This window comes from Allokutzneria multivorans, assembly GCF_039537405.1.
GTDB classification, from domain to species: domain Bacteria; phylum Actinomycetota; class Actinomycetes; order Mycobacteriales; family Pseudonocardiaceae; genus Allokutzneria; species Allokutzneria multivorans.
In genome coordinates this window covers 1-115,343 of the sequence record NZ_BAABAL010000016.1, presented here as the reverse complement: position 1 = coordinate 115,343, position 115,343 = coordinate 1, and the positions used below count along the sequence as shown (strand labels likewise).

Here is a 115,343-nt window from a genome sequence, read left to right as displayed (position 1 = left end):
GCGAACAGCTGGAGGCGGGGGTCACGGTCGGCGGAGAGCTCTCCGACGAGCCCGGCTGGCTCCGCCTCGACGAGCGGCACAGCGTCGACGGGCGGCACAAACCGGTCGGCGACTACCTGCCGAGACTGGCGGAGCTCGATGGCGCCCCCGTTGAGGACGTCACGCCCACGGAGGTCATCGCCGCTGGGCACATCGGCGACGAACTCGGTCTGACCGCGTACGCGGCCTTGCGGCGGGGCATGCCGACAATGGTTCCGTCGGCCACGCCATGGCGCGGCCCGCAGGGTCCCGGCGTGGTGCGGCAGCGGCTGGACGACGGGGACCCCAGGCCCCTCGACGTCCACGACTACGACCAGCTGTACCGGGAACTGGCGGCGATCTTCGACTACGCCATCGGGCACCTCGGCCGGGACGAGGACACCTACGGCACCACCTACAAGACCGACCTCTTCGCGGCCGCGGGCACCGCACCGCTGCTCAAGATCAACTCCCCGGCGTTCCCCAGCCCGGACGAGGCGGTCATCCGCTCGGACTTCGTCGCCACCCAGGTCGGCGTCAGGTTCAGCGCTTGGACGCTGCGCACCGTGCTGGAGAACGTCTCCGTCGAGCACCTGGCGGAACAGCTGCGCAGGGACGGGCTCGGCGAGGACGAGATCGCCGGGGTGCGCGCCCGGCTGACGGAGATGCGCGACACCGGCATGATCACCGGTGCGGCCGTCACCGGGATCGAGTTCGCCAACGGCACCCCCGTCGCTCTGCCGGGTTCGGCCGTGCCCGCCGAGTTCGCCGGGATCGACCCGGAGAGCCTGCCCATGATGGGCGCCATCAGCTCGGTCTCCGGGAAGCTGGACGCCGGGGCAGCCGCGCTCCTCGTCGAGTTGGCTTCCCCCGATGTCACGGTGTGGCGGGACGAGGCTGGGCTCGGAGAGCCCGAGCTGCACGAGTACGGCGAGTGGCGGGTCGGCCCGAAGGAGGGCCTGATCGGCGCGTTCATCCCCACCGGGGAGAAGGCGCCCGACGGCGCCGACAGCGCCGCCAAGCGCCTGCTCGCGCAGTGGCAGACGCTGGTCGCCTTCGGCTGGCAGCACCTCAGCCCACCCGCCGTCGCGTGGGAAGGTCCCCGCGGGCGTGGTGTCGTGCTCCAGCGCGTCCTGGGCTTCGTGCGGGGTCTGAACCGCAAGGCCCTGCGGTCCCTCGACGGCCAGCGCGCTGCTGCGCTGCACTACGTGCTCGGAGTGACCGGGGAGCACCGGGCGCACGGCACGTGGGGCACCGACGGGGCGGGCAACCTCGTGCTGCACGGCGACCCGGACATCCTGCCCACTCAGGAACAGGTGGAGTCCGGGACCGTTCGCATCGACTCCGACTTCGTCGCGGAGCACCTCAACCGGCCGTTCGACGGGCAGGTCCTGCGGGAGCTGCGCGAGATCGCCCCGAACAAGCTCGCCGAGGCGCTGCGCTCGGCGGGCATCGGCGAGCACGAGATCCAGCGCGCGCTCGACCGCCTGCGGGAGGTGCAACGCGAAGGCCGGATCACCGGCCAGGCTTGGGGCCGGGTCATCAGGAGCAAGGTGAACGCCTCCGAGGACTACGACCACGTGTGGGTCAAGTGGATCTCCGAGGGCTCCGCGACGGCAGAACCCGGGCTCCCGGTGAACGACGAGACCCTTCGCCAGGCCGCGCACGAGGCCGGGCTCCTCGATGAGCTGAGCAGGGTCAACGTGGTGACCGAACACGACCGGGACACCCTGGCGTGGTTCAGGCGGGAGAACGCGCTCGGCGCCACCCCCGTCAAGGAGGGCGGGCGCACGATCTGGCTGACGCCCGCCGCCTTCGCCGACATGGACACCCTTGTCCGGGTCCTCGCGCACGAGCTGGCCCACGCCGAGCAGCTCCAGGCAAAACTCGGGCCCGGCATAACCTCCATTGACGTGCTGGAAGAGCACGCGCACGGCTGGGCCGACACCGCGCTCACCAAGGTGCGGGGCGGTGAGGCGACGTTCGCTCCCGTGCGGGACATCCCCAAGGTGCCTCCGATCCCCGGCACCGAGAACGTGTCGTTCCTGTTCCACCGGGAAGACGGGCACGGGGCTCCGTCGGAGTTCAACGCGGGACAGGGCATTCCGGAACCGCTGATCGACCACATCGTGGATGAGGTCAGGGCCTTCCGGAAGTCCGGTGGCCGGGCCTATGCCATCTACCCGGACAGGCACCCATCGGACTGGCGGCAGTTGGTCCGCGCCATCAAGGAGGGCACGGCGCGCGCCGACGGCGTCGACGGCGTCGACGCCCGCACCATGGACGGTTCGCTGAACAACGCCCACTTCGCGGTCGTAGCAGAGACCTCGCAAGGGATCCAGGCCGCGGCGCTCGTGCGGGTGACGCAGATCGGCTTCGTCGTGCTCGCGGCCGGGACTCTCGGTGACGGCCTGTCGCAGGCCTACACCGCCGCTCACCACGAACTCGCGAACGCCGCGGCCCGGTTCCCTGGCGCCGACGAATCCGACGAGTCAGGCGTTCCGGTGTTCGACCTGCACACCCGCACTCCCGAGGACACCGAGCGGCACCGGCTCCTCGGCCGCAGGATCGACCTCCACGCCGCGACGGCGGGCATCAAGGGTGCTCCCCCAGAGAGCAACTCGGTGTGGACCGCCTCGGACGTCCGGCAGCTCTCCGCCGACGTCAACGCGGAGCTGGAGGCGGCGATCTCCAAGCAGGCGGTCGAGCTGATCGCCAAGCAGGCCAACGACTTCGACCACGCCGGCGGAGTCGCCGAGGTCGTCGTGAGGGATGACGGCCGCCAGCAGGAACTGCTCGACGAGGTGGAGCGCCTGCGCGACGGTGACGAGGCCGACCGCAAGATCGCCGCCGTCCTCGAAGCCGACAACGACGGCGTCGTGGTCGTCCGCGTGCGGGGCAAGGTGCACGCCGTCGCCGCGATCGAGGACCGCTACGACCACCTGATCGTCGGCGAACTGATCACCTCGACGTCCGCGCCGTCGAGCGCCACCGGCGCTGTCGAACTCGCCCTGGCGCACCACGTCGTCGACAGGGCGAAGAACAGGCAGCCGTACGGGCCCGAGTTCCTGGGCGCCGCGAGCTCCGTTGACGCCGAGGGCTTCTGGGCGCACGTGCGCATGGGCCGCCGCACGGACGACATCATCCAAACCGTGTTCGGCAGCACGATGAACACCGCGCTGGTGACGGGCGCCGCGCGCGAGATCGTCGCGAAGGTTCCTGCGCGGATGCAGGCGATCGAGGACGCCGTCACCGAGCAGGTCCAGCGCCTGCTCACCGCCGTCCCGGCCAAGGACGTCCGCGCGGAGACGGAGGAGCTGAAGCGGAAGCTGGCCGGGGAGGTCGCGAACGTCAGTCACATCGGAGACGGCACGTACGAGATCACCTTCACCGATGGCAGCCAGGCGCTCTACCGACCGGCGCCCTTGCGCGACAGCACGTGGGAGAACGACGCGGCGGCCAAGGACATCGCCTTCGCCCGTCTCGCGGAGGTTCTCGGCTGGAGCTACCTCGTCGGCACCACCATCCACTGGACGGACGGACCGCACGGGCCGGGTTCGGTGCTGCTGCTGGACCGCGACGCCACCGAGGCAGGCACCCCCGCGAACTCCTACTCCCCGATCGACCTCGAACGGGCCGCGGTGCTGGACTACCTCGCCGGGATGATGAGCAGGCCCGCCGAGCACCAGCAGGTCAGCGGGGCCGGACGGGCGCTGTTGCGCGGCAGCGAGGACTCTTGGCCCGGTACCGGCCACCGCGGTCAGTCCTTCGAGGACAACCGCTCCGACGTCATCCGCGCCTGGCAGGAGGCCGGTCTCCCGCTGAGCGCTGAGACCGTCGCCGCCGTCGCCGGACTCACCATGGCCCACGTGCGCCTGCTCGGCATCGGCGACACCGCCGCCGGTGACTGGCTCGTCGAGCGCATCACCGAGGTCCGGAAGACAGGCACGATCACCGGGCAGGCGTGGGCGGAGAGCGCTGTTCCCGTCGATCCGCGGCACGCCACCCCTGAACGACGCGTCGAGGCGACGTTGGAGCTGGCGTCGGCGACGGAGTTGGAGCGGCACACGGACCACGGCGAGCCGGAGCCCAACCGCGAGAAGATCAAGGCGTTCGTGGACGCGACACCGCGCGTCCTTCCCAGCATGAGCGCCGCCGACGTCAAGAAGGCGATCGAGGACGTCGACCACCTGGACCGGCCGAAGGTTGCCGCGTTCGTCGCCGCGGCCCTCGGCCACGACGACGCGCGGAGCCTGAGCTTCGGGCAACGGAACGACGACGGTGTCTATCCCGTCCTCGCACTCACGCTGTCGGGCGTGCGGGAGATCGGAGTGGTCAAGCTCTACGACGCTCGGGGCGACGCGGACGCCCAAGCGAGCGACTACCTCCGCGACATGAAGGGTTACGCCGCGATCGATCAGGCGTCCCGGCGCTCCGGCGTGGCCCTCGCGATCGACGGCCCGGTCGATGTCGGCTCCCTCGATCTCGATGACGGCACCGCGATGGGCATCGCGGTCTTCCCGTCCAGCGCGGGATCCAGGAACGTCGACGACCTCCTCAACGAGGTGCGCTCCGCCAAGGACGAGCAGTCACGCCAACGAGCCCTGTCAACCCTGGTCAAGGCGGCGGGACAGGTGGGTGAGCACGCCGCGATGCTGCACCGCGCGTCTGAGGACACCGAGGCGGTTCCCGAGCCGTTCTCCATCGACAACGACCAGATGCCCTCGGGCGTGCTGGCAGTGCTGACGGACTACCCCGAGTTCCTCGAGCGCCACGGCCTCGCCGAGGGCTTCGACGCCTTCGAGGCACGGGTCATCGCCGCGGAACTGGACCCGGAGCGGACGGACAGCGGTCGGGTCGTGCTGACCCACAACAACCTGCGCCCCCACAGCCTGCTCGTCGACGGCGACGGCAACGTGCGCTTCACCAACGTCGCGTACGTGGCGGACTCCCTGGGCGCCGGAGGTCTGCCGGTCAGGACTCCGATCGCGCCCCCCGAGGGCGAGCTCCCGGTGTACGAGCTCGTCGTCCTCACCGACCGGGGCGACCCCTTCTCCGACGTCGACACGTTCGTCTCGACCCTGCACCTGGAGATGGGCGACGACTGGAGCGCGCTGACCGAGGTGCTTGAGGCCTTCGTCGTGGGCTACGAGGCCGCGTGGCCGGGCGTGTCGATCAGACACCGGGTCACCCACACCCTCCTGCTGCTCATGTTCCGCGATCTGGAGGAAATCGCCGAGGGCGCGCGGAACGGTCACGACGGCCAGGACGCGAGAGTCGCGCGGCTGCTGGACAACATCCGTTCCCTGCTCGGCCCCGACACCACGCCCCGGGGCCGCGTCGAGGCGGTGAAGAACCTTGCCCGGGCTACCGAACTGCACCCGATGGTCGACAAGGTGGAGGACCCCCGCAACGCCGGGGCGATCGCGTTCTTCGCTGCTGTGGCGCCGCACCTGTTGCCGGGGCTCAGCGTCGAGAACGTCGTGGAGGCGATGGAGGATCCGTCCTCGCCGCACCGCGACGCGGTCATGGGCGTGGTCGCCGAGGCTCTCGGCCGTACAGACACCGAGAACCTGGGTTTCTGGGAGGTGAGCAAGGGCATCGCCGAGGTCCGCGACCTCGGCACCAGCGAGCCGATCGCAGTGCTCAAGCTCTCCGTGAGCTGGGACCCGGCGGGGCCCCCGCAGATCGGCCGGTTCATCCGGGAGATGCAGGGCCACGCGCTCAACGAGCAGATCCCCGGTGACCCGTTCCCCCTCGTGCACCCCGTCGAGGCCGGGGTGATCGGCGCGGGCGAGCTGTCCGGGCTCATCGTCGCCGTCCTCCCCTCGGGAGCGGAGCCGGTGCTCGAGCTCGCCGAAGGCTCCCCCGCCGACCTCACCGTGATCACCCCGGCAAGCCCGTCCGCGGCGGCCTCCGAACACGAAGTGGACGAGTCCGAGACCGACCTCGCGGCGGACCTGGCCTCCCCCGAGGCCACGGTGTGGCGGGACGAGGACTTGCTGTCGGAACTCTCCCCGTACGGCCAGCACCGGGTCGGCCCGGAGGACGATCTGTTCGGCGTGCTCGTCCCGCAAGGCGAGATGACGCTCGACCCCGCTGACCCGGACAGCGCGACCAAGCGCCTGCTCGCGGAGTGGCGGGCACTGGTCGCCGTCGGCTGGCCGCACATCGGCACAGCCACAGTGGCGTGGGAAGGGCCCGAGGGCCGCGGTGTCGTGCTCCAGCACGTGCCGGGCTTCACGTGGGGCGTGTCATCCGCCGTTCAGCGTTCCGTGGACGGCCAGCGCGCCGCGGCGATGCACTACCTGCTGGCCAAGACCGGTGACAACCGAGCGCACGGCGCGTGGGGCACCGACTTCGCGGGCAACCTCGTGCTGCACGGCGACGCGGACATCCTGCCGACGCGCGAACAGGTGGAGTCCGGCACGGTCGCCATCAACTCCGACTTCGTGTCGGAGCACCTCAACAAGCCGTTCGACGCACAGGTCGCGCGAGAACTGCGCGAGATGGCCCCGGACAAGCTCGCCGCCGCCCTCCGATCGGCAGGTGTCGGCGAGTACGAGATCCAGGGCGCGGTCGAGCGTCTGCTGGAGATGCAGCGCGAAGGCCGGATCACCGGCCAGGCGTGGGGCCGGATCATCAGGAGCCGGGTCAACCTGTCCCAGCTCTACAACCACGCCTGGGTCCAGTGGGAATCCGAAGGCTCCGCCACAGCAGACCCCGGCCTCCCAGTGAACCTCGACTCCGTCTGGCACGCCGCCAGTAAGGCCGGGCTCCTCGACAAACTGCTCGCGGTCAACGTCGTACTCGACCACGAACAGAAGACGCTGGAGTGGTTCAGACGAGAGAACGCCCTCGGCGCAACCCCCGTCAAGGACGAGAACCACGAGATCTGGCTCGCGCCCGCCGCCTTCGCCGACATCGAGACCCTCATGCGGGTGCTCGCGCACGAACTCGCCCACGTCGAGCAACTACGCGCAGGTCACACCCCTGCCACCATCTCGGTGGACGCACTCGAAGAGCACGCCCACGCCTGGGCGGCCGTCGCTCTGGCGAGGTTGAACGGCGACCACGAGGCGGCCTACGTCGACGCGGCGAACATCGCCTGGCTACCGCCGCGCTCCGGTACCGAGAACATGTCCTTCCTGTTCCACAAGGAGCACGGGCACGGGGCTCCGTTCGAGCGCAACGTGGGCAGAGGCGTGCCCGACGCGGCCGTCGACCACGTGGTGAACGACGTCAGGGAGTTCCTGGGGACTCTTCAGGGCCGCGTTGAGGTGATCCAGCCCGGCAGCTCGGGATGGCAGCGCCTGATCCAGGACACCGGACGCGGCCAGCAGGCGGGTGACCGCGTCGCCACAGAGCTCCAGCAGAAGCTGGGCCAAGCCAACTTCGCGATCGTGGCCACCACCTCGAACGACCTCCAGGCGGTAACGCTGGTGCAGGACACGCGGAGCGGCTTCATCGTGCTCGCCTCCGGTGTTCTCGCGAACGGTCTGCCGCAGGCGGACATCGCCGCGCAGCACCTGCTGGCGCAGATCGCGAAGGAACGCGGCGCACCGGTGCTCGACCGGCACGGCACGCCGACCTCGCCCACCTCGCGGCACCTGTTCATCGGCCGCAGGCTCGACCAGCACGCGGCGGCGGGCCTCCCGTGGGCGCACGCGCACAACTCGGTGTGGACCGCGGCGGACGCGCGTGAACTCGCCGACCGAGTGGACGCCGAGCTGAACACGGTGGTCCCGGGGAAGGCGATCGACGTGATCGCCGGCCAGGCCAACGAGGTCCACGACGCGGGCGGTGTCGCCGAGGTCATCATGAAGGGCGACAGCCGCTGGCCCGAACTGGTCCGCGACCTGGAACGCCTGAACAACGGCGACAAGGCCGATCACGACATCGCCGCTGTGCTCAACGCCAGGAACGACGGCGTCGTCGTCGTCCACGTGATGGGCCAGATCCGCGCCGTCGCCCCGGTCAACCAGGCGCACGTCCAGGCCCCGAACGGCGAGTGGAAGACCTACCTGCGCGTCGGCGGACGGCTGGTCAACTCGACGTCCGCGCTGCCAGGTGCCGCCGGCGCCATCGAGCTCGCGCTGGCGCGCTACGTCATCGCCGAGGCGCAGACCCAGACGCACGGTGAGCAGCACCTGGGCATCGGGAGCTTCGCCGACCAGGACAACGTCCAGACGCACCGGAGCATGGGCCGCCTCGTGGACGGCGCCGCCCAGTACCTGTTCGACAGCCGGCTGAACTCCGCGATGACGGTGCGCGCCGCGCACGAGATCGCCGCGAAGGTGCCGGCACGGAGGAAGACGCTCCAGGAAGAGGCGAAGAGGGCCCCGGCTCAGCGCCCGCGCACGGACGTCCCGGTCAAGGACTTGGAGACGCGGAGGCAAGAGCTGGCGCGGATGCTTGAGCAGAAGGTCAAGGGCATCAGGCCCACCGGCGCCGGCACGTACGAGATCACCTTCATCGACAGCGACGACAAGGCGACCTACCGGGTGGCCGGTGCGCAGTGGGAGAGCAGCGACGCGGCCAAGGACGTCGCCTACGCCGAACTCGCCGAGATGCTCGGCTGGGGCTACCTCGTCGGCACCACCATGCAGTGGTCCGACGGGCCGTCCGGCCCCGGCTCCGTGACGCTGCACGACCGCAACGCCAGGCAGGCCGTCAACCTCCAGCACGCCTACTCGCCGATCGACCTCGAACGGGCCGCGGTGCTGGACTACCTCGCCGGGATCATGAGCAGGCCCTCCGAGCACCAGCAGGTCAGCGGGATCGGGCGAGCACTGCTGCGTGGCAGCAGGCACTCCTGGCCGAGGGACGCCCATCAGGGAGTGTCCTTCACGGACAACCGATCCGAGGTCATCAGCGCCTGGATGGGGACCGGCCGCTCGCTCAGCCCCGAGACCGTCGCCGCCGTCGCCGGGCTCATCGAGCGGACCGACGGGCTCGACGTGCGGCTGCTCGGCATCGACGACACCGCCGCCAACGCGTTCCTCCTCGAGCGCATCGCCGAGATCCGGGAAACCGGCACGATCACCGGGCGGGCGTGGGGCGCCACCACGACCGGGACCCAGGTCAAAAAGGAGACCGGAACCAAGGCGGGGACCGAGGCCGCGCAGCTGGCAGAAGCCGCCAACGACGGATCGCGGCGGGACAGCCGACCAGAGGTTGAACTGGACACCCCCGAGAGGGCGGCCGCCCGGCGCGACCCGTACCGGATCGACTTCACCGGGCAGATCGGTTTCAGCCTGGGCAGGCCCACATCGGTCGGGCTCGCGACGGTCCTCCTCACCGCGAACACGATCGACCTGGACGCGACGCAGTTCCTGGCGCACCACCAGTGCCACCGGTTCGCAGGCGCGCTGAACTACATGACCGGGTGGGACATCGTGACCATCGACGCCCTCGTCGACGGCACCTGGAAGCCGATGCACAGCGCCGTGATGACACCCGACGGCAGGGCGTTCGACATCAACGGCCTCTCGCAGTTGTCCGCGCTCATGGAGAAGTACAGCCGCTACGAGGGTGAGAAGCGCGAAACGCGGCACCGGGTCGTGGCCACGGAGAACATGCCGGGCGACGTGATGACCAACATGGACCGCCGAGGCGACCCGCTCTGGTGGAGCGCCGACTGCGCGTTCGCGATGGTCGCGGCGTTCATGCACTTCGGCCGCTTGGTGTTGCGCAACAACGGCTTTGGCGATCCGCGCCCCAGCGGCTACGGTCCGCCGAGATCCTGGTTCTCACAGGTGAAGTCACGGCTCTTCCCAGCGAGGGCGCAGGAAGTGGCTGCCCCGGCTGAGGTGGCTGCCCCGGCTCAGGTGGCGGAGCCCGCCCCCGGCCCGGTGGAGACGGCGCAGGCCGTGCCCCTGACGGCGCAGGCGGAGCGCGTCAGGACGACGCTGGCGCTGGCGCTGGCGACGGAGTTGGAGCGGCGCCCGGTCGGCACCGAGCCGCAGGCCAACCACGACGCGATCAGGGCGTTCGTGAACGCGGCACCGAGCGTCCTCCCCGGCATGAGCGCCGGCAGCGTGCGGGAAGCGGTCACGCAGGCCAACCACCCGTTCTGGGGTGAGGTCGCCGAGTTCGTCGCCGCGGCCCTCGGCCGTGACGACGCGCGGAACCTGAGCTTCGGGGCCCGGGGCGACGGCTCCTACTCCGTCCAGGTCCTCACGCCGTCGGGGGTGCGGGAGATCGGAGTGGTCAAGCTCTACGACACTCAGGTCGACGCGGACACCAACGCGGGCGACTTCCTCCGCGACATGAAGGGCTACGCCGCGATCGCCCAGGTGGCCGAGCGCTCGGGCGTTCCCCTCGCGGTCGTCGGCCCGGTCGACGTCGGTTCACTCAGTTCTCCGGACCACCGCACGGCGACCGGCATCGCGGTCTTCCCGTCCGACGCGGGGGGCAGGGAATTCACCGAACTCCTCAAGGGGGTGCTGCAGGCCAAGGACGAGCAGTCGGGCCTGCAGGCCCTGTCGCCCCTGGTCGACGCGGCCCGACAGGTGGGTGGGCAGGTCGCGACGCTGCACCGCGCGTCCGAGGACACCGCTGCGGCTCCCAAGCGGTTCCGCTTCTCCGAGCACCAAACGCCCTCAGCCGTGCTCGAAGCTCTGCTGACCCACCCCGAGTTCCTCGAGCGTCACGGCCTCACCAGCGTCCTGCCCGCCCTTGAGGCACGGGTCAGCGCCGAGGAGCTGAACCCGATGTGGGCGGACAGCGGCCGGGTGGTGCTGACCCTCAACAACCTGCGACCGAGCAGCCTGCTCGTCGACGCTGACGGCAACGTTCGCATCAACGGCGTCGACATGGTCTCGGACTCACTGGGCACGGGCGGCGTGCCGGGCAGGGCCTCGATCGCTCGACCCGGCAGAGGGGTCCCGGAGCACGAACTCGTCGTCCTCGGCGAGCAGGGCGACCCCCTCGTCGACGTCGACAGGTTCGTCACGAACCTCTACCGCGAGATGCGCGACGACTGGGGTGCGTTGACCCGGGTGCTCGACGCCTTCGTCGTGGGCTACGAGGCCGCATGGCCCGGTGTTCTCCCCCTGCAGCGGATCACCCACACCCTCCTGCTGCTCTCGTTCCTCGACCTGGAGCGGATGGCCGAGAGCGAGGAGAACGGCCACGCCAGCCAGGACGCGGCCGTCGCCCGGGTGATGGGCAACATCCGCGCCCTGCTCGGCCCCGACACCAGCGAGACCCTCGACCCGCTCGACACCACCACGCCCCAGGGACGCGTCGAGGTGTCGAAGAACCTGGCCCGCGTGACCGAACTGCACCCGATGGTCGGCAACCTCGAAGACCCGCGCAACGCCGAGGCGATCGCGTTCTTCACGGCTGAGGCACCGCACCTGCTGCCGGGGCTCAGCGTCGACGACGTGGTGCGGGCGATGGAGGACCCGTCGTCGCCGCACCGCGACGCGATCATGGGCGTGGTCGCGGACGCGCTCGGCCGCGGCGACCACGCCCAGAACGTGGGGCTCCGCAAGCTGGCCGAGGGCGTCGCCGCAGTCCGTGACCTCGTCACGGGTGTGACGGTCGCGGTGCTCAAGCTCGCCACGAGCTGGGACGCCGCGAGGCCCCCGCAGGTCGGCCGGTTCATCCGGGAGATGCAGGGCCACGCGCTCAACGAGCAGATCCCCGGTGACCCGTTCCCCCTCGTGCACCCCGTCGAGGCCGGCGTGATCGGCGTCGCGGGCGAGCTGTCCGGTCTCATCGTCGCTCCCGTCCCCTCGGGAGCGGAGCCGATGTCCGCGCTCGCCGACGGCTCCCCCGCGGCCTTCGCCGAAACCGACAACGGTTCCCCCACGGTGGAAACAGGCCTCCCGATGGACCGCGAGACCATCGAGCTGGCCGCGGGAAAGGCCGGGCTCCTGGAGGAGCTGGGCAAGGTCCGGAACGTGGTGACCGACCACAAGCGGAAGACGCTGGACTGGTTCAGGCGGGAGAACGCGCTCGGCGCCACCCCCGTCACCATGGGCGGGCACGAGATCTGGCTGTCCCCTGCGGCCTTCGCCGACATGGACACCCTCATCCGGGTACTCGCGCACGAACTCGCCCACGCGGCGCAGTTGCGCGGGGAGCGCAACCCGGCCAACACGTCCGTGGACGTGTTGGAGGACCACGCGCACGCCTGGGGCGAGGCCGCGCTCATCAGGGCGCGGGGTGGCGAGGCGGAGCTGGCCAGCGTCGCTGACATCCCCGACCAGGCTCCGATCCCGGGCACCGAGAACGCGGCCTTCCTGTTCCACAGGGAGCACGAGCACGGTCACGAGACGCCGTTCGAGCGCAACACGGGCAGGGGCATGCCCGCCTCGGCCATCGACTACGTCGCCGAGGACGTCAGGGAGTTCCAGAAACGCGGTGGGGGCGTCCAGGTCGTCAGGCCGGGCACCCACGCCTGGACCACGCTGTTCGAGGAAACCCAACGGGCCGCCGCAACCAACGACCCCGTCGCCAAACAGCTGAACCAGTCGATGAGCCACGCCCGCTTCGCGATCGTGGCGTTCACCAGGGACGGCCTCCAGGCCGCGACCACGGTGCACGCGGCACCACACGGCCTGGTCGTGCTCGCCTCCGGCGCGCTCGCGCACGGGCTGCCTCAGGCGGAAGCCGCAGCGCAGCACGTGCTCGCCGTCACAGCCGTCCAGCAGCGGACCGGGGTGTACGACAACCACAGGCCCGCGAATCGCGCCCGGCACCTGTTCATCGGCCGACGGCTCGACCACTACGCGCCGAACCCGCAGGGCGGCTACCAGACGTACAACTCGGTGTGGACGCCCTCCGACGCCAAGGAACTCGCCGACGGAGTGGCAGCCGCGCTGCGCCCGCCCGCGATCCGCGACTCCGCGCTGGAGGTGATCGCACAGCAGGCTCACGCGTTCTGGCAGTCCGGTGGAGGTGTCGGCGAGATCGTCTTCAAGGGCACCCCGCGCTGGGCGGAACTCCTCCGCGACATTCCCCGGCTGCGCGGTCCCGAGGCCGATGCGAGCGATCACCGGATCGCCGAAGTCCTGGAGAACTGCAGCTACGGCGTCGTGGTGGCGCAGACGGTCGGCAGGGTGCACGCCGCCGCGCCCGTCGTGCAGGGCTACGGTCAGGGCCGCCTGCTCATCGGGGAGCAAGCGGTCAGCTCCTCCGCGAGCCCGGGCTTCGCCGGTGCCATCGAGTACGCCCTCGCGCAGTACGCCACCGCGCACCAGGAACCGGTCATGGGCTTCGCCGCTCCGGAGGCCTTCCGGACGCACCAGGCCATGGGACGCACCATGGGCGGCACCGTCCAGTGGACCTACGGCGCCGACGTGAACTCCGTGCTGACGCCCGAGGCCGCGCGCGAGATCGTCACCAAGCTGCCGAAGCGGTTGCAGGCGCTCGCCGAGCGCCCGGCTCCGACAACCGTCGAACCGGTCCAGCGGCTCGCCGAGCCCCAGGTCAAGGACCTCGGCACCAGGAGGCTGGAGCTCGGGCAGAAGCTGGCGCGGGAGATCCAGAGCATCGAGCGCTCCGGCGTCGACACCTACCTGATCACCTTCACCGACGGCACCCAGGCGATGTACCGCCCGGCGGCCAACGGCACGTGGGAGAACAGCGAGGCGGCGAAGGAGGTCGCGTACGCCGAACTCGCCGAGCAGCTCGGCTGGGGCTACCTGGTCCCGACCACCATGCGGTGGGACGGGCCGGAGGGCCCCGGCGTGGTGCAGCTGATCGACCCCACGGCAGGCAGGGTGCGCGACCTCCACAGCGACTACGCGCTGATCGACCTGGAGCGGACCGCGGCGCTGGACTACCTCGCGGGGGTCATGGGCAGGCGCCCGCAGGACCAGCAGGTCAGCAGGATCGGTCGTGCGCTGCTGAGCGGAAACCTGGACTCCTGGCCCGGAGCCCGCGAGCTGCTGCAGCCCTTCGCCCTCGTGCGCTCCGACGTCGTCGGCGCCTGGTTGCAGGTGCAGGAGAGGACAGGTCGCGGGCTGAGCGAGGACACCCTCGCGGCCGTGGCCGGGCTCGACGAACAGCGGGTGCGGCGACTGGGCATCACCGACCGAGCCGCCAACGACGGGCTCGTGAACCGCGTCAAGGAGATCAAGGACACCGGCCGGATCACCGGGCGGGCGTGGGAACAGGGCGGTGAGCGGGCACGGCCCACCCCGGCCGAGCGCGTCGCGGAGACGATGGCGCTGGCGTCGGCGACGCCGATGCACCCGTTGCCGCCGACCGCCGGGAACCGGCTGAACGAGGTCGTCGAGAACCCGCTGAACGAGGCTTCGATCCAGGAGTTCTCCGGAAGGGCCCCCCGGCTGCTCGACGGGCTGAGCCCGCAGGACGTGGTGAACGCGCTGGTGCTCGACACCCACCAGCACCGGCCCGCGGTCGCCGCGCTGGTGGCGGCGGCGCTCGGCAGGCCTGATCCGCAGAACCTGGCCTTCGAGCTGATCAAGGGCGACGTCCGGTTCGTCGTCGACGCGACGAGCGGGCAGCGGCTCGCGGTCCTCAAGCTGTACAACGAGCAGGGGTCGCTGGGCACCGGCCGGTTCATCCGGGAAATGCAGTCCTTCGCGACCGTCGGCCGGGCCGGTGACCCGATCACCGTCGTGACCCCGGTCGAGGCCGGACTCGTCGGCGTTGCGGGAGGAGCGCAGGCGGGCTTGATCGTCTCCCCCGTCATCCCGGGTGTGCGAACGCTGGAGCAGCTGGGCAGCGCGGTGCGCGACGCCGCTGACGAGGACGCGCGGAAGGACGCCGTGCACGCCTGGCGGAGCGCGAGCCACCAGGCCGGTGCCGAAGCAGCGCGGCTGCACCAGGCGACGCTCGACGACCAGCAGAGCCCTGAGCCCTTCCAGCCGCCAGAGGAGCACCTCGCCTCCAGCGTGCTGCGTGAGCTGCGCGGCAACACCCGCTTCGCCGAGTCGATCGGCCTCGACCGGCACATCGCCGGGCTGGAGCGGGTGCTGGTGGCGGGCGAGCGAGTGCTGGGCGGCTTCGACAGCGGCCTGGTGGCGGTGACCGACAACGACTACCACCTCACCAACATCCTCATCGCCCCCGACGGCACGCAGCACGTCGTCGACCTGGAGCTGATGGCGGAGTCCGTCGGCCCTGACGGCCGCCCCACCAGGACCCCGCAGGTCTCGGGCGACCACCGGGTGAACCCCGTCCTGGCCCAGCAGGGCGACCCGCTCGTCGACTTCGACGTCTTCGTCACCGACGTGTTCAAGAAGTTCCCGCAGAACTGGGACGCGGTGGTGGAGGCGGTCACCGGCTACGTCGAGGGCTACAACTCGATCATGCCCGGCGTGGTGACCCAGGACCGCGCCAGGTACCTGCTGTCGCTGCTGCTGGTCGGCAAGCTCGCCAAGATCAGCGAACTGTCCGAGGCCGTCGCGTCCCTGCCCCACCAGGTCGCGGCGGCGGAGTCCGCGCTGGCCAACCTGCGCCAACTGCTGGGAGTCACCGAGGACACCGCCACCGGGAACGTGGAGTCCTCCGCGCTCGGGCGCCAAGCCCCGGGCACCGTTGCGACGGTCGTCGAGGCGCAGACGGCAGGTGCGCACGACACGCCCGCCGCGCGCGTCGAGCGTTCCATCGCGCTCGCGCTGAACGCGCCGACGCTGCTGTCGGCGGTCATGCACGAGGAACCCGAGCAGAACTGGGAGTCGATCCAGCGGTTCACCGAATCGGCGCCGCACCTGCTCGCCGGGCTGAGCGTCGCCCAGGTGCAGGACGGTCTGGAGGTGGACGGCAGCCCGCACAGCGGCGCCGTCGCCGAACTCGTCGCGCGGTCGCTCGGCCGCTCCGACGTCACCAGCGTCGAGTTCAGGCACCTCGTCGACAAGCCCGGTATCCGCCTCGCCGTCGACCGGGCCACCGGCGAACCGCTCGCCGTGGTCAAGGCGTACGTCGGCCGAGGCGACGACGTGGCGTCGGTGGGCCGGTTCATGAGGGACATGCACGCGCTCGGAGCGGTGGACCAGTTGCGCGGCAACCGCATCCCGCTCGTCCGCCCGATCGAAGCGGGTCTGATCGGAGACCCGGACACGGAGATGGCCGGGTTCATCGTCTCCCCCGTCCCGAGGGGCGCCCGCGCGCTCGGTGCGCTGAGCCGGGCGATCGTCGACGCCGGCGACGCCGGCGACGCCACCGAGCGCCAAGCAGCCGTGGACGCCTTCCTCGCCGCCAGCGGCAAGGCGGGCGAGCACGCCGCGAGGCTGCACCTCGCCTCCCGCGCCGAGCAGTGGAGCGGTGAGCCGTTCAGCATCGCGGAGCAGAACCGGGCATCGAACGTCCTGCGAGAGCTGGCGGGCGAGCGCGCGTTCGCCGACAGCATCGGGCTCACCGAGCACACTGACGCGCTGGGTCGGGCGATCGTCGCTCAGGAGCAGGCGCTGGGAAGCACGGACAGCCTCGTCGTCTCGTTGACCCACAACGACTACCACCCGGACAACCTGCTCGTTGACTCCGACGGTGAACTCCACATCATCGACCTGGAGCTGATGGCGGCGTCCATGCTCTCGGGCGGCCATCCCACTCGTGCCCTGGTGAGCGTGGCCGAGGACCAGGACCGGCGGCCGATCATGGCCCACGCGGGCGACCCGCTCTTCGACGTCGACAAGTTCGTGTGGGGCGTCTTCACCCAGCTCCACCGCGACTGGCCGACGATGCTGCGGGTGATCGACAGCTTCGTGCTCGGCTACGACTCGGTCTTCCCGGGTGTGGTGACCAGGGAACGCATCGAGCACCACCTGTCGCTGCTGGTGCTCGGCCACCTGACGTGGACGGCCGGGGAGGTCGCGGCGGGACGGGCGACGCCGCAGAACCTCGTCGACGCCAACGAGATGCTGACCAACCTCCTCGGCATGCTGGGCGTGGCCAACACCGGAACGAGCCCGGCACCGGCCAGCCCTGCGCAGGACGGCCCGACGCGGGTGCGCGAGACCACGGAACTGGCGCTGGCCACACCGCTGGAGCCGATGGGCTACGAGGGAGAGCCCTCGGCCAACGACGAGGCGATCCGGGCGTTCACCGAGAGCGCGCCGAGGGTGCTGGCGGGCATGACGGTCCCCGAGGTGCAGGCCGCGCTCTCCGATGCCACGCACCCCGGGCGCCCGGCGGTCGACGAGCTGGTCCTCAAGGCGCTGGGGCGTTCCGACAGCGAGAACCTGGAGCTGCGCCGCATCGACTTCGGGCGCGCCTTCCACGTCGTCGACACGACGACCGGGCAGCCGATCGCCATCGTCAAGCTGTACTTCGCCCCGGGCGGCAAACCCGACGCGGTGAACGGCTACCTGCGGGAGATGAAGTCCTTCGCCGCGCTGACCGAGCACGCGCGTCAAGCCGGGCAGAGCGTCCCCGTTGTCGCGCCCTTGGACGGCGGGATCATCGGCACACCCGGAGATCCGGTGGTGACCGGGCTGACCATCTCCGCCGTCGGTGCCGGCGAACAGACCATGCAGCAGCTCTACGAGGCGGTGGCCAACGCCTCGACCGCACAGGAGAAGAAGACTGCGGACGCACGACTCGGCCACGTCGCGCAGCGGCTCGGTGAGCGCATCGCCGGAGTGCACGCCCTGACCGAGGACCAGCGGCAGACCCCGGCGCCCGTCCTGCTCTCCGCGGATCAGCAAGTGTCCGGTCGATTCGGGCAGCTGACGGAACAGAGCGATCCCCTTCTCGCCGGTAGCGGTCTCGCTGAGCACGGCACGGCCGTCGAAGAGGCGATCCGCGCCATGGAGAACTCCCTGCACCGCCTCGACAGCGGGCGGGTCGCGATGACCCACAGCGCCCTGCGCGCGGACAGCGTCCTCGTCGGCCAGGACGGCGATGTGGTGCTCACCTCGCTGGAGCGGATGTCGGACTCCCTCGGTGCCGACGGCAAGCCCGTCAGAACCCCGGTGCCCACCATCTCGATCCACCCGGACGTCGTCGACGACGCCTTCTTCCTTACCGAGTACGGCGACCCGCTGACCGACATAGACATGGTCATCACCGTCGCCCACCAGGAGATGGGCAACGACTGGCGCGCGATCAGGCAGGTCGTCGACCGTTTCCTCACCGGTTACGAATCGGTGCTGCCCGCGGCACTCGTGCGGGAGCGCGCCACCTACCTGATGGTGCGGCTGGCCGTCGCCGAACTCGAGATGATCGCTGACCGGGTCCGGCCCGGCACGGCACAGCTGGCCGAGGTCACTGAGCTGGTGAACGCCCTCCGGGATCTGCTCGACCTGCGCGGCGAGGGTGAGCGCAGGGTCCTGCGGTCGACGCAGCTGGCGCTGGCCGCACCGCTGGAACCGAAGATCGAGATGAAGGAGCCCGCGAGCAACCTCGACGCGATCCAGCGCTTCGGCGACACCGCACCACGTGTGCTACCGGGTCTGAGAGCCAAGGATGTGGTGTGGGCTCTGGATGATCCGGAGCACGCGCACCGCCCGGCCGTCGCGCGTTTCGTCGCGGACGCCTTGAGCCGCTCCGACGCGGACGGGCTCGACTTCCAGCGTTACGGCGGGAAGGACGTCTACATGGTGTGGGACCTGCCCGTCGACGAGCGCGGGGCACCGGGGGCGGAACCGATCGCGGTCGTGAAGATCTCCGAGTTCTGGTTCGACGACCCGCGCGCGCTGCTGGGCAGATACCTCCGAGAAGTGCGGGCGTTCGGCGTCATCGACCGGATCAACCAGAAGATCGGCCGGCCCCTGCCCATGCTGACGCCGCTGGACACCGGGCTCCTCGGCGCGCCCGGCGACCCGGGGACGCGGGGCATCAGCGTCTCGCGGTACGTCCCGGGAGCCCTGCCGCTGAGCACGGTGCTGGCCACGGCGAACCTGTCCGATCCGGCCGACCGCGACACCCTGCTCGGTGTCTACCGCCAGGCAGGTGTGGTCACCGGCTACCTGCACGGGTTCACCCAGGACGACTCGCAGACGCCGGAGCGCTTCCAGCTCCCGGCGGACAGGCTGGCCTCGGCCCAGCTGCGGAGGCTGGGCGAGCACAGCCACTTCGCGAGCGAGATCGGGCTCACCCAGGATCTGACGGCGATCGAGGACGCCCTGCTCGCGGCCGAGCTGGAGCTGGGAGACCTCGACAGCGGCCTGGTCGTCCAGACGCACAACGACCTTCACATCGACAACGCGGTGTTCAGCAGCACCGGCCAGCTCTGGCTGCTCGACCCGGAGCTGCTGACCGACTCCACCGGACCGGACGGCAGGCCGATCAGGAGCCCGATGCCGCGCCTGCTGGAGTCCCGCGACGACGTTGCCATGGTCATCATGGCCGACTACGGCGACCCGCTCGCCGACTTCGACCACCTCGTCGCCAGCACCTACCAGGAGATGAAGGGCGACTGGGCCACCCTGATGGAACTCATCGCGGCCTTCACCGACGGCTACTCCTCCGTGATGCCCGACGTGATCACTCAGCGCCGGACCGCTTACCTGTTGATGAAGCTCGTCGTCAAGGACCTCAAGGAATTCGGGACCAAGTACTCGGAGGAGGGCCTCAAGGCCGAGGAGATGGTGCAGGCGCACGAGGCGCTGACCAACCTCCGGAACCTGCTGGGCATGGCCGCCCCGATCATCCCCGTCGTCCGGATGGAGACCGCGCTCTCGACGGCGGCGGCCACGCGGCTGGAGCCGAGCACCGACGACGGTGAACCGGCCGCCAACCACGTTGCGGTGCAACGGTTCGTGGACAACGCGCCGCGCGTGCTCGGCGACCTGGACGGGCGCGCGGTGACCGAGATCCTGGAGGGACGGGATCACCCGGCGCGCGAGGTGGTCGCCGGGTTCGTCGCCGCAGCGCTGGGCCGCACCGATCTGGAGAACCTGAGGTTCACCGACATCCGGGCCGTCAACAGCTTCATGGCGATCGACACCACCACCGACGAGCCGGTCGCGTTCGTCAAGCTGTTCAACGGCTGGGAGAGCACGTTCGCGGGGACGATCGGCTACATCAGCGAGCTCCAGGGCTACGCGGCGGTCGACGAGGGGGAAAGGCGCACCGGCAAGTCCGGCACCGTGGTGGCACCGCTGGACTCCGGGATCTTCGGCGGCCGCACGGCCGAGACGGTGAACGCGATCTCGGTCTTCCCGTTCGTGCCCGGGGGGCGGAGCTTCTCGGACTTCGCCCGCTCGGTGCGCGCGGAGAACGACCCCGAGGCGCGGGAGGCGGTGCTGGGTGCGGTCGCCCGCACGAGCACGCAGGTGGGCGAGCAGATCGCCGATGTCCACCGCCTGAACATGACCGGGCGGACCACGGAGCGCTTCGAACTGCCGCCCGAGCAGAGGGCGATGGGGCTGTTGGGCACCTTGCTCGAGGCCGGGCAGCCCTTCCTCGACGCGATCGGCTTCAACGAGCGCCGCCTCGCCATCGAGGACGCGCTCGCCGCGCGGGAAGCGGCCCTGGGCAGCACGGACAGCGGCTTCGTCACGCTGACCCACAACGACATGCTCCTGAAGAACATCATGGTGGACCTCGTCGAGAACGCGCGGCTCATCGACCTCGGGATGATGGCCAAGTCCCTGCGCGACGGGACTGTCCCGTCACGCGCGCCGGTGGCTCCCGGCATTAACGCGATCGTCCTGACCGAACACGGCGACCCGCTCTACGACGCGGACTTCTTCATCGACAGCGTCTACTGGGAGATGGGCGGGGACCGGGCGAGCATGCACCGGGTCGTCCAAGCCTTCGTCGACGGCTACAACCAGACGTGGCCGGGGATGCTGACGCAGGAACGGGTGACCTACCAGCTCCTGCTGCTGTCGCTGCACGAACTGACGACGCTGGCCAGGTGGGAACGATCAGGCGCGATCTCGCCGAGCGACTACGCCAAGGCCTCTGAGATCGTCAACGACATCTACGAGATGCTGGGCCTCGTGGACCGAACCGGCGTGGAGGGTTTCGATGAGTGACCAGATGTCCGTCGTGTGGACGGTCGCGCTGCCGGAGGCTCCCGGTGGTCAGCTCGCGGCCGTGCCGGGCGGATGCGCCGTGGCCACCGCCGGGCGCCTCACCGCGTTCGACGGCTCGGGGCGGCAGCTCTGGTCGGTGGAGACCGGGGCGGGTCCGGTGCGAGCGCCCCTCGCCGTCCCTGGTGGACTGCTCGTGCGCCCGGAGAACGACGACCTCGTGGTGCGGGCCGCCGACACCGGCGCGGAGGTGCGGCGCTGGGCCGCCAAGGGCGTCATCGCGGTCAGCCTGGCGCCGCACGGCAACCTCCTCACCGTGGACTCCTCGCCCGCGGTGGCCAAGACCTCGCTGGAGGGCGCACAGCTCTGGAGCGCCGCGCTCACGGCCCGCAGCTTCTTCCCCCCGGTCGTGACGGGCGAGCTCGTCGTCGTCCCCGGCAAGGACGGCGTCCACGCGCTCGACGGCGACGGCGGGACCCGCTGGGTGGCCAAGGGGCCCGGGCGCGGAGTGCGCGAGCCGGTCACCGTCCTGCGCGACGGCAGGTTGCTGGTCGAGTTTCTGGAGGAGATCGGTTCCGGCCTGTACGCGGTCGACCCCGGTGACGGCACGACCGAGCGCGTGTCCTCCCGTTGGACACCGCACCAGCCGATCACCGCACTGCCCGAGACCGCCGACCGGTTCGTCGCACAGGGCCCCACCGAGTCGCCGCTGCCGTTCACCCGCAGTCACACGGTGATGTCGGTCGGCCTGCCCGGCGAGGTGCGGTGGAAGAGCGAGGTCCCCGCCAAGCCGGACCTGGTGCTGGCCGCCCCGGACGGCCACCTGTTCGTCATCGGCCGCCCGCGGCCGGAACTGTCCCACCGCCGCGCCGAGAAGGAGGCCGACTTCGTGCTGTGCCTCGACCCAGACGGGCAACGGCGCTGGCTGTGGACGCTGCCGGAGACAATCGCCTACTCGCCCGTCCTGGACGCCGACGGAACCCTCTACGTCGGGACGCACGGCACCCTCCTCGCCGTGCGCCCCTGACCGGCTCCTGCCCTGGAGGGCCTAGCTCGCGCCGCTGATCGCGTGCAGCAGGTCCTCAAGGGTCAGGGTGCGCAGGTCGTCGCGGGTCGGGCGGCTGCCGAGCCCGCGCAGGCGGGTGGACTGGGACTTGCGCATCCGCTCCAGCAGCTTGCGCGCCTCGCGGGCGTTGCCGAAGTTGGCGTCGCGGTCGATCTGGCCGAACCACTCCAGCAGCGCGATCTCCACGTCGGCGCCGAGCACGTAGTCGGCGCTCTTGGCGACGAACTGGCTGATCTTGACCAGCTGCTCGGGGCTGTAGTTCTCGAAGGTCAGCGTCTTGGCGAAACGCGAGGCCAGACCGGGGTTGGTGTCGAGGAAGTCCACCATCTCCTTGGTGTAGCCGGCGACGATCACCGCGACCTCGTCGCGGTGGTCCTCCATCAGCTTCACCAGGGTGTCGATGGCCTCCTGGCCGAAGTCGGCGCCGCTGCCGCTGGAGCGGGCCAGGGTGTAGGCCTCGTCGATGAACATCACGCCGCCGCGGGCCTCGTCGAAGGCCGAAGCCGCCTTCTCCGCCGTGTGACCGATGTACTGGCCGACGAGGTCCCTGCGCGAGACCTCCTTGAAGTTGCCGTTGGGCAGGATGCCCAGCGCCTTCAGCAGGCCGCCGTAGATGCGCGCGACAGTGGTCTTACCGGTACCGGGGGCGCCCGCGAAGACGAGGTGGTTGCTGACCGCGTCGACCGAGAGGCCTTCGCTGCGCCGCCACTCGTTGACCTGGATCTCGTCGATCAGCGCCCGGACCTCGTCCTTGACGCCATCCAGTCCGACCATGTTGTCCAGGTCGGCCAGCAGCTTGTCGACCTGCGCCAGGTCCTGCTGGTTGCTGCGGGCGACGGTGGCGCCGACAGCGGCCTTGCCCGCGCGCGAGGCCCCTTCGCGGATCTCCGTGCGCGCCCCCTCGGCGATCTGGACACCGGGGTCGGCGGTGTTCTCCACCCGGCAGTCCTCGATCACGCCACCGCAGCCGCGGCCGACGGTGATGCCGACGCCCTGGGTGTCGTGCACCCAGCACTCGACGATGGAGGGCGAAGTCTGGTCGGCGACAGCGATCCCGGCGTCCCCGGTCTGCGAGATGTCGCAGCGCTCCACGCTGGAAGTGCCCGCCTGGTACATGTACACGCCGCGGAAACCGCAGCCCGCGATGGTCAGGTTGCGCAGCGCCACCTGGGCACCCAGCCGCAGGATCACCGCGTCGTCGGCGATGTCGCGGATCTCGCAGGTGTCCACCACGCCGTCGGCGTCCTCGACGATGATCCCGTACTGGCCGCCGAGGATCTTGGACGTGCGCAGGTCGAGCGAGCCGCCGTCGCCGACCATGATCACCGCGGCGAAGCTGGAGGAGGCTTCGACGTCGGTCAGCTTCAGCTTGCCGCCGCTGACCCGGATCGCGGGGTGGTCGACGCACTTGACCGCGAGGCCGTGCAGCTCCAGCGAACCGCCGGTCAGCGTCAGGGTCGGCTGGTCGCCGGAGGGCGGCAGCAGCGTGACGGTGCCGGGGTCGCGCGCCTTGAGCACGATGTTCCTGCGCTCCAGCACCAGTTCCTCGGCGTACTCGCCGGGTGCGATGGAGATCACGGTGTCGCCGTCGCTGTTGTCGATGGCGTCGCGGATGGTCGGGAGCGCGCCCCGCTGCCCGGGTGCGACGAGAAGTGTGCGAGTCATGGGTCCTTGGCGGTACTGGTGGGTGGGGGGCTCGTCGAGGAGGCACTAGCCTTCCGGACAAATTACCGCAGAAGGGTGGTCACGCGTGGAAACCGGATGGGGCCCGGCCAACGAGGTCGAGCGGGAGATCGCCGAGGCCTTGACGGCGGGTGACGGCAGGCGCTTCGCCAACGCGGTGATCGCCGCCCCGCTGTACCTGCCGGTACTGCCCGAGCACGGCAGCGAGCGCTGGCGCGAGCTGAGCGCGCAGCTGCCGCTCGACCAGCCGCACGTGCTGGTCTTCACCTCTCCCGACGCCATGAGCCGCCTGCTGGGCAGCTACACCAGGGGGCACATCGAGACCGACTACGCCTCGCTGACGCGGAGCTGGCCCGGCCCGCAGTTCCAGCTCGCGATCAACCCCGGTCTGCCGATCGGCTCGGTGATGCCGGTGGAGGCGTTGGACCAGCTGCGCACCGGCAAGGAGCAGCTGATCCCCGCCGAGGCCTTGAGCAGCCTGGTGGAGGAGCGGGTCAACAAGCAGATGCGCGATCTGTGCCTGGCCGGGCTCGGCCTGGGTGTTGGCGTGCTGCCCCGCCCCGCCCCGCCCGCCAACGAGCTGGAGGCCGCGCTGGCCAAGGCCTCCTCGGAGGCCGACGGCGAGGCGTTCCTGGCCGCGCTGTGGGAGGCCGACGTCGTCGTGCCGACCTCCGAGGCGGTCGAGGAGATCGAGCTCGACCCGGAGCAGGGTTTCCCCTGGCTGGACTTCGAGGACGCGATCCCGGTGTTCACCTCCCAGGAGCAGCTGGAGCGCACCTCCAGCTCCGTGGAGTTCTCGGCGGTCGTGCCGTTCCTGGCGCTGCTGGCGCTGTGGCCGGACTCCCACCACATGCTGTGCCTCAACCCGGGCGCGCCGACGGAGCTGTTCCTGTCCGGGGAGACGCTGCTGTCCATCCTGATCGAGATGGACCAGCTGCCGCCCGAGCTGGAGGAGCCCGACGCACCGCTGCCGCCACTGGGCCGCAGCAGCCACACCGGCCACGACAACCCCGTCGACGACCACATCACCCCGCCGCACGACCTGCTCTGAGCCGCGCTCGTCCCGGAAAGCGGTGACAGCGTTCTGCCTTGTTCTAGCCGCCGCTAGAACGGATCTGGCGCCTCCTGGGTGAGAACCCACGAGGAGGCTTCACATGACGATCCTGGTTGCCGGAGCGACGGGCACGGTCGGCGCCGAGGTGGTGCGCCAGCTCGCCGCGGCGGGGCACCCGGTGCGCGCGCTGTCGAGGACCCCGGAGCGGCACACGGCGCCCGCGGGGGTGGAGCTGGCGCGCGGTGATCTCGCGGTGCCGGAGTCGCTGGTGCCCGCGCTGGAGGGGGTGAGCGCGCTGCACCTGATCACCTTTGGCGGGGACGAGCCGCTGACGACCGGGCCGGAGCTGGTGGAGCTGGCGCGGCGGGCGGGGGTCCGGCGGGTCAGCGTGCTCAGCGGCTGGGAGGAGAGCTCGGTGGAGCGCGCGCTGCGGGCGAGCGAGCTCGGCTGGACCTGGTTGCGGCCGGTGGAGTTCATGGCGAACGCGTTGTGGTGGAAGGAGAACATCCTCTCCTCGGGCCGCATCGAGGTGTTCGGGGACTGGCCGACGGCGATGGTGCACGAGGCGGACATCGCGGCGGTCGCGGTGGCGGCGCTGACCGAGGACGGGCACGCGGGGAAGGACTACCTGATCACCGGGCCGGAGGCGTTGACGCCCGAGGACCGCGCGCGTGTCCTGGGCGAGGCGATCGGCGAGCGGCTCACCGTGCGGTTGCTGACCGAGGACGAGGAACGCGCGAAACTGCGCTCCTACGGCTACTCCGAGGAGGACGTGGAGTTCGGCATCGCGCTCGGCAAGAACCCGCCGGAGGTGGGCATGGTCCCGCAGCCGACGGTGCGCGAGGTCACCGGCCGACCCGGGCGCACGTTCGCCCAGTGGGCGGCCGAGCACGCTGGAGAATTCACAGCCGCCAGGTGATGCCGGGCGCGGGGTCGTAGCGGCAGGTGCTGCCCGTCGCCACGGCCTCGCGCAGGTGGGCGGCGAGCGCGGGGTGCCGGTCGTCGAGCCGTCGCAGCGCGTCGCGAACGCGGTTGCCGACCGCTTTCCTGGCGCGCTCGGCGGTGTCCCCGAGCCTGCGCGACCGGCCGCCGAGCCCCGCCGCCGCGCGGAGTTGTTCCAGCAGCGCACGCCTTTCGGCGTCCAAGCGAGCGGCGCTGCGCGCGTCCGGCGCCCGGTCAATCCGGGTTTCCAGTTCGTCAAGTCTTTGCCGGTAGCGCGCCTTGGCCTCGGCGTCCAGCAGGTCGTCGGCGCCGAGCGCCTTGGGGGCGTCGGGGTTCAGCAACCACGACGCGGAGATGTCCACCCCGGGGTTGGACAGCAGCTTGTGCAGGTCGCGAAGTCCTTTGCTGTCAGGGACTTGCACGCTGCGCCGGGCGAAGGTCAGCGTCCACACCTCGTCGGCGAGCCGGAACACGTTGTCCGAACGCGAGCGCGCCCGAGCTTCCTCCGCCCACGGGTGCGCGCCCAGCGCCTCGGCCTGGGCGATCACGGCGGCGAAACGGGATTCGTCGTCTTCGAGCATGCCCAACCAGAGGTCGACCGGCCCCGCGACGATCACGGTGGCGGCCACGGCCCACTGGCCGGAGCACGGCAGCAGGTCGGCTCGAACGCGCGCGCACAGCTCGGCATCGCCGGAGGCGACAGCGGCTTCCACCCTCAGCCACAACCACAGCGCGGAGATCCACCTCGGGAACTCCGCCTCGGGCAGCGCGACCGGCTCGCCGCGCCGCGCAGCGGTGATTCCCTTGAGCAGCAAAGAATAGCTCGCGCCTCGATCGCGAAGCTGCTCCGCGAGGGCGTCGGCCTCCTCGCTCCGACCCGCGCGCAGCTCGACCGCCCAGCGTTGCAGCAGCCGCACGTCGTCGCGGTCGAGATGCGGCTGACCACCGATTTCCCTTGCGCGGTCAGCACAGTCGCGAGCTTCGTCGAAGTCGCCGCTCAGCGTCGCGAGCATGGCCCGGTTCAACTGCGCGTCGTTGCGGAAGAACGGCAGCCCGGTGCGCTCCGCCTCGGTCACGTAACGGTGGTGCTCGGCGCGGTACCGGGGATCGGCGTTCTCCAGCAGTGCGCCGACGCGCCAGGACATCGCCTGCAACTCCAGCTCGTGATCGCCTGCGCGCCGAGCCAGCGGGATCAGCTCCTCGGTGATCGCGATCCGCTCACGGGCGGTGCCGATCCCCCACGTGGAGGCGATGCGCGCGTTGAGGCTGAAGCGCAACGCGTCGTCGTCGCCGCGCTCGCGGGCCAGCTCCGACGCACGTCGGCTGACCGCCCTGGCGATCTCGTCGTCAGTGCCGGTGGGCTCACCGAGGCCGAGCCTGACGTGCGCGTGGCGAAGTTCGGCGGGGCTGTGGTTGAGGTACAGCTCCAGCGCCGTGCGCGCGAGCAACCCGGGCTCGTCCAGCTCACGCGCGGTCGAGCTGGCGATGTCGAAGCTCCGCGCGGCGCCGCCCTCATCGCCTGCCCACCGCTGCGCGAGCCCGAGCGCCAGCGCGACGCGTGACCGTTCCTCCTTGCACTCCAAGGGAATTCGGTCAAGCGCACGTCGGTAGTGGCGGACCGCTTCCTCGCTGGCGAGCCTGCCGACCGCGTCCTCCGCCGCCGCTACGAAGTGCTCGATCCCTTCGTCGCCGGCGATGTGCGCGTGGTGGGCGCGCTCGGCGGGCAACAGGTGCTCGGCAAGGGCAGGGTTCTCGGCCAGCGCGCGCATGACGGCCGCGCTCGTCGCTTCAGGGTCTGTGCGCAGTTCTTCGCGGATCAGTTCGTGCGAGAAGGCGAACCACCCGTCGCCCAACGCTTCGACGAGGTTCCCGGCTTGACCCAGAAGCTGGTCAACTGGGCGCTTGGCCAGTGCGGCAAGGAGATCGCGGTGGAATCGCGGCCCCAGCCCGGCGGCTGACTCAAGCACGTCGACGACGTCCTGCGAGTGCCGGGAAAGCCTGGCGCGCACGCTCGGGGTGAGCGGGCTCCCGCCCTGCCACAGGTGCGCCGCCTGCTCGACGAAGAACGGGTTTCCGCCTGTGCAGCCGTGAATTCGCTCGACCAGCTCCGCGTCCGGCTCCGCTCCGGTGATCAGTTCGACCATCGCGCCGACTCCGCGCTGGTCGAGGCCGGTCAGCTCGACCGTTGTGGCTTGGCGCGCGAGGTCGACGCGGCACGTGCCGATGACCAGCAGGCGCTCATGCCGTGCGTGCTGCACGACGAAGTCCAGCAACCGCAACGAAGTCGTGTCCGCCCAGTGCAGATCTTCGAGCAGCACCACGAGCGGGCGCTCGCGCGCGGCGGAGACCAGCAGGCGCGTCACCTCGTCGTAGAACTCGAACCCGGGCTGGGCGAAGCGGTGCTGCGGCCGCAGCTCCCGGACAACTTGGAGCCACGGCCAGCAGCCCGGCGCTTCCTCGCCCCCCCAGCACGAACCGACGACCACCCCGGCTCCAGCGACGCGCGCCGAACCGACCACGGCGGACACCAGCGCGGTCTTGCCGATGCCCGCCTCGCCGATCACGAAGCACGCGCCGCCTCGCCCGGACAACGCCTTGCGCAACTCGGCCAGCAGCACAGCCAGCGGCCGGTCACGCCCGATCAGCTCCCCCACGCCCCCAGTATCCGCTAGCCCACGGCGAGCGGGGAGAGGTCGTCCCACGACGGCACGCGCGGGGCGTAGCGCAGGCGCATCCCGGCCTCTTCCGGCAACCGGTCGGCCTTGCGGGCGTTGCAGCTGCGCGAGGTCCCGCCGCAGGCCGCCACGGTGTTCAGCCACGAGGTGCGGGCACCGCCGCGGCTGATCGGCGTCACGTGGTCGACGGTGGTGGCCGTGCGACCGCAGTAGGCGCAGATGTGGTTGTCGCGCTTGAGAACTCCGCGACGGGTCCACTTCGGCGGTTGCGTGTAGCGCCACTTCATCACGACGTAGCGCAGCAACCGCACCGAGCGCGGGCGCGGGAACAGGCCGTAGCCCGCTCCGGTGTCCGACTCGTGGATCTCGGCGACCCGGCGCAGGAGCATGCGGATCGCATGCGGGACCGAGACCGTGTGCAGGGGCTCGTAGCTGGCGTTGAGAACGAGGACACGCATGGCGGAACACACTCCTTCCGAGGACGATTGCGTTGCTGGACAACGCGTTCATCTTCGGGAGAGGTGACGTCCGCGGCAACCGCATTTCGCGCGGGCCGCGCACCGGGCACACTGGTGGCCATGTTCGTCAAGATCTGCGGCCTGAAGACCGTCGCCGACGTCGAGTGCGCGGTCTCCTCGGGCGCCGACGCCGTGGGTTTCGTGCTGGCCGCGAGCCCCCGGCAGATCAGCGTGCCCTCGGTCGCGCGGCTCGTCCCGGCCTCGCCCGTGCTGACCGTGGGCGTGTTCCTCGGGCAGAGCACCGCCGAGATCCGCTCCGTGGTCGCCGACACCGGGCTCGGCGCCGTGCAGCTGCACGGATCTGGTTACACCGCGAGCGATTTCGCGGAGCTGTCCGATCTCGGTGTTCCGCTGATCCGCGCCGTCTCCTCGTCGTCCGCCGTCACCGTCGGCTCGTTCGGCGAGGACATGCTGATCCTGGACTCCCCGCGCGCCGGGTCCGGGGAGCAGTGGGACTTCTCCGCGCTGCGCGGGCAGACCGGCCGCTGGATGCTCGCGGGCGGCCTGGCCCCGCACAACGTCGCTTCCGCCGTCGCGGCCGTGCGACCGTGGGGCGTCGACGTCTCCAGCGGCGTCGAGATCACCCGCGGCTCCAAGGACCACGGCCTCATCCGCGACTTCATGAAGGCCGTCCGCGCCTGACCGCCCGCGCTCTCGCGAGGTTTGCTGTCGTTGAAGACCGCTGCGAGGGGGGTTGGGTGGTCTTGAAGACCGGCGAACCCGGCGACGTGCACCCCCTCGGCCTCCGCCCGCTCCGCGTCCGCACTCCGCCCACCACGAACGCCCCCTTTGGTGCGCTGAGCGCACTGAACGGGTCGTTTGGTGCGTTGAGCGCACTGAACGGGTCGTTTGGTGCGTGTGGGAGACCTGAACGGGTCGTTTGGTGCGTTGAAGTACCTGAAAGGGCCGTTCGGGGAGTTCAAGTAGCTGAATGAGTCATTGAGGGCGCTCAAGTACCTCAATGAGTCATTCAGCGCGTTGAAGTACCTGAATGAGTCATTCAGGGCTTGAGCACGGCGGCTGGGCGGGGGTGCGGCGGTCAGGAGAGTTCGGCGCGGGCCACGGCGCCGACGTCGGTTCCGGCGAAGGCGATGAGGGTGCCGTCGGGGGCCCAGATGCCGGAGCGCGCGGCGGTCTCGGCGAAGCCGCCGCCGGTCGGCCCGGCGAAGCTGGAGACGGCGACGTAGACGGAGTGCGTGGTCGCGATGCGGTGGGCTCGCTCGGCCACGACGTCGGGCTGGTCCTCGACGACGCCCGCCACGTACGCGTCGATGCCGAGCGCGACGGTGGCGGCGGTGTGCTCGGCGATCCCGGTGTCGCGGCAGATCGCGAGGCCGAGGCGCCAGCCGTCCACGGTGAACACCGTCGGCGAGCCGGGCTCGAAGAGCTCGTTCTCCTTGCCGTACAGGTTGTTCTTCTTGTAGACCACGCTCGCGCCGGACGCGTCGACGGCGAGCATCGCGATGTGCTTGCCGGGCACGGGCGCGCCGACCAGGGCGATGGAGCCGGTCTCGGAGCACGCCTCGACGATCGGCTCCAGGCGCGGGTCGTCGGCGGCGACCACGGAGGCGTCCAGCTCGTAGCCGGTCAGGGACAGCTCGGGGAAGACCACGACGCGCGCGTCGGCGGCGCGCACGGTCTCGGCGTGGATCTTGGCGTTCGCCGCCACTTCGTGGGACACGCACAGGGGTTGGGTCACCGCGATGACCAGGGGTTCACGCATGGCGCCAGCGTAATTCAGCTGCGGGCGTGATGCCGCACTGTTATGGTCCGGCCCTCATCCGCCTATCCGGGAGGTCCCATGCGCCGAGTGTCGACAGGCCCCAGCCTCTGTCGCTCGCTCGCACGTAAGGACCTCATTCCGCATGCGGATGCTCAACCTCGGCATCGTCGCCCACGTCGACGCAGGTAAGACCAGCCTCACCGAACGGCTCCTCTTCGAATCCGGCAGCATCCGCCGCCTGGGCTCCGTCGACGACGGCAGCACCACGACGGACGGCATGGAGCTGGAGCGGCGCAGGGGAATCACGATCCGCTCGGCCGTCGCCGCGTTCACCACGGCCGACTGCCGCGTGCACCTCATCGACACTCCGGGGCACACCGACTTCGTCGCGGAGGTCGAACGCGCGCTGGGCGTGCTGGACGGCGCGATCCTCGTGCTCTCAGCGGTGGAGGGCGTGCAGGCGCACACGCGGGTGCTCATGCGCACGCTGCGCGCGATGGGTGTGCCGACGATCCTGTTCGTGAACAAGATCGATCGCGTCGGCGCGCGGCACACCGAGCTGCTGGCGGACATCCGCCGCCTCCTCAGCGATTCGGTCGTGCCGCTCAACCGCCCCACGGACTTCGGCACCCGGAACGCGGACGTCGTCGACGTCGCGCCGGACGCGGAAGTGCTCGCGGAGCACAGTGAAGCAGTTCTTGAGTCCTATGTGGATGGTGAGATCGACACCACGCTCCTCGTGAAGGAACTGCGGTCGCTGTCACGGGCCGGACTCGTGTACCCGGCGTTCTTCGGCTCGGCCATCACCGGCGTGGGGATCACCGCTCTGCGCAAGGGAATCGCGGAGCTGCTGCCGTCGACCGAACCCGCTCCCGGCGGAGAGCTGGACGGCGTCGTGTTCGCGGTGGAGCACGGGCGGCAGCGCTTCGCCGTGGCACGACTGTTCTCCGGTTCGTTGGCGGCGCGCGACGAGGTGACCTTCGCGCGCCGCAACGAGTCCGGCGCGGTGGTCGTCGGCTCCGGCGTCACCACGGCGGTCCTGGACGCCTCCGGTGAGCGCACCACCGTGCCCGCCGGCGGCATCGCGCGCATCGGCGGCATCGCTCTGCGCGTCGGCGACCGACTCGGGTCCACCACGCTCTCCCCCACTCCGGCGCGGTTTCGCCCGCCGACACTGGAAACCGTTGTGACAGCGGAGAATCCGACCGCGTTGTTCACCGGCCTGAGCCAGCTCGCCGACCAGGACCCGCTGATCAACGTGCGGCGCGGGCAGAGCCCCGGCAGCCTCGTCGTCTCCCTCTACGGCGACGTGCAGCGCGAGGTGATCGCCTCCCGCCTGGCCGAGGAATTCGGTGTGGAAGCGGAGTTCTCCGCGCCGCGAGTGGTCTGCGTCGAGCGCGTGGGAGCCACCGGCCGTGCGTTGCAGAGCATGGGCGACACCAGCCCTGTGCTGCACTGGGCCACGATCGGGCTCCGCATCGAGCCCGGCGCGTCGAACTCCGGCGTGCTGTTCCGCTTGGAGGCCGAGCGCGGATCGCTTCCCGCCGCGTTCATGACGGCGATCGAGGAGACCGTGCACGCGACGCTGCGCGAAGGCATCTTCGGTTGGCAGGTGGTGGACTGCGTCGTCACGCTCACGCACACCGGTTACGCGAGCCCGATCAGCACGGCGGCGGACTTCCGTGGCCTCACGCCGATCGTCCTCGCGAAAGCGTTGGAGGAAGCCGGAACCGTGGTGTGCGAGCCTTTGGACGAGGTGGAACTCGAAGTACCGGAGAAGCTGCTGAGCGCGGTGCTCACCACACTTATCCGACACGACGGACTACCCGAGACTCCGTTGGTGCGCAACGGTTCCGCGACGGTCGAGGCCGTGATCCCCTCGGCGAGACTGCGCGAGTTCCACCGCGTGCTGCCGGGGCTGACCGGCGGCGCGGGCGTACTGACCTCGCGCTTCGGCGGGCATCGGCCCGTCACGGGTGAGCCGCCGACGCGCACCGTGCCCCTAACGCACTGAACGGGTCGTTCAGTGCGTTAGACGCGTCAAAGGAGGCGTTGATCTTGGGGGCCGCCTGGCCCATGGGGTGGTTGCCAAACGCGAAGAAAAGCGGCGTGGGCGGAGGGCCAGGCGCTGTCCGGTAGGTCTTCAACGACGGCAACCTTCGTGGCGCGGCGGGCAGGCCCTTCCTAACCAAAGGTGGCGCGGAGTGCGTCTTCGAGCGGGCCTTCGCCTCGCCAGCACTCCGCGCCGTCCGGCCGGATCAGGATCGCGTCGAAGTCCTCGGAAGCCTTGCCGCGCACCAGGTCCACGCGGTCGGCCCACTGCTCGGGCAACTCGACCGAACCGGTCAGGTCGACCAGCACGCCGCGTCCGGCTCGCAGCAGTTCGGCGAGGCGCGTCGGGCCGTCGTCGGTCACGAGGTCGAAGTCCGGCACGCGGGTCTCGTGGTCCAGGCCGGACATCATGCCCGCGAGCACGCGGTTGGTGTCGGGCAGGCGCATGACGTCGGCGAAGATCTCGCGCAGCGCCCGCACGTCCTCGGAAGGCTTGGGGGCGGCCAGAACCCGCTGCGCCGAGGTGTGGTGCAGCACGCGCGCGGCCTTCGGGTGCCGCTCGTCGTGGTAGGTGTCAAGCAGGCCCTCCGGCGCCCAGCCCGCGATCGTCGCGGCGAGCTTCCAGCCGAGGTTGATCGCGTCCTGCACGCCGAGGTTGAGGCCCTGGCCACCCAGCGGCGAGTGGATGTGCGCCGCGTCGCCGGCGAACAGCACGCGGCCGTGGCGGTACTGCTCCAACTGCCGCGTCGAGTCGCCGAACCGTGAGCGGACGAGGACTTCGGCCAGCGTCGTCGGCTCGCCGTAGAGCGCGGTCAGCGCCTGCTGGATCGCCTCGTCCGACTCCGGCGTGGTGACCTCGTCGAGCTTGCCGAAGGTGAACCGGTACTTGTCGCCGCCCGCCGGGACGAGCATGCCCCAGTAGTTCTCGACCTCCCTGGTCAGCGTGCTCATGTGCCCGGCGGTCGCGGGCACGAGGTCGGACACGGCGGAGAGGCGGAGGTCGGCGAGCACCGCTTTGAACGTGCCCGAGCGCCCCGGGAAGGGCCGGTCGAGCAGCTTGCGGACCGTGCTGTGCGCGCCATCGCAGGCCACGACGTACTCAGCGCGCAGTGTCGTGGCGCTGGTGGTCACCGTGACCCCCGTGTCGTCCTGCTCGACCGCTGTGACCTCGTGCCCGCGCAGCACCTGTGCTCCGCGTGCGGTCGCCGCTTCCTCCAGCACCTCCTCGACTCTCCACTGGGGAATGCCGATCACGTAGGGATTCCTTGTGTTCCAAGGGGTGCAGTCCAACTCGACCGGCAGGCCCGCGAAGTGCCCGCCGACGCTCGGCCGCGCGTTCGCCCGCTCCAGGACTGCGTCCAGCAGGCCCCGCGCGTCCAGCAGCTCCGCCGTGCGCGGCTGGATCGCTCCGCCCTTGGTCTGCTCTAGGCGCTCCGCCAGCCGCTCCACCACGACGACCTCGGCTCCGCCCAGCGCCAGCTCGTGCGCCAGCGTCAACCCCGCCGGACCCGCCCCCACCACGACCACGCTCACGTCCACGCTCACAAAAACTCCCCTCAGTGCAAAAGTAGACTGAGTGCAGATTAACTCCGCTGGCCCGACCCTGTCCACCCCGCGCGGACATCAGCGACCGGGGTTCTCCCGTCTTCAAGACCCCCGAACCCCCACCTCAGCGGTCGCTAACCGCGACAAACCCCGAGCGCACCAAGGCGGTGGGCAACGGCGGGGTTTGCAGGTCTTGAAGACGCCTGAACCCCAGCGCACAGGTGGGTTTGTGGCGGTTACGGACGGCGGAGACCGGGGTTTGCGGGTCTTGAAGACCTCCGAACCCCCGTGTCGGCGGTCGTTCGCTGCCACACACCGCAGGGCGTGCCGAGGGGAGGCGCGCGGGGGTGGACGGATTAGCCTGGGGCGGTGGACCAGCCGACGGGACTGCGCGAGCTGAAGAAGCGGCGCACGCGCGAGGCGATCTCGAACACGGCGATCGAGCTGTTCTTCGAGCACGGCTTCGACCAGGTGTCGATCTCCCGGATCGCCGAGAAGGCCGAGGTCTCGCGACGCACGCTGTTCGCCTACTTCCCCACCAAGGAAGACCTCGTCCTGCACCGGATCGCCGACCACGAGACCGAGAGCGCGCGGGTCGCGCAGGACAACCCGGACGCGCCGCTGGCCGCCCTGCGCGCGCACTTCCTGGACGGCCTCGAGCGCCGCGATCCCATCACCGGGCTCTGCGACGCGCCGGAACCCCTTGCGCTGTACCGGCTTCTGCTCGGCACGCCGTCGTTGGCGGCGCGGATGTTCCAGTTCCGCGAAGTCGGAGAGCAGGCGGTCGCCGAAGCGCTCGCGCAGCGCGTTCCGACGCTGACAGCCCGATTCGCGGCAGCGCAGATCATGGTCGTGCAGTGGCGGCTCTGCGAGGACAACTACGAAGCCGTCGCGGGCGGCACGAGCGCCGACGACGCCTATCCGGCCGCCGTCGAAGCCGCCACGCACGCCTTCGACCTGCTGGAAGCCGGGCTGGGCAGGACGCTCGGGTTCGCATAAGCACAGCCCCCGGCGGACGTCGTGCGCCGAAAGCACTCAGGCACTGCGCGACATGCAGCATTCCCGGTGATCTTCAACGATCTTGTCTTGGAGGACGCGCGCCGGTGTGCCAGCGTCGGTGGTGTGGCCGAGCTGAGGGTGTGGTTGATCCGGCACGGGGAGAGCGAGTCCAACGTGGGCGGACCCAGCTCCACCCCGGGGGAGACGCCGTTGACCCCGATCGGCTTCCGGCAGGCGGTCCGGCTCGCGCGGGCGGTCCCCGAACCGCCGAGCCTCATCGTGACCTCGCCCTACCGCCGCGCCCAGCAGACCGCCCAGCCCGCCGCGGACCGCTTCCCGGACGCGCGCCGCGAGATGTGGCCGGTCGAGGAGTTCACCTACCTCGGCAGCCTCGAAGGGCGCTCCACGACCGTCCAGGAACGCAGACCGCACGTGCAGGCGTACTGGAACCGGGCCGATCCCGAGCTGCGCGACGCCGGGGCCGAGTCCTTCGCCGACCTGGTCACTCGCGCGCGGAACTGCTTGCGGCGCTTGGGAGAACATCGCCCGGGGCCGGTGCTGGTGTTCACCCACGAGGTGTTCGTCAAGTGCGTCATGTGGATGTTGCTGACGCAGCCCGGCGAGCCCGACCGGCGCGCGATGCGCGGCTTCCGGGACTTCCACCTCTCCACCAGGATCGCCAACTGCACGGGGATCGAGCTGCGCTCCACCGAGGGCGAGCGCTTCGACCTGGTGCCGAACCGGGTCGCGTGGAGCACTCCGCCGCACTGAATCCAGGCACAATGGCGGGTATGAGCGAGCCGAAAGAGATCGTCGAGGCCGAACTCGTCGACATCGCGCCCCCGCCCCCGGTGACGCCGCAGTTCGACTACGACGAGGGCGGGGTGCCGACCTTCGACTACGTGCGCGACCGCATCGAGGGCAGGACCGCCACCGCGGCGGGGGCCGCCGAGCTGGACGCGGTGACCGGCGACTCCGCCGACGTGGAGCAGCAGTTCGCCGAGCGCGAGCAGGCCGGGCGCGACCGCCTCGAAGCGATTCGCAGGTCGATGCGTGGCGAGTGATTCGATCGAGGCATTCGGTCGATCTTCGCGGGAGCCGATACCTGTCCGTTGACTTCGACGGAGGTGGTGTTCGGCATGACCCGGTCCCCGTTACCCCAGGGCAAGCTCTTCCTCACCGACTCCGGCCTGGAGACCGACCTCATCTTCAACGAGGGCGTCGACCTGCCGGAGTTCGCGGCGTTCCCGTTGCTGGCCGAGCCGGAGGGCAGGCAGCGGTTGCGCGCGTACTTCCTGCGGCACGTCGCGGTGGCCCGGCGCGCGGGAACCGGCTTCGTGCTGGAGGCCCCGACCTGGCGCGCGAATCCTGACTGGGGCGCGCGCCTCGGCTACGACGCGGCGGCACTGGCCACCGCCAACCGCAACGCCGTCGAACTGCTCGCCGACCTCGCCGAGGCCTACGAGGGCACGGACATGCCGCTCAGCGGTTGCGTCGGCCCGCGAGGTGACGGCTACCGCCCGGACGAGGCGATGACGGCCGAGCAGGCGCAGAGCTACCACCAGGCCCAGGTCGAGGTGTTCGCCGAGGCCGGGGCCGACCTGGTCACCGCGATGACGATGACCACGGTCGCGGAGGGGCTCGGCATCGCGCGGGCGGCGGCACGGGCCGGACTGCCGTCGGTGGTGTCCTTCACCGTGGAGACCGACGGGAACCTGCCGGACGGCACGACCCTCGCCGACGCGGTCGCGGCCGTCGACGCGGACACCCCGCCCGCCCACTTCATGATCAACTGCGCGCATCCCGACCACTTCGCCGAGCGGCTGAGCGGAGCGTGGACCGAGCGCGTGCGCGGCGTGCGCGCCAACGCCTCCCGCCGCAGCCACGCGGAGCTGGACGAGGCCACCGAGCTGGACGCCGGTGATCCCGACGAGCTGGCGCGCGAGTGCGCCCGACTGCGCGAGGTGCTGCCGAACCTGGCCGTGCTCGGCGGGTGCTGCGGGACGGACGTCCGTCACGTCGCCGCGATCGCCGCCGCGCTCTAATCGCTTGCGACGTCCTCCGGCGCCGGATATCCAGTGCTGGGACGACGAAGGAGCACGGGATGACGCCACGGCTGGGTTCGGTGAACGAGTTCTGCTGGATGGACCTCAAGACCCGCGACCCGGCCGGGACCGCCGAGTTCTTCTCGCAGTCCCTGGGCTGGCGTTTCGCCGTGGACGAGCAGGACTGGCGCAAGGCCACCAAGATCACCGTCGGCGGCCATCGGATCGGCGGTGTGAGCGACCTGGCGAATCCGGTCTACCCGCAGGGAACGCCCGCCCACATCGCCTACTACCTGGCCGTCGACGACGTTGACCGCCGCGCCGGAGCGGCGGTGGCGAACGGCGCTCAGCTCCTCCTGCCGCCCTTCGAAGCCGGTGATCAGGGCCGCCTGGCGACGCTGCTCGACCCGTTCGGTGCCGCTTTCTCGCTGTGGCAGCGGCAGAGCTTCGCCGGGTGGACGTTCCCGCCCGGTCTGGCGGGCGCTCCGCACCGCATGGTCCTGGCCTGCGATCAGCCCGACGAGGCCCGCGACTTCTACAGCGCGACGACCGGTACCCCGCAGCGCCACGCGGATTTCGTCGCAGCGCCCGGCCCGGCTGTGTGGGAACTCGTGGTCGCCGGTGCTGGCGTTGGGCGGGTGAGCAGCCCGGAAGGATTGACGTTCCAGGTGCGGTGACGCGGGTTCAGTGCACGAGCAGCACGCCAACGCTTCCCGCCGCAGTCACGCGGAACTGGACGCGGGCGATCCCGACGAGCTGGCGCGCGACTGCGCCCGGCTGCGCGAGGTACTGCCGAACCTGACCGTGCTCGGCGGGTGCTGCGGCACGGACGTCCGTCGCGTCGCCGGATCGCCGCGATCGCCGCCGCGCTCTGAGCCCGGTCCCGCGTGCGCCGCACGGGAGTGTGTCGCAGTTGAAGACCGCGAAGGTGGGGGTTCGGTGGTCTTGAAGACTGGCGAACCCCGGGGACTCGCGGGACGGCGTTCACCAGGTGTTCAAGCGCGCCGTACGTCCGCATTCAGCGGTTGCTGAAGCCCGCTTGCGCGATCGGCGTGTCGGGATGAGGCTGCCACCGTCCCTCCAGGACACTCGGCCACCCACACGAGGGAGGCACCAGATCATGTCCCGACAACTGCACTTCTGCGGAAGCCTGCCGCCCGAGCTGACGACCACCGACGCTGAGATCTCGCGCTGGTTCCTCGACCACGCCGAGCAGCGGCCGGTGACCGCCGTGCCCGCGCGCCAGGACCCGCGCTGGGTGATCGACTACCTGCTGGGTCTCGCCGAGCACAGCGAGGTCATCGAGGTGACCGCGCCCGGCGAGTACGCCGACTACGACGACATGCGCGGCTACCGCGTGCGCAAGGGCGCCGTGCTCAAGCCGGAGCACGTCTCGCACGGCGACGTCGAAGAGACGGTGGCCAAGATCGACGCGTTCAAGGCGCTCGGGCTGGGCGATCAGCGACTGCTGCTCCCGGTGCCGAGCCCGGTCGACCTGTCGCTGTTCAGCTTCGTCGGCCCCAGCTTCCAGAAGGCGATCCCGGCGATCTCCGAAGTGCGCATGGCGCTGAAGCACATGCCCGTGTACACCGACGCGATCGTCGACTACGTCACCAGGGTCACCGAGGCGCGCGGCGACGACGTGCTGTGGCACATCGAGTTCCCCTCGGCGCTCGTCGGCATGTGGAAGGCGCGGATCTCCCCCGGCGGCCCCGCGCTCGCGTCGTCCATGCACAGCAAGTACATCGCGAAGATGCTGGCGCGCTTTCCCAAGCAGGCCAAGACGATCCTGCACCTGTGCTACGGCAACTACAACAACACCGAGGTGTTCGTCCCCAAGGACCTCTCCTGGTCGGTGTCCTACCTCAACAAGCTCGGCCGCGAACTGACCCGCAAGCAGGTCGCGCTGCCGCCCGTGCACATCCCGGTCGCCTTCGGCGCGCACGCGCCCTCGCAGGACGAGGCATTCTACGCGCCGCTCAAGAAGCTGTCGCCGTCGTGGACCAAGCTCATCGCGGGCGTGGTCGCGGAATCCGACGCACCGGCTTCGGTCGCGGCGCTCCGGTTGTTCGAGGCCGCCTCCCGGCGCACCTCCTTCGGCGTCGCGTGCGCGTGCGGGCTCGGCAGGCACACCGTCGAGGCGGCCGAGCGCGCGGCCAAGGCGATGATCGCGGTCGCGGAGGCCGAGCCGCAGAAGTAGTCCACTGTGGACGGCGCCTAATGTGGGTGCGGTGTTCTGGCGGCGCTGCCAGAATCGCCGCACCGCACGTACTCGACCCCACCGGGAGGCGCAGTGTCCACCACCAGAAACGCGATCTCACCGCGACGGGCCGAGAACTTCCCGTCGTGGTACCAGGAGGTCGTGCGCGCCGCCGACCTGGCGTCGATGTCGCACGTGCGCGGCTGCATGGTGATCAGGCCCTGGGGCTACGGGGTGTGGGAGCTGATGCAGCGCGAGCTCGATCGGATGATCAAGGAGCGCGGGCACGACAACGTGTACTTCCCGCTGTTCATCCCGCTCTCCTACATCCAGAAGGAGGCCGAGCACGTCGAGGGCTTCGCCAAGGAGATGGCCGTGGTCACCCACCACCGCCTGGAGAAGCGCGACGGGAAGCTGGTGCCCGCCGCGCCCTTGGAGGAGCCCCTGGTGGTGCGGCCGACCTCGGAGACGATCATCGGCGAGTCCATGGCGGAGTGGGTGCAGTCCTACCGCGACCTGCCGTTGAAGCTCAACCAGTGGGCCAACGTGGTGCGCTGGGAGATGCGGCCCCGGGTGTTGTTGCGCACCACGGAGTTCCTGTGGCAGGAGGGCCACACCGCGCACGCCGACGAGGCCGAGGCGGTGGAGGAGACCCTGGAGATGCACAGGGTCTACGAGAGCTTCGCCCGCGACTGGCTGGCGATGCCCGTGGTGGCCGGGGAGAAGTCGCCGACCGAGCGCTTCCCCGGCGCGAAGCAGACCTTCACCATCGAGGCGATGATGCAGGACGGCAAGGCGGTGCAGGCCGGGACCTCGCACTACCTCGGGCAGAACTTCGCGCGCTCGGCCGGGATCGACTTCACCGACACCGACGGCGAGCGCAAGCACGCCTACACCACCTCGTGGGGCGCTTCGACGCGCTTGGTCGGGGCGCTGGTGATGACCCACGGCGACGACGACGGGCTGTGCGTGCCCCCGGCCGTCGCGCCGCAGCAGATCGTGATCGTGCCGATGCTGCGCGGGGAGGACGTCGACTCCGAAGTTCTCGACTACGCAAGGGAAATCGCGGCCGACCTGCGCGGGAAGTCCACCCGCTTCGGGCCGCTGCGCGTGCACGTGGACGAGCGCGCCACGCGGCCCTCGGACAAGAAGTGGCAGTGGATCAAGCGCGGCGCTCCGCTGCTCGTCGAGGTCGGCGCGCGCGACGCCACCGCGAGCGTGGTCAGCTACCGCAACCGCTTCTCCCATGCCAAGCAGGTGCAGAAGCCGTTCGCGGAGTTCGTCGCGGGAGCGTGCGAGGAGCTGGAAGCGTTGCAGGACAAGCTCTTGGCTCAGGCTCAGCAGCGGCTCGACGAGAACATCCGCCGCGACATCATCACGCGCGCCGACGCGGAGGTCTTCTTCAAGCAGGAGCGCGCCGGGTTCGCCCTCGCGGGCTGGTGCGGTGAGCAGGACTGCGAGACCGGCTTGAAGGCGCTCGGCGTGACCATCCGCTGCCTGCCGACGCACCTCACCGCCGACGCCTCGACCTGCCTGCCGTGCGGACAGGCCTCGCGGCACTCGGTGATCTGGGGCCTGTCGTACTGACAAGCGACTTCGCCCCTGGTCGAAACCTCGAAACGAGGGCAACCCAGGACTTCGCGACAGCGTCTTCGCTGGTGAAAGCACTTCTCTGATCCCTAGTAGGAGAACGAATGCACAGGCGTCTCGCGCTCTGCGCCGCCGCTGCGGCCTCGGTCGCGCTGCTCATGGGCGGCACCGCCGCCATGGCCAACCCGGCCCCGGCCTCCGGGTCCGTGGAGGCGGAGTTCGGCGCGTACTTCCCGGCCGCGCTGAAGGCCCGCATCGCCAAGGCGCAGAAGTACGCCGAGAGCCGCCCCGGCGTGACCGGCATCGTCGTGCGGGACCGGCTGACCGGGGCCGTGTGGCGCAACGCCGCCGCGGGCACCCACGCGTGGGCGTGCTCGACCCCGAAGCTCGCGATGGTCGTGGACCTGTTGCTGCGCAACGACTCCGGCGCGGTCAAGCTGACCGCAGAGGACCGCGAGCTGATCCACAAGATGCTCAACTCCAGCGACGACGACGCCGCGCACACGCTGTGGAAGCGCTACGGCGGCGAGGCCGAGTTCGCCAAGCGCTTCCCGCTCTACGGCATGACCGACATGAAGTTCACCGACGCGCACCCGCACCACTGGGGCTGGATCCTCACCACGCCGAACGACCTGGACCGCCTGGTCAACTACGTGCTGGAGAAGCTGCCCGCCAAGCACCGCGCCTACATCGTCAAGGAGATGCGCGCGGTCGACCCCAACCAGCAGTGGGGCGTGTGGGGCGCGGGCGCGAAGGCCCAGCCCGGCAACAAGAACGGCTGGTCCGACGACAACGACGACGGCTCGTGGATCATGAACTCGGTCGGCTTCGTCGGCCCGCGCGAGCGCTACACCGTCGCGATCATGAGCAATACCATGGTGATCCAGGACGGCTTCAACGTCGGCAAGGAGACCACCACCAAGGTCAGCGAGCTGCTCTTCGGCGGCTACTTCGGCTAGGGCGTCGTTGGGGGTTGGGGTGTCTTCAAGACCCCCCAACCCCGCTCTCGATCATCGTTAACCACCACAAACCCGGCAATCCGCGCGGGTTTGTCGTTGTTGAAGACCGCTGGGGCGGGGGTTTGTGGGTCTTGAAGACCTGCGAACCCGGCCGGGGCTAGCTCACGCCGAGTTCGACCCGGGCGCACGCGCGCACCTCGTCCAGCGCCGCCAGCGTCGCCAGGTACGGCTCACGGGCGCTGGTGTCGCGGGGCTTGGAGTCCAGGCCGACGCGCTGGTCGTGCTTGAGCACCGTGCGCGCCGCGAACATGAAGTCGAAGGACGTCGCCCGGAACTCGCGAACCCGCCGGTGCACGTCGCCGCTCCAGCACAGGCTGGCGGCGACGTGCTCGGCCGGCACCTGGCCGCCGCCCCACACCCAGTCCTCCACCGTCACCAGCGCGCGCTTGCGCAACTGCTCGTCCGCCGTCTGGCAGGCGCTCCAGACCTCCTCCACCGTGCGCTCCAGCACGTGCGCCCAGCGGGCCAGGTCGTCGTAGACCTCGCGCAGATCGCGGCGCCCGTCCTGCTCCCGCACGGCGTCGAGGAAGGCCTGGTGCTGCCGCCCCGACAGTTCCATGTGGACGGTGATCTGGCGTTCCAGCACCGCCACGTCCTGCCGGGACCTCCAGCGCGAGACCAGGACTCCCAGTGCGATTCCGGAGCTGAGCAGGAGGGCGACGACCACGGCCGTCTGCACATCGAACGCCACATGATCATTTTGTCACGGCGCGGACGTAGCGTTCGCCGAGGGCTCGGACGTGCTCGACCAGCCCAGGTGGCTCGGTGACGTGGAAGTCGAGGCCGAGCATGCCGACGTAGACCGCGATGATCTCCAAGCTGTCCCCGCCCGTCACGAGCACGCAGCTCGATTCGTCCACCGCCTCGACCACACCGACAGCGGCGTTGATCCGCTCCAGCACGTCCTGCGCGGGCGCGAGCACGGTGACCCGCACGTGCACCTTCCAGCCCGCGGAAGCCACGTCGCGCAGCACGAAGCTCGTGTAGTCCTCGCCGGGGAACGGAGTCGGCTTGAAGCGGCGGTGGGTCGCCATCCGCAGCGAGATCCAGTCGACCCGGTACGTGTGCCAGTCGCCGGTCTCCGGCCCTCGCGCGACGAGGTACCAGTGCCGTTCCCAGCTCACCAAGCGATACGGCTCCACCAGCACCGGCCAGTCCCCGAACGGGGCAGAGGCGTCGTTGCGCTGAGGCGTTTCGTCCTCGCGATCCGGTGCCCTGTAATCGAAACGGAGCATCTCCGAGTCCCGGATCGCCGCCGCGATGGTCGCCAGCACGGCCGCGTCCACCACCGGATCTTCCACGTTGGTGCCAGTGTTCGCGGGCCCTTCTGACACCGCGTCGTGCAATGCGGTCACCTGCCGCCGCAACCGGTGCGGCAGCACCTGTTCGAGCTTCGACAGGGCCCGCGCGGAGCTGTCCTCGATCCCCGCGACCCCGCGTCCGGCACGCAGGCCGATCGCCACCGCAACCGCTTCCTCGTCGTCGAGCAGCAACGGCGGCAGCTTCGCCCCCGCGCCCATGCGGTAGTACCCGGCGGGCCCGCGCACGGCCTCGATCGGATAGCCCAGCTCGCGCAGCCGGTCGATGTCGTTGCGGATCGTCCGCCCGCTCACGTCCAGGCGTTCTGCCAGCTCAGAGCCCGGCCATGCGGGTCGTGACTGCAACAGCGCCAGCAGGGCGAGCAGCCGAGAAGCGGTTTCCAGCACGAGGCCGATTGTATAGGAACCTAATGTGCCTATACGGGTTCTACTGTCCTTCTCATGACGAACAGCAGCGAGATCCGCCCCTTCCGCATCGAGGTCCCCCAGGTCGAGCTGGACGACCTCACCGAGCGCCTCGCCCGCACGAGGCTGCCGCGCCCGGCCCCCACCGACGACTGGGAGTACGGCACCCCGAACAGCTACCTCAGCGAGACGGTCGACCACTGGCGGACCAAGTTCGACTGGAGCGCGCAGGAAGCCCGGATGAACGAGTTCCCCCACCACCTCACCGAGATCGACGGGCAGAACGTCCACTTCATCCACGTTCCGTCCAAAGAGGACAATGCGACTCCGTTGCTGCTGCTGCACACCTACCCGGGTTCCTTCGTCGACTTCCTCGACCTGATCGGCCCGCTCACCGACCCGGTCGCGCACGGCGGTGACGCCGCCGACGCGTTCTCCGTCGTGGTGCCGTCGATCCCCGGTTTCGGCTACAGCACGCCGCTCGTCGGGCGCGGCTGGACCATGCGCAAGGTCGCCGAGACCTTCGACAAGCTGATGCGGCGCCTCGGCTACGACTCCTACGGCTCGCACGGCAGCGACGGCGGCGCGATGATCTCCCGCGAGCTCGGGCTGATGGAGCCGGAGGGCTTCCTCGGACTGCACGTGCTGCAGCTGTTCTCCTTCCCCTCGGGCGATCCGGCCGAGTTCGAGAAGCTGGAGCCGAAGGACTACGCCGCGCTCCAGCACCTGGAGTGGTTCCAGTCCGTCGGCGGCTACAACCAGATGAACGCGACGCGCCCGCAGACCATCGGTGCCGCCGTCGCCGACTCGCCGGTCGGGCAGCTCGCGTACAGCGAACTGTTCAACAACTTCGGCGACGGGTCGAGCCTGCTCACGACGGACCAGATCCTGACCCAGGTTTCCCTGTACTGGTTCACCAACACCCAGGCGACCGCTGGCCGCTACCACTTCGAAGAGGGCCGCGCGGGCCACGAACCGGCCGTGAACGCCTCGCGCACCGGCGTCGCGGTCTTCGCCGACGACTTCAAGACGATCCGGGCCTTCGCCGAGCGGGACAACTCCACCATCGTGCACTGGTCGGAGTTTCCCGACGGCGGGCACTTCGCGGCGATGGAGCGCCCGGACGTCCTCGCCCAGGACCTGCGGACGTTCTTCCGCGCCTGACCCACCCTCTCGGCCACCTGTCACGAAGACAGGTGGCCGAGTAGTAGTTTCACTGACGATCGAGGGGAGTTGGCGGAGTGGCGCGTCTTCATGTCGGCTGCGCGATGTGGAACCACAAGGCGTGGTCCGGGCGCTTCGTGCGGCCCACCAAGGACCGCCTGCGCGCCTACGCCGGCTGGTGCAACGCCGTCGAGGGCAACACCACCTTCTACGCGACTCCCGCGCGGAGCACCGTCGAGACCTGGGCGCAGCAGACCGATCCCGACTTCCGCTTCGTGCTCAAGCTGCCCAAGGTCGTCACGCACGAGCGCCGCTTCGCCGGTGTCGAGGTCGAGATGCGGGCGTTCCTGGACGCGATCGAACCCCTCGGCGACCGGGCGGTCCTCTGGACGCAGCTGCCCGGCTCGTTCAGCCCCGCCGACGTCGAGGCCCTTCGCCGCTTCCTGCGCAGGCTCCCCATCACCCTCCGGCGCGCCGTGGAGGTTCGCCACCCCGACTTCTTCACCGACGCGGGCTCAGCTTCGCGTCTGGAGGCAGCGCTCGCGGACGCGGACGCCGAGTGGGTTCCGTTCGACACCACCGTCCTGTTCCAGACCCCGCCGACCAGCGAGGCCGAGCAGGAGGCCTGGGGCAAGAAACCGCGACTGCCACGCCGAATGCGGGCGCTGACCGACCAGCCCGTCGTCCGCTACATGGGCCGCGACTCCGTTGCGGAAACCGTCGAGGGCTGGCGGCCGTGGGCCACGACCGTCGCCGACTGGCTGCACGAAGGCCGCTCCCCCACGGTTTTCTTGCACACCCCCGACAACTGCGACGCCCCCGCGCTCGCCCGCCGCTTCCACGACGACGTGCGGGCTCTTGTCCCCGACCTCGACCCGCTGCCCGAGCCGGAACCCATCGAGCCCGCGACCCTGTTCTGAGCCGTGGTGGCCGGGCTCAGCTCCAGCACGAGGGCTGCCAGGCCAGCGCTGACGGGAGCAGCTCGTGCGGCAGTACTCCATCGCGATTTCCTTGACGACCTCACGAGAAACGACAGCGTTCGCCGGGAAGAAGATGCCCCCTCAGATTTCTGGGGCGCCGATGAGCGGTGTCGGGTTCTGCGATTGGAGAACCTCCGCGCCTTCACCAAAACGAACAAGATGCGCCGCAGCCAGCTTTCCAGAAGCTTCGGTCCCCAAACCCATCTGATGCCCGGGACAGCAACCATCGGAGCACGGTCGATCCGAGGTGTAGATCGTGACGAGGTCGTCCCAGAACCGCCCGCTCAGCGCGTCGTCGATGAGAACTTCAGCCTCCCCGAGAGACTCGGCGAAGGAGAACTTCCGCTGAACGATCGCGGTAACGACGATCACGGCCGCGCCTTCCTTCGACGATGACGCACGTGAACCATCACCTCCGAGGTTCGAAGGTCTTCAAGACCACCAAACCCCCTTCTCGATCATCGTCAACCGCTGCACACCTCACGCCGCACAGCGGTCTAGACCCGCATGGACGGCTGCCACCGCACGGACTCCGGGCGTTGTCCCGTCGCGACGAACTCCGTCACCGCGACGCGGATGGTCTCGATCGGCAGCGCGGCCTCCCGACCGAAGACACTGTCGGCGGCGGCGTCGAACAGCAACTCGGGCGCCGCGTCGGAGGGCTCGGGGTTCAGGGTTTCCCACGCTTGCACGGCGTCCGGGTTCTCCGTGATGAAGTGCAGCGCCCCCCACCCGTTGGCCGGATCAGTGGACACCTTGAGCTGGTGGCCGGGATACCCCTCCTCTCCGTCGTCTTCCTCGGACGTGCACGGGCGATCCCAGAGGTAGAGCAACGTCGGCCAGTCCGGATGCACCACGTCCACCGCCTGCCGCACCAGCGCGGTGATCTCCTCCGAGGAACGCGCGTAGCGCATGTGGTTGTCCAGCACGGCGGACAACACGGCTTCGACACGACTGGTCACGAATCGGCCCGCCCTTCGATGATCTTCGGCTGATCGGAGTCGGGTTCCCACACTACGAGCGTGGACCCGATCGGGAGGATGGCACCCACAGCTCGGAAGCACCTGAACCTGCCTCTGCACATCGGGGCCGTGAGCACCACGACCGCGAAGGTGATGTTCTCCTGGCGCATCCGGTACGCGCCCTTGGTCTCAACGTGCTTGGCCACACCGGGCTTGAACCCGTTCGACATCTGCGGGAACAGCGGTGAGGCGATCAGCAACTGGTCGATCGCGTCGGTCTCCTCCGTGCTGGCACTGCCGCTGAGCGCCGGAACACCCAGTCCTTCGGCGGTGAACCAGGTCCCCATCGTCTGCCTCGAACCCTTGGTCGGGCACGGCATCGTGCGCCGGATGTTCTCCGCCCACACAGGTTCGAGCGTGCGGACGAGAGCGTGTCCGTCCCAGCGTGACGGATGCGGCACGCGCGCGGTGTCGACCGCCGTGGAGGGCGTCCCTGCCGCGCTGGTGATCGTGGGATCGACGTCGTCGGGAAAGACCTCCGCCCGGTACAGATCGATCTGCTCCTCGCACAGGTGCAGCTGGTCAGCCGCGTCGGCGAAGTCCTGGGCGGCGGAACCCAAGAGGCCGAGGGCATCGTGCAGCGAATGGTTCTCGGCATTGGTGCCGTTGTCGGCAACCGCGTGCACACGAGGTCGGATCTCATCGCGAATCCGCCGGGCCAGCTCGCGCAGCCCTTCCTGCGGCAGTTCTCGCGGGATCACCCGGAGCGTGGCGATGATCGCGGCGAGCGGGCTCACGGCCACGTCGCACCACCCACGGCTTCCTCCGAGCACGTGGCCGCGCGGTGAAGCCGATCCATTCCCTCGCCGATCTTGCGCACGGCCTCGGCGGCGTAGGCGATGGCCGTGGCGGGCTCGTGACGCCTGGTCCCCGCCCAGGCAACGCTGAGACGCGCGCCCGCGTCCTCAACCGCTTCTCGGTAGGTGTTCGCCTCTCCGCCCAACTGGCGCACGGCCGATGCCATCTCACGCAGTACTGGCCCATCGGATTCCACGGTTCCCCCCTGCACTGGTCCCGCCATCACGATGACCGCGCACACCGACAACGAGCCGCACCTCCACCCGCTCCCTTGGGCATTTGCAGCAAGTACGCCGTCTTACACACCGAGGTGTTCTAGAGAACCGCACCGTCCGGTCCACAGTGGACGGTCTTCCGGGATCGGGAAATCGACCCCGGGGCGCTTGCGGGTGGCGCTACGGTGCTGGGCGTGATCGTGGTTTCCCGGGGGTTTCTCGCCGCGCTGGTGATGGGCGTGATCGCGACGGTCATCGCGGCGGCTCCGGCGACGGTGCTGGTGGGCGAGGACGTGCGCGGCTCGGCGGACGTGGACTGGCAGCCGGTGCTGGTGGCGGCGGTGGTCGCGGTGGTCGGCGCCCTGGTCTGCATGGGCCTGCGCGCGGTGTCGACCCGCAGGTACCTCGAAAGGGCCGCCGCCACCCGTGAAGTCCGGTGGTCTCCGGCGTTCGCCTACACGCTCGTGATCTGGCTGTTGCTGGTGAGCGCGGGCGGCTTCGCCTTCGGCTCGTACCTGGTGTTCCAGTCGGCGGACGCGCCGGTCGAGCCGGGCTCCTACCGCGACAACCTGACCAAGTACCCGTTGCCGTTGCTGTTCATCGGCGCCGCGCTGGTGGCTATCGGCTGCGCGGGGTACGCGGCGCTGAAGTACCGGCGCAGCAACGAGTTCCCCGTCTTGGAGGAGCTGGGCATCGCGCGCGTGGTCACGCCGCCCGGCAAGCTGCCCAAGGCGGAGGCGTTCAAGGTCCGCACCAGGTTCTGGATCGAGGGCGTGATCATCGACGGTCTCGCGTTCGCCAGCGGGATCGTGCCCCGCCTGCTCAACGGGGAGAAGCCGGCCGACGACGAGCTGCCCAAGGGCCTCATCAGCATCATCGGCGGCCCCGGGATCATCAGTTTCGCCTTGCTGGTGGCCATGTTCCTGCTCGGCTGGCCCGCGCGCTCCTCCGCGTTGGACGCGTTGCGCCAGCCGTCCTCGCTGGCGGCGATCGGCATGACCGGCCTCGGTTTCGCCATCGGGGACCAGAACCAGCTGGCTGGCAGCATCCTCGCTACCGCTGGCGTGATCCTGGCTTCCGCGACGTGCCTCAACATCATGGATCGCGGTTCGCAGCCGTGGCTCGGTTTCGTGTACTTCATCGGCACCTACCTGCTCGGCTACTTCATGGGCCAGAGCGGAGATCCCGCGCTGCCAGAGGGTTTCAGCGGCTGGGCGCTGGCCATCGGCGGAGCGGTCTTCGCCGCACGCGAGGGCCGCGAGCACTGGCGAAAGTGGGCGGCGCTGGAACCGCTGCGCGAAACGCCTAACGCAGGCTGAGCGCGGCGGCGATCCAGGCCTCGCTCACGCCGGTGTCGTTCAGCTCGGATTGCGGGTCGGCGTTGATGGTGGCCATCAGCGACAGGTAGCTCCCCAGCAAGCCGGTGAAGCCGGACACGGCGTGCTCGACGTAGCGATCGGCGGCGCTCTCGGGATCGGGATTGATCATCGATTCCCGTAGCCCGACGACGTCCTCGACGTCGGCGAGCCCGGCGATCGAGGCGAGCAGGCGCTCAGCGATCTCCTTCGCCTGCGCGGAATCCGGCGACAGCCCGGAGCGCTCCGCCGCCGCGGCCTCCACCTCGATCAGCCGGTGCTCCTCGATGCGCGCCAACCGCGACGGCGAGGTCAGCTCGACGGCACGGGGCGAAGCGAAACTGGAGTGGAAGAACTCGCGGACAGCATCACGAAAAGCCTTGTCCTGCACCAGGTCTGCCAGTTCGATCCACGCCTGGAGCTGCTCGGTGCTGGGCTCCTCCGGCAGGTGCGGGCGCATCCCGTGCAGCTGCTCGACGAAGGCGGGGTGGACGGCGAGGCCGTCGGTGACCTCGTTCCAGAACAGGTCGAGAAGCTGGTTGCGCTCGTCGTCGGACAGAGAAACGAGGCTGTGCATGAGTTTCACCCGATCAGTCGTGGTGGGTTGGTTGACGATGGTGTGCAGGACGGCCCTTCTGGCGCGCAGGTCGCGCAGCTGGCGCTCGACGAGGTCGAGATGGGCCGAGGCGAGTTCGTGCAGGCTCAGCTCCTCGGCCAGAAGCGCGCGGATGTCGGTGAGCCCGGCGCCCAGATCGCGCATGGTGCGGACGAGTTCGAGCCGCGCGATGGCGTCGACGTCGTAGAGCCGGTGCCCTGCGCCGGTCTGCTCGGTGGGCGCGATGACCCCGGCGTCGGCGTAGAACCTGATCGCGCTGACGCTCAGGCCGGTCCGCCGTGCCGCGTCTCCGATGGAGTACAGCTCGGTGTTGTTCATGGAGACCACTGTGGAGCCTCAAGTCGCTTGAGGCGCAAGCCCGGCTTGCTATTACTAGACCAGTCTATATAGTTACTGGCATGGCACCCCGAGGCGCGACGCGGCAGCGCATCCTGGAGACCGCGCGCACCCTGTTCCGGCGGCAGGGCTACCACGCGACCGGTCTCAACCAGGTCCTCGACGAGGGCGCGGCCCCCAAGGGCTCGCTGTACTTCCACTTCCCCGGCGGCAAGGAGCAGCTGGCGGTGGAGGCGGTGCGGCTGTCCGCGACCGAGCTGCGCGCCGCCGTCGACCTGCTCATCGAGACCACGCCGAACACCGCCGCCGCGCTGCGCGCATCCGCGGAGCTGCTCGGTGGCTTGCTGGAGCAGTCCGACTTCCAGGACGGTTGCCCGATCTCCACCGTGGCGCTCGAAGCCGCGGCGGGCAGCGACGCGATCCGTCAGGCGTGCGCCGAGGGCTACCGGTCCTGGGTCGAGCTGATCGCCGGACGACTGCGCGCGGACGGGGTCGCGGAGCCCGAGGAGCTGGCCACGTTCGCGGTCTCGGCCATCGAGGGCGCGCTGCTGCTGGCCAAGGTGCAGCGCGACATCACTCCCCTGCGCCGCGTCGCGGCCAGGCTAGCCACCATGATCGAGGAGACGACGGCATGACCGGACTGCGCGCGCACCACATCAACTGCGGCACTCTGCACCCGCCGAGCACACGCGTCGTGCACGGCGAAGGCAGCCTGTTCGGGCGCGCGACGATGGTGTGCCACTGCCTGCTCGTCGAGACCGACGACGGCTTGGTGCTCGTCGACACCGGGCTCGGCATGGACGACGTCCAAGACCCCAAAGCCACGCTCAGCGCGGTGTTCCGCACGGTGACGCGTCCCGTGCTCGACCCGGAGGAGACCGCGCTGCGCCAGGTCCAGCGGCTCGGCCACAAGCCCGAGGACGTGCGGCACATCGTGCTGACGCACCTCGACGTCGACCACGCGGGTGGGCTGCGCGACTTCCCCTGGGCCAAGGTGCACGTGCACCAGGTCGAGCACCAGCGCGCGCTCAACCCCGTCGGCTCCGAGAAACAGCGGTACATCGGCAAGCAGTGGGCGCACGGCCCCGACTGGCAGACCTACACCGAGTCCGGCGATCGGTGGTTCGGTTTCGGAGCCGTGCGCCAGCTCAACGGCCTGCCGCCGGAGATCCTGCTCGTACCGCTCGCCGGGCACAGCCACGGGCACACCGCCGTTGCCGTGGACACCGGCGAGAAGTGGTTGCTGCACGCGGGAGACGCGTACATGTTCCACGGCGAGACCGACCCCGTGCGCCCGCGCTCAACCCCAGGCTTGGCGGCGTTCCAGAACCTGATGCAGGTCGACGGCCTCGCTCGCCGCGAGAACCAGCGACGGTTGCGCGAGCTGCGCGCGAACCACGGCGACGAGGTCGAGATCTTCTCCGCGCACGACCACTCCGAGCTGGCCGCTTACCTCTAGCCGGAACCCTTCGCGGTCCCGTGCCGTTGCTCGGGGGTGAGGACTCAACGCTGGCCGTGGATCGTCGTCGCCGTGGTCGTCCTGCTCCTGGGCGCGGGCACCACCGTGGTCCTCGCGTTCCCCTCGGTCGCCGCGACCGCGTGCCCGCAGTGCTTCGGGCTGGCGCGGGTTGAGGACGGGCTCTACGCCGAACGCGATGTGTCCGAGGCGGATCGGCAGCGCCTCATCGCGTTGTACCGCGAGGCGAACCAGCGCGTCACCGAGTTCTACGGCGGGCGCGAAGGCAGTCCGACCGTGCTCGCGTGCTTCACCGCTGAGTGCTACCGGCGCATCGGTGGCGGCGGCGAACGCGGTGTGGCGGTGCGCAACCAGGCGGTGATGCTGTCGCCTCGCGGGCTCGACCCCGTGATCGCCTCGCACGAGCTGTCCCACGTCGAACTCCACGCGCGCCTGGATTCGCCTGTGCCCCAGTGGTTCGACGAGGGCCTTGCCGTCCTGGTCTCCGACGACCCCCGCCACCTGCTGCCGCGCTCCGCCGCAAACCGTTGCCGCGTAAGCACTTCGGAGCCGCTGCCGCAGACGCTGGACGAGTGGCTGCGCGCCGCCAGCGCCGATGAGCAGATGTACGCCAAGGCCGCTTGCCGCGTGCACCGCTGGGCCGAAGCGCACGGCGGACGTCAGGCGGTCCTCGACCTCATCACCCGCATGAACAACGGCCGCCCCTTCGACGCCGCCTAGGTTCCCCAGTCTTCAAGTGCACAGTGCGTCATCGGCTTCTCGAACACGCGAAGCACCGAGGACGATCGTTGAGCGGGCTTCCCGGTTCTGCCTCGATCGTGGGCGTCCCACACCGGCCTGTCCTGAACACGAAACCCAGCACGTCCGTCATCTGGGTGCCACCCCGCATGTCGTGCACGTACTCGTCCCGGAGCAGTGCGCCCGGTCGCCAAGTGGTCGCCGCCGTCGCCTTCATCCCGCCTCCAGCCTGTGAACAGCACCTCGTGACTGGAGACTCCTCGGGAACGCGGCCCCAGCGAGCCGACGGTGAGCATTTCGAGAATTTCTCAATAGATTCCACTCAGCTGGAGGATCGCTGGGCGCTCTTGGATGCCGCACGATCAGCATCAGCTCGAAAGCCGAGCACCCAGGCACAGGGAGCGATCGTGAAGCTGACCCATCTCGGCACCGAGTCCGGATCGAGCGGCTGTCCGGCCGCCTTCGCGACCGACCGCGGCACCTTTGTCATCCAGGGCTGGAGGGTCACCGACGAGGACGCGCTCGCGGAGCTGCATCGGCGCGGGTTTCCTGACCACGAGACGGCCGTGGAGATCCCGGCAGCCCTCCTCAAGCACCTGCCGTTGGACAACGCCTGATGGCCACGCGAGTCGACCGGGAGGGCTTCCAGTCGCTCTTCGCCAACTGGACGTCGTCGGCGTGGCGCTTGGAGACACAGTTCGTCTACCACGAGCCGGACGAGGTCGAGCCATTGCGGCGGTTCCTCGAAGGTGCGCTCGACCTCGACTGGCTCGCGGAGTGGCTCGACCGGATCCGTGGCTGGCGCGCGCAGGGACGAACCTTCGAGCGCGTTCGCGTGCTGACCGAGCCGTTGACCGACTACCTGCGGTTCGAAATGGCGATCACCCCGCCCGCCGTCGAAGCGGGCGAGGACATCCGGTTGCTCTCGGCGACCGCGGCGAAAAGCCTGGCGCTCGGCACCCGTGACTTCTGGCTCTTCGACGACAAGATCCTGGTGCTGATGGACTTCGATGCCAACGGCGTGTGCGGTGCCGAAGTGATCACCGAACCGGATGAGGTGGTTCACTACCGTGCGATCCGCGACCGTGCATGGGCGCACGCAGTGCCAGCGGAGGAGTACCGGGCAACGCAGGTGCAGAGGGGACCGTGACAAGCGACTTCGAGAAGCGGCGATTCGAGTTCGGCAAACAGCTGCGCGCGCTGCTCGGCCGTGAGCAGTTCAAGGACTTCGCCACGCGGCTGGGGTGGAACGCCTCGAAGGTCAGCAAGATCGCCACGGGCAAGCAGACACCGTCGGACGCGGACTTGGCGGCATGGCTGCGCGCGGTCAACGCGCCGAGATCGCTGATCATCAAGCTCACCAAGGAACTGACCGACCTGCAGCTGGAGCAGGTCGAATGGCGCGCGGAACTGCGAGCCGGTCACCGAGCCCGCCAGGAGGACCTGTCCAGGTCCGAAGCAGGTGCCGAGCTGATCCGCGCGGTCGACATCATGTGCGTACCGGGCCTGCTCCAGACAGCGGACTACGCGCGGGCGATCTTCGCCACGCAGGCCGATCTGCTGGAGGTCCCCGCTGGCGACCTCGATGACGCGGTCCGCGCGCGAATGCGGCGGCAGCAGGTCCTCTACAGCGGCCAACGAGTGGAAATCCTGCTCGCGCAGGCATCCCTGGCGAACCCCGTGTGCTCGGCGAGCCAGATGCGCGTCCAGGTCGACCGGCTGCTGTCGATGATCGGTCTGCCCAACGTCCGTCTCGGGATCATCCCGCTGTGGAGCACGCTGCCGAACCTGCTGCCGCACGGGTTCTGGGTGATCGACGACGTGGTGCTCGTCGAGACGGTGACCGCTGAGCACAGGATCACGGACCCCGAACAGGTCACCGTCTACAACCGGCTGGCCGACCGGCTCTGGGACTCGGCAGCGGAGAACGACGCCGCTCGCGCGGCGCTGGCCGAAACGTCGGCCCGCTGGGCCTCCAGCTGAGATCATGTCGGCGTTCGTCCGGCGGGAGGGTCGCCGGGAGCGGGTTCGGGGACGGGGTGGCCGCGGTGTCGGTGGACGTGGGGCGCGTGGTCGGCGGGCGGTACCGGCTGGTCGCCGAGCTGGGCTCGGGCGGTTTCGGGCGGGTGTGGCGCGCGCACGACGAGACCCTGGGCGTCGACGTGGCGGTCAAGGAGATGCGCATGCCGTCGGGGTTGTCCCAGGCGGAGCAGGACGAGCGGCTCGCGCGGGCCGTGCGCGAGGCCCGCAACGCGGCTCGTCTGCGCAATCACGAGAACATCGTGGCGATCTACGACGCCGTCACCGACGACGGCCGCCCCTGGATCGTCATGGAACTGGTCGAGGGACTGTCGCTGGCCGAGCACGTCGCGGCCCACGGTCCACTGTCGACGGACATGGCGGCCAAGCTCGCGAAGGCTCTGCTGAGCGCGGTCGGCGCGGCGCACCAGGAAGGTCTGGTGCACCGCGACGTCAAACCGGCCAACGTGATGATCACCGACGGCGGCAAGGTGCTGCTCACCGATTTCGGGACGGCGGTCCACCACACCGACACCGCGCTCACCGCGACCGGGATGTTCATCGGTTCACTGGAGTACCTGGCGCCGGAGCGGTTGCGCACCGACGGGCTCCCCGCCAGCGACCTGTACTCCGTCGGCGTGACCGTCTACCAGGCCGTCGAGGGCACGTCGCCGTTCCGCCGCGACTCCCCGGAAGGCACGCTCGCCGCGCTCCTGCTGGGCGAGGTCCCTCCGCCGAGCCGAGCCGGCGAGCTGACGGAGCTCATCACGCGGTTGCTGGACAAGGACCCGGACGCGCGGCCGACCGTCTCCGAGGCCATGGCCATGATCGACGGCGCCGACCGCACCGAGATCCTGAAGAAACCGAGTCCCGAGCCGATCACCAAGCCGGAACAGGGCCTGAAGCAGCGGCTGCCCGCCGCCGTCTCCGCGATGCTGATGGCGCTCGTCGTCGCCATCGGCTTCGTCGGCCTCTGGTACTCCGGTTACAGCATCGGCGATACCGGTTGGCAGTACTTCACTCTGGATCCGACCGACGACACCGGCGGCTTCGTGACGACCGTGGTGCAGCTCATCTCTGTGCTCGGCGCGGGCGTGGTGTGCGCCGAACTCACCAGGTTCCTGCCGGTCGCGTTTCGCCTCACCGCGTTCCTCATCGGCGGCGCGGCAACCGTCTACGCCTTCCACGGCGTCGCCTACATGGTGTGGTCCACCGACCGGTACGGGTGGGAGCCGACGGAGACCGGGTTCATGACGGTCACCGGGATCGTGCTCGCCGCAGCGGGCTTGGCCTGGGCCGCGCGGAGAACGTCGCGGCCCAGGTCCTGAAGCCTCAGTCGGTGCCCGCCTCCATGGCGGCGCTGTCGAGCAGCAGCAGCTCGTCGTCGGGGGCCTCGCCCCGGGAGGCGATGGCCTCGGCGCCGCCCTCGGGCATGGCGCCGATCAGCCCGGTGGAGGCGGCCTGCGCGGCCCCGATCAGCGTCGGGTGCTGCCTGCCGACCATGCCGAGCCCGGCGTACTGCTCCAGCTTGGCGCGCGAGTCGGCGATGTCGAGGTTGCGCATGGTCAGCTGGCCGATCCGGTCGACCGGGCCGAACGCGGAGTCCTCGGTGCGCTCCATCGACAGCTTGTCCGGGTGGTAGCTGAACGCGGGCCCGGAGGTGTTGAGGATCGAGTAGTCCTCACCGCGCCGCAGCCGCAGCGTCACCTCGCCGGTGACGGCGGTGCCGACCCAGCGCTGCAGCGACTCGCGCAGCATCAGCGCCTGCGGGTCCAGCCAGCGGCCCTCGTACATGAGCCTGCCGAGCTTGCGGCCCTCGTTGTGGTAGCTGGCGAGGGTGTCCTCGTTGTGGATGGCGTTGACCAGCCGCTCGTAGGCGGCGTGCAGCAGCGCCATGCCGGGGGCCTCGTAGATGCCCCGGCTCTTGGCCTCGATGATCCGGTTCTCGATCTGGTCGGACATGCCCATGCCGTGCCGCCCGCCGATGGCGTTGGCCTCCAGCACGAGGTCAACGGCCGTCTCGAAGCTCTTGCCGTTGATGGTGGCGGGACGGCCCTGCTCGAAGCCGATCGTCACGTCCTCGGTGGCGATCTCCACGGACGGGTCCCAGAACCGCACGCCCATGATCGGCTCGACGATCTCGATACCGGTGTCGAGGTGTTCGAGGGTCTTGGCCTCGTGCGTGGCGCCCCAGATGTTGGCGTCGGTGGAGTACGCCTTCTCGGTGCTGTCCCGGTAGGGCAGGCCGTGCGCGACGAGCCACTCCGACATCTCGGTGCGGCCACCGAGCTCGCTGACGAACGCCGCGTCCAGCCACGGCTTGTAGATCCGCAGCGAGGGGTTGGCGAGCAGGCCGTAGCGGTAGAACCGCTCGATGTCGTTGCCCTTGAAGGTGGAGCCGTCGCCCCAGATCTGCACGTTGTCGTCGAGCATCGCGCGCACCAGCAGGGTGCCGGTGACCGCGCGGCCGAGCGGGGTGGTGTTGAAGTACGTGCGACCGCCGGTGCGGATGTGGAAGGCGCCACAGGCCAGCGCCGCGAGGCCCTCTTCGACCAGTGCGGCGCGGCAGTCGACCAAGCGCGCGATCTCCGCGCCGTAGGCGGTGGCGCGGCCGGGCACCGAGGCGATGTCGGGCTCGTCGTACTGGCCGATGTCTGCGGTGTAGGTGCAGGGCACCGCGCCCTTCTCGCGCATCCACGCGACAGCAACCGACGTGTCGAGGCCGCCGGAGAAGGCGATGCCGACACGTTCACCGACAGGCAGGGAAGTAAGCACCTTGGACACGAGGTGAAGTATATGCACACGACCGCATGGTCATGCAAAACATTACTCGTTGGTGCGCCCTGTGACGCCCAGCACTAGCCCTGGCAGCCCACCACGAACAGCCCGACCCGCAGCGCCTCCGCGTCCGTCGCGCGCGGCAGCACCACGTCGGCGGAGCCGTCGCGCCGCTCCCGCCCTCCCAGGAAGTAGGCCTCGACGACGATCGCGGCGACTCCGGTGAACACGGCCGACAACACCCCGATTCCCAGGTGCACCAAGGCTTTCCTCAGCATCACGCACTCCTCACCGTCGAGTGGGGTGCGAGCATCACAGTCCGGGCTGAAATCCCGGTGAAATCAGGTGGGCCTCCAGCGCGGCGGCTCCGGTGAGCATCGCGCGGCCCCGGGCGGAGAGACGGGCGCGCCAGTCGCTCAGCATCGACCCGAGCGGCGCGACACCTCCGGCGGAGCGGACCTGGGCGATCACCGGCGCGATCTGCTCCAGCAGGTAGCCGCCTCGTCGCAGCTGGTGGACCAGCAGCGCGTCACGCACGTCGGCCGCGCTGTAGATCCGGTAGCCGGTGCGCGGATCGCGGCGCGGCTTGACCAGCTCGGCGCGCTCCCACGTGCGCAGCGTGGCCGGGCGGATGCCGAGCCTCCTCGCGAGCGGGCCGACGAACGTGTCGCCGCGCTCCTGCGGCACGGGATCGAGGTCGCCGAGCGCGGCTTCGACGGCGTCGAGCGTCCGGCGATCGTCGAGCAACTGGGCGTGGCTCTCGTCGATCAGCCGCAGAGCGTCCTCGACAGCGCCGCGGTTGACCGCCTGCATCACCGCCGTGGCGGTCGGGTGGCCGTGCCCGCGGATGAGGGCGAGGAACGCGCGCAGGGCTTGCGCGTGCAGCTCCGTGTAGGTGCGATAGCCGTGCGGAGTGCGCTCGGCGCCCGGCAGGATGCCCGCGTCCTCATAGTTGCGGACCGCCTGCGTGGACAGGCCGTGCTCGCGCGCGAGGTCGATCGGCCTGAGCCTGCGTTGAAGGTTTCGTCCCACTGTCCTGCCACTATCGCTTCGAAGTTCCAAACGGTCCTTCAACGATACGGTTGAGACATGGCTGATGGGACCTTGACGATCGAACTCAGCACGGACGAGTTGCGCGCGGTCACGGCCTTCGCCGTCGCCTGTGTTGAGCCCGCTCTCGCGCTCTTCGAGCGACACTGCCCCGACGACGACCGCCCCCGCGCCGCCATCAGCGCAGCGCGGGCATTCGCCGAGGGCGGCAAGCGCACCAAGGCCATCCGCGACGGCGCGTGGGCCGCGCAGCGCGCCTACCAGGAGACGCGCGACTCCGGCCGGGCCGCCGCGAGCGAGGCCGCTCGGGCCGCCGTCGCCACCGCCAGCGCCGCCTACCTGCACCCGCTAGCGAAAGCCACTCAGGTCAAGCACATCCTCGGCTCGGCCGCCCACACCGCCCGCGCTCTCGAACTGGAAGCCGGCGACGATCACGCTGTCGGCGACGCCCACATCGCCAAGGCCGAGGCGCTCGCCTGCCCGGTCGTCGTGCGCGTCCTGTCGCGCTACCCCGCAGCCCCGAGCGGCGGCGGTCGCGCGGGCGAACTGCTGCGCCGCCTCGACGCCGCCCTGTCAGCCCGCGCATAGGCCGTTCCCTGAGGCCGTCAGGTTCGCCCGTCTTCAAGACCCACAAACCCTCGCCCCAGCTGTCCTCAACCACAGCAAACCCTGGCGAATCCTCGACCGCCCGCGCGTAGCTCGGACTCGACCAGGCGCAAACCCTTGGCAGCCGCCAACGTCTCTGCTCTTCCGCTTCGCCGAGGGCTCGGCCGCACAGGACACGCCCTAAGAACGCTCAGCGGGAACGCGGTCGGCGGCCCTGGAATCCACCATGACCAATCCGGAGATCAGCCCGGACAGGCCGGGGTGCGACCGGGGCCGCCACGCGCACACGAAAGCGCCGAGCAGCAGGAGCTGAGCGAAGTTCTCGGCGGCCGGAGCGGTGCGGCCCATGCTGCTCAGCGCGATGTAGCCGAACGTGCCGAACAGCAGGGCGACGAGAATCCGCGCTCCCGGAGCGGAGCCGTCGGGCCGGACGCGGCGCAGGCGAACCGCGCGCTGCCCGATCGTGGCACCACCGGTGATCGCGGGGATCGCGAGCAGCACCACGGCGGGAACCCACGTGCTCACCACGGCCAGCAACGAGTTCGCCCACGCGATGTCGTTGAGCCAGAAGCCGAAGAAGAAGTGCACGGACAGATCCAGGGACGCAGCGAACCCACCACCGAGCAGGGTCACCGACACCAGGTCCACCAGCATTCCCAGCCACCGCCGCCCAGTGGTGACCGGACGCGGCTCCTCCGCCGAGACCGTGGACTTGCGGCCGTCGAAGAACTTCAGCAGCGGCGCGAGCAGCACACCGAACGCCGTGCCGAGCGTGTTGGCGATCAGGTCGTCGACGTCGGCGATCCGGTACGGGCACTCGAAGACGAACCAGTTCCCCGTCCACTGCGTCAGCTCGATGAGCAGCGACACCCCGAACCCGGCGAGCACCACCCAGCCGAAGCCGCGCCGCAGGTAGTGCGTCAGGTACGCGCCCAGCGGGGCGAACAGCGCCACGTTGAACACCACCTGCTGCACCGCCGGGTTGACCAGCAGCCCGCGCAGCCCCGGCGACTGCTGCTCCTTGGCGATGTCGGAGAGGAAGCGCAGCGGGTTCAGCTGCGGATCGGCCAGCGCCCGGTGCGCCTCGCACCACGCCGCGTCGATGCTGGGCAACGGAAGCATCGTGTAGGTGACCAGGGCCAGGCCGTAGACCAGGAAACCGAACGCGAGCAGCGTCGGCCCCCAACCCAGCTCCCCGCGCTTGCGGTAGCTCCGGAAGACGAAGGGGACCAGCAGCACGAAGGCCAGCAACCCCCCGAGGAAGACGGCGAGCACGGCGGGAAGCACCTTGTCGGACAACACCATCTCCGTTCGGACGCGGCTGCGGCCCCAGGATTGTCAGCCCCGGAGCCGCCGTCGCCCGACTTGACGGCACCGTGTGTAGCACCAAAGCCGTACGTCACTCACCCGGTCAGGGAGTACGCGCGCGTCCGAAGCGCGCGGGCCAGGTCGTCGGCGTAGTGCAGCAGCACGGCGAAGGTCGCTCAGACGGACTTGAGCACGCCGCCGTCGACGAGGTAGTCGGCGCCGCTGACGCTCGCGGCCAGCGGTGAGGCGAGGAACGCGACCACCGAGGCCACCTCCTCCGGCTCGACGAGCCTGCCGGTGCGCAGTCCCAAGATCCCGATCATGCGCTCCCGCACGACACCCTCTTCGAGGCCGTGCTGCGCGGCGAGCCGTCCGCAGACGCTCTCCGGCCCCTCCCAGAAGCCCGTGCGCGTCGGCCCCGGCGTCACCGTGTTGACCCGAATCCCAGCAGGCGCAAGCTCTTCCGCGAGAGCCGGGGTCAAGGCGCGCAGTGCCGCCTTCGCGAGCGAGTAGTCAGCCGGGCTCGTCGCCGGGAGGTGCGCGGACAGCGACGACACGGTGACCACGTTGCCCTTGCTGACCTTCAACAACGGCAGCGCGGCGCGAGTCATCCTGATGGCGCTGAACAGGTTCAGCTCGAACGTCTCCTGCCAGCGCGCGTCGGTGATCCCCGCGAAGCCCTCGGTGTCCAGTTCCGTCGAGGTCCCGCCGACGTTGTTCACAAGCACGTCGATCCCGCCGTACACCGAAACCGCCTCGGCAACAACGGCTTCCACACCGTCCACAGTGGTCAGATCGGCCGGGACGTGCAGTGCGCCCGGCTCACCGGGGCTCCGCGAGGCGATGACCACCGAAGCGCCCTCGTCGAGCAGCCTCGCGGTCACCGCGCGCCCGATCCCCTTGCTGCCACCGGTGACGAGGGCGATCTTGCCCTTCAGCCCCAAGTCCATCAGACGTTCTCCCAGTCACGGCCGCCCGAGTCGATCAGCGCGGCGACGCGGTCCAGCTCCTGCAAGAGGAAATCGGTCCAGCCCAGGTGCGCGGTGTAGCCGCGGAGCCGGTCCAGGTAGGCGACGCAGATGACCCGCCCGACAGTCTCGGGATCGGGTGATCCGCCGTAGCCGTCGAGCAGCGCACCGGCGAGCACGGTGAGATCGCCCAGCGGCGGCGCTCCGTTGGCGACGCCGAATCGGACGAGCGAGCGCATCCCGGCGAGATCGGCCAGGAACGTGCCGATGTCGTAGGCGGGTGGAGCCAGGCACAGCTGAGTGCCGGTCAGCAGCTCGACACGAGCACGATCCTCGCTCGCCACAACGGTGTTGGGCACGAGGGCACCGTGCGTCAGCACAGCGGGACCGGCCGGGGCGAGGACGTCCGCCGCCCAGTCGCGCAGCAGCTCCCATCGCAGCCCACCGAGCCGTTCCCCGGTGGTGCTGTGGAAGAACTGGGTCTCCGCTCGCCCGGAACCCGCGTCCATCCAGTCCGCCAGCTCCACCACGAGTTCGGGGCGCGTGCGGAACCCGGGCGGTGGCGGGGTGCGGTGCAGCCTGCGCACCGCGGCACCGACCGCGCGCACCGCGTCCACGGCCTCGTCCGGGAGGATCTCGCCGTTGAGCAGCCACCACCCGAGGCTGACCGGCGACGGAAGCTCGTAGGTGAGCCCGGACTCGTTCTGCTCCGCCACGGTGAAGCGCACGCGCTCGTCGCTCGCGGAGACAGCGGCGGCCAGCACCTCCAGTGGCGCGAGGGTCAGCGATCCGGTGGTGCTCGTCCCGGCGCTGCGCTGCCAGCGGAAGCGGCCCCGGCCGAGGTCGTGCACCACCGTCGTGGACGCGCCGGTGCCATAGGTGATCACGTGCTTGCTGGTGTCGGTCAAGGGGTCACCTCGGAGGCCGGGGTGGGCGCCTGCCAGGACGTCCTGGCAGGCGCCCACGTCATTCAGGGCACCTCAACGATCAGCAGCGGCTGCAGCTGAAGATGAGGGTCGTGGTGGTGATCACCGGGGTGGCCGTGGAGGTCGACTTCGCCACGACCTCGTAGCCGTCGCCGACCGCCATGGTCAGCTCGGTGGAGGTGGTGTAGGTGTCGTAACCGGCGGCGAGCTCAGCGGCCATGCGGTCGTCCTGAAGCAGCATTTTCTTTTCCCTCCAGTGGTTTTTCTTGCTTCCCCGGGTGACAGGGCCCGGGAAATCTCAGTGCCCGCCCCACGGGGCGAGCGGGTCGAACCCGGCGCGCGCGCAGGCCGACGCGACCTGGTCGGCGACGCGGGTCCCGGGTTCGGCAGCGTGCTCCAGCACCCCGTCGGCGACGGCCTGCGCCCGGTGTTCACCGAAGCTCAGCCGCCTGCCCTCACCCGGCTGCGGCGGCTCCCACGCCGTCGCGACGCCTGGCGCCAGCCGCCGGGTGAACGGCGAGGTCGACGCACCGACCCCAGGCAGCGGGCTCACCTTGTCGGCCAGCGATTCCGCTGCGGCCCGAGCATGTGCGGGCAGGTACACCACCAACGCGTCCTGACGCGGGTAGAGCGCCGCAACGCTCAGAATCTTGGCGTAGTAGTGGATGTCTCGGGTTTCCAAGTGCGCCAAAGCTTCCCGCCAGACGTCCACGGCGGACACCGGGTCGCTCAGGTGGACGTACACCCGCAGAACCTGTTGCTCCACACCGGTTCCCCGCGATCCCTGCGCCAGGAAGAACCCCGGCGACAGCGCGGGCCGACCCGGGGGCAGCCCCAGCTCGCCAGTTCCGCGCAGCGCCGACAACGGGACCGACACGGCCACACCGTTCAGCCGGACGAGCGCGGAATCCTCGCGTCGCTCCAGCACGAATCCGGTCTCGGTGGTCTCCCTGAACGGGATCGCCTCGGCGAAGTCCTTTTCCAGCACGGGATCGCGCAGGGACAGCTGCTCGTCGTCGCCTTCCTCGCGTCCCTGGTGGAACACCTCGTAGATCACGTGACGCAGCCGTGAGCGCAGCTCCGCGCGACTGTCGGCGGTCAGCTCACGACCCGCCACCGACGCGGTCAGCGCCTTGTCGTCGACCACGATCCGCCCGACGATCTCGGCGAGCTCAGGTGTCAGGCTCATGCCGCCCCCAACCCGACGACCCCGGCGTAGCGCGCTGGATCGAGCAGGAGCCTGCGGCCGATCCCCGCCGCCGCCCGCTGCACCGCCGACACCTGGCTCGACTCACGGGCGACCGCGATCATGCGGTCGAACATGTGCCAGCCCGCGAAAGCCGTGGCGCGCGCGGCGAGGCCGTCCCCCGCTCCGCCGCGCGCGGCGCGATAGCCCGACCAGAACGCTTCGACGATCGGTCGGACCTCGTTCAGCCCCGCAGTGGTTCGCTGGATGATGTCCTTGTGGGACAGGGAGTTCTCGACCGCGTCGCGATCGGGCTCGGTGATCCCGAGCACCGCCCGCTGCACCCACTGGCCGACGAACGCGCCGACGTCCACGGCCGGATCGGCCAAGCCGAACTCCTCCCAGTCCGTCAGGTGCACGGCGCCGTCGGCGATCCGGAGCTGGTCCAGCCGGAGATCGCCGTGCACGGGCGTGCGCACGGTCACCGACTCCTGAGCCGCGAGCGCGTTCAGCACCGCCCGCAGCTCGCGGTCGGGTTGGACCAGCCTCCACACCTCCAGCTCCGCGCCGCTGGCTTCCAGGTACACGGGCAGCGGGAGCTCGTCGAAGAGCCGGGCGATGCCGCCGAGGATCGGGATCTCCTGGTGCACCGGGACATCCGCCGTCGGTGCCCACCCGTGCAGCTCGCCGATGGCCAGCCCGGTCTCCTCCGCGAGTCCGGCGGTGAAGTCACCGTCGTCGGCCACCTCGTTGGCGGGAACGGAATCGGCCAGCAACCGCGTGACGTGCAGTCCGGCGTCGAGGTCCCAGCCGAGGCACTGGGGCGCGCGCAGGTGCTGCGGTGTCCGGGCCGACGCGAAGAGCTCGAAGGCCACCGCCCTGCGCATCCCGCTGTCGGCCGTGCGCTTGACGAAGACCTCCGCGCCGCCGCTGGTCGGACCGGCCCAGTTGGCGTTGCGGCCGGAGTAGGCGACCGCAGCCGACTCCAGGGGCAGGCCGAGGCCGAGCCGGGCGAGCAGCTCGCGGGCTACGGGGTCGGCGGCGACCCGGTTCCGCTCCGGGGCACCACCACCCCGCGACAGTGTTCTCAACGCGCACTCCAGCCAATCGCGAATATCAAAGAATCGTGACCGGGAGCACCTCTCCCATGCCCTTTCCGGTGCGATTTCGACGCTACGAGTCGCCCTGTGCATGTTGACTGACGCCCCGCTAAAAGCGCAGGAAAACTCAGGTTTGAGAGCGGCAAGAACGCTCGTCAACTGAGTTTTCGCAGCTCAGAACCTAGGTGGCTCGATTCAGACGCGGCACCTGACTCACAAAGTAAAAGCGCGGGTGCGAAAGTGCACCCGCGCCACACGTCAACCAAATAATTCACGTCTCAGCGGTCACCACGAGCACATGTGCTGACCGCAGCACCACCTACGTCAGCAATTCGACCTGCTCGCGCAGTGCGTCTTTCAACGCTTCAGCGAAGGCGTTCATCTGCTCCGCGACCGTCCTCGGCGTGCTCAGGTAGACGTTGAGCCGGTCGGGCAGCAGCACGTACGCGACGCCGATGCACTTGCTGCTGGTCGAGCCGAACCCGAAGTACTGGATGTTGTGCGAGGGCGCCGAGCTCGTGCTCAGGTAGTCCTCGCGCATGATCTGCCAGCCAGGCGACTCGTACAGTGCCAACGGCTCCGTCCCGCCCGCGCGCTTCTGGATCAACTGGAGCTCCCACAGGTGCTGCTCCGGGGCCTGCCCCGCCTGGCACTCCTTCGCGCGCGCCACGTGCTTCGCAGCCGCCTCGCGCAGTGCCGCGCGCTTCGCCTCGACATCTGCGTCGGCGTCCGCCATCGCCTCCACGTAGCGCACCATCTCCGGCGTGACGACGCGCATCGCCTCCGTGCGGCCGTTCTGGTACTGCCGCGTCGCGATCGACTCGTACGTCGCGCCCGTCAATCCCTTGCTGCGCCGGTGCGCGAGTTGGTAGGCGGCCTGCACGAAGGCGTCCGGCGAGATGCCCAGCTGCTTGATCCGGCTCGTACCGATGTCGGTGAAGGACAGCAGGGTCGTCGCCGTCGCGGCGCCGTAGTCCGCGAACGCCTTGCCCGCGCTCAGCACGTCCTCGCGCAGCGCGTCGTCCAGCACGAACCGCACCGGTGTCGGCACCGGAACTCCTTGCGCCACACCGCCTTCAGTGGCCGGGGATTCCAGAAGCGCATCGCAGAGCGCCAGGATCGTCGTACCGTCGAGCAGGCAGTGCTCCACGTTGATCCCCGCCTGCCCGTCCGCGAAGACGATCAGCGACACCGCTTTGTCGAACCACCGGTTCGCGCTGTCCCCGTGCAGCAGCGCGTCACACGCGGCAAGCGCGTCAGCGGGCGTTCCGGCTTCCAGGGACACGCAGAACAGCGCCGACTCGACCACGTCCAGCGCCTCGACGTTGCCCAGCTCGATCAGCCGCGCCCGGCTCGCCGCCCACTCCGCCCTGGCCTTCGTGGTCAGGTGACCGACCGGCGCGTCCTCGGCGCCATCGGCGGCCACCACCGCGCGCAGACCTTCGGTGATCTCCGCCAGCGTGTGCGCTTGCCCTTGCGCACCAATGACATCCAGCCGGAACAACTGTCCGCTGTGGAACACCACGATGTGCTTCGCGTCCGCCGCCGCGCGCACCGTGTCCTGCTCAGCACCGGGAATCCTGGTGGTGGAGAACAGATAGCGGTGCTGGTCCATCGACTGCGGCTGCCCGCGCAGCACCACCGGCGGGATGCTCTCGGTGTCCAGCGCCGCCTTGTACGCCAGCGCCGAGGCCACCAACTCGGCCGCGCGCTCCACCTGCCCGAGCTCAGAATCCTTGAACAGGAAGAAGAAGTTGGCGTTCAACGCGATCCGGTCCCGCCGCCCCAGGTACCGCGACGGCCAGAACGTGTCGAGGTAGCTGCGCACGCCCGGTGTCTCGTCGTAGCGCACCAGCTCCGCCTGCAACGCGCGCGCCGTGTCCGAGGTCAGCAACTCCTCGACGGCGGTCTCCGTCTCGGCGAGCTGGCTCTCGGTCAGCAACGGCGCGCACCACTCCAGGAATCGCGCGCAGCTCTCTTCCAGCGTGGGCAGGGGAACCCGGGGCAGCTGGTCCTCGTACTCGAAGGTGCTCACGGTCGTCACAGTCATCCTTGTCCGCTTGGCCGGCACAGGTGCAGTTGAGCGTAGAGCCAGCCCGTGTCCTCGAACCCGCGTGGATCAACACCCACCGCGCGCAGCGTTTCCAGCACCTGTTCCTGCTCTTCCGCCGAGATGAAGCGCCGCTGGCGGAACACCCCGTCCACCCGCTCCGTCTCGTAGCCCAGCTCGCGCAACGCGTCCTCCACCGGGTCGAACGGCACCATGCGCAGCACGAAGTGCGCCATCAGCGGCTGATCCAGCTCCGCCACCTTCGCGATCGTGCGCGCGCCCACGTAGCCGATGCAGCCCGTGGAGATCACCAGATCCGTCCCGGCGAGCTGCTCGCGCTGCTCCTCCGTGAGGTCCTTGTTCTCCAGGTCCGCGCACACCGCGTCGTCCAGGAACCCCGCCGTCAACCCGTAGTCCAACGCCGGCCGTGAACTGTCCAAGCCCACGATCCAGGCATTTCCCTGTCTCGTGCTCTTGATCCGGTCGCGCTCCGCCAGCTTTCCCGTCGACCAGTCCGCCACCTCGGGATCGGCATAGCGGTCGTACAAGTCCTCCATCGTCGCGCCGTGGTTGAGCAGCGCCGCGTTGATCCCGTACGAGCACCCGATGTCCAGCACCTTCTCGCGGTGCTTCATCAGATCAGCGAAGTACGGCTTCGCCAGCTCCGGGATCTGGTACTCCAACCCGCGCAACGTCGTGAAGTACGCACGCGGATCGGGCTGCGTGTAGATGTGGTCGAGGGTCACCTTGCCGGTCGCGTCGAACGCCATGAGCCCTCCTCAGTCCAGCAGCTGATCGCTTCGCACGGCCGCGCTCCGGTGCTCCGGCAACACGCGGCCGAACAACTGCCTCGTCCGCTCCACGCTGCCGATCACCCCCGGCTTCTCGCTGTACGCGAAGATCGCCGAGTGCCGCGCCCGCGCGCCCGCCACCTCCGTGACGCGGTGCAACGCGTAGCGCCCCTTGAACAACTGCAAGTCCCCCGGCTTGAGGGTCAAGTGCCGCACCAGATCCGGCCGTCTTCCGGTCAGCACACCCGCCACGTCGTCGAAGTTCTCCGACTCCGGCGAGCGGATCCCCGGGCAGTACTCGAAAACCCCGCCCTCGTCCGGCTCCTGCGTCAACATGCTGACCGTGTACTCGTTCGTGTCGAAGTGCCACGGGTGCGCCAGACCCGGCTCGATCACGTTCAACACCAAGCCCGACAACGGATCCGCCAACTCGTGCACCACCGGCAACTCGAAGCAGGCCGCCACGAACCCCTGGAACGCCTCGCTCGCGTACAGCCGGTGGATCACGAACTCCGCCGGGATGTCGTCCCGCGCCACGAACGCGTTGCCCTTCTCCATCGCGATGCGCCCCGGATGCCCCTCCGGCAACGGCGTGTCCACCGCGATGTTGTAGGCGTTCACCACCTCCAGCCGCGTGTAGGCGCGCCCCGCCACGCCCGCGCACTCCTCTTGCAGCGCCCTCGGGTCCTTGACGAAGCCCTCCAGGACCGTGCACCCGTCCTCCGCCAGGCCCTGCCTCGCGCGCTCCACCACCTCGCGCCAGGCCGCGCTCCCCGGCTCCGCCAACGGATAGCGGTCCTCGTCGATTACCGCCTCGGCCATGCGCACACCCCTTCCACCGCTGGAAAGTGATCACGAAGTGAAGTAGCACAGCCCGCGCACACGCCCGCGCCCCTGTGACCGGCACCACCGCCTTCCGAACCGATCCAGTCCCTCTGACTAGGCCATACGGGGAGCGTTTCCCCCGCTACCGTGACGAGGTGGAATGGAAGACGGACCGGATCGGAACGGCACTGCGCGGCGAGAACCCGACCGTCCTGCGCCGCATGGACGCGGGCTTCGCCAATATCGGCGACGTCCAGTTCCTCCCCGGCTACTGCGTCCTGCTCGTCGACAAGCCCGACGTCCAGCGCCTGACCGACCTCCCGCGCCCCCAACGACTCCAGTTCCTCGCCGACATGGAACTGCTCGGCGAGGCCGTCGAACGCGTCTGCGCCCGCCGTGATCCCGCATTCCGCCGAGTCAACCTGGAGATCCTCGGCAACACCGACCCCTACCTGCACGCACACGTGCGTGCCCGCTACGACTGGGAACCTGAGCACCTCGTCGGCCGCCCCGTGTGGCTCTACCCCGCCGAGCACTGGTCCGCCCCGGAGACCGCGCTCGGCCCACAACACGACAAGCTCCGCGCCGAACTCACCGCCGAGATCGACCGCCTGCGCTCCTAGGCGGCGCGGCGAGCCACCGAGGTTCGCCAGTCTTCAAGACCCGCAAACCCCGTCCCCAGCGGTCTTTAACCACCGCAAACCCTCAGCCGCGTCGAGGTAGAGGGCGCTTAGCGATGATCGACGGGCGGGTCCGGTGGTCTTCAAGACCCGCAAACCCCGCAAGGCCGTCGGGTTTGAGTCGGTTAACGATGATCAACACGGGGGTTCGGTGGTCTTGAAGACACCCCAACGGGCTGCTGGTCAGCGTCGGGGCTTGCGGCCCTTCGTGACCGGCTTCCGCTGCTGCTGCGGCTTGCGCGGCGCTTGCTTCTGCGTCGCGGCGGGCTGCTTCTTCTTCACCGGAGCCTGCTTCGCCGGAGCTTCCTGCTGCCGCCCCCGCGTGCTGTTGGCCGTCCGCCCGCGCACGATCCCGATCAGCTCCTCGATCAGCTCAGGACCGCCCTCCCGCAACCAGGACAACCCCACGCTCGACTCCGGAGCACCGACCAGCGGCCGATACGTGAGATCCCGCCGGTGGTGCAACCGCGCGAGCGACTGCGGAACCACCAGCACCCCCACCCCCGCCGCCGCGAACCGAATCGCGTCCTCCGTCGACTCCGGCCGATCCCATCCCGCGAGCCCCGGCGGCCGCTCCCACCCCAACGTGTCGTCCAGCGGGTGCAGCACCGTGGTCTCCGCCAGGTCCTCCGCCGACAGCTCATCGGCGGCGGCGAGCACGTGCTCCTTCTGCATCACAACCACGGTCGTCTCCGTGTACAGCGGGATCGTGTGCAGGTCCTCGCCGCCCACGAACGTCCGCAGCAGCACCGCGTCCGCTTCGCGCCGCCGCACCGCCTCCGCCGCGTCCTGGGCCGAGACCGCCACCAACGTCAGCCGCACCTCGGGCAGCCGCTCCACCCACATCCGCAGCCACTTCGTGGGGACGACCCCCGGCACGTAGCCGAGCAGGAACTCCGAGCCAGTCACCACCTCAGGCTATCGGCTCTGGTCAGAAGCACTCCGGCCACTCGATACCCTTCATCTCATGAAGTCGCAGAAGTCCCAGACGATGAAGCCGTCCACGGCCGCCAAGAAGCTCGAGGTGTACCTGGAGGCCACCCCCGCCGAGTTCCAGGAGGGCGTCGTCTCGCGCGATGAGCTCAACGCCCTCCAGGCCGACCCGCCCCAGTGGCTGCGCGACCTCCGCCGCAACGGCCCCTTCCCCCGCCAGATCCTCGCCCTCAAGCTCGGCGTCTCCATCAGCGGCCTGGCCCGCGGCGGCATCACCGAGGCCCTCACCAGCGACCAGGTCGAGGAGATCAAGGCCGCCTGCCCCGACTGGCTCCGCCGCGAGCGCGCCGTCCAGGTCGAGACCCTCAAGGAAGCCGCCCGGCTCAAGCAGCGCAAGGCCGACTGACCTAGGCAGCTGCCAAAAGGTGGTGGTCAGCACCTTCGAGGCCCGCGCACGTTGTTGCAGACTTGCTCCCGCCCGTGCCCAAAGCAGGGGAATTGGAACCGCCGTCGTTTCCTGGGAGCCAGAGAGTGGCACGCAAGCGAGGATTCTTCGCCGAGATGGCGTATCAGCGCGAGCAGGCCGAGCGCCGCGAACGCCAGGAACGCACACGGGCGGCTCGCGAGGCTGAACGCGCCGAGCGAGCACGGCAGCGGGCGGCGGCGCAGACGAATCGTGACATGCAGGCCGCCTACGTGCGGGCACAGCAAGAAGACGCCGCGGCGCGGACCTCGGCGACCCATGCCCGAATCGCGGAGCTGGCGGGAATCCTCACTTCGGCAGCGTTCTCGGCCAGTGCGGTGACCTTCGACCAGCTGCGCAGGCCGTTCGAGGCTCGACGGTTCAACCCCGGGCGGCTCGCGCACGCACAACAACCGCCGTACTGGCAGAACTACCAGCCGAAACCGCCATCGGCGCTCAGCCGCCTGTTCTCCAAGGCCAAGATCCAGCAGGAGTTCGCCGAAGCACAGGTGCGCTTCACCGAAGCGAAGGAACGCTTCCAGGTCAACGAACGGCAACGGCTCGCGGCACTGGCGCAGGCCGAAACGAAGCACACGAACACCGAACGCAATCGACGCGAGAAGGTCGACGAGCACAACAGACGGGTCGACGAACTCGAACGCGGTGTGAAGGCGAAGTCCCCCAAGGCGGTGGAGGACTACAGCGAATTGCTGATCGAGATGTCTCCCCTCCCCGAGGACATCCCGATGGACATCGAGGTCGCCTACCAACCGGACGCGCGCAAACTGCTGGTCATTCGGGAGCTGCCCGACGTCGCGGTCATTCCCGGGGTGCGCGAGTTCAGCTACGTGCGCAGCCGCGACGAAACCGTCGAGAAGCCCCGGCCGCAGAAGGAGATCCGCCAGCGCTACGCCGACCTGGTGGCACAGCTGGTGTTGCGGACAATGCGCGATGCCTTCCAGATCCGCCCGACCGGGGTCATCGACGAGGTGGCCGTCAACGGACAGGTGTCCACTCGCAACAAGGCCACCGGCAGACCGGAAAAGCCTTGTCTCGTCAGCGTTTCGGCCACCCGCGCCCAGTTCGAGGAGCTGGTGCTGACCGAGCTCGACCCTGCGGAGTGCCTGCGCCACCTCAGCGCGCTGGTCTCCCCGCACCCGTGGGACCTGGAGGCGATCCGGCCGATCTTCGACCCGGACCTGTCGAAGTACCGGTTCGTCGACGCCCGCGACGCGGCGGCGGGACTCGACTCCCGCCGGGTGCTGCTGGAGATGGCGCCCGTCGAGTTCGAGCACCTCGTCCGGCAGCTGTTCGAGGCCATGGGCATGAAAGCCTGGGTGACGCAGGCTTCCCGCGACGACGGTGTCGACGCCGTGGCGGTCAACGAGGACCCCATCATGGGCGGCACCTGCGTGATCCAGGCGAAGCGCTACAGCGGGATCGTGCCCGCCGACGCTGTCCGCGCGCTCGCCGGAGTGATGGACGACAAGCGCGCCAGCCGCGGCGTCCTGGTCACCACCTCCTGGTTCGGCAAGGCCACCCACGACTTCAGCTCGCGCCACGGCCGCATCCAGCTCATCGAAGGCCCGCAGCTCAAACACCTCGTCGCCGAACACCTCGGCAAGGACGTCGTCATCGGCGAGCTCAAGCGCCGCACCAGGTAGCGCCCTCGAGTGTGATCGTGTACTGGAGTTGGTCATGGCTCTTCGGTGGTTCCGCGCGACCGCGGTCACGCTGCTCGTCCTAGCGCTCATCGCAGCCGCGCTGTGGTTGCCCGATATGGTCGTGAGCGCCAGGGCCGCGGGCCTCACCGCCACCGAGCAGCTCGCGGCGATCAGCACCGTGCGCGCGCAGTACATCCAGATCGTGAGCACGGCGGGCGGCCTCGTCACAGTCTGGTACGGAATTCGCAAGTACTTCCTGGACAAGGAAAAGCAGCGCCTCGATCAGGACAAGCACGTGACCGATCGGTTCAGCGCGGCGGTGGGCCACCTCGGCTCCGGCGACGAGACGGTGCGGGCCGGTGGAGTGCGCACGCTAGAGCGGATCATGGCCGACTCACCGCGTGATCACGAGGCGGTGGTGGACACGATCTCCGGGCTGCTGCGCCACCACGCCGGCTCAGCGCCTGAGCGGTCGAGGCTCCGCGACGACGTGGTGGCGGCGGTGAACGCCCTGCGCACGCGTCCTGATCGCGCCGAGTCCGACCCGCTCGACCTGGCCGGAGTCGTCCTGCCGGGCGTGTCGCTGCGCCGCGCCCGGCTGAGCGGGGCGAGCCTGGCCAGCGCACACCTCAGCCGGGCGAACCTCGAACAGGCCGATCTGTCGCAGGTCCGTCTACTTGGGACGGAACTCGGCAACGCGCGCATGGCGGGCTCCCGGCTCGACGGAGCCGACCTGACCGGCGCGACGGCCAAGGAAGCCGATCTGACGGGCGCGAGCGCTGTCGGCGCGACCTTCACGAGATGTGTCCTCAGCGCGGCGAACTTCACCGATGCTGACCTGACTGGCGCGAATCTGAGCCGGGCCCGCCTTCGCGACGCGTCGATGACTGGAACCCGTCTGTCCGGCGCTGACCTCACAGACGCCGATCTCTCCGGCGTTGACCTGCGGACGGCCATCGGCCTCACTGCCGATTCACTGCGGAACGCCGTGACCGACAGCAACACGCTCCTGCCGGATTTCACCGGTTCCCCGCCGAAATGAGTCGGCGTCCCACAGTCGCCGTGGCGATCCACGACGGCTTCTACGGGTGTGGAACGGGAGCGGGCTACGCCAACTACGGTTTCCTGGAGACGCTCGTCGACCTGCTGCCGCGCGACGTGCGCCTGGCCGTGTTGCCACTGTGGCTGGCATCGTCCAGCCCGGAGCACCATTCTCCTTGGCACACAAGGGTTCGAGGCTTGCTCGACCGGGCGGGCGCGACGATCCACCCCGTGTCCAACGACACCTCGGGCCAGGATCGCTGGGGCGGCCTGGCGAACTTCCAGGCGCTCAGTTCCGACACGGCCGCGACGATCGTCAGGGACGTCGCCGAGACATCGGACCAGCTGCTGATCGTGGCCTTCGACGTGCCGTTCCTCGGCCTGGCCGAACTCCTCCCCCCTGAGCTACGGGACAAGGTCGTGCTGGTGCCACGCTCCAGCGCCGTGCTGCACACTCCGCACGACGCGGAACGCATTGCCTGGGAGCGACGCGCTCTCACCGCCGGAACCCGCGTCGCGACGATCTCGTCGTTCATGCGCGATCACCTCGTCCGGGACTACGGGGTGCCACGCGAGCACCTCATGCCGCTGCCGGACGGTCTGTGCGCCTCGGACTGGCACCTCCTCCAGCACCAAGCGCCCCCTGACATCCACCTGCCGGGGAACTTCCTCCTGGCGATGGGACGCGCCGAGCCGTACAAAGGCTTCGACGACCTCGTTGACGCCCTCGCGCTCCTCCGGCACGGCAGAACTCCTGTCCCCCATCTCGTGTTCGCCGCGACCTCGGAGACCGCCGAACCCACCGCCTACCAGCGTTCGCTAGCGAGCAGGCTGCGAGAACTGGACATCAGCACCACGGTCATCCAGCGGTTCACGCCAGAGGTCCCCGCCCTGTTGCGGCACCCCGGCCTGCGCGGGGTCGTCGTCCCCTCCCGCGCCGAACCCTTCGGGCGCATCCCCATGGAGGCCTTCGCCGCGGGAGCCGCGCCAGTGATCACCACCACCGCCGATGGCCTCGCCGGGCAGGTCATCGACGGGGAGACCGGATTCACCTGCGCGCCAGGCAGTCCAGCGGAACTGGCCACCGCGCTGACCCGCGCGATGAGCCTCGGCAGGAGTGATCTGGAAGCCATGCGGCAGCGGGCGACGTTGCGAGCTCTCCGCGACTACGACCACCACGCGGCGGTACGGGACTTCCTCACCAGGGCGGCCCCCTGGTTCACCGTTCCGGACCCCGACAGTCGGCTACGGTTACTGAGCACCCTCGCGCCGAGCCATTCGTCCTAGGAGAGCTGTGTCCGCCGTTCCCCCGGTCAAGGTCCCCATCGGGCTTCAGGCACAGCACTGGAACACCCTCACGCCGGACCGGTGCGTCCTCGTCGTTGCGCACCACGTCACCTCGCTGCTGCGCCTGCTCGACGTGATCACAGTGTTCGACTCCGATCCGAGGGTGCAGGTGGTGTTCAGCTGGAACGGCTCCGACCCGTTCCACCACGGACTGCACCGCCTGCTCGACGAACTCGGCGTCGTGGTCATCCCGTGGTCCCAGGCGATCGACACCGAGTTCCACCTCGTCATCGCGGCCAACCACGGCGGCCTCACCGAGTTCTCCGCGCCCGTTGTCATTCTTCCGCACGGCGCGGGGTACAATAAGAATTCGCCCGGAAACCGGAAACCGGAAACCGGAAACCGGAAACCGGAAACCGGAAACCGGAAACCGGAAACCGGAAACCGGTCCGTGTTCGGGCTCGCGCCGGAATGGCTGCTCTACGACGGGCGCCCCATCGCCGACTCGCTGGTGCTCTCCCACGATGAGCAGCTGACGCGCCTGGCCGCCATCACTCCCAGCGCCGCAGAAACCGCCGTCGTCGCCGGTGATCCCTGCTACGACCGCATGGTGCGCAGCGCGCACGCGCGTTCTCGCTACCGGGAAGCGCTGGGAGTTCTGCCCGGCCAGAAGCTGGTGACGGTGTGCACGACGTGGTGGCGCCGATCCCTGCTCGGAACGTGGCCCTCGCTGTTCCGCGAGCTGCTCGCGTGCCTGCCACGGGACGAGTACCGGGTGGCCGCTCTGATCCACCCCAACATCTGGCACGGCCACGGACCGTGGCAGGTGCACACGTGGCTCGCCGACTGCGTCCGCGCCGGTCTCATCATCATCCCGCCCGTCGAAGGCTGGCAGTCCCTGCTGGTGAGCGCGGACCTCGTGGTGGGCGACCACGGCGCGACCACCTGCTACGCGGCTGGCCTCGGCGCACCGGTCCTGCTCGCGACCTTCCCCGACGAGGACGTCGCCACCGGCTCCGCCGCCGAAGTCCTTGGCAGGACAGCACTTCGCCTGAACCGCCACGCTTCGCTGGCCCACCAGGTCAGCGCCGCGATCACGGCTCCGGCATCCGGCGACGCGGTCCGCGCGATGCTCACCTCGTGCCCCGGGGAGTCCGCAACGCGTCTGCGTGAGTTGTTCTACCGGCACCTGCGTCTACCCGAACCTCCGACACCGCCACCCGTGCCGATGATCCCGGTCCACCGCGCCACAACACCGTCCACTATGGACATTCGGGCAGATCACGTCGTATGCCGTCTGGGCGCGACCGACGACGAACCCACCACCGTGCACAGGTATCCCGCCGAGGTGCTTCTCGACAGGGCGAACGCGGACCACCTGGACGCGGCCCACCTCGTGGCGCACGAGGACCACGCTTCCCCTGCGCTGCTCGACGAAGCGGCCGTGATCATCGTCGCCGACACTCCGACCACGTCAGCCGCCGAGGTCGCGTTGGCGGACGCACTCCGCCGGCATCGCGGCGCAGCGCTCGCCGTGTCCCGCCAAGGCGAGCGCTGCCTGGCGCTCAGCCGCGAAGGCGCTCGGGCGGTGCTGCGCTGCGAGGACATCGGACTCGGCGCGGCCGTGCTTTACGAGAGAATGACGTTGGGGCACAACGACGAGGCGTTCACCGTCACGATCAAGGCAGGCCCTCGCACTCTCAACCTCGTCGTGGAGTCACTTTCCGGCGAGGCGATCGCGTAGTTCCTCGGCCCGGCCGTGCCACACTCGCGCCTGCTCCGACTGCCCCGCCGCATCGAACAGTTCGCCCAGCAGCTCGCTCGAATGCGCTTCCCAGGAAAGGATTCCGAAGCGCGCCAACAGGTCCACGGCCTCGGTCAGGGTGGAGATCGCCCGCTCCCGGTACGGCGCGCCAGCCTTGGCCAACGACTCGCCCAGGTTGGCGACCGCCTTCGCGGCGTTGTGCTTCTCCCTGCTGAGCTTCAGGTACGCGATGGCCCGCTCCCCGGCAGCGATGGCGTCCGCGTGCCGGTCCACCGAGGCGAACATGGGACCGCTGTTCATGTCGAGCACGGCGAGTTCCCTGGCGCGCATGCGCTCCGGGAAGTTCGGGTCCTCCATGAGCAAACGCGCCCGCTCAACGAGGACAACCGCCTGCTCGACCGCCCCGCGCCGACTGTGGTCGAAAGCCTTCCACACCAACGTCTTCGCCGTGGTCACCAGCACTGCTTCACTGTGTGCGGGCAACCGATCGGCCAACGCCAGGGCCTGGTCGAACTGCTCCAGCGCGCGGTCGTTGTCCTTCGCGGAGAAGTACGCGGTTCCGAGTTCGGCATGCATGCGCAGCAGCGGACGCGCGTCGCCGTCGGCCGGATCTTCCTGAATCCGCCGCGCGGCCACGAGACCCGTGCTGTAGATGTCGATGGCGTCGTCGCTGAGGTCGCGCTGGAACAGGTACGTCACCATGGCTTCGCCGAGCTGCCACGCGAGCTGGTCAAGGCGTTCGTCGAGCGCCATGCGCACGGCACGGCGCAGGTTCGGCCGCTCCAGATCGAAATCGGCCGCCGCGCGCAGCCAGGCGTCCTCGCCGTCGTAGGCGAGGGGAACCTGCCCGTCAAAGCGCGGACCGAAGTGCGGCCTGTTGCTGAAAACCTGTTCTCTCGCAACGGCGAAGTCGAGGTAGTGCGCCCCGATCCTGGCCGTCGCGGCACGCAGATCGGCCGGGTGCTCCTGTTCCCTGGCCAGCGCGGCGGCGTGATCGCGCACGAGGCTGTGCAGCTCGTAGCGCCGCTCGCCGACCACCGACAGCAGGTTCGCCGTGACGAGGGCTTCCAGGAGGACCTCTGCCTCGTCGACATCGCACCCCATGGCGGCCGCCGCGGTCGTGAGAGCGAACTGCGTGCCGGGGTGCAGGCTGAGCAAGCGATAGGCGCGCCGCTCCGCCTCGGCCAGGTCCTGGTAGGAGATCTCGAAGATCGCTTCGACCGGGCGCTCACCGTCGATCGTGAGTTGAGCGATGCGCGATGTCGCGCGCTCCAAGCGCTCCAGGTAGTCGGCGATCGGGCCACGGTGCCGGGTCACCAGCTGCGCTCCCGCGACGCTCATGGCCAACGGCAGGTACCCGCACAGCTCGGCGAGCGCCTGGATCTCGCGTTCTTCGGCGTCAGGGCGATTGGCACCGATGTCCGCCCGGATCATCGCGGCGGCGCTGTCCCTGTCGAACACCGGCACGTCGATGACGCGGTAGCGCTCCCGCGCGAAGCCCTCCGACCTGCGCCTGCTCGTGGCCAGCACGACGCTGCGGCTCGACGCGGGCAGCAGGTTGGTCAACTGCGCGGCCGGTCCCACGTCGTCGATCACCAGCAGCAGTTCTCGGTCGGCCGTCTCCGCCTGGAACCTGGCGCGCAGCTCCTGCGAGGTGGTCGGCAGCCGCTCGACCCCGAGCTGGATCAGCAGGAAGGTGAGCGCTTCGTCCACGGAGTTCGCGTCGGCGGAGGCCCCCATGCGCACGCACAGCGACCCGTGCTCGAAGGTCGTCCTGATCAGCCCCGCGACGTGCGCCGCCAACACGGTCTTGCCAACGCCCGGCAAACCCGACAGGACGAACACGCCCTGCGTGCCAGCGGAACGCGCGTGCCCGATCGCCTCCGTGAGCGCACCGACCTCGACGACGCGGTTGACGAACCCCCTCGGCAGCGGCAGGAGCCCCCTGGCGATCACTGTTGTCCCACCCACTCCGCGCACCCTACCGAGCTGCCACCCCGCGCGTGCGCCATCGCCCGAGTCACGAAGACGACCGTCACCAATATAGGTACTTGCCTGAACCTCCTCAGGGCCAGGGAAAACCTATGCCAGCGACCATCGTGGACCCGCTGCTCTCGCCCGCGCTCAAGCCGATCTGGCAGGCCGTGCACGCGCGGCTCTCGACCGGTCAGCCGCTCAGCCGCGTCCGGGTCGGCTCGCTCAGCGCAGCGAACCCTCGCCCGGCACGTCGTCACTGCGGTGGGATCGGGGCGGTCAACAGTGATCGTGGGAGGTCGGTGGCACGCGAGGACCGGCGAACCACGGCGGCGTGCGGCGCAACCGCACGGGCCGAGGGTTCATCGAACGGGGTTCGTCAAGCGGGGGGCTCAGTAGGCGGTGATGCGGAGAAGGGCGCTGTTGTTGTCGAACTTCGACTCGCCGCGGCGGAAACCGGCGACGGCGACCTCGACGTTGGTGTCGGAACCGCTGATCGTCGGCCGCACGGTGAACTTGACCGGCGGGCGGTTGGTACCGGGCGCGTGGGGGGCCTCGGAGCGGCAGTGCACGTGGGACCACGCCTCGGACAGCCGGGGCACGCAGTTCCAGGTGTCACCGGAAGCTCCGGAGAAGGCGATGCCGTGCGGGATGCGAATGGTGAACCAGTCGCCACCGGTGAGCGCGACGGTGCCCTTGTTGCTCACAACCACGGTCGCGTCGACGGTGGAGTCCTTCGCGACGTGGGTCGACATGGGCGTGACCTCGACGGCGATGTCGGCCACGGACGCGGTCGGAACCGGAGCTGGGGTCGCGGAGGCGGGAATGGCAATGGCGGTGATCGCGGAGACGGCCAGTGCGGCGGCGCCCGCGCGACGGATCGTGTTGCTCAAGGAAATGCCCTCCGGGCGAGGAAGTGTGACTGATACGAAACGACGACGCCGCAGTGAGGTAGTCGGTTGTGAGCCCGAGGCATCTTTCGGCTGACACAAAAGGCTTACTCGCGCAGCGACTCCAGGTGCGCCAGCGCTCGCGGGCGGCGAAGGCCCAGCCGCCGAGCGCTGGATCCCGCCCTGGCCCATGAAGCAGGAGAGGGTTCCGCCGACCGATCGCAAACAGGCAGGAACATCGCGACCAGCAAACAAGACTGATGATCCCGGCGCACGCGACCCTGGTGGTCACGCCGGATCTCCACACGTCAATCTTGCCCGAACTCGAAACGGCGGTGACGGAGCGCACTGCGGCAGGCGTGCCTCGCACCCATGGCCACCCGCAGGCCACCCACACGATCATCATGTCCCCCCTCGATGACCGGAAGGACGGAAGATCCCAGGTCATCGAGCGGGAAGGTGGTGCCCCCGGTGCGACTCGAACGCACACTGGACGGATATTGAGTCGGCTAGGTGGACAGGCAACACACCTACGAGCTGGGCAGAAGGGCTCTTCGAAGGCACCAACTATGGCTCTGCAGGCATGAACCGATGGATGTTCATGCCCAAACTCATGCCCTGTGGGTCCACAGTAGATGCTCCTGCGAGCAGCGTACTAACGCCACAGAGCGAGGGTGGCCCCAGGACCGCAAGCAGACATGAGCACAACACTCGCAACTATTAATTAATGAAGCATCTCGTCATCGAAGTCTCACCATACATTAGCCAAACTATAACGTTCACTAGAATAGCTGCTTAAACATTTCTTCCAATTGCCTCTTCGTATCGTCCACACCAAGACTGCGCCCCGAGGAACTAGACATGACTGACATAGGCGACACGTCACCTACAAATCTCAGCGAGTAGTCAACATCTTCGGATTCACTATCCGCCAATCCAGATAGGTCTTCCTCGAACCAGTCAGCTACATGTTCTTCAGTCCAGCGGATTCGACTAGCAATGTCGCCGTCGTCAATACCAACACGACTTGCAATACTCTTGATTTCTCGGATTCGCTCTCTCATCCCTTCGGGATCTCCGCTGTAATTAGCATGCAGGTTACTTAGGTCACTTTCCACTGAATCCAAGACGGCGGACTTGATCATAGATTTAACGTCGATCGAACCCAATACTGGAAGACCTTCACTCTCCACGAAGAAATCGTAAAGATCAACCCAATCTGCATCTTCCTGCGCCGATTCTAGGCAAGCTTCGAACCATAGCAAAAAAGCGTTCATGTCTCCCAGGGACCCACCGCGCACACGCGCATAGGAGCAGATTACTGCAAGCACCTTGTAAGCTTTTCGGAAATCTACCGTATACGATCTATCGTCGGACTCTCCTACGTCGAGAGCAGCCCTAGCCAACCAGCCACCCCAGCCTAGCGACAGATTTTTCTCGACTTCCAGCAGAACACCTAGTATTACATCAGTCCCCGAGAAGAACTTCTCAGAGCGCTGCTCGCGGGAAAACAAGCGTGCAACTACACTCGCCAGCCCATCGGCGTTTTTCTTGACATAGTGGCGAAGGCCACCGAACTTGTACGTAGGCGGGTCATCAACTGCAGCGATTGAGTACATAAGAATATTGCAGACATTCCGCAACGCCACATTATCGGACGCCAAGAATTCTAGGTAATCTGGATTCTCATCCAAGAACGACAGCACGAAGTCTCGACAACTCGGATTAGCGAACGCCACTGCAATATCCCGGCCACTTAGCTTCTCGATGCTGATCCAGCTACCTTCAAGAACCTTCAAGGCATTTTTGTAGTCCATTGGCGTCGAATCAAGTGTCGCCACCTTCTTCAAATCATCCCCCGACGCCCCCTTAACAGGGAAGGTAACAAGATGAAGCAAAATGTTTCGCGCTGCCGAAGACAAAGAATTTTCGAAACTTGGACCCCACAGTTCGACTGGACGCTCGAATGCGGCCTTGATGGCCTGCACAAGAGATTTTCCACTACTGTGCGGTCGACGGATTATTAGTTCGACGATTCGGGGAGTAAAGTTGGAATGCCGAACCAGAGACCAGATGGCATCCAGATCTCGTGCTACTTCTTGCACGACCCAACGGGGTTTATCAGAAAAGTATAGGTGATTATACAGCACATGAGCCCGTTGCAGCAGATTGAAGTCGGTCATTTCAACCACACACTGCCAGAACTCTAGGTTTGAGCGCGCCAGCGGTTCATTACGCGACTGAGCTTGCCGAAGAATATGAGAGCGCGTAGTGAGAACCATGCGCTTATCGGCATGTAAAACTACACGGTCCATGAACTTCGTCAAACTTGCTGGCTCGTTCTTCACCGATCGTTCACTGAAATCTGTCTGCCCGAGAAAGTCGTCGTACAGGAATATCTGCTTACGACCCGCTGCCCACGCCGACCACCCTTCGGCGATGTTCGAGTCGATCACAACAACTTGCCATCCCTCTTCCCAATGAGAGAGAAGAAGCATATCGGCAAGCATACTCTTGCCAACCCCCGGGGCCCCAGTAATAGCAACCACATGGGAATTTGCAAGCATCTGCACTGCCCGGTCATGGCTAACATTGGAGACATAGAGGCGGACTCTACTCTGCACAGTCTCCATTAGCGCCTCTGACCGCTCCCATACGCCGCTGTTGACAATACGCTGCAGGACAACAGAAGAAGCTAGCCATAGTTTAAAGTGATTTCTTTCGACACTTGAATGAACAGAGAGGAGGTAGTTAATATCCGAACGCGATAGTACGTCGGAAGAGCTCTCGACTAGCGTCCCCAGTTCGGTAAGTAGAATATCTTTTTGGCCACAAGTCAAATCCTGTGTCGTCGCCAATAGATAGCGATCCGGCCTTTCCTTCCTCATCTTCGCAACTTCATTAGATACGGCGCGTTTAAGATCCGAGAATTTTGATCGCGCGTAGTGCTTACACTGAACGATGAGCTTCTTTTCATCTACCTGGCCACGTAAATCTACTCCACCGTCCGGGCCATACGCAAAAGCCTCAAAGTGAGTTGAATACTCAGCACTGAGAAGGTCACGCATCAAGAGCTCAAAATCGTGCGGCGACAGGGATGAGAAGTCGTACTCCGGCACCTGTCAGCTCCCCCTCTAGCGACTCGTCAAAGACGTGTAGAGTACCGGCACCGATCTACATCCCGGTTGAAACCCGTAGGCCAGTGAACACCGGTGAAGCTGCGGCATCTGGAGCACTGGCGACATGAACATCTACAACGGCCCCGTCACCCGTGTCACCGGCGATCGAGCCCAGGCGGCCTGGAACGACCAGAACGCACTGCATACCCGGGGTGATCTGCAACCGATCGCTCCGGCTTCCCTGGCGTCACCCAGGTCGTGACAAGTACTCTGCAAGATCGCAGTTCGTCACGCGATTAGTCGATGGCAGCATAGAGCTTGGAGACTCGACGAAGTTGACGGGCTGAGCCGATCTCCTTTGCCAGACGATTAGCATGGCTCAGTTGCGCACAAGCTTCATCAGGCTCACCAGCAGCAAAAAGAGCAGTCGCAAAGTCTACACGCAGAGATTTCCCAGCTCGCGCGAATGAGGGGTCAAGTCGACCGAAGACACCACTCAATACCTCGACAGCATCTGTTTCCGCGAAGCACGCGAGAGCGTGGCCACGCCAAAGTGCAAGATGAGTCGAGTCGAGAGCAACGTATGGTTCTTCCTCATTGGCCGGTTCACCAGGAAGCAATGAGGCTGCTTTGTCAAACGCCCGGAGACTCGCTTCCTTCTCTCCATCAGCCGCAAGTGCCTCGCCGTGGGCAGCCGCGAGCCAGGATTGCAACACGAATGACGACGAGCGTCTTGCCCTGGCCCGCGCTGCGCATAGCAGGCCAACTGCATCGGTGGTCTTGCCAATGTCAAGCAGTACGAATGCTTGTTCTGCGACCGCGTGTACCTCGAACGACATGGATCCAGATTCGATGGCCGCCGACCGTCCCCGTTCGTAGTGCTGCCACGATTCGTTGAAATTCTCAAGTTCTAGCGCTTGCCAGCCAGCCAGAGTAGATAGTTCAGCCAACAAGATGACGAGCTGGGTGCGGACACGGGGTGACCACGTGGTAGTCCCACCGCTCGCCGTTCGGGGCCTCGACGTCGACCAGCCCCACCTGCACCCAACGGTTGTCGTAGACCAGCCGCTCACCGAAGGTCTTCATGCGCCGTGTTCTTCAGTCACAACAAGCAGCCTACGGATCAGCAGAAGCTCTCTTCAATCGAGGCTATTGATCAGCTGCGAACCCGTTACTGAAGATTCCCCTTCACAAATTCAACAATTTTCAAGAAATACCCAGAACCATGTGCGGCAACATATTGACGACACGCCTCCGTCATTACAACTTCCCTGGAAGAGTGGACATGATTTGCCACCACTTCAGGAAACTCATGGTGATCCATGCATGACAGAATGACTGAGGAAACATCAACCTCATACTCGCGTCGAAAGAATTTCTTCACCTCATCATTATTGAACACCTCTTTCTCGGGCGCCTGATTTCCAGGAAATGACCGAACTCGATCCGGTCCAGAATCACCAGCATCAGCATCAGTGACCCCTACAGCAGTCACACCAGCGCTCCTGAGGACCTTCACTGCGACAGCAACATCCCTTTTGTCCCCGACTGGGACGATAGATACCCCATTCAGCAAACGAGGCTCAAACTGCCTAAGAACTTCCTGCAGCAATACCTTCGCAAATTCATCCTCAACGCACACGGTGTGATCACGCTTCGCGCCCACTCCCCTCAGATATGCATCAATCTGATAAGCGGGAAGCCCAGGGAAAGCTTCAAGCTTGCGCGTATCAGCATGGCGACGAATATAGACTATAGACTCCACTGGAAGCCGCTGTATTACCGCCGTGCTATGCGTGGTGATGACCACTTGATGCCCACGTCGCTTGCACACATCGACCAAGTACTCAGCCAAACGTATCTGAGCTTCCCCATGCAGAGAAGTTTCTGGCTCTTCCAGGACGAACAAGCTCTGAGCTGGCGCTTCTTCCATGCTTCTAACCATATAGACGACTCGCCCCTCCCCAAAGCCCATATTATTCTCGGAGTAGGTCACCCCATGGGCAGTAGCCTTGGCGAGTTCCGTAGCACGCTGCTGATAAGTAAGCTCAGTGAACGAAAGATCGTCATAGGCTATACCCAGGATTGAAGAGACCTTCTTTGCCGCATCCTCTTCCAACGGGCGGCTTTGCCCAAGCTGAGCCAAGCTTCCTCTATAGATGGACAGATCTTTTCTCTCAACTTTTGGAAGAAACTGCGTGAACCCTACGTAATAGCAGGCGCGCTCCGGTTGCCGCTGATAGCCGGACCACTCCTTTTGTGCGCGAGATACAGTTACCTGCTGATTATCCAATCCTCTTTCTGCCGTATAGGTGTAGACGACCCTCGCGGCAGTAGCAAAGGGATTTGGATCAGCAACAGAGACCGGGAAGAAGTCCTTGACATAGTAGCGCTTCAAAGCCGCAGTGCTTGGCTTCTTATAAGCGCAACAGGCCAGCTGGGCAATCGTACTCTTACCAGTTCCATTGAGACCGCAGAAGGCGACGATCGGAGCCTTGATTTGAATCCGCAAGTCATCGATTCCTCGGAACCCAGAAATCTCTATCGACTGAAGTGCGGCCCCAAAGTTTTGGTAGCGATGCGCCGGAGAAAACTTCGCAACCAGCCGCTTTCTCTCATCGTCAAAGCTCATCGAGACTCCCTCGACCACCGGTGTTTTCTTGGCCAGCTCGACGAGAGGCTACGGCCTAGCACAGCGCGCTGGCCCGGCCGTTACGACTTAGACTTCTTACCTATTTCGTTTCGGCATGCGCGAACCAAGGATTCGGCTGCTTTGCGATCTGTAGCGGCGACCCACGCTGCGTCGACGCGCAGAGTGGTCGCACCACCGCCGCCATGACCGAGTCGGCCAGCGACGGTGCGGAGATCAATTCCAGCGGACAGCAACTCTGTCGCCGAGTAGTGACGAAGTGCATGCAAGTGCGTATCGATACCGAGTCGCGTTGCCATGTCCTTGTATCGCTGAGTCACTGCGTTGGGCGAGTAGGGCTCGGAGTGGCTCGGCGTTCGGGTACCGCTGAAGACGAACAGATCATCAGTGAACCTGCGACCGAGTGCGCGCACGCGCTGGACGGCTCGGTCACGCTGTTCCTTCAGCAGCACGACGGTTTCCGTGTCGAGGGCGATGCGGCGGTTTTGGTGGGTCTTGGTGTCCTTCTCCTTGCCACCGACCCAATTGCGGCGAAGGTCGATCAATTCGGCGTCGAAGTCAATGCATGAGAAGCGCAGCCCGACCAGTTCGCCCCGCCGCATTCCGGTCGTCATCACGAGCAAGACGAGCGTGCCCCAGTCGTCATCCATGCGGAACGCCTCTTCGGCGAGCTTCGCGGCCTCAGCAGAGGTCGGCGGATCGGGCTCCGGCGGCTTCTGCTTTGGGCGGCGTGCGATTCGTGCGGTGTTGCTGCTGATCCAGTCCCAGCGCTCGGCAGCGCCCAGGGTTCCGCTGATGATCGCGTGAATCTGCCGCGCAGTGCATGCCGCCATGGGCTTGCACTTGTGGGCGCGGCACCCCTTGGTCGCGCAGTCGTGCTCCCCTACGGCCTTGTGCGCCTCAATGAAGGGCTTGCCGTCGCATCATCCGGCAGCGCCGTAGCTCCGTGTAGAAGCTCTCCAGGGTTCGCGCGTCGATCTTCTTGACCGCCACGTCGCCGATCGCTGGGCGGATGGTGCGCTCGATGTAGCCGTCGTAGGTCTTGCGCATGCTGTCCTCGATCTCGCTCACGCGCATCCACTCATCGAGCGCGTACCCGAGCGTCACGGACGACGAGACGGAGCGCTGGCGGAGTACCTGGGTGCGGAACTCGGCGAGCTTGTCGTCAGCCTTCTTCCACGCGGCTTCGTCGGTGCCGTGGATGGTGGCGCGCAGGTAGACCTGCTTGCCGGTGACGGGGTCGATGCCGGAGTAGAGACGGACGCGGAGTGCTCCGTTGCGCTCCTCGATGTTGCCTCTACGGCGGCTGTCAGGGCGCGTAGCAGCCATGACACCAACGGCACTCATGCCCGCAATGGTGCCCAAAGATCAACTGAGTGGATCTTGATTCGGTTGTTTTGCCTGGTGAGGCGTGGTGCCCCCGGTGCGACTCGAACGCACACTGGACGGATTTTGAGTCCGCTGCCTCTGCCGATTGGGCTACGGGGGCGTGTTCGGGAGCAGTCTACGTGGTCTGTCGATCACGTTGTCGAGGAGGTCGGTCAGCGTGGCGCCAGTCCTCGTCGCGTTCGGGCGTCGAGGTGGACACCACGGATGGGTATGAGCCGGATCTCCGAGCGATCACGGACTTCATGAAGTTGTGAAGTTTGTGTAGCTTGAGGGTGTGACGGGGACGTGGCGGTTGGTGCGGCTGGTGCTGCGGCGGGAGCGGGTGGTGCTGCCGGCGTGGGTGGGCCTGGTGCTGCTGATGATCATCGGGATGGTGCCGTACTACGACCGGAGGTTGCCGTCGGCGGAAGCGCGGCAAGCGTTGGTGGACGAGGTGGTGGGCAACCGGGTCCTCCTGGGTTTCGGCGGGGAGATCGCGGGGCCTGACCTCGGGAGCCTGGTGGCGTGGAAGATCGGGGACCCGGTCTATTCGCTGGTGGGAGTGTTCGTGCTGCTGATGGTGGTGCGGCACACGCGCGCGGAAGAGGACGCGGGGCGCGCGGAGTTGTTGGGGGCCGGAGTGGTCGGCAGGCACGCGCAGTTGACGGCGACGGTGCTGGTGACAGTGAGCGCGTGCCTGGCGGTGGGGGTGTTGTCGGCGCTGGGGATGGTGGCGCTGGGCGTGGAGCCGGTGGGCACGGTGGCGTTCGGCCTGTGCGTGGTGGCGCCGGGCGTGGTGTTCGCGGCAGTGGCGGCGCTGGCGGCACAACTGGCGGGGAACGCGCGGAGTGCGAGCGTGCTGGCGGCGGGGGTGCTGGGCGCGGGCTACGTGGTGCGGTTCGTGGGTGACGCGAGCGGCGAAGGGTGGTTGAGGTGGTTCTCGCCGCAGGGCTGGAGTCACCTGGTGGACCCGTACGGGGAGCGCGCGTGGGCGGTGTTCCTGGTGCCGGCTGTGGTGGCGGGACTGGTCCTGGCAACCGCGTACGTGGTGAACGGGCGGCGCGACCTGGGCGTGGGGGTGTTGCCGGCGCGGCAGAGGACGTCGAAGTCGGTGCGGGGGCCGTTGGCGTTGGCTTGGCGACTGCACCGGGGGCTGCTGGCGGGCTGGTCGTTGGGGTTCCTGGCGGTGGGCCTGCTGCTGGGCGGAGTGGCGAGCGACGTGCCGGACCTGGCGGAGCGGGCGGGCGAGGTGGTGAAGGAGTTCTTCGCGCGCTACGCGGACTCACCGACGGCGACGTTGGGGGACGCGTTCCTGTGGCTGATCGTGCTGCTGATGGGCTACACGGCGGCGTTGTACCCGGTGCTGGCGACGTTGCGGCTGCGGACGGAGGAGTCCTCGGGCCGGGCGGAGGCCTTGCTGGCGACGGAGGTGAGCCGGGTTCGGTGGGCGGCGAGCCACCTGGTGTTCTCGGTGCTGGGCTCGGCGGTGGTGCTGGGCGCGGGCGGGTTGGCGGCGGGCTTGGCAAGCGGGCGGGTGGGGGCGCTCGTGGAGGGCGCGCTGGTGCAGCTGCCCGCGGTGTGGATCGTGGGGGGCGTGGCGGCGCTGGCGGTTGGCGTGTTGCCAAGGCAGGCGGCGGCGATCGGGTGGTCCACCTGGGTGTTCGTGAACGTGTTCGGGGAGATCGTGGGGCCGGCGATGGGCATCGACTACTGGGTGGCGGACCTGGTGGTGCCGTTCCACCACCTGCCGAAAGTGCTCTCCGGCGGAGCTCTTGAGCCCGCTCCGCTGCTGCTCATGACGGGTCTGGCGGCGCTGCTGCTGGGGATGGGTCTCATCGGGTTGCGGCGGCGCGACCTGGGCTGAAACGATCAGGAGAGCGCTGCGTTTACGTGATCGTCGGCCTGGTAACTACCCACTCGGCAGCGCGCCACTGAGGGAGACGACATGCAGCCGTGGCCGGGTCAGGCTTATCCACTCGGTGCGACGTACGACGGCACCGGCACCAATTTCGCACTTTTCTCCAGTGTCGCCACGAAGGTCGAACTGTGCCTGTTCGACGACGATGGCGAGGAGACGCGGGTCCGGCTGCACGAGGTGGACGCCTTCGTGTGGCACGGCTACCTTCCGCACGTCCTCCCGGGACAGCGCTACGGCTACCGGGTGCACGGGCCGCACGAGCCGGAGAACGGGCTGCGCTGCAACCCGAACAAGCTCCTGCTGGACCCGTACGCGAAGGCGGTGGACGGGGAGTTCGAGTGGCACGAGGCGTTGTTCGACTACCGCTTCGACGACCCGGACGCGCTGAACGAGCTGGACTCGGCGCCGTACGTGCCGAAGGCGGTGGTGATCAACCCGTTCTTCGACTGGTCGGCGGACCGGGCGCCGAAGACGCCGTACCACCGGACGGTGATCTACGAGACGCACGTGCGCGGGTTGACGATCGACCACCCGGACATCCCGATGGAGCTGCGCGGCACGTACGCGGGCCTGGCGCACCCGGTGATGATCGACTACCTGACGAAGCTCGGGGTGACCGCGGTCGAGCTGATGCCGGTGCACCAGTTCATCCCGGAGCACTCGCTGGTCGAGCGCGGGCTGACGAACTACTGGGGCTACAGCACGCTCGGGTACTTCGCGCCGCACGACGCCTACGCCTCGCAGACGATGCAGGGCAACCAGGTGCAGGAGTTCAAGGCGATGGTCCGCTCGCTGCACCAGGCGGGCATCGAGGTCATCCTGGACGTGGTCTACAACCACACGGCGGAGGGCAACCACCTCGGCCCGACGTTGAGCCTGCGGGGCATCGACAACGCGGCGTACTACCGCCTGGTCGAGGACGACCAGCGCTACTACATGGACTACACGGGCACCGGGAACTCGCTGAACGCGCGTGATCCGCACACATTGCAGCTGATCATGGACTCGTTGCGGTACTGGGTGACCGAGATGCACGTGGACGGGTTCCGCTTCGACCTCGCCTCCACGTTGGCGCGCGAGTTCTACGACGTGGACCGGCTGAGCGCGTTCTTCGACATCGTGCAGCAGGACCCGATCATCAGCAGGTCCAAGCTGATCGCGGAGCCGTGGGACGTCGGGCCGGGCGGCTACCAGGTCGGCAACTTCCCTCCACTGTGGACGGAGTGGAACGGGCAGTACCGGGACACGGTGCGCGACTTCTGGCGCGGGGAGCCCGCGACGCTGGGCGAGTTCGCCTCGCGCATCACGGGTTCCTCGGATCTCTACCAGGACGACGGGCGCAAGCCGTTCGCGTCGATCAACTTCGTCACCGCGCACGACGGCTTCACGTTGACGGACCTGGTGTCCTACAACGAGCGGCACAACGAGGCCAACGGCGAGGGCAACAACGACGGGCACTCCGACAACCGCTCGTGGAACTGCGGCGCGGAGGGCCCGACGGACGACGAGGGCGTGAACGCGTTGCGGCGGCGGCAGATCCGCAACTTCATCGCGACGCTCGCGGTCTCGCAGGGCGTGCCGATGATCTCCCACGGCGACGAGATCGGGCGGACGCAGAACGGCAACAACAACGCCTACTGCCAGAACAACGAGCTGAGCTGGGTGGACTGGAAGCGCGCCGCCGAGCACGAGGACCTGTACGAGTTCACGTCCTCGATGCTGGAACTGCGCCGCGCGCACCCGGTCTTCCGCAGGCAGCGGTTCTTCCGAGGACGTCCGTTGCGGCGCGGTGAAGAGCTGCGCGACATCGCGTGGTTCACGCCGTCGGGGCGCGAGATGACCGACGAGGACTGGGAAGCCGGGTTCGGCAAGTGCATCATCGTCTTCCTCAACGGCGAGGGGCTGACCGACCGGGACGAGCGCGGCGAGCTGGTAACCGACGACTCGTTCCTGTTGTGCTTCAACGGACATGACGGGGAGATCGAGGTGACGGTGCCGGACGGCGGCTACGGCGAGGAGTGGGCGGTCGTGGTGGACACGGCCTCCGGCGAGGTCTTCGCGGACGACCGCGCCTCCCCCACGCACGCGGTGCTGGGCGGCCAGCAGATCATGGTGAAGGACCGGTCCCTCGTCGTGTTGCAGCGCACGCGGTGAGCGCGGCGCCCAGCTCGACCTACCGCTTGCAGCTCGGCCCCGGCTGCACGTTCGCGGATGTGTCGGAGCTCGCGGAGTACCTGGATCTCCTTGGTGCTGGGGCGGTTTACGCGTCGCCAGTGTTGCAGGCGGCGCCGGGCTCCACGCACGGCTACGACGTGGCGGACGCCACGCGGGTGTCGGAGTCGTTGGGCGGCGAGGAACAGCGGCGCCTGCTCGCGGAGCGGTTGCGCAAGCTGGGCATGGGCCTGGTGGTGGACGTCGTCCCGAACCACATGGGCGTGGCGAAGGCGGAGGCCAACGCCTGGTGGTGGGATGTGCTCACACGCGGCCGGGAGTCGTTGTACGCCAAGTACTTCGACATCGACTGGGGTCGCGGGCCGGTGTTGATCCCGGTGCTCGGCGACGACTCGGCCGAGGACGATCTGCGGGTCGAGGGCGATCGGCTCGTGTATTTCGAGCACGTTTTCCCGATCGCGCCGGGGACTGGCGAGGGGTCGGCGCGGGATGTGCACGCGCGACAGCACTATCGCTTGGTGTCGTGGCGGCGCGCGTCGGCGGAGCTGACCTATCGGCGGTTCTTCGACATCAACGAGCTGGCCGCTGTGCGCGTGGAGGACCCGGAGGTTTTCGAGGCCGCCCACGCGGAGCTGCTGCGGTGGGTGGCGGCGGGCGAGGTCACGGGCCTGCGCATCGACCACCCGGACGGGCTGACGGAGCCGGGCGAGTACATGCGACGGCTGCGCGCGGCGGCCCCGGACGCGTGGCTCGTGGTGGAGAAGATCCTTGCGCCTGAGGAGGAACTGCCACCGTCATGGCCGGTTGACGGAACGACGGGGTACGAGGCGCTTCGCGAGGTGTGCGGGCTCTTCATCGACTCAAAGGGTGAGGCGGCGGTGACGGCGCTCGCGGCCGAGGCCGGGGTTCCGGTGAGCGTTCACGAGGTCGAGCACGGGTGCAAGCGCGCGGCGGCGAACGTGATGTTGCTGGCGGAGGTCCGGCGGATCGCACGGCTGCTGCGCGTGGAGAACGCGGAGGCGGCGGTCGCGGAGCTGCTGGCCGCGTTCCCGGTGTACCGCAGCTACTTGCCGGAGGGCGACGGTCACCTTCAGGTGGCGCTGGACGCGGCGCGCCGGGCTCGGCCGGAGCTGGCGGAGTCGATCACCGCGATCGGCGAGCAGATGCGTGCTGAGCCGGAAAGCGAGCTGACGCAACGGGTTCAGCAGACTTCGGCGATGGTGATGGCCAAGGGCGTGGAGGACACGGCGGGCTATCGGCTGACGCGGTTCGCGGCGCTGAACGAGGTCGGCGGCGCGTTCGACCGATTTGGCGTTGGTGTGGAGGAATTCCACGCGAAGTGGTCAGCGCGGCAGGCTGGTTGGCCGCGCACGATGACGACGCTGTCCACGCACGACACCAAGCGCTCGGAGGACGTTCGCGCGCGCTTGGCGGTGCTCAGCGAAATCCCGGAGGAGTTCGCGGCGGCAGTGCGGCGGTGGAGTGCACGGCGCGCGTTGCCGGAGCCGACGCTGAACCTGTTGGCGTGGCAGACGCTCGTGGGTGCGTGGCCGATCGACGAGGAGCGGCTGGGCGGGTACTTGGCCAAGGCCGCCAAGGAAGCGAAGCTGCGCACGACCTGGGTGGACGCGGACGCGGAGTTCGACGAGCAGGTGCAGCAGTGGGTGCGCGACGTGCTCGCGGACACCGAGCTGCGGGCGGACGTGGAGCGACTGCTGGAGCGCGTTCGCGTGCCAGGGTGGTCGAACTCGTTGGGGCAGAAGCTCTTCCAGCTCGCGGGACCGGGTGTCCCCGATGTTTACCAGGGCACGGAGCTGTGGGACTACTCGCTGGTCGATCCGGACAACCGTCGGCCGGTGGACTTCGACGCGCGACGGAACCTGTTGCGGCGCTTGGATGCTGGCTGGTTGCCGGACCTGGACGAGCTGGGGTCGGCGAAGCTTCTGGTGACCGCGCGAACGTTGCGCTTGCGACGTGATCGGCCGGAGCTGTTCGAGTCGTACCGCGCGATGCGGGCGGAGGGTGTCGCGGCGCGACATGCCGTGGCTTTCGCGCGCAGCAACGACTTGGTGGCCGTGTCGACTCGTTTGCCGTTGGGGCTCAACGCTTCGGGCGGGTGGGGCGACACGCGGTTGCCGTTGTTCGACGGCACGTGGACCGATGTGATCACCGGGCGCGCGGTGGATTCGCGTGCGCCGTTGCTGGCCGATCTGCTCAGCCCCTACCCGGTCGCTTTGCTTGTGAGGGAATCGAATGCTTGAGGTCTGGGCTCCGGAGCGCGAGCGTGTGCGGGCGGTCGTCGGGGACGCGACGGTCGAGCTGCGGCGCGGCGATGACGGGTGGTGGCGCGGCGGAACGGCCAGCGAGGGCGACTACGCGTTCTTGCTGGACGACGACACCACTGAGCAGCCCGATCCGCGTTCGCCGTGGCAGCCCAACGGGGTGTTCGGGCGCTCGCGTCGCTACGGCCACGACGCCTTCGAGTGGAGCGACCAGGGCTGGACGGGGCGCGCGCTGCCGGGCTCGGTGATCTACGAGCTGCACATCGGCACGTTCACCGCCGAAGGCACTTTCGACGCGGCTGTCGAGCGGCTGGACCACTTGGTAGACCTGGGAATCGACCTCGTCGAGCTGCTGCCGGTCAACGCCTTCGACGGGCCGCACGGGTGGGGCTACGACGGCGTGCTCTGGTACGCGGTGCACGAGCCTTACGGCGGGCCGGACGGGCTCAAGCGCTTCGTGGACGCGTGCCACAGGCGTGGGCTGGGCGTGCTGCTTGACGTGGTGCACAACCACCTCGGGCCGTCGGGAGCGAACCTGGAGCGCTTCGGGCCGTACTTCGCGGGCCAGAACATCTGGGGCCCGTCGCTGAACCTGGACGGAGCGGGCTCCGACGAGGTGCGGCGCTACGTGCTGGACAACGCGCTCGGCTGGCTGCGGGACTTCCACCTCGACGGACTGCGCCTGGACGCGGTGCACGCGCTGGTGGACCGGCGGGCGACGCACCTGCTGGAGGAGCTGGCGGAGGAGGTCGAAGTGCTGTCGGCGCACGTCGGCAGGCCGCTGGCGCTGATCGCGGAGTCCGACCTCAACGACGCGAAGCTGGTGACCTCGCGCGAAGCCGGGGGTTACGGGCTGGGCGCGCAGTGGAGCGACGACCTGCACCACTGCCTGCACACGGCGCTGACCGGCGAGCGACAGGGCTACTACGCGGACTTCGGGTCGTTGGAGTCGCTGGCGAACACGCTGCGCGGGGTGTTCTTCCACGCGGGCACGTGGTCGTCGTTCCGGGGCCGCACGCACGGCAGGCCGGTGGACACGCGGCGCCTGCCAGGGCACCGATTCCTGGCGTACTCGCAGAACCACGACCAGATCGGCAACCGCGCGACCGGCGATCGGTTGTCGGCGACGCTGTCCCCCGGGCTGCTGGGGTGCGCGGCGGCGATCGTGCTGGGCTCGCCGTACACGCCGATGTTGTTCATGGGCGAGGAGTGGGGCGCGAGCACGCCGTGGCAGTTCTTCGCCTCCTTCCCCGACCCCGGGCTGGCCGAAGCGGTGCGAACCGGGCGGCGGCGAGAGTTCGGCGAGCACGGCTGGGGTGAGGCCGATGTCCCCGATCCGATGGACACGGGCACATTCGAACGTTCGAAGTTGAAGTGGGCCGAGGCGGGTGAGGGACATCACCGCGAGCTGCTGGAGACCTACCGCGCGCTGCTGCGGTTGCGGCGCGAGCGCTCCGAGCTGACCGACCCGCGACTGCACCTGTTGCGCGTGGAGCACGACGAGGACGCGCGGTGGTTGGTGCTGCACAGGGGTTCTCTGCGAGTGGTGTGCAATCTGGGCTCGGAAGCGGCGGAGATTCCGCTCGGCCCGATCAAGGAGACGTTGCTCCACAACGGTGAGGTAGCTCTGTTGGGGGAAACACTTCGCGTCTCCGCGGAAACCTTCGCGATCGTGGCGTGCGATTGACTTCGAAAGCACCCGTTTAGCGCCGTGAGCATGCACTTGTGCAGGTAGCGGGCCCTCTCGGCAAGAAGTCAAATGGTCTGGCAGTGTCGCGCGGCGGACAGATCAGGCATGATTCGTTTCCGATACGTGATCTGCGCGATCACGGTGGTCGTGAGTGCTGACGTCGGGTGCGGATGAGAGGTCTCAATGAACTCACGGGGCCCGAAACCACTTCCCCGCAAGGCGTGGCTGGCCTACCTGATCATCGGCCTGACGATGGTCGGCGGCTACTACCTGATCCCCGCAGAGGGCTTCGGCGTGTGGGGACGGCTGCTCACCTACTGCCTGCTGACGTCCTCGGCGGCGGTCGCGGTGTTCGTGGGCCTGTTCCGGTACCGGCCGCGCGTGTGGGTGCCGTGGCTGCTGCTCGGGCTGAGCCAGGTGATCTACGCCAGCGCGGACGCGACCTTCTACATCTCGCACTACATCTTCGGCAAGACCGGCTTCCCCGGCTACGCCGACCCGATCTACATCAGCCACTACCCGCTGGTGGTGGCCGGTCTGCTGCTGCTGATCCGCAGGCGCAGCCCCGGCGGTGACCTGCCCGGCCTGCTCGACGCGGCGGTGCTCGCGGTGGTCGCGGCGATGCTGACCTGGCTGTACCTGATCGGGCCGCCGACGGTGTCCAACTCCCCGGCGCTGACCAGGGCGTTCCTGATGACCTTCCCGCTGATGGACCTGGTGATGCTGGCGGTGGGCCTGCGGCTGCTGCTCGGTCCGGGTCAGCGTCCGGCGGCGTTCTCGTTGTTGTGCGCCAACCTGTTCGGGATCTTCGCGGCGGACACGATCTACAGCCTGATGCGGCTCGGCGAGAAGTACTGGGTCGGCAACTTCATCGACGCGATCTGGCTGGCGGGCAACCTCGCGCTCGGGGCGGCGGCGCTGCACCCGACGATGACGCAGCTGGCCGATCGCGCGCCGACCGTGGACAAGCACCTCGGCCCGTCGCGGATCGCGGTGCTGATCGGCGCGGCCCTGGTCGCCCCGGTGACGCTGCTCGTGCAGAACGCCAACGGCTCGATGCACGACATCCCGGTGATCGCGATCGCCTGCGCGCTGCTGTTCCTGCTGGTCATCGCCCGCTTGGCCGATCTGGTGTCCGATCAGCGGCGGCTGGCCATCACCGATCCGCTGACGAAGCTGTACACCCGGCGGTTCTTCGAGGCGCAGCTGCCGTTGGAGGTCGCCCGCGCCCAGCGCAGCACCACGGCGTTCGCGGTGCTGATCATCGACGTCGACCACTTCAAGTCGATCAACGACCACTACGGGCACCCGGCGGGCGACCAGGCGCTGATCGAGATCGCGGCGCGGCTGCGCAAGGCCACCCGGGCGGGTGACGTGCTGGCGCGCTACGGCGGCGAGGAGTTCGCGCTGCTGGCCCGCGACACCGAGCTGGAGGAGCTGCCCAGGATCGCCGAGCGGTTGCGGCACCAGGTGGCCAGCAGCCCGATCGCGGTCTCGGAGGAGACCTGGCTCGCGGTCACGGTCTCAGTTGGTATCGCGGCCTATCCGCTGCACGGCACGCGGCCGGACGAGCTGATCGCGGTCGCCGACCGGGCGCTCTACTCGGCCAAGGCGCGCGGGCGGGACCGGGTGGTGATCGGTACCGCGCCCGAACTGGGACCGGGTCTCGGCGAGCACACCGGCATGATCGACTACCTCGGGCACCTGGCCGACGAGGTGGACTCGATGCTCTCCACCTACGAGCACAGCAGGGCGATCGCGCGGTGGGCGCGGCTGATCTCCGCCGAGCTGGGTCACGACGAGGCCGGGGTGCGCTGCGCCGAACTGGCCGGGCGGCTGCACGACGTCGGCAAGATCGTGATCCCGCCGGAGGTGCTCGGCAAGCCCGCGCGGCTGTCGGAGCAGGAGTGGGAGCTGATGCGCCAGCACCCCGACAGCGGCTACCGGATGGTGGCGGCGGTCCCCGGCTGCGACGTCGTCGCGGAGATCGTCCGCCAGCACCACGAGCGGCCCGACGGCACCGGCTACCCGCGCCGGCTGCGCGACTCCGAGATCCGGATCGAGGCGAAGATCATCTCGGTCTGCGACGCGTGGGCGGCGATGCTCTCCGACCGGCCGTACCAGACGGCGCTGAGCGAGTCCGAGGCCCGCGAGGAACTGCGTCGCGGTTGCGGAACGCAGTTCGACACGGCCGTGGTGAACCTGTTCCTGGAGTTGCAGGAGAAGGGCACCGTCGGAGATCTGCGTCGACTGCGCTCGCGCTCCGCCGCCAGACCATCGCAGAGGACGTCCTTCACCGGGGGTTAAACCGGGAGTACTCGCCGAAGGCCCACTTCGGCATCGCGAGCCCGGTGAGTTCCACGACCCGGTCGAGCTCGAAGTGGACGGTGCGCTGGTCCCAGTCCGTGCCGGCGCGGCCGGTGAGCTGGAGCGTGGCACCGCGTTCCCAGTCCAGGAACAGCAGTCCGGCGCGGGGGTCGAGTTCGAGGTTGCCCAGGGTCATGAACATGAAGTTGCCGACGTAGTCCGGCCAGCTGAGCCGCCGCTCGTCGGTCACGGTGACGAATCCGGGGTTGCCGCCGCGGTGCGATGTGTCGGCGCCCAGACAAGGCGCGAGCGTGGCGATGAAGAAGGTGTCGGCAGAGGCGATCCACGCCCGCTGCGCGGCGTCCAGCTCGGTCGCCGAGCGCGCGCCCGGGGCGGCGGGCGCGGTGTCGTCGTCGTCGTCGATGACGGTGCGGGTCTGGATGTACTTGGGGCAGTTGGCGTAGACCTGCTCGGTGTGCAGCACGAGCGTGCCGCCGGACTGCCGCGCCCTTCCGTTGATCCGCATCCGCCGCCGGGTGGCCGGTTCGATGGCCAGCACGCCGATGTCGCGCTCGTCGTCGAAGGCGGTGGCGAGCGGGTCCTGGGGAAGCGGCTTCCGGTCCACCAGGACGGTCCGCTCCCCCTGCGCGCGGACGAAGCCGGGCGGTCCGGCGACGGGGCTCGCCCACACCGCGCCCTCGTCGTCGGCGGCACCGAGTACCACTAGGCGCTGAGTGCTGAGGAACTCGGCGGCCACCGCCGGGATGTCCGGGCCGACCCGCGCCGAGCCCAAGGGGCGGGTGACACCGGCTCGCGACTGGAGCACCTGCTCGCCGGGGTGGCGCATCAGAAGAAGCCGCAGGTGGGCGCACCCGAGGTGGGTGCGGCGGCGGTGTCGGCTCCGCTGGGCGCGTAGATCTCCAGCCGGGTTCCGTCCGGGTCGTGGAAGAACACGCCACCGGAGGAGGCGCCCTCGCCGTGCGGCACCACGCCGTCGTGCAGGATCTCGACCCCGAGTTCGCGCAGGGTGCTCTCGGCGCGACGCACGTCGGCGATGTCGGGGACCTCGAAGGACATGTGGTGCAGCCCGGGGCGGTCGGTGGCGAAGACCCCGCCGCTCTGCTGCCAGAGCGTCACCAGCAGCGCTCCGTCCCTGCCGAGGAAGGCGTAGCGGCGGTCGGCCTCCGCGCTGGAGCCGAGCACGTCGACGCCGAGGACGCGGCGGTAGAAGGCGGTGGAGCGGTCGAGGTCGGTGACGTTGATGCCGACATGCCCGGCCTTGAGGGCTGGTGCGCCCATCGGGTCCCCCATTTCTAACGGTTGCATGCATTGCTTGCGTTAGAGTGACCCTCACACTGCTTCTAACGCTTGTCAACGTTCAAAGCGTTAGAAGCAGTGCGGACTAGCATCGGGCGGACGCCGGGACGGGGAGGGCACGTGAGCACCGAGGAGATCGCGTACCTGCTCCCGGCGGAGCCGCTGCCGATCCGGCTGATGAACACGGTCTGGGCGGACCGCGACGGGCGCCACGACGACCTGGACACGGCGCGCGGCCTGGAGGAGTGGCTCGCCAAGTCCGGCATCGCCACGGAGTCCGCGCTAGACCTCGCCGCGTTCCGCCGCCTGCGCGACGCGCTGCGCCGCATCGCCGCGCACGTGACAGCCGACGAGCGGCCCACGGCGGATTCGGCGGTGCAGGACCTCGACACGGCGATCGCTGAGCTGAACTCCGTCGCCGTGGCCAGAACGCCGCTGCTGGCCCGGCGCGGCGCGGATCTCGCGCTGGAGTGGACGAGCCCGGCGCAGGGCGCGAGCCACGCCCTCTCAGTGCTCGGACTGGCGGCGGCGCGCCTGTTCACCGAGGACGCGGACGCGCTGCGCGCCTGCCACGGCCCGGGGTGCGTGCTCTATTTCAGCAAGGACCACCCGCGCCGGGGTTGGTGCTCCCCCGGGTGCGGCAACCGCGCCCGGGCCGCCCGGCACTACGAGCGCCACCGCTCCTCGAAGTCGAACTGAGCCCTGTGTCGCGGGGGTTGGGGCGTCTTCAAGACCACCAAACCCCCCTGTTGATCATCGTTAACCGCCGGTCCTGGTCGTCGATCGTGGGCGGTCGTGACGAAGACTCTTGTTCGTGCTCGACACCGGCAAGTCCCGCTGCGCATCCATTCACGCGTTCGGGGTGCATCGGTAGCTCTGTGTCGTTGGGTGCTTCAGAGGCGTTCGACGCGGTCGGCCTGCGGGCCCCGGTCGCTCTGACGCACCGCGTACCGGACCCGGTCACCCTTCTGCAGCGGTTCCGACCCCATGATCACGGACACGTGGGCGAAGAGATCGTCGCCGCCTGCGTCCGGGGTGATGAAGCCGAAGCCGCGGTCGTTGTCGTAGCGCGCGACGACGCCCTCGCCACCTCGCACGGGCACGTCCCGCGCCGCAGGCGCCGACCGCTGCGGCGCCGCCTGGGGCTCGGCGCCCCGGACCAGGTGCACGTCGCGGGCCTGCGGGCCCTTGTCCCCACTAGCCACCTCGTAGGCGACGCGGTCGCCCTCCGCGAGCCACGTCAGCCCCTCGGCCAGGGACCGGGCGTGAACGAAGACGTCCCCGGCGCCGGAGTCGGGGTTGATGAAGCCGAAGCCCTTGTCCTCGTCGTACCAGGCCACCGTGCCGTCGGCACCGTCCGCGAGACCAGCCGCAGCGGGTGAGCCGGCCCCCGCTCCCAGCGGGATCACGTGCGCGGCCTGCGGGCCGCGCTCGCCTTCGACGATCAGGAAGGCCACCCGCTGCCCCTCGGTGACCACGCCGCCGGTCACGATGGCGGAGCTGTGCACGAAGACGTCGGCGCCGCCGCCGTCCGGCGACGCGAAGCCGTACCCCTTGCCCGGCTCGTACCAGTTGACGGTGCCGAGCAGGCCCACGGCGCTGCCGGAGCCCGCATCGGCGGTGACGCGAACGCGCAGCGCCTGGGGCCCGCGGTCGTTCTCGCCGACCTCGAACACGACGGCCTGACCCTCGCGGAGCACTTTCGCGCCGCCGTCCCCGACGATCTCGGAGGCGTGCACGAACACGTCCGGCGAGCCGTCCTCGGGCGCGAGGAAGCCGAAACCTCGTTCGGCGTCGAACCAACGGACGGTTCCTTGCAGCATCAAAGGCTCCAGGTCGAGAGGGCGGGCACTGGCCCCCAGTCTCTCTGACAGGCCTCCGGTCCGTCGGGCCGGGCCCTCAGGCGGGCGGTGCGGAGCCAGGGGCGGGCCGTTGGTTCACCTGGCGACACGCCTAGTCGGCCAGGTCGGCGAGGGTGTTCCAGAACTGGTGCTCGTAGTGCTGGAGGAGGCGGATCTGGTCGTCCACGGCTTCGCCGGTCCAGCCTGACGCGATGCCTGCCGCTACGGCTGCCGTGGCGAACTGAGCGCCCGAAGGGTCAGGGTCGGCGAAGAGGTCGAAGAAGCCGCAGCCCTCGTCGTCGAAGCCGTAGTGCTCGCGCAGGCCACGCGACGCGGAAGCGCAGTAGCCGCCCCAACCGCCGAAGCCCGCGACCAGGGTCACGAGCACGTCGAGCGGGTCGCCGTTGAGCGCGAGCGAAGCGACGTAGGACGGGTAGGACTGGCACCCAGGCTGAGTTTTGTAGGCGCGCACGGCGTCGGCATCCAGGCCGCAGTGCCGCGCGAGCACGGCGACGCGCTCCAAGGCGACGGCCTCCCCGGCGGCGAGGCCGGAGAAGAACTGCCGGGCGTTGGGCTCCTCGGCGCGCGCGGCGAGGGTGAGGAAGGCCCGCCAGTCGCTGGTGATCACGCGGTGCTGCTCGGCGGCGAGCGCGCCGATGGCCGACAGGGGCGCCTGTCCGCTCTCGATGAGGCGGATCAGTCGGTTCTCGCCGCCGGCTTCGTCGAACTGCCGTTGGGCCGCGGCCAGCCGTGCGTCTGCCGATCCGGTCATCGCCTGCCATCTCCCTGAACCGTTGCCGTGCGGGAATCTCGCGAAGGCAGCGTATGTCAGCCGGGACGCGGACTCCCGCCGAAGGTCTGCCTTATCGAAGGATTCACGGGCCAGCGCCACCGAATTGGCTGTTGACCGGCGGTCCCCGCGCGACGAAGGCTGAGACGTCCGCTGAAAGGGGTAATCCGTGCAGCCGTTTCCCGACGACAGCGTCGAATTGCTCGAACTGGTCTCGCGCTACCAACAGAAACTGCTCACCGCGCCGCCGGACCAGCTCGTCCGCCCGGAAGCGACCGAGTCGGGTCTGCCGCCGGGTGATCTCGCGCTCCCGGAGGACGGGATCGGCGCGGACTCGGCGGTGACCGAACTGTCGGAACGGTTGCTGGACACGGCGATCCGTTCTGCCGGGCCGCGTTTCTTCCACTTCGTGATCGGCGGTGTGACCCCGGCCGCGCTGGCGGCGGACATGCTCACGTCCACGGCCGACCAGAACACGGGCATGTGGGTCAGCTCGCCGATCGGCGCGCACACGGAAGTCCTTGCGCTGCGGTGGTTGCGAGAACTCTTCGGTTTGCCGGTGGAGTGGGCGGGCGTGATCACCTCCGGCGCGACGATGGCGAACTTCGTCGGGCTCGCCTCGGCACGCCGGTGGTGGGGCGCGGAGCACGGGGTCGACGTGGACGTCGAAGGCCTGTCCGGATTGCCGCGAATTCCCGTTCTGGCGAGCGGACATCTGCACTCCAGCGCGGTGAAGTCCTTGGGAATGCTGGGGATCGGCCGCTCCTCCGTGCGCTTCCACCGCAACGACGACGGAAGCGTCGACCTGGCGGGCATGCGCGCGGACCTGGCCTCGCTCGGCGGCGCCCCGGCGATCATCTCCGCGAGCGCGGGCGAGGTGAACGCCGGGGCCTTCGACCCGATCGAGGAGCTGGCCGACCTCGCGGAGGAGTTCGGCGCGTGGCTGCACGTGGACGGCGCGTTCGGGTTGTTCGCCGCGCTCTCCGAGCGGACGCGGCACCTCGTCGCCGGAGTGGAACGGGCGAACTCGGTCGGCTCGGACGGGCACAAGTGGCTGAACGTGCCCTACGACTGCGGTTTCGCGTTCGTGCGGCACCCGGAGCTGCTCGGGCCGATCTTCAGCAACACCGCCGCGTACCTGCCAGGAGTGGATCTGGAGCGGCCGAACTACGGCAACCTCGGGCCGGAGAGTTCGCGCCGCGCAAGGGCTTTCGCGGTGTGGGCGACGCTGGCCGCCTACGGTCGCTCCGGCTACCGGAGGATGGTGGAGCGCCACCTCGACCTCGCGCAGCACCTCGCCGAGCGCGTCCGCGCCGAGCCTTCGTTGGAGCTGCTCGCGGATGTTCCGCTCAACATCGTGTGCTTCCGCTACCACCCCGACGACGTCGCCGAGGCGGAGCTGGACGCGCTGAACACCGCGATCGCCGCAGAGGTGATCACCGACGGGCGCGTGCACTTCGGCTCGACGACCTATCGCGGCATGGTGGCGTTCCGGCCCGCCATCGTGAACTGGCGGACCGGAACCGCCGACATCGACCTGATCGTCCAGGTCGTGCTGGAGCTAGCCCAGCGCGTGCGCGAGGTCGGCCCATAGGTCCTCGGCGTGCTCGATGCCCACCGACATCCTGATGGTGCCCTCGGTGATGCCCGCCGCCGCCAGCCCGGCCGCGTCGAGCTGCCGGTGCGTGCTCGTGGAGGGTTGCAGCACAAGGGTTTCCACGCCGCCGAGGGAGGCCGCGAGGGTCGCCAGCCGGACGCGTTCGAGGAAGCGGACCGCGGCGTCGTGGCCCTCGGCGATGTCGAAGCTGATCAGCGAGCCGAAGTCGCTGAGCAGCTTGGCGGCGATCCCGTGGTCGGGGTGGCTGGCCAAGCCCGGCCAGCGCACCGTGCCGACGGCGGGGTGCTCGGCGAGGCGCTCGGCGAGCACGCGCGCGTTGGCGCACTGCTTCGCTTGGCGCAGCGGCAAGGTCTGGAGCCCGCGCGCGGTCAGCCAGGCCGCGAACGGGTCCGCCGAGGCGCCGTAGTCGAGCACCTGGTGCCAGGTCTGGCGGTAGAGCTCCTCCTCGGCGAACACCGCGACGCCGCCGATGACGTCGGAGTGCCCGCCCAGGAACTTGGTGCTGGAGTGCACGACGACGTGCGCGCCGTGCTCCAGCGGGCGGCACAGCAACGGCGACGCGAAGGTGTTGTCCACCACCACGGTCAGCCCGGCCCCGCGCCCGATCCTGGCCAGCTCGGGCAGGTCGTTGACGCGCGTGGTGGGGTTGGCGATGGTCTCCAGGTAGAGCAGCTTGGTGTTGGGGCGCAGCGCTTCGGTCAGCTCCTCCGGCGAGCCGGAGATGTAGGTGACCTCGACGCCGAAGCGCTCGGAGAGATCGCGCAGCACGGACACGGTGCCGCCGTAGAGCGCGCTCTGCGCGACGACGTGGTCGCCGGAGCGCAGCCGGGCCAGCAGCACGGCGCTGATCGCGCCCATGCCCGACGCGGTGGCCAGCGCGGCGACCCCGCCTTCGAGGTCGGCGACGGCGTGCTCCAGCGCGCGCGTGGTGGGGTTGCCGTGCCGGGTGTAGGAGTAGGCGCCGTCCGGAACGGAGAGCGCCTCGGCGAGGCTCGCGCTGTCGGAGAACGCGAACGTGGAGCTCTGGAAGATCGGCAAGCTCATCGGGCGGACCCCGTCGAGCTGCGGTGCGCGGATGTGCACGGCACGGGTGCTGGGGTCGACTGGTGCATGATCAGCGTCGTACGGTGGCGATGAACCCATACCTGTGAGCTTCACGACCGGGCCCGGTTGAACGGCAGCACCAATCTGGGCCAATTGGTGTGCCGAATGAGAAACCTGTCCTGCGAGGACCTCGTGACACTGCTGGGCCGCTGGTCCGGTGGTCGCGGCGCGCTCTACCTGTTGCTGGCCGCGCGGTTGCGCGCGCTGATCGACGACGGGCAGCTCGCGGCGGGCACGGCGCTGCCGACCGACCGCGCGCTCGCGCTGGCGCTGGCCGTGGGGCGCAGCACGATCATCTCCGCCTACGACGTGCTGCGGCAGGAGGGCCGGATCGTCCGCAGGCAGGGCAGCGGGACCCAGGTCGCCGACACCCGCGCCCCCTCGGCCCCGACCGGCGCGGAGGGCAGCATGAACACGCTGTTCCTGCACCTGCTGGAGCCGCCGGACGACGTGGTGCAGCTGGGCTGCGCGGCCCCGACCGCGCCCCCGCCGGAGCTTGCCGAGGCCTACCACAGGGCCATGACCAGGTTCTTCGAGCCCGACATCGGCTACCACCCCGCCGGGCTCGGCGAACTGCGCGCGGCGATCGCGCGGCGCTACACCGCGCGCGGGGTGCCGACGGGGCCCGAGCAGGTCATGATCACCACGGGCGCTCAGCAGGCGTTGTCGTTGATCACCACGACCTTCCTCACCCCGGGCAACGGCGTGGTGTGCGAGACGCCGAGCTACCCGGGGGCGCTGGAGCTCTTCCGCGACGCCGGGGCGGTGATCAGCGCGGCGGAGTGCGGTCCGGGCGGGCTGGACCACGAGGAGTTCCTGCGGCTGCTCGCCGACGAGCGCACCCGGTTGGGCTACCTGGTGCCCACCCACCACAACCCGACCGGGGCGGTGCTGCCGCCGTTGCTGCGGCGGCGGATCGTGCTGCGCGCCGCCGAGCTGGGCGTACCGCTGGTGGAGGACGAGGCGCTGGCCGAACTGGGTTTCGACGGCACCGTGCCGCCCGCGCTGGCCGGCTACGCGCCGGACGGCGACATCCTCACCGTGGGGTCGCTGAGCAAGCTGGTGTGGGCCGGGCTGCGGATCGGCTGGGTGCGCGCGCCCGCGTCCCGGATCTCGCGGCTGGCGCGGGTGAAGGCCCTGCACGACATGGGCAGTTCGGTGCTCCCGCAGCGCGCGGTGCTCGAACTGCTGCCGCACCTGCACGAGGTGCGGGCGCGCCGGGTGGCGCAGCTGCGCGACCAGCACGACCAGCTGCGCGAGCAGCTCGCGCTGCGGTTGCCGGACTGGGAACCGATGCCGGTGACCGGCGGGCAGAACCTGTGGGTGCGGCTGCCGCACGGCAGCGCGTCGGCCTTCGCCCAGACCACGCTGCGCCAGGGGATCGCGCTGCTGGCCGGTCCCGGGTTCTCCGCGCGCGGCGACTGCGACGACCACCTGCGCATCCCGTTCCTCGCGCCCGCCGAGGAGCTGACCGCCGTGGTGGACCGGCTGGCCTCGGCCTGGCAGCGGTTCTCCGCTAACAGAGCTTCATCGGTAGTTGGTGAAGTATTGACGACCTCGCGGACGCCGACCAAGGTCTGAGGCATCGCGTGTCGGTTCACCTGGAGGTCACCGATGTCCGTTTCCCCTGCCTTACGGGTCAGCACAGCGTTGGCGGTGGCCGCCGCGCTCGTGCTGCCCAGTCCCGCCGCATCGGCACTTGACGGCAGCCGTCAAGCAGACTTCGCCTCGGCCGCCAAGGAGTTCGGCGTCCCGGAGAACGTGCTGCTGGGCGTGTCGTTCCTGGAGTCGCGGTGGGACACCAACGCGGGCGCGCCGAGCCGGGGCGCGGGCTACGGCCCGATGCACCTGACCGACGCCGCCGCGCTCGACGTCGACGAGCACGACCACCACGGCTCCGACGCCGAGGACCCGCGCGGCGACCTCAGCCGCCCGCTCACGCCCGCGGACGGCGCGCCCCAGCAAGGCGTTCCCGCCGAGCTGCGCACGATCGAGGCCGCTGAGCGGCTCACCGGCGTCGACCGCGCGGTGCTGCGCGGCAACGCCCGGCAGAACATCCGGGGCGGAGCAGCTCTGCTCGCCTCGCACCAGCGCGAGCTCGGCAGCTGGTACGGCGCGGTCGCGAAGTACAGCGGCGCCAAGGACACCGCGACCGCGAAGCGCTTCGCCGACGACGTCTTCGAAGTCATCCGCACGGGCGAGGCGCGCACCACGGACGACGGCCAAGCGGTGCGGCTGGTCGGCGCGGACCTCAAGCCGGACACCGGGATCGTGGACCGGATGGGACTCAAGCCCAGTGCGCCCAACGAGGCCGAGTGCCCGCGCGAACTCGGTTGCGAATGGCTGCCCGCCGCCTACGAGCACCACACGCCGAGCAACCCGGAGAAGTACGGCAACCACGACAAGGCGAACCGCCCCGTGGACATGCCGATCAAGTACATCATCATCCACGACACCGAGGGCTACTGGGACACCACGCTCCGGCTGATCAAGGACCCGAAGTGGGCGAGCTGGCAGTACTCGCTGCGCTCCTCCGACGGCCACATCGCCCAGCACGTCAAGGCCAAGGACGTCGCGTGGCAGGCGGGCAACTGGTACGTCAACACGCACTCGATCGGCCTTGAGCACGAGGGTTTCGCGGCGAAGGGCACCTGGTACACCGAGGCGATGTACCGCACGTCCGCGCGGCTCGTGCGGTACCTGGCGCAGAAGCACGGCGTGCCGCTGGACCGCGCGCACATCCTCGGCCACGACAACGTTCCCGGCGTCTCGCCCGCCAAGGTGCGCGGCATGCACTGGGACCCGGGTCCCTACTGGGACTGGGCGCACTACTTCGACCTGTTGAAGGCGCCGTTCACCCCGCGCGGCGGTGACCGCTCCGGCATCGTCACGATCAAGCCGGACTACGCCACCAACCACCCGCCGATGTTCGGCTGCGACGACAAGAAGCCCGCCGAGCCGTGCCCGACCCGTGGCACCTCAACGGTCTTCTTGCACACCGAGCCGCGCGCGGACGCCCCGCTCGTCAAGGACATCGGGCTGCGCCCCGACGGCAGCAACTCCACGCGCCAGGTCAGCGACATCGGCGCGCGCATCGACACCGGCCAGCGCTTCGCCGTCGCCGGGCGCTCCGGGGACTGGACCGCGGTGTGGTACCTCGGCCAGAAAGCCTGGTTCCACAACCCCTCCAGCGCTCCGACCGCCGTTCCCGGAACCGGGTTCGTCGTGACACCCCGGCCCGGCCTCGCGTCCGTGCCCGTGTTCGGCGTCGCCTACCCCGAGGCGTCGGCCTACAAGGGCACGGTCGTTCCCGTGCAGGTCCCGGAACCGTTGCAGTACACCATGTTGCCCGGCCAGCGCTACGTCGCAGGCGACCTCGCGGTGCCCTCGGAGTACTACTTCGCCAAGGAGTGGAACGGTCCGCGCGTCGTCGTGCGCGGGCACGAGCGGTACTACCAGGTGTTCCTCGGCCACCGCATCGCCTACGTGAAGGCGGCCGACGTGCACGTGCTCCCCGGCCCCATCGGCGCCCCACGCTAAAACCCTGAACGGGTCGTTCAGTGCGCTCAACGCACCAAACGACCCGTTCAGTGCGTTCAACGCGTCAAACAAGCCGTTGGCGCGCGTCACCGCTCCCCGAGCCGTCGCCGCACACCCGCATCCCCACACCCGCTCGCGCCGCCGCTTGAGCCCTGAATGACTCATTGAGGTACTTGAGCGCCCTGAATGAGTCATTCAGGGCGCTCAACGCACCGAGCGGGCCATTGGGGTCAGCGGGAGTTGAGGAGGTCGGTGACGATCCGCCCGACCTGTTCGGCCTCAATGAGCAGGCCGTCGTGGCCGTAGTCGGAGCGCACCACCTGCAACGGCCCGGCGGTCGGGATGTGGTCGGCGATGAACTGCTGCTGCTCCAACGGATAGATGCGGTCGCTGTCCACGCCCGCGACCGCGACCCGGGCGGTGACCCTGCCGAGCGCGGCCTCGACGCCGCCGCGATCCCTGCCGACGTCGAAGCTCGTCATCGCCCGGGTGAGCGCGACGTAGCTCCCGGCGTCGAAGCGGTGCGCCAGTTTCCGCGCGTGATGGTCCAAATAGGACTCGACGGCGAAGCGGTCCTCGCCGGGCTGGCGCGCGTGGCCGAAGCGCGCCTCCAACTCGGCGGGAGCGCGGTAGGTGGTGTGCGCGATCCGCCGGGCCAGGCTGAGCCCGAGGTGCGGGCCGACCGGCTTGTCGTAGTAGTCGCCGTCGTGCCACCCGGGATCGCTGTAGATGGCGCTCAACTGCGTGTAGCACCAAGCGATCTGCTCGGCCGAAGCGACCGCGGTGCCCGCGAGCACCAACGCGGATTCCACCCGATCGGGTTGGTCGACGATCCACTCCAGCGTCCGCATGCTGCCGAGGGAGCCGCCGATCACCGCGGCCCAGCGGCGCACGCCGAGCGCGTCGGCCAGGTGCACCTCGGCGCGCGTCATGTCCCGCACGGACAGCTCGGGGAACCTGCTGCCCCACGGTTTCCCTTGCGGGTCAAGGGAAGACGGCCCCGTGGTGCCCTGGCAGCCGCCGAGTGCGTTGGTGCACACGATGAACCAGCGCTCGGGGTCGACGGCGCGCCCCGGTCCGACCAGTTCGCTCCACCAGCCCGGCGTGGGATGTCCCTCCCCCGCCTCGCCGATCACGTGGCTGTCCCCGGTGAGCGCGTGCTCCACCAGGATCGCGTTCCCGCCGTCGGGCGCGAGGGTTCCCCACGTCTCGTAGGCGAGCCTGCCGCCGAGCAGGACCCCGCCCGACTGCAACGGGAACGGGTCCGGCAAGGCGAAGAACTTCCGCTGTCCGGGGTGGTCCCCCTCCCGCCACGCGGCCGTGACGGGAAGGGGAGCCGAGATGTCCGGGCGCACCAGGGTCATTGACGCAACGCCGCCTTTGCCGCGCGAAAACCCGAATCCAGATCGGCTTTCAGGTCTTCGACGCCCTCGATGCCGACAGCGAGCCGCACCAACCCCGGGGTGACCCCGCTGGCCAGGCGTTCCGCTTCGGAGAGCTGACTGTGAGTGGTACTCGCGGGGTGGGCGACCAGGCTGCGCACATCGCCGATGTTGACCAAGTGGCTGAACAACTCCAACCCATCCACGAACGCGCGACCCGCTTCCACACCACCGCGAAGCTCGAAAGCTACCACCGCCCCCGCACCGCGCGGCAGGTACCGCTGCGCAAGATCGAACCACGGACTGGTGGGCAGGCCCGCGTAGTGCACCACCTCGACCTCGTCCCTGGCCGCGAGCCACTCCGCGAGGGCCTGCGCGTTGGCCACGTGCCGCTCGATGCGCAGCGACAGCGTCTCAATCCCTTGCAGCAGAAGGAAAGCGTTGAACGGCGAGAGCGCGGGCCCGAGATCGCGCAGCCCCTGAACGCGAAGTTTCGCCGCGAAAGCCCCGTGTCCGAGCGCAGGCCAGTACCGCAGGCCGTTGTAGCTGGGGTCCGGCTCGTTGAAACCGGGGAAGCGGTCGGGCTCCAGGCCGAAGTCGAACTTGCCGCCGTCCACCACGACGCCGCCGATCGCGGTTCCGTGCCCGCCCAGGTACTTCGTGGCCGAGTGCACCACGATGTCCGCGCCGTGGTCCAAGGGCCGCAACAGGTACGGCGTCGGCACGGTGTTGTCGACGATGAGCGGAACGCCCGCCGTGTGCGCGATGTCCGCGACGGCGGTGATGTCGAGGACGTTGCTGCGCGGGTTGGCCAGCGTCTCGGCGAAGAAAGCCTTGGTGTTGGGCCGGATCGCGGCCCGCCACGCGGTGAGGTCGTCGGGGTCGTCGACGAAGCTGACCTCGATGCCGAGCTTGGGAAGCGTGTAGTGGAACAGGTTGTAGGTGCCGCCGTAGAGGGAGGCGCTGGAGACGATGTGGTCACCCGCGCTCGCCAGCGTCAGCACGGTCAGCGTCTCCGCCGCCTGCCCCGAGGCCAGCGCCACCGCGGCGACCCCGCCCTCCAGCGCGGCGAGCCGCTGCTCCAGCGCGTCCTGGGTCGGGTTGTTGATGCGCGTGTAGATGTTGCCCGGCTCGGCGAGGCTGAACAGGTTCGCCGCGTGCTCGGTGTCGCGGAAGACGAACGAGGTCGTCTGGTAGATCGGCACCGCGCGCGCTCCGGTCGCGGGGTCGGCCTGGGTGCCGGAGTGGACCTGCTTCGTCTCGAACGACCAGTTTTCGGGCATGGCTGTACTCCTCAACGGGATAAGCGAGAAAAGGGCGCGCGAAATACGCGCGAGAAGAGGAAGGAGGGTCGGGGCTCAGCCCGCGAAGCGGCGACAGCCCATGCTGTTCACGCGGAGAAGGTCCACGTGCAGACGCCGTACCAGTCCGGTCACGCTGCGCAGACTAACAGCGGCACTCAGCGTCGGCCCACGATGTGAGAGCTTTCTTGACCGCATTCCCGGAACACCCCGACCATGGCGACGTGCTCCTCACCAAAAGGCGTCACGTCGACCTGTGCCGGTCGACCACATCGCGCTGTCCGGCCTGACGGAATTCCCTTTCCCCGTCAGCCATTCCCGCCAGCCTTTGTCAGGAGCGCGCATGTCCCTGTCCGAAGTCATCGACGCCACCCGCGACGCCGTCACCGACGACGTGAACCGGGCGACGGTCACCTTCCGCACCACCAACGCCCTCGTCCCCGGCACCCCGACCCAGGTCAGCGTCGAGGCGCGCGGCCACGGCTTCGCCGTCGACGAACCCGCCTCGCTCGGCGGCACCGACGTCGCCCCCAACCCGGTCGAGTACGCCCTCGCCGCGCTCGGCTCCTGCCAGGTGATCACCTACCAGTTCTGGGCGGCGCGACTGGGCATCCGCGTCGACGGGATCTCCGTGACCGTGGAGGGCGACCTCGACGTGCGCGGCTTCTTCGGCTTCTCCGAGCACATCCGGCCCGGCTTCACCGCGATCCGCGTGCAGGTCTCGCTGACCGGCCCCGAAACCCGCGCCCGCTACGAGGAACTGCGCTGGAACGCCGACCGGCACTGCCCCGTGCTCGACCTGTTCCGCGCCGAGACCCCCACCCGCACGGCACTGGCCGTGTAGTCAGCACTCGACTCAGGTGTCTGCCCAAGTCCATCGAGGTTTGCCAGGTGCGCAAACCAGTGCGGACTAGCCTGTTCTGACGGTCAAGCGTCCGCACAGGGGGTCCGGTGGCTCTGGTTCGACGAAGCGCGCAGCAACTGCTGCCCGAGGCACAAGCAGGACGTCTGCACCTCGAACTCGCCGAGAAGGCACGGGTCAGCTTCGAGTCCGGGGTCGGCACGTCGGAGATCCGGTCATGGGAGAAGAGCCTGCCGGTGTTCCTCGCGGACGTTGTCGACGCCGGACTCGGTCACGTCGAGGTCCTGCTCGAGCACCGGCTGCCGCACAACCCCAAACGAGTCGACGTCATCCTGTGCGGCACGCACCCGAAGCGGGGCACGCCCTCCTACGTCGTCGTCGAACTCAAGCAGTGGTCCACTGTGGACGAAACCGACGGCGACCTCGTCGTCATCCCACGCTACGGCCAGCCGGTGCTCCACCCTTCTGCCCAGGTCCGGGGCTACTGCGAGTACCTCATCGACTCGACCCCCGCGCTGGCCGAGCGCCCCGGCGCGCTGCACGGCTTCGCGTACCTGCACAACGCCATGAAGAGCGGAGTGTGGCGGATCTCCAACTACGCCTTCGACGAGTACGGCCTGTACACGTTGGACACGAAAGCGGAGATGCTCGACAAGCTCAGGCAACTGCTGGACACCGCTGCTGGCACGCGTGACGCGGCACGCCATGCTGCCGAGGAGTTCCTCTCCTTCAAACACGCTCCCTCCAAGCCACTGCTCGACCGGGTCGCGGTGGAGGTCAAGGAGCGGGAGCAGTTCGTCCTGCTCGACGAGCAGCAGGTCGCCTTCAAGTTGGTGAAGCAAGCCGTCGAACGGGCTCGCGTCTCCAAGCAGCAAACCGTGGTCGTCATCCTCGGCGGCCCCGGTTCAGGCAAGAGCGTCATCGCACTGAGCCTGCTCGGCGAGCTGGCCAGGCAGGGGCGGCGGGTCTACCACGCCACCGGCTCGAGCGCGTTCACAAAAACACTGCGGAAGCTGGTCAAGGACCGCACTGGCGCGATCTTCAAGTACTTCAACAGTTTCACCAAGTCTGAAGAGCAGTCGCTCGACATGATCGTCTGTGACGAGGCGCACCGCATCCGGGAGACGAGCTCCAATCGCTTCACCCCCGCAGACGTCCGTGCCCGGGGCCGCCGCCAGGTCAACGAACTGATCGACGTCGCGCGTGTGCCGGTCTTCCTGCTCGACGAACACCAAGTGGTGCGTCCGGGGGAGATGGGCTCGCTCGTGGAAATCACCGCAGCGGCCGAGGCGCTGGGATGCCGGGTCGACGTCGTCCGGCTGTCCGGGCAGTACCGCTGCGGTGGCTCGGAGTTCTTCGACGCCTGGGGTGCCGGGTTGCTCGGAACGGGAACGCGCCAACCCACGACCTGGTCGTCGCTGGTAGCGGAGACCGACGACAAGTTCCTCGTGCGCAGCGCGGACTCGCCGGAGGAACTCGAGCAGTGGCTGCTCGATCGGCAGCAGGAGTTCGGGGGCACCGCCAGGATCGCGGCGGGGTACTGCTGGCGGTGGAGCGCCCCTGCCAGCAGGGACGGCGTCAAGGTACTGGTCCCGGACGTGAAGATCGGTTCGTGGCAGCGCCCGTGGAACGCCAAGCCGGACGAGAAGGTCGCGGACGCACCCGAGTCGCACTACTGGGCGAGCGACCCCCGCGGCTTCAGCCAGGTCGGGTGCGTCTACACCGCCCAGGGGTTCGAGTACGACTGGGCGGGAGTGATCTTCGGACCGGACTTCGTCCGCAGGGATGGCTCGTGGGTCGCCGAGGCCAAGCACTCCCACGATCCCAACGTGAAGCGGGCCGACAGCGCGCACTTCCACTCGCTGATCAGGAACACCTACAAGGTTCTGCTGTCCCGGGGCATGCGCGGTGTCTGCCTGTACTCCACGGACCCGGAGACCCAGGACTACCTCCGCAAAATGACGGACTGAGCACCTACTTCGCGTACTCGCGGAGGTACTCGGCCGTTTCCTCATCGACGGAGTACACGCACACGCCACGGAGCGCCCGGGTGAGCAGCACCTTGTAGGCGTTGAGGATCAGCCGCGCGGCCGATCTCTCGACCGCGCTCTGGCTTCCCCTCAGCTCTCTGAAGGCGCTGCGATCGTGGGACTTCCCGGGCTGCGCGCGCCACGTTCCGCGCCGGACGACGAGGTCCTCGCCGAAGATGACACCTGCCCAGTCGTACTCGAACCCCTGGGCGGTGTACACGCATCCGACCTGGCCGAAGCCCTTGTCACCGAAGGACCAGTGCGACGCGGACGGTGCGCCCTCGACCGTGAACTTCTGCTTGGCGTTCCATGGACGGCACCAGTCGCCGATCTCGATGTCGTTCGCCAGCCTTCCGTCCTTGGGGTCGGTCCAGGGCCAGCAGAACCCCGCAGCGATGCGGGCGGTGCCCGCGAGGTTCTTCTCCTGACTGCGCAACCAGTCCTCCAGGGCGCGCGGAGTCGGCTTGAAGCGCACGGCGAAGTCGTCTTCCTGGCCGACAACGAGGTCGGACCACGCGATCGGGCCCTCGTCGGTGAGACCGAGCAGCCGCAGGACCCACTCGTCGAAGAGCGCCGACCCCCCGTAGCGGAACTGTCCTCTGAGTTCGATCTTGACAAGGGCGCAGTCGTTGTTCGCGGCGGCCTCGGCGATCCGTTCGACCGTCCCGATCTCATTGGGCCGCACCGCTTGGTGCTCGTCGAGCAGGAAGACCGGCACCTTCGCGACCTTGATCAGGGAGTCGATCTGGCTCTCTCCTCCGGTGCCGGTGTTCCTGACCCGGTGGGCCTCGTCGCAGATCAGGACTTCAAGGTCGTTCTCCGTGTACTCGCGGAAGTCGAAGAAGTACTTGAAAAGCTCCTGTGCCCGGCCGGTTTCCCGCGTGGTCACCTTGCGCAGTGACTCTGTGAACGCCTTGGAGCCCGTCGCGTGCATGACTCGTCGTCGTTGGTGCGCCAAGGTGTCCATCAAGCTCAGGGCGAGCGCGCTCTTTCCTGAACCAGGTCCTCCCACCACCACGACGACCTTCTTGCGCCCCTTGCCGTCCTGGTCGTCCAGCTCGCGGAGAACGGTCCTGAACGCGATCTGCTGCTCGTCCAGCAGCACGAACCGATCGCGGCGGCGGATCTCCTGTCCCGAGAACCACAGCATCGGCCCGCTCGGCGCGGCCACCGCCGACATCAGAGCCTTAGCGCAGCGCTCAGCCGCTTCCGCCAGCCCCGGCGCTCGGTCGAGGACCCCGCCGAGCCGGTCCATCAGCTCCGCACGCTGGTTGCTGAAGTAGAGACCCGTGTACGCGTCACCGGAGTCGCGCGCTGGCGCGACCTCGTTGTGCAGGTAGGCCACGGCATGGACCATGTCCGAGCAGCGAGCGAGCGACGGCACGAAGTCCAGCAGGTATCGGCGGTACTGGGAAACCTGCTCCAACGGGTCGAGCCGAACCTCACCAGATGTGCCGAACCCAGCGAGTCCCCCGTCAAGGAAGGCGACGTCGGTCCACTGCTTCAGTTCGACCAGGACGTAGGAAGGAATTCCGCTCTCGGGGCTAAGACCGCACAGCACCAGATCGATGCGCCTCGAGCTGTACGGCAGTCGCCGCTCGGCCAGGACATGGACAGCACCGAAGCCCTCCTCGACCAACTGACCGAGGAACAGCCAGAGACTCTTTTCCCAGGACCGCTTCTCCCCGTCTTCTGCGGAGATCTTCGCTTGGCGCGCGCCCGCGCTCAACAGGCGCGCGAGTTCCTCCGCGCCCAAGTCCCACAACGCACGAACGCTGCCCACCGCGTGCTGCACGTCTCCCCCAAGATGTCGGCTTCTCCCCTGCCGCCGATCTTGTCACTCGGCTGGGCGACAGTTTGCGGGAGGCGCAAACTGCCCCACGGGAGAACACCCGAACCCCGGGCTCAGCGGCGGGCCTTGGCCTTCGCCTTGGTGCGGCGGCGGCGCTTGCGCTTGGCGGGGGCCAGGACCGCCTCGGCGATCGCCACGCCGAGCGAGGCGATGCCGAGCTGGATGAGCAGCTCGATCCAGTCGATGCCGGGGGTCTCGCTGAGGTTGAACATGCCCGCGAGCAGCGTGCCGACCAGGGCCGAGCCGATGCCGACGAGCGCGGTGAGCCAGAGCGGGATGCGCTGCTTGCCGGGCAGCACGATCCGGGCCGTTACCCCGATGACCACGCCCATGACGACGGCGCTGATGACGACCGAGACCGACACGTTCTCTCCTTCGAAGCTGTGCAGGGATGATCAGCTTCTCAGACCCCACCGACAGAACTTTTGCTAGCGTCCAGCCGTGACCGACTCCCGCGAAGTGCTGACCCGCCCGGCGCCGGGGCCGGACAGCTCGGTGCCCTACGGCGAGCACCCGGACCACGTCGCCGACCTGTGGTTCCCGCGCGGCGACGGGCCGTTCCCGGTCGCGGTGGTGATCCACGGCGGCTTCTGGCGCGCGGAGTACGACAGGGTGCACGCGCGCCCGATGTGCGCGGCGCTGCGCGATGCGGGCTACCTGGTGTGTGCGCCGGAGTACCGCCGCACGGGCGCGGGGGGCGGCTGGCCGGGCACCCTCGACGACACGGAGGCCTGGCTCGAAGCGCTGCCGGAGCTGTTGGGGTCGCGCGCCGACACGAGCCGGATCGGGCTGATCGGGCATTCGGCGGGCGGGCACCTGGCGCTGTGGGCGGCGACCCGCGCGGAGGTGAAGGGCGTGGTCTCGCTGGCGGGCGTGTGCGACCTGGAGCTGGCGTCGCGGCTGCGCCTCGATGAGGACGCGGTGGGCACGCTCCTCGGGGGCACACCGGAATCGGTGCCGGACCGCTACGAGGTGGCCAACCCGGTGCGGCTCACCCCGACCGAGGTGAAGACGGTGCTCCTGCACGGAGACGCCGACGACATCGTTCCGGTCGAGGCGAGCCGCACCTACGCGGCGCAGGCCGGACCGCTGTGCGAACTCCGCGAACTCCCCGGCACCGGCCACTTCGCGGTGATCGACCCGCTCTCGTCCGCCTGGCCCGCGGTCCTCCAGGCCCTGGCCGACGTCCTCGCCTAGGCCCTGTCCTGCAAGTGGTTGCGCTGTGCATTCCGGTCACGGTGCCGCCGAGGGTTGGGGTGTCTTCAAGACCTGCAAACCCCTCTGTTGATCATCGCTAACCGCCGCAAACCCAGCGGTCTTGCGGGGTTGGGTGGTCTTGAAGACCGGCAAACCTGATGACTTACCGGACAGGGCCTAGTGTCCTGAGTCAGGAATTCTGTTCAGATAACTGGCTAGGCGGTGAAGGATCTGGTCTG

General features: G+C 68.9%; 85 protein-coding genes, 1 tRNA gene and 1 pseudogene (1 of these 87 running past the window's edge). 44 read left to right on the top strand and 43 right to left on the bottom strand.

The genetic code is table 11. The annotated features are described in order from the left end of the window. Both ABD798_RS19855 and ABD798_RS19850 read left to right on the top strand, forming a co-directional pair. On the top strand, window positions 1–20,927 hold the final stretch of the coding sequence (locus tag ABD798_RS19855; RefSeq protein ID WP_344876936.1) for a WXG100-like domain-containing protein. The gene continues 55,288 nt to the left of window position 1, outside the view; 20,927 of the gene's 76,215 nt are visible here — the last part of the coding sequence; its start codon lies beyond the left edge, outside the window; it ends in the stop codon at window positions 20,925–20,927. Continuing rightward, window positions 20,920–21,951 carry an outer membrane protein assembly factor BamB family protein gene (locus ABD798_RS19850; RefSeq protein ID WP_344876934.1) on the top strand — a complete coding sequence of 344 codons (1,032 nt, stop codon included), beginning with the start codon at window positions 20,920–20,922 and terminating at the stop codon, window positions 21,949–21,951. Before ABD798_RS19855 ends, ABD798_RS19850 begins: the two co-directional genes overlap by 8 nt. Window positions 21,952–21,972: 21 nt before the next feature. On the opposite strand, the gene ABD798_RS19845 is transcribed toward ABD798_RS19850, so the two are convergent. After that, on the bottom strand, window positions 21,973–23,655 hold the full coding sequence (locus ABD798_RS19845; RefSeq protein WP_344876932.1) for a right-handed parallel beta-helix repeat-containing protein: 1,683 nt from the start codon (window positions 23,653–23,655) through the stop codon (window positions 21,973–21,975). Between the two features lie 85 nt (window positions 23,656–23,740). Here ABD798_RS19845 and ABD798_RS19840 point away from each other — a divergent pair, with 85 nt between their 5' ends. Continuing rightward, window positions 23,741–24,724: an SseB family protein gene (locus ABD798_RS19840; protein WP_344876930.1), complete on the top strand. Its 984-nt coding sequence runs from the start codon at window positions 23,741–23,743 to the stop codon at window positions 24,722–24,724. Window positions 24,725–24,827: 103 nt separating this feature from the next. After that, on the top strand, window positions 24,828–25,646 hold the full coding sequence (locus ABD798_RS19835) for an NAD(P)H-binding protein (RefSeq protein ID WP_344876928.1): 819 nt from the start codon (window positions 24,828–24,830) through the stop codon (window positions 25,644–25,646). On the opposite strand, the gene ABD798_RS19830 is transcribed toward ABD798_RS19835, so the two are convergent. Continuing rightward, window positions 25,630–28,323 carry an ATP-binding protein gene (locus tag ABD798_RS19830; protein ID WP_344876926.1) on the bottom strand — a complete coding sequence of 898 codons (2,694 nt, stop codon included), beginning with the start codon at window positions 28,321–28,323 and terminating at the stop codon, window positions 25,630–25,632. The genes ABD798_RS19835 and ABD798_RS19830 overlap by 17 nt on opposite strands. A gap of 14 nt (window positions 28,324–28,337) precedes the next feature. Then, window positions 28,338–28,802: an HNH endonuclease gene (locus ABD798_RS19825; protein ID WP_344876924.1), complete on the bottom strand. Its 465-nt coding sequence runs from the start codon at window positions 28,800–28,802 to the stop codon at window positions 28,338–28,340. Between the two features lie 120 nt (window positions 28,803–28,922). Between ABD798_RS19825 and ABD798_RS19820 the strand changes: the two genes are divergently transcribed. Continuing rightward, on the top strand, window positions 28,923–29,504 hold the full coding sequence (locus ABD798_RS19820) for a phosphoribosylanthranilate isomerase (RefSeq protein ID WP_344876922.1): 582 nt from the start codon (window positions 28,923–28,925) through the stop codon (window positions 29,502–29,504). 397 nt (window positions 29,505–29,901) lie between these two features. On the opposite strand, the gene ABD798_RS19815 is transcribed toward ABD798_RS19820, so the two are convergent. Next, window positions 29,902–30,585, bottom strand: a complete 684-nt coding sequence (locus ABD798_RS19815; protein WP_344876920.1) for a carbon-nitrogen hydrolase family protein — start codon at window positions 30,583–30,585, stop codon at window positions 29,902–29,904. Window positions 30,586–30,727: 142 nt separating this feature from the next. Here ABD798_RS19815 and ABD798_RS19810 point away from each other — a divergent pair, with 142 nt between their 5' ends. Then, window positions 30,728–32,599: a GTP-binding protein gene (locus tag ABD798_RS19810; RefSeq protein ID WP_344876918.1), complete on the top strand. Its 1,872-nt coding sequence runs from the start codon at window positions 30,728–30,730 to the stop codon at window positions 32,597–32,599. Window positions 32,600–32,769: 170 nt separating this feature from the next. On the opposite strand, the gene ABD798_RS19805 is transcribed toward ABD798_RS19810, so the two are convergent. After that, entirely contained in the window at window positions 32,770–34,182 is a 1,413-nt protein-coding gene (locus ABD798_RS19805; protein ID WP_344876916.1) for an FAD-dependent oxidoreductase, read from the bottom strand. A gap of 369 nt (window positions 34,183–34,551) precedes the next feature. Here ABD798_RS19805 and ABD798_RS19800 point away from each other — a divergent pair, with 369 nt between their 5' ends. The 8 genes from ABD798_RS19800 to ABD798_RS19765 all read left to right on the top strand — a co-directional run bounded on the left by ABD798_RS19800 (window position 34,552) and on the right by ABD798_RS19765 (window position 41,975). Beyond that, window positions 34,552–35,181: a TetR/AcrR family transcriptional regulator gene (locus ABD798_RS19800; RefSeq protein WP_344876914.1), complete on the top strand. Its 630-nt coding sequence runs from the start codon at window positions 34,552–34,554 to the stop codon at window positions 35,179–35,181. 123 nt (window positions 35,182–35,304) lie between these two features. Continuing rightward, window positions 35,305–35,952, top strand: a complete 648-nt coding sequence (locus tag ABD798_RS19795) for a histidine phosphatase family protein (protein WP_344876912.1) — start codon at window positions 35,305–35,307, stop codon at window positions 35,950–35,952. A 20-nt stretch (window positions 35,953–35,972) separates the two neighbouring features. Further along, window positions 35,973–36,245 carry a hypothetical protein gene (locus ABD798_RS19790; protein ID WP_344876910.1) on the top strand — a complete coding sequence of 91 codons (273 nt, stop codon included), beginning with the start codon at window positions 35,973–35,975 and terminating at the stop codon, window positions 36,243–36,245. A 75-nt stretch (window positions 36,246–36,320) separates the two neighbouring features. After that, window positions 36,321–37,226, top strand: coding sequence for a homocysteine S-methyltransferase family protein (locus tag ABD798_RS19785; RefSeq protein ID WP_344876908.1), 906 nt, complete (start codon window positions 36,321–36,323; stop codon window positions 37,224–37,226). Between the two features lie 59 nt (window positions 37,227–37,285). Continuing rightward, window positions 37,286–37,903 (top strand): VOC family protein, encoded by a 618-nt coding sequence (locus tag ABD798_RS19780; RefSeq protein ID WP_344876906.1) that lies wholly within the window; start codon window positions 37,286–37,288, stop codon window positions 37,901–37,903. 443 nt (window positions 37,904–38,346) lie between these two features. Further along, the gene (locus ABD798_RS19775; protein ID WP_344876904.1) at window positions 38,347–39,426 is read left to right on the top strand and encodes a hypothetical protein; all 1,080 of its coding nucleotides are present in this window, start codon (window positions 38,347–38,349) and stop codon (window positions 39,424–39,426) included. 93 nt (window positions 39,427–39,519) lie between these two features. After that, on the top strand, window positions 39,520–41,013 hold the full coding sequence (gene proS, locus ABD798_RS19770; RefSeq protein WP_344876902.1) for a proline--tRNA ligase: 1,494 nt from the start codon (window positions 39,520–39,522) through the stop codon (window positions 41,011–41,013). Window positions 41,014–41,192: 179 nt separating this feature from the next. Further along, window positions 41,193–41,975 (top strand): serine hydrolase, encoded by a 783-nt coding sequence (locus ABD798_RS19765; RefSeq protein WP_425549246.1) that lies wholly within the window; start codon window positions 41,193–41,195, stop codon window positions 41,973–41,975. A 157-nt stretch (window positions 41,976–42,132) separates the two neighbouring features. On the opposite strand, the gene ABD798_RS19760 is transcribed toward ABD798_RS19765, so the two are convergent. Both ABD798_RS19760 and ABD798_RS19755 read right to left on the bottom strand, forming a co-directional pair. Next, complete coding sequence (locus ABD798_RS19760) at window positions 42,133–42,726, bottom strand: hypothetical protein (RefSeq protein ID WP_344876898.1); 594 nt, start codon at window positions 42,724–42,726, stop codon at window positions 42,133–42,135. A 4-nt stretch (window positions 42,727–42,730) separates the two neighbouring features. Further along, window positions 42,731–43,741, bottom strand: a complete 1,011-nt coding sequence (locus ABD798_RS19755) for a helix-turn-helix transcriptional regulator (protein ID WP_344876896.1) — start codon at window positions 43,739–43,741, stop codon at window positions 42,731–42,733. 54 nt (window positions 43,742–43,795) lie between these two features. Between ABD798_RS19755 and ABD798_RS19750 the strand changes: the two genes are divergently transcribed. Both ABD798_RS19750 and ABD798_RS19745 read left to right on the top strand, forming a co-directional pair. Next, window positions 43,796–44,923: an epoxide hydrolase family protein gene (locus tag ABD798_RS19750; protein WP_344876894.1), complete on the top strand. Its 1,128-nt coding sequence runs from the start codon at window positions 43,796–43,798 to the stop codon at window positions 44,921–44,923. 104 nt (window positions 44,924–45,027) lie between these two features. Beyond that, complete coding sequence (locus ABD798_RS19745; protein ID WP_344877405.1) at window positions 45,028–45,843, top strand: DUF72 domain-containing protein; 816 nt, start codon at window positions 45,028–45,030, stop codon at window positions 45,841–45,843. 141 nt (window positions 45,844–45,984) lie between these two features. Here ABD798_RS19745 and ABD798_RS19740 read toward each other — a convergent pair whose 3' ends face one another. The 4 genes from ABD798_RS19740 to ABD798_RS19725 all read right to left on the bottom strand — a co-directional run bounded on the left by ABD798_RS19740 (window position 45,985) and on the right by ABD798_RS19725 (window position 47,919). Continuing rightward, the gene (locus tag ABD798_RS19740) at window positions 45,985–46,275 is read right to left on the bottom strand and encodes a hypothetical protein (protein WP_344876893.1); all 291 of its coding nucleotides are present in this window, start codon (window positions 46,273–46,275) and stop codon (window positions 45,985–45,987) included. Window positions 46,276–46,400: 125 nt separating this feature from the next. Continuing rightward, entirely contained in the window at window positions 46,401–46,865 is a 465-nt protein-coding gene (locus ABD798_RS19735) for an Imm1 family immunity protein (RefSeq protein WP_344876892.1), read from the bottom strand. After that, window positions 46,862–47,668 (bottom strand): DddA-like double-stranded DNA deaminase toxin, encoded by an 807-nt coding sequence (locus ABD798_RS19730; protein WP_344876891.1) that lies wholly within the window; start codon window positions 47,666–47,668, stop codon window positions 46,862–46,864. Before ABD798_RS19730 ends, ABD798_RS19735 begins: the two co-directional genes overlap by 4 nt. Further along, entirely contained in the window at window positions 47,659–47,919 is a 261-nt protein-coding gene (locus ABD798_RS19725) for a hypothetical protein (protein ID WP_344876889.1), read from the bottom strand. The genes ABD798_RS19730 and ABD798_RS19725 overlap by 10 nt, the downstream gene beginning before the upstream one ends. Before the next feature lie 213 nt (window positions 47,920–48,132). Between ABD798_RS19725 and ABD798_RS19720 the strand changes: the two genes are divergently transcribed. Beyond that, complete coding sequence (locus tag ABD798_RS19720) at window positions 48,133–49,257, top strand: hypothetical protein (RefSeq protein ID WP_344876887.1); 1,125 nt, start codon at window positions 48,133–48,135, stop codon at window positions 49,255–49,257. Here ABD798_RS19720 and ABD798_RS19715 read toward each other — a convergent pair. Continuing rightward, a complete protein-coding gene (locus ABD798_RS19715; protein ID WP_344876885.1) occupies window positions 49,244–50,227 on the bottom strand; it encodes a helix-turn-helix domain-containing protein in 984 nt (327 codons plus the stop codon). The two genes, ABD798_RS19720 and ABD798_RS19715, sit on opposite strands and share 14 nt — an antisense overlap. A gap of 80 nt (window positions 50,228–50,307) precedes the next feature. On the opposite strand from ABD798_RS19715, the gene ABD798_RS19710 reads away from it, so the two are divergent. The 7 genes from ABD798_RS19710 to ABD798_RS19680 all read left to right on the top strand — a co-directional run bounded on the left by ABD798_RS19710 (window position 50,308) and on the right by ABD798_RS19680 (window position 55,807). After that, on the top strand, window positions 50,308–50,880 hold the full coding sequence (locus ABD798_RS19710) for a TetR/AcrR family transcriptional regulator (RefSeq protein ID WP_344876883.1): 573 nt from the start codon (window positions 50,308–50,310) through the stop codon (window positions 50,878–50,880). 5 nt (window positions 50,881–50,885) lie between these two features. After that, window positions 50,886–51,704, top strand: coding sequence for an MBL fold metallo-hydrolase (locus ABD798_RS19705; protein WP_344877403.1), 819 nt, complete (start codon window positions 50,886–50,888; stop codon window positions 51,702–51,704). A gap of 72 nt (window positions 51,705–51,776) precedes the next feature. Next, on the top strand, window positions 51,777–52,442 hold the full coding sequence (locus ABD798_RS19700) for a hypothetical protein (protein ID WP_344876881.1): 666 nt from the start codon (window positions 51,777–51,779) through the stop codon (window positions 52,440–52,442). A gap of 425 nt (window positions 52,443–52,867) precedes the next feature. Further along, window positions 52,868–53,077, top strand: coding sequence for a hypothetical protein (locus ABD798_RS19695; RefSeq protein ID WP_344876879.1), 210 nt, complete (start codon window positions 52,868–52,870; stop codon window positions 53,075–53,077). Then, window positions 53,077–53,610: a DUF6879 family protein gene (locus ABD798_RS19690; RefSeq protein ID WP_344876878.1), complete on the top strand. Its 534-nt coding sequence runs from the start codon at window positions 53,077–53,079 to the stop codon at window positions 53,608–53,610. Before ABD798_RS19695 ends, ABD798_RS19690 begins: the two co-directional genes overlap by 1 nt. Next, a complete protein-coding gene (locus tag ABD798_RS19685) occupies window positions 53,607–54,443 on the top strand; it encodes a helix-turn-helix domain-containing protein (protein ID WP_344876876.1) in 837 nt (278 codons plus the stop codon). Before ABD798_RS19690 ends, ABD798_RS19685 begins: the two co-directional genes overlap by 4 nt. 65 nt (window positions 54,444–54,508) lie before the next feature. After that, window positions 54,509–55,807, top strand: a complete 1,299-nt coding sequence (locus tag ABD798_RS19680) for a serine/threonine-protein kinase (protein ID WP_344876874.1) — start codon at window positions 54,509–54,511, stop codon at window positions 55,805–55,807. A 4-nt stretch (window positions 55,808–55,811) separates the two neighbouring features. Here the strand turns inward: ABD798_RS19680 and argG are convergent, their stop codons facing one another. The 3 genes from argG to ABD798_RS19665 all read right to left on the bottom strand — a co-directional run bounded on the left by argG (window position 55,812) and on the right by ABD798_RS19665 (window position 58,289). Continuing rightward, window positions 55,812–57,263, bottom strand: coding sequence for an argininosuccinate synthase (gene argG / locus ABD798_RS19675; protein ID WP_344876872.1), 1,452 nt, complete (start codon window positions 57,261–57,263; stop codon window positions 55,812–55,814). 74 nt (window positions 57,264–57,337) lie between these two features. After that, the gene (locus tag ABD798_RS19670) at window positions 57,338–57,535 is read right to left on the bottom strand and encodes a hypothetical protein (protein WP_344876870.1); all 198 of its coding nucleotides are present in this window, start codon (window positions 57,533–57,535) and stop codon (window positions 57,338–57,340) included. Between the two features lie 34 nt (window positions 57,536–57,569). Then, window positions 57,570–58,289, bottom strand: coding sequence for a TioE family transcriptional regulator (locus ABD798_RS19665; RefSeq protein ID WP_344876869.1), 720 nt, complete (start codon window positions 58,287–58,289; stop codon window positions 57,570–57,572). A 57-nt stretch (window positions 58,290–58,346) separates the two neighbouring features. Here ABD798_RS19665 and ABD798_RS19660 point away from each other — a divergent pair, with 57 nt between their 5' ends. Continuing rightward, window positions 58,347–58,895 (top strand): putative immunity protein, encoded by a 549-nt coding sequence (locus ABD798_RS19660; protein WP_344876867.1) that lies wholly within the window; start codon window positions 58,347–58,349, stop codon window positions 58,893–58,895. A gap of 198 nt (window positions 58,896–59,093) precedes the next feature. On the opposite strand, the gene ABD798_RS19655 is transcribed toward ABD798_RS19660, so the two are convergent. The 9 genes from ABD798_RS19655 to ABD798_RS19615 form a co-directional block, all read right to left on the bottom strand. Beyond that, window positions 59,094–60,212, bottom strand: a complete 1,119-nt coding sequence (locus tag ABD798_RS19655; RefSeq protein ID WP_344876865.1) for a VanZ family protein — start codon at window positions 60,210–60,212, stop codon at window positions 59,094–59,096. Window positions 60,213–60,397: 185 nt separating this feature from the next. Then, on the bottom strand, window positions 60,398–61,171 hold the full coding sequence (locus ABD798_RS19650; protein ID WP_344876863.1) for an oxidoreductase: 774 nt from the start codon (window positions 61,169–61,171) through the stop codon (window positions 60,398–60,400). Beyond that, window positions 61,171–62,097 carry a phosphotransferase gene (locus ABD798_RS19645; protein WP_344876861.1) on the bottom strand — a complete coding sequence of 309 codons (927 nt, stop codon included), beginning with the start codon at window positions 62,095–62,097 and terminating at the stop codon, window positions 61,171–61,173. The genes ABD798_RS19650 and ABD798_RS19645 overlap by 1 nt, the downstream gene beginning before the upstream one ends. Before the next feature lie 79 nt (window positions 62,098–62,176). Then, window positions 62,177–62,356 carry a hypothetical protein gene (locus ABD798_RS19640; protein WP_344876859.1) on the bottom strand — a complete coding sequence of 60 codons (180 nt, stop codon included), beginning with the start codon at window positions 62,354–62,356 and terminating at the stop codon, window positions 62,177–62,179. A 57-nt stretch (window positions 62,357–62,413) separates the two neighbouring features. Continuing rightward, window positions 62,414–63,304, bottom strand: a complete 891-nt coding sequence (locus ABD798_RS19635) for a T3SS effector HopA1 family protein (RefSeq protein WP_344876857.1) — start codon at window positions 63,302–63,304, stop codon at window positions 62,414–62,416. Next, window positions 63,301–64,392: a class V lanthionine synthetase subunit LxmK gene (lxmK, locus tag ABD798_RS19630; protein ID WP_344876855.1), complete on the bottom strand. Its 1,092-nt coding sequence runs from the start codon at window positions 64,390–64,392 to the stop codon at window positions 63,301–63,303. The genes ABD798_RS19635 and lxmK overlap by 4 nt, the downstream gene beginning before the upstream one ends. Window positions 64,393–64,720: 328 nt before the next feature. Beyond that, a complete protein-coding gene (locus ABD798_RS19625) occupies window positions 64,721–66,451 on the bottom strand; it encodes a choline/carnitine O-acyltransferase (protein WP_344876853.1) in 1,731 nt (576 codons plus the stop codon). Next, window positions 66,448–67,221: a class I SAM-dependent methyltransferase gene (locus ABD798_RS19620; protein ID WP_344876851.1), complete on the bottom strand. Its 774-nt coding sequence runs from the start codon at window positions 67,219–67,221 to the stop codon at window positions 66,448–66,450. Before ABD798_RS19620 ends, ABD798_RS19625 begins: the two co-directional genes overlap by 4 nt. Before the next feature lie 9 nt (window positions 67,222–67,230). Continuing rightward, complete coding sequence (locus ABD798_RS19615) at window positions 67,231–68,064, bottom strand: HalD/BesD family halogenase (RefSeq protein ID WP_344876849.1); 834 nt, start codon at window positions 68,062–68,064, stop codon at window positions 67,231–67,233. A 158-nt stretch (window positions 68,065–68,222) separates the two neighbouring features. Here ABD798_RS19615 and ABD798_RS19610 point away from each other — a divergent pair, with 158 nt between their 5' ends. Next, on the top strand, window positions 68,223–68,690 hold the full coding sequence (locus ABD798_RS19610; RefSeq protein ID WP_344876847.1) for an HIT family protein: 468 nt from the start codon (window positions 68,223–68,225) through the stop codon (window positions 68,688–68,690). Window positions 68,691–68,930: 240 nt separating this feature from the next. On the opposite strand, the gene ABD798_RS19605 is transcribed toward ABD798_RS19610, so the two are convergent. Next, window positions 68,931–69,656 (bottom strand): LysR substrate-binding domain-containing protein, encoded by a 726-nt coding sequence (locus ABD798_RS19605; protein WP_425549242.1) that lies wholly within the window; start codon window positions 69,654–69,656, stop codon window positions 68,931–68,933. Between the two features lie 58 nt (window positions 69,657–69,714). Here ABD798_RS19605 and ABD798_RS19600 point away from each other — a divergent pair, with 58 nt between their 5' ends. From ABD798_RS19600 to ABD798_RS19580, 5 genes are all read left to right on the top strand, one after another. Further along, a complete protein-coding gene (locus ABD798_RS19600) occupies window positions 69,715–70,086 on the top strand; it encodes a DUF5997 family protein (protein ID WP_344876845.1) in 372 nt (123 codons plus the stop codon). A 125-nt stretch (window positions 70,087–70,211) separates the two neighbouring features. Next, window positions 70,212–71,807 carry a restriction endonuclease gene (locus tag ABD798_RS19595; RefSeq protein WP_344876843.1) on the top strand — a complete coding sequence of 532 codons (1,596 nt, stop codon included), beginning with the start codon at window positions 70,212–70,214 and terminating at the stop codon, window positions 71,805–71,807. A 34-nt stretch (window positions 71,808–71,841) separates the two neighbouring features. Further along, window positions 71,842–72,849 carry a pentapeptide repeat-containing protein gene (locus ABD798_RS19590; protein ID WP_344876841.1) on the top strand — a complete coding sequence of 336 codons (1,008 nt, stop codon included), beginning with the start codon at window positions 71,842–71,844 and terminating at the stop codon, window positions 72,847–72,849. Beyond that, window positions 72,846–74,135 (top strand): glycosyltransferase family 4 protein, encoded by a 1,290-nt coding sequence (locus ABD798_RS19585; protein WP_344876839.1) that lies wholly within the window; start codon window positions 72,846–72,848, stop codon window positions 74,133–74,135. The genes ABD798_RS19590 and ABD798_RS19585 overlap by 4 nt, the downstream gene beginning before the upstream one ends. Before the next feature lie 7 nt (window positions 74,136–74,142). Next, a complete protein-coding gene (locus ABD798_RS19580) occupies window positions 74,143–75,879 on the top strand; it encodes a hypothetical protein (protein ID WP_344876837.1) in 1,737 nt (578 codons plus the stop codon). Here ABD798_RS19580 and ABD798_RS19575 read toward each other — a convergent pair. The 9 genes and pseudogenes from ABD798_RS19575 to ABD798_RS19535 all read right to left on the bottom strand — a co-directional run bounded on the left by ABD798_RS19575 (window position 75,853) and on the right by ABD798_RS19535 (window position 86,022). Further along, window positions 75,853–77,871, bottom strand: a complete 2,019-nt coding sequence (locus ABD798_RS19575; protein WP_344876835.1) for an NB-ARC domain-containing protein — start codon at window positions 77,869–77,871, stop codon at window positions 75,853–75,855. The genes ABD798_RS19580 and ABD798_RS19575 overlap by 27 nt on opposite strands. Before the next feature lie 395 nt (window positions 77,872–78,266). Beyond that, window positions 78,267–78,767: a hypothetical protein gene (locus ABD798_RS19570; protein WP_344876833.1), complete on the bottom strand. Its 501-nt coding sequence runs from the start codon at window positions 78,765–78,767 to the stop codon at window positions 78,267–78,269. A 779-nt stretch (window positions 78,768–79,546) separates the two neighbouring features. After that, a complete protein-coding gene (locus ABD798_RS19565; protein WP_344876831.1) occupies window positions 79,547–81,883 on the bottom strand; it encodes an nSTAND3 domain-containing NTPase in 2,337 nt (778 codons plus the stop codon). A gap of 296 nt (window positions 81,884–82,179) precedes the next feature. Beyond that, a complete protein-coding gene (locus ABD798_RS19560) occupies window positions 82,180–82,833 on the bottom strand; it encodes an NsdA family TPR-like regulatory protein (protein WP_486303716.1) in 654 nt (217 codons plus the stop codon). Window positions 82,834–82,864: 31 nt separating this feature from the next. Then, window positions 82,865–82,989, bottom strand: a pseudogene (locus tag ABD798_RS19555) (NUDIX hydrolase); the annotation flags it as partial. A gap of 65 nt (window positions 82,990–83,054) precedes the next feature. After that, on the bottom strand, window positions 83,055–84,515 hold the full coding sequence (locus ABD798_RS19550) for an ATP-dependent nuclease (RefSeq protein WP_344876828.1): 1,461 nt from the start codon (window positions 84,513–84,515) through the stop codon (window positions 83,055–83,057). A gap of 80 nt (window positions 84,516–84,595) precedes the next feature. After that, the gene (locus ABD798_RS19545) at window positions 84,596–85,366 is read right to left on the bottom strand and encodes a tyrosine-type recombinase/integrase (RefSeq protein WP_344876826.1); all 771 of its coding nucleotides are present in this window, start codon (window positions 85,364–85,366) and stop codon (window positions 84,596–84,598) included. A 67-nt stretch (window positions 85,367–85,433) separates the two neighbouring features. After that, window positions 85,434–85,880, bottom strand: a complete 447-nt coding sequence (locus tag ABD798_RS19540; protein ID WP_344876824.1) for a tyrosine-type recombinase/integrase — start codon at window positions 85,878–85,880, stop codon at window positions 85,434–85,436. A 65-nt stretch (window positions 85,881–85,945) separates the two neighbouring features. Then, window positions 85,946–86,022 (bottom strand) — tRNA-Leu (locus ABD798_RS19535). Between the two features lie 174 nt (window positions 86,023–86,196). Here ABD798_RS19535 and ABD798_RS19530 point away from each other — a divergent pair. The 5 genes from ABD798_RS19530 to ABD798_RS19510 all read left to right on the top strand — a co-directional run bounded on the left by ABD798_RS19530 (window position 86,197) and on the right by ABD798_RS19510 (window position 96,270). After that, on the top strand, window positions 86,197–87,765 hold the full coding sequence (locus tag ABD798_RS19530; RefSeq protein ID WP_344876822.1) for an ABC transporter permease: 1,569 nt from the start codon (window positions 86,197–86,199) through the stop codon (window positions 87,763–87,765). Between the two features lie 81 nt (window positions 87,766–87,846). Then, window positions 87,847–89,973, top strand: coding sequence for a glycogen debranching protein GlgX (gene glgX / locus ABD798_RS19525; RefSeq protein WP_344876820.1), 2,127 nt, complete (start codon window positions 87,847–87,849; stop codon window positions 89,971–89,973). Continuing rightward, window positions 89,970–92,252 (top strand): malto-oligosyltrehalose synthase, encoded by a 2,283-nt coding sequence (treY, locus tag ABD798_RS19520; RefSeq protein ID WP_344876818.1) that lies wholly within the window; start codon window positions 89,970–89,972, stop codon window positions 92,250–92,252. Before glgX ends, treY begins: the two co-directional genes overlap by 4 nt. Next, window positions 92,245–93,960, top strand: a complete 1,716-nt coding sequence (treZ, locus tag ABD798_RS19515; protein ID WP_344876816.1) for a malto-oligosyltrehalose trehalohydrolase — start codon at window positions 92,245–92,247, stop codon at window positions 93,958–93,960. The genes treY and treZ overlap by 8 nt, the downstream gene beginning before the upstream one ends. Before the next feature lie 186 nt (window positions 93,961–94,146). Then, a complete protein-coding gene (locus tag ABD798_RS19510) occupies window positions 94,147–96,270 on the top strand; it encodes a bifunctional diguanylate cyclase/phosphohydrolase (protein WP_344876814.1) in 2,124 nt (707 codons plus the stop codon). Here the strand turns inward: ABD798_RS19510 and ABD798_RS19505 are convergent. Next, complete coding sequence (locus tag ABD798_RS19505; protein ID WP_344876812.1) at window positions 96,257–97,117, bottom strand: pyridoxamine 5'-phosphate oxidase family protein; 861 nt, start codon at window positions 97,115–97,117, stop codon at window positions 96,257–96,259. The genes ABD798_RS19510 and ABD798_RS19505 overlap by 14 nt on opposite strands. Further along, entirely contained in the window at window positions 97,117–97,569 is a 453-nt protein-coding gene (locus ABD798_RS19500) for a VOC family protein (RefSeq protein WP_344876810.1), read from the bottom strand. Before ABD798_RS19500 ends, ABD798_RS19505 begins: the two co-directional genes overlap by 1 nt. Window positions 97,570–97,707: 138 nt before the next feature. Between ABD798_RS19500 and ABD798_RS19495 the strand changes: the two genes are divergently transcribed. Then, on the top strand, window positions 97,708–98,286 hold the full coding sequence (locus ABD798_RS19495; protein ID WP_344876808.1) for a CGNR zinc finger domain-containing protein: 579 nt from the start codon (window positions 97,708–97,710) through the stop codon (window positions 98,284–98,286). 194 nt (window positions 98,287–98,480) lie between these two features. Here ABD798_RS19495 and ABD798_RS37230 read toward each other — a convergent pair whose 3' ends face one another. Beyond that, window positions 98,481–99,410, bottom strand: a complete 930-nt coding sequence (locus ABD798_RS37230) for a cold-shock protein (RefSeq protein ID WP_425549241.1) — start codon at window positions 99,408–99,410, stop codon at window positions 98,481–98,483. A 130-nt stretch (window positions 99,411–99,540) separates the two neighbouring features. Beyond that, window positions 99,541–100,200 carry a transcriptional regulator gene (locus tag ABD798_RS19475; protein ID WP_344876806.1) on the bottom strand — a complete coding sequence of 220 codons (660 nt, stop codon included), beginning with the start codon at window positions 100,198–100,200 and terminating at the stop codon, window positions 99,541–99,543. A 187-nt stretch (window positions 100,201–100,387) separates the two neighbouring features. Here ABD798_RS19475 and ABD798_RS19470 point away from each other — a divergent pair, with 187 nt between their 5' ends. Then, on the top strand, window positions 100,388–101,812 hold the full coding sequence (locus ABD798_RS19470) for a pyridoxal phosphate-dependent decarboxylase family protein (protein ID WP_344876804.1): 1,425 nt from the start codon (window positions 100,388–100,390) through the stop codon (window positions 101,810–101,812). Here ABD798_RS19470 and ABD798_RS19465 read toward each other — a convergent pair. Next, window positions 101,780–102,979 carry a trans-sulfuration enzyme family protein gene (locus ABD798_RS19465; protein ID WP_344876802.1) on the bottom strand — a complete coding sequence of 400 codons (1,200 nt, stop codon included), beginning with the start codon at window positions 102,977–102,979 and terminating at the stop codon, window positions 101,780–101,782. The two genes, ABD798_RS19470 and ABD798_RS19465, sit on opposite strands and share 33 nt — an antisense overlap. Window positions 102,980–103,045: 66 nt before the next feature. On the opposite strand from ABD798_RS19465, the gene ABD798_RS19460 reads away from it, so the two are divergent. Beyond that, on the top strand, window positions 103,046–104,521 hold the full coding sequence (locus ABD798_RS19460) for an aminotransferase-like domain-containing protein (protein ID WP_344876800.1): 1,476 nt from the start codon (window positions 103,046–103,048) through the stop codon (window positions 104,519–104,521). Window positions 104,522–104,554: 33 nt separating this feature from the next. Then, window positions 104,555–106,480, top strand: a complete 1,926-nt coding sequence (locus tag ABD798_RS19455) for an N-acetylmuramoyl-L-alanine amidase (protein ID WP_344876798.1) — start codon at window positions 104,555–104,557, stop codon at window positions 106,478–106,480. Window positions 106,481–106,710: 230 nt separating this feature from the next. Here ABD798_RS19455 and metX read toward each other — a convergent pair whose 3' ends face one another. Both metX and ABD798_RS19445 read right to left on the bottom strand, forming a co-directional pair. Further along, entirely contained in the window at window positions 106,711–107,844 is a 1,134-nt protein-coding gene (metX, locus tag ABD798_RS19450) for a homoserine O-acetyltransferase MetX (protein WP_344876796.1), read from the bottom strand. Beyond that, window positions 107,841–109,145: a bifunctional o-acetylhomoserine/o-acetylserine sulfhydrylase gene (locus tag ABD798_RS19445; RefSeq protein ID WP_344876794.1), complete on the bottom strand. Its 1,305-nt coding sequence runs from the start codon at window positions 109,143–109,145 to the stop codon at window positions 107,841–107,843. Before ABD798_RS19445 ends, metX begins: the two co-directional genes overlap by 4 nt. A gap of 194 nt (window positions 109,146–109,339) precedes the next feature. On the opposite strand from ABD798_RS19445, the gene ABD798_RS37225 reads away from it, so the two are divergent. The 3 genes from ABD798_RS37225 to ABD798_RS19435 all read left to right on the top strand — a co-directional run bounded on the left by ABD798_RS37225 (window position 109,340) and on the right by ABD798_RS19435 (window position 111,995). Further along, window positions 109,340–109,453, top strand: coding sequence for a putative leader peptide (locus tag ABD798_RS37225; RefSeq protein WP_425549240.1), 114 nt, complete (start codon window positions 109,340–109,342; stop codon window positions 109,451–109,453). A 53-nt stretch (window positions 109,454–109,506) separates the two neighbouring features. Further along, on the top strand, window positions 109,507–110,007 hold the full coding sequence (locus tag ABD798_RS19440) for an OsmC family protein (protein WP_344876792.1): 501 nt from the start codon (window positions 109,507–109,509) through the stop codon (window positions 110,005–110,007). A gap of 107 nt (window positions 110,008–110,114) precedes the next feature. After that, entirely contained in the window at window positions 110,115–111,995 is a 1,881-nt protein-coding gene (locus tag ABD798_RS19435) for a DNA/RNA helicase domain-containing protein (RefSeq protein WP_344876790.1), read from the top strand. Window positions 111,996–111,999: 4 nt separating this feature from the next. Here ABD798_RS19435 and ABD798_RS19430 read toward each other — a convergent pair whose 3' ends face one another. After that, complete coding sequence (locus tag ABD798_RS19430; RefSeq protein ID WP_344876788.1) at window positions 112,000–113,838, bottom strand: DNA/RNA helicase domain-containing protein; 1,839 nt, start codon at window positions 113,836–113,838, stop codon at window positions 112,000–112,002. 122 nt (window positions 113,839–113,960) lie between these two features. Next, window positions 113,961–114,272, bottom strand: coding sequence for a GlsB/YeaQ/YmgE family stress response membrane protein (locus ABD798_RS19425; RefSeq protein WP_344876786.1), 312 nt, complete (start codon window positions 114,270–114,272; stop codon window positions 113,961–113,963). A gap of 76 nt (window positions 114,273–114,348) precedes the next feature. Between ABD798_RS19425 and ABD798_RS19420 the strand changes: the two genes are divergently transcribed. Beyond that, window positions 114,349–115,104, top strand: a complete 756-nt coding sequence (locus tag ABD798_RS19420) for an alpha/beta hydrolase family protein (protein ID WP_344876784.1) — start codon at window positions 114,349–114,351, stop codon at window positions 115,102–115,104. Window positions 115,105–115,343: the final 239 nt, after the last annotated feature.

Coding starts and splice junctions, on each gene's coding strand:
- ABD798_RS37230 (WP_425549241.1), bottom strand. CDS start 99,410: ATGCTGCAAGGAACCGTCCGTTGGTTCGACGCCGAACGAGGTTTCGGC.
- ABD798_RS19670 (WP_344876870.1), bottom strand. CDS start 57,535: ATGCTGAGGAAAGCCTTGGTGCACCTGGGAATCGGGGTGTTGTCGGCC.
- ABD798_RS19625 (WP_344876853.1), bottom strand. CDS start 66,451: ATGACTGTGACGACCGTGAGCACCTTCGAGTACGAGGACCAGCTGCCC.
- ABD798_RS19590 (WP_344876841.1), top strand. CDS start 71,842: ATGGCTCTTCGGTGGTTCCGCGCGACCGCGGTCACGCTGCTCGTCCTA.
- ABD798_RS19540 (WP_344876824.1), bottom strand. CDS start 85,880: ATGAGTGCCGTTGGTGTCATGGCTGCTACGCGCCCTGACAGCCGCCGT.
- ABD798_RS19850 (WP_344876934.1), top strand. CDS start 20,920: ATGAGTGACCAGATGTCCGTCGTGTGGACGGTCGCGCTGCCGGAGGCT.
- ABD798_RS19765 (WP_425549246.1), top strand. CDS start 41,193: ATGGCCAACCCGGCCCCGGCCTCCGGGTCCGTGGAGGCGGAGTTCGGC.
- ABD798_RS19775 (WP_344876904.1), top strand. CDS start 38,347: ATGTCCCGACAACTGCACTTCTGCGGAAGCCTGCCGCCCGAGCTGACG.
- ABD798_RS19845 (WP_344876932.1), bottom strand. CDS start 23,655: ATGACTCGCACACTTCTCGTCGCACCCGGGCAGCGGGGCGCGCTCCCG.
- ABD798_RS19650 (WP_344876863.1), bottom strand. CDS start 61,171: ATGGACTTGGGGCTGAAGGGCAAGATCGCCCTCGTCACCGGTGGCAGC.
- ABD798_RS19660 (WP_344876867.1), top strand. CDS start 58,347: ATGGCTGATGGGACCTTGACGATCGAACTCAGCACGGACGAGTTGCGC.
- ABD798_RS19440 (WP_344876792.1), top strand. CDS start 109,507: ATGTCCCTGTCCGAAGTCATCGACGCCACCCGCGACGCCGTCACCGAC.
- ABD798_RS19835 (WP_344876928.1), top strand. CDS start 24,828: ATGACGATCCTGGTTGCCGGAGCGACGGGCACGGTCGGCGCCGAGGTG.
- ABD798_RS19810 (WP_344876918.1), top strand. CDS start 30,728: ATGCGGATGCTCAACCTCGGCATCGTCGCCCACGTCGACGCAGGTAAG.
- ABD798_RS19510 (WP_344876814.1), top strand. CDS start 94,147: ATGAACTCACGGGGCCCGAAACCACTTCCCCGCAAGGCGTGGCTGGCC.
- ABD798_RS19620 (WP_344876851.1), bottom strand. CDS start 67,221: ATGGCGTTCGACGCGACCGGCAAGGTGACCCTCGACCACATCTACACG.
- ABD798_RS19790 (WP_344876910.1), top strand. CDS start 35,973: ATGAGCGAGCCGAAAGAGATCGTCGAGGCCGAACTCGTCGACATCGCG.
- ABD798_RS19710 (WP_344876883.1), top strand. CDS start 50,308: ATGGCACCCCGAGGCGCGACGCGGCAGCGCATCCTGGAGACCGCGCGC.
- ABD798_RS19505 (WP_344876812.1), bottom strand. CDS start 97,117: ATGCGCCACCCCGGCGAGCAGGTGCTCCAGTCGCGAGCCGGTGTCACC.
- ABD798_RS19550 (WP_344876828.1), bottom strand. CDS start 84,515: ATGAGCTTTGACGATGAGAGAAAGCGGCTGGTTGCGAAGTTTTCTCCG.
- ABD798_RS19615 (WP_344876849.1), bottom strand. CDS start 68,064: ATGGCCGAGGCGGTAATCGACGAGGACCGCTATCCGTTGGCGGAGCCG.
- ABD798_RS19690 (WP_344876878.1), top strand. CDS start 53,077: ATGGCCACGCGAGTCGACCGGGAGGGCTTCCAGTCGCTCTTCGCCAAC.
- ABD798_RS19455 (WP_344876798.1), top strand. CDS start 104,555: ATGTCCGTTTCCCCTGCCTTACGGGTCAGCACAGCGTTGGCGGTGGCC.
- ABD798_RS19785 (WP_344876908.1), top strand. CDS start 36,321: ATGACCCGGTCCCCGTTACCCCAGGGCAAGCTCTTCCTCACCGACTCC.
- ABD798_RS19715 (WP_344876885.1), bottom strand. CDS start 50,227: ATGAACAACACCGAGCTGTACTCCATCGGAGACGCGGCACGGCGGACC.
- ABD798_RS19475 (WP_344876806.1), bottom strand. CDS start 100,200: ATGACCGGATCGGCAGACGCACGGCTGGCCGCGGCCCAACGGCAGTTC.
- ABD798_RS19815 (WP_344876920.1), bottom strand. CDS start 30,585: ATGCGTGAACCCCTGGTCATCGCGGTGACCCAACCCCTGTGCGTGTCC.
- treZ (WP_344876816.1), top strand. CDS start 92,245: ATGCTTGAGGTCTGGGCTCCGGAGCGCGAGCGTGTGCGGGCGGTCGTC.
- ABD798_RS19640 (WP_344876859.1), bottom strand. CDS start 62,356: ATGCTGCTTCAGGACGACCGCATGGCCGCTGAGCTCGCCGCCGGTTAC.
- ABD798_RS19585 (WP_344876839.1), top strand. CDS start 72,846: ATGAGTCGGCGTCCCACAGTCGCCGTGGCGATCCACGACGGCTTCTAC.
- ABD798_RS19750 (WP_344876894.1), top strand. CDS start 43,796: ATGACGAACAGCAGCGAGATCCGCCCCTTCCGCATCGAGGTCCCCCAG.
- metX (WP_344876796.1), bottom strand. CDS start 107,844: ATGACCCTGGTGCGCCCGGACATCTCGGCTCCCCTTCCCGTCACGGCC.
- ABD798_RS19780 (WP_344876906.1), top strand. CDS start 37,286: ATGACGCCACGGCTGGGTTCGGTGAACGAGTTCTGCTGGATGGACCTC.
- ABD798_RS19635 (WP_344876857.1), bottom strand. CDS start 63,304: ATGAGCCTGACACCTGAGCTCGCCGAGATCGTCGGGCGGATCGTGGTC.
- ABD798_RS19820 (WP_344876922.1), top strand. CDS start 28,923: ATGTTCGTCAAGATCTGCGGCCTGAAGACCGTCGCCGACGTCGAGTGC.
- ABD798_RS19545 (WP_344876826.1), bottom strand. CDS start 85,366: ATGGCGGCATGCACTGCGCGGCAGATTCACGCGATCATCAGCGGAACC.
- ABD798_RS19500 (WP_344876810.1), bottom strand. CDS start 97,569: ATGGGCGCACCAGCCCTCAAGGCCGGGCATGTCGGCATCAACGTCACC.
- glgX (WP_344876820.1), top strand. CDS start 87,847: ATGCAGCCGTGGCCGGGTCAGGCTTATCCACTCGGTGCGACGTACGAC.
- ABD798_RS19825 (WP_344876924.1), bottom strand. CDS start 28,802: ATGCGTGTCCTCGTTCTCAACGCCAGCTACGAGCCCCTGCACACGGTC.
- ABD798_RS19745 (WP_344877405.1), top strand. CDS start 45,028: ATGTGGAACCACAAGGCGTGGTCCGGGCGCTTCGTGCGGCCCACCAAG.
- ABD798_RS19600 (WP_344876845.1), top strand. CDS start 69,715: ATGAAGTCGCAGAAGTCCCAGACGATGAAGCCGTCCACGGCCGCCAAG.
- ABD798_RS19445 (WP_344876794.1), bottom strand. CDS start 109,145: ATGCCCGAAAACTGGTCGTTCGAGACGAAGCAGGTCCACTCCGGCACC.
- ABD798_RS19465 (WP_344876802.1), bottom strand. CDS start 102,979: ATGGGTTCATCGCCACCGTACGACGCTGATCATGCACCAGTCGACCCC.
- ABD798_RS19460 (WP_344876800.1), top strand. CDS start 103,046: ATGAGAAACCTGTCCTGCGAGGACCTCGTGACACTGCTGGGCCGCTGG.